This is a genomic window from Rubritalea tangerina, assembly GCF_042683245.1.
GTDB classification, from domain to species: domain Bacteria; phylum Verrucomicrobiota; class Verrucomicrobiia; order Verrucomicrobiales; family Akkermansiaceae; genus Rubritalea; species Rubritalea tangerina.
The window spans coordinates 114,605-229,947 of record NZ_JBHUJB010000005.1; the positions used below are offsets into that span (position 1 = coordinate 114,605).

At 49.7% G+C, this 115,343-nt stretch carries 104 protein-coding genes and 2 tRNA genes (2 of these 106 running past the window's edge); 23 read left to right on the forward strand and 83 right to left on the reverse strand.

Going from position 1 to position 115,343, the window contains the following annotated elements; all coding sequences use genetic code 11:
* The 8 genes from ACFSW8_RS00590 to ACFSW8_RS00625 form a co-directional block, all read right to left on the reverse strand.
* Positions 1-105: the 5' portion of a small basic protein gene (locus tag ACFSW8_RS00590; protein WP_377085607.1), read on the reverse strand. 48 nt of this gene lie to the left of the window's left edge; only the first 105 of its 153 coding nucleotides appear in the window; the start codon lies at positions 103-105; its stop codon lies off the left edge, out of view.
* A 326-nt stretch (positions 106-431) separates the two neighbouring features.
* Positions 432-1,448 carry a UbiA prenyltransferase family protein gene (locus tag ACFSW8_RS00595; protein ID WP_377085611.1) on the reverse strand — a complete coding sequence of 339 codons (1,017 nt, stop codon included), beginning with the start codon at positions 1,446-1,448 and terminating at the stop codon, positions 432-434.
* A 32-nt stretch (positions 1,449-1,480) separates the two neighbouring features.
* Complete coding sequence (gene eboE / locus ACFSW8_RS00600) at positions 1,481-2,674, reverse strand: metabolite traffic protein EboE (protein ID WP_377177186.1); 1,194 nt, start codon at positions 2,672-2,674, stop codon at positions 1,481-1,483.
* Between the two features lie 308 nt (positions 2,675-2,982).
* Entirely contained in the window at positions 2,983-4,182 is a 1,200-nt protein-coding gene (gene fabV, locus ACFSW8_RS00605; RefSeq protein WP_377085617.1) for an enoyl-ACP reductase FabV, read from the reverse strand.
* Between the two features lie 92 nt (positions 4,183-4,274).
* Positions 4,275-6,131 (reverse strand): glycerophosphodiester phosphodiesterase family protein, encoded by a 1,857-nt coding sequence (locus ACFSW8_RS00610; protein ID WP_377085619.1) that lies wholly within the window; start codon positions 6,129-6,131, stop codon positions 4,275-4,277.
* Between the two features lie 154 nt (positions 6,132-6,285).
* On the reverse strand, positions 6,286-9,627 hold the full coding sequence (locus tag ACFSW8_RS00615; protein ID WP_377085621.1) for an SbcC/MukB-like Walker B domain-containing protein: 3,342 nt from the start codon (positions 9,625-9,627) through the stop codon (positions 6,286-6,288).
* 21 nt (positions 9,628-9,648) lie between these two features.
* Positions 9,649-10,473: a DUF4194 domain-containing protein gene (locus tag ACFSW8_RS00620; protein ID WP_377085622.1), complete on the reverse strand. Its 825-nt coding sequence runs from the start codon at positions 10,471-10,473 to the stop codon at positions 9,649-9,651.
* 32 nt (positions 10,474-10,505) lie between these two features.
* The gene (locus ACFSW8_RS00625) at positions 10,506-11,936 is read right to left on the reverse strand and encodes a Wadjet anti-phage system protein JetA family protein (RefSeq protein ID WP_377177188.1); all 1,431 of its coding nucleotides are present in this window, start codon (positions 11,934-11,936) and stop codon (positions 10,506-10,508) included.
* 436 nt (positions 11,937-12,372) lie between these two features.
* Between ACFSW8_RS00625 and ACFSW8_RS00630 the strand changes: the two genes are divergently transcribed.
* Complete coding sequence (locus ACFSW8_RS00630; protein WP_377085628.1) at positions 12,373-13,386, forward strand: hypothetical protein; 1,014 nt, start codon at positions 12,373-12,375, stop codon at positions 13,384-13,386.
* 530 nt (positions 13,387-13,916) lie between these two features.
* Here ACFSW8_RS00630 and ACFSW8_RS00635 read toward each other — a convergent pair.
* Entirely contained in the window at positions 13,917-14,642 is a 726-nt protein-coding gene (locus ACFSW8_RS00635) for a hypothetical protein (RefSeq protein ID WP_377085632.1), read from the reverse strand.
* A 4-nt stretch (positions 14,643-14,646) separates the two neighbouring features.
* Positions 14,647-18,075 carry a hypothetical protein gene (locus ACFSW8_RS00640; RefSeq protein ID WP_377177190.1) on the reverse strand — a complete coding sequence of 1,143 codons (3,429 nt, stop codon included), beginning with the start codon at positions 18,073-18,075 and terminating at the stop codon, positions 14,647-14,649.
* A 788-nt stretch (positions 18,076-18,863) separates the two neighbouring features.
* Here ACFSW8_RS00640 and dgt point away from each other — a divergent pair.
* Both dgt and ACFSW8_RS00650 read left to right on the forward strand, forming a co-directional pair.
* Entirely contained in the window at positions 18,864-20,147 is a 1,284-nt protein-coding gene (dgt, locus tag ACFSW8_RS00645) for a dGTP triphosphohydrolase (RefSeq protein WP_377177192.1), read from the forward strand.
* A 13-nt stretch (positions 20,148-20,160) separates the two neighbouring features.
* Entirely contained in the window at positions 20,161-22,272 is a 2,112-nt protein-coding gene (locus ACFSW8_RS00650) for a RecQ family ATP-dependent DNA helicase (RefSeq protein WP_377091243.1), read from the forward strand.
* Here ACFSW8_RS00650 and ACFSW8_RS00655 read toward each other — a convergent pair.
* The 3 genes from ACFSW8_RS00655 to ACFSW8_RS00665 all read right to left on the reverse strand — a co-directional run bounded on the left by ACFSW8_RS00655 (position 22,269) and on the right by ACFSW8_RS00665 (position 26,062).
* A complete protein-coding gene (locus ACFSW8_RS00655) occupies positions 22,269-23,042 on the reverse strand; it encodes a substrate-binding periplasmic protein (protein ID WP_377091242.1) in 774 nt (257 codons plus the stop codon). The two genes, ACFSW8_RS00650 and ACFSW8_RS00655, sit on opposite strands and share 4 nt — an antisense overlap.
* 9 nt (positions 23,043-23,051) lie before the next feature.
* Positions 23,052-24,662, reverse strand: coding sequence for a SpoIIE family protein phosphatase (locus tag ACFSW8_RS00660; RefSeq protein WP_377177194.1), 1,611 nt, complete (start codon positions 24,660-24,662; stop codon positions 23,052-23,054).
* A 236-nt stretch (positions 24,663-24,898) separates the two neighbouring features.
* Positions 24,899-26,062, reverse strand: a complete 1,164-nt coding sequence (locus ACFSW8_RS00665; protein WP_377091240.1) for an acyltransferase family protein — start codon at positions 26,060-26,062, stop codon at positions 24,899-24,901.
* A 116-nt stretch (positions 26,063-26,178) separates the two neighbouring features.
* Between ACFSW8_RS00665 and menD the strand changes: the two genes are divergently transcribed.
* Both menD and ACFSW8_RS00675 read left to right on the forward strand, forming a co-directional pair.
* On the forward strand, positions 26,179-27,747 hold the full coding sequence (gene menD / locus ACFSW8_RS00670; RefSeq protein ID WP_377091238.1) for a 2-succinyl-5-enolpyruvyl-6-hydroxy-3-cyclohexene-1-carboxylic-acid synthase: 1,569 nt from the start codon (positions 26,179-26,181) through the stop codon (positions 27,745-27,747).
* Between the two features lie 727 nt (positions 27,748-28,474).
* On the forward strand, positions 28,475-28,777 hold the full coding sequence (locus tag ACFSW8_RS00675; protein WP_377177238.1) for a YcbK family protein: 303 nt from the start codon (positions 28,475-28,477) through the stop codon (positions 28,775-28,777).
* A 65-nt stretch (positions 28,778-28,842) separates the two neighbouring features.
* Here the strand turns inward: ACFSW8_RS00675 and ACFSW8_RS00680 are convergent, their stop codons facing one another.
* The 16 genes from ACFSW8_RS00680 to ACFSW8_RS00755 form a co-directional block, all read right to left on the reverse strand.
* Entirely contained in the window at positions 28,843-30,537 is a 1,695-nt protein-coding gene (locus ACFSW8_RS00680; RefSeq protein WP_377091237.1) for a protein kinase domain-containing protein, read from the reverse strand.
* Between the two features lie 32 nt (positions 30,538-30,569).
* Positions 30,570-30,998: a hypothetical protein gene (locus tag ACFSW8_RS00685; RefSeq protein WP_377091236.1), complete on the reverse strand. Its 429-nt coding sequence runs from the start codon at positions 30,996-30,998 to the stop codon at positions 30,570-30,572.
* 43 nt (positions 30,999-31,041) lie between these two features.
* The gene (locus ACFSW8_RS00690; protein WP_377091235.1) at positions 31,042-31,647 is read right to left on the reverse strand and encodes a hypothetical protein; all 606 of its coding nucleotides are present in this window, start codon (positions 31,645-31,647) and stop codon (positions 31,042-31,044) included.
* A gap of 77 nt (positions 31,648-31,724) precedes the next feature.
* Entirely contained in the window at positions 31,725-32,417 is a 693-nt protein-coding gene (locus tag ACFSW8_RS00695; protein ID WP_377091234.1) for a hypothetical protein, read from the reverse strand.
* 94 nt (positions 32,418-32,511) lie between these two features.
* Entirely contained in the window at positions 32,512-33,024 is a 513-nt protein-coding gene (locus ACFSW8_RS00700; protein WP_377091233.1) for a hypothetical protein, read from the reverse strand.
* On the reverse strand, positions 33,025-33,411 hold the full coding sequence (locus tag ACFSW8_RS00705) for a type II secretion system protein (RefSeq protein ID WP_377091232.1): 387 nt from the start codon (positions 33,409-33,411) through the stop codon (positions 33,025-33,027).
* Between the two features lie 23 nt (positions 33,412-33,434).
* Positions 33,435-33,839 carry a hypothetical protein gene (locus tag ACFSW8_RS00710; RefSeq protein ID WP_377091231.1) on the reverse strand — a complete coding sequence of 135 codons (405 nt, stop codon included), beginning with the start codon at positions 33,837-33,839 and terminating at the stop codon, positions 33,435-33,437.
* 19 nt (positions 33,840-33,858) lie between these two features.
* A complete protein-coding gene (locus ACFSW8_RS00715) occupies positions 33,859-35,013 on the reverse strand; it encodes a type II secretion system F family protein (RefSeq protein ID WP_377091230.1) in 1,155 nt (384 codons plus the stop codon).
* The gene (locus ACFSW8_RS00720; protein WP_377091229.1) at positions 35,006-36,703 is read right to left on the reverse strand and encodes a GspE/PulE family protein; all 1,698 of its coding nucleotides are present in this window, start codon (positions 36,701-36,703) and stop codon (positions 35,006-35,008) included. Before ACFSW8_RS00720 ends, ACFSW8_RS00715 begins: the two co-directional genes overlap by 8 nt.
* A complete protein-coding gene (locus tag ACFSW8_RS00725) occupies positions 36,700-37,251 on the reverse strand; it encodes a hypothetical protein (protein WP_377091228.1) in 552 nt (183 codons plus the stop codon). Before ACFSW8_RS00725 ends, ACFSW8_RS00720 begins: the two co-directional genes overlap by 4 nt.
* Before the next feature lie 41 nt (positions 37,252-37,292).
* The gene (locus tag ACFSW8_RS00730) at positions 37,293-39,035 is read right to left on the reverse strand and encodes a type II secretion system protein GspD (protein ID WP_377177196.1); all 1,743 of its coding nucleotides are present in this window, start codon (positions 39,033-39,035) and stop codon (positions 37,293-37,295) included.
* A 99-nt stretch (positions 39,036-39,134) separates the two neighbouring features.
* Positions 39,135-39,698: a hypothetical protein gene (locus tag ACFSW8_RS00735; RefSeq protein ID WP_377091226.1), complete on the reverse strand. Its 564-nt coding sequence runs from the start codon at positions 39,696-39,698 to the stop codon at positions 39,135-39,137.
* The gene (locus ACFSW8_RS00740; protein ID WP_377091225.1) at positions 39,680-40,216 is read right to left on the reverse strand and encodes a hypothetical protein; all 537 of its coding nucleotides are present in this window, start codon (positions 40,214-40,216) and stop codon (positions 39,680-39,682) included. Before ACFSW8_RS00740 ends, ACFSW8_RS00735 begins: the two co-directional genes overlap by 19 nt.
* Positions 40,217-40,232: 16 nt before the next feature.
* The gene (locus tag ACFSW8_RS00745) at positions 40,233-42,182 is read right to left on the reverse strand and encodes a hypothetical protein (RefSeq protein WP_377091224.1); all 1,950 of its coding nucleotides are present in this window, start codon (positions 42,180-42,182) and stop codon (positions 40,233-40,235) included.
* Between the two features lie 105 nt (positions 42,183-42,287).
* Positions 42,288-42,680, reverse strand: a complete 393-nt coding sequence (locus ACFSW8_RS00750) for a type II secretion system protein (RefSeq protein ID WP_377091223.1) — start codon at positions 42,678-42,680, stop codon at positions 42,288-42,290.
* 52 nt (positions 42,681-42,732) lie between these two features.
* Positions 42,733-43,983, reverse strand: a complete 1,251-nt coding sequence (locus tag ACFSW8_RS00755) for a type IV pilus twitching motility protein PilT (protein WP_377091222.1) — start codon at positions 43,981-43,983, stop codon at positions 42,733-42,735.
* A gap of 276 nt (positions 43,984-44,259) precedes the next feature.
* On the opposite strand from ACFSW8_RS00755, the gene ACFSW8_RS00760 reads away from it, so the two are divergent.
* Genes ACFSW8_RS00760 through ACFSW8_RS00770 form a run of 3 tightly spaced genes read left to right on the forward strand, consistent with a single transcriptional unit; the run spans position 44,260 to position 46,555 of the window.
* Positions 44,260-44,913, forward strand: coding sequence for an ATP-binding cassette domain-containing protein (locus ACFSW8_RS00760; RefSeq protein WP_377091220.1), 654 nt, complete (start codon positions 44,260-44,262; stop codon positions 44,911-44,913).
* A complete protein-coding gene (locus tag ACFSW8_RS00765) occupies positions 44,913-45,680 on the forward strand; it encodes a hypothetical protein (protein ID WP_377177198.1) in 768 nt (255 codons plus the stop codon). The genes ACFSW8_RS00760 and ACFSW8_RS00765 overlap by 1 nt, the downstream gene beginning before the upstream one ends.
* Positions 45,680-46,555, forward strand: coding sequence for a hypothetical protein (locus tag ACFSW8_RS00770; protein WP_377177200.1), 876 nt, complete (start codon positions 45,680-45,682; stop codon positions 46,553-46,555). The genes ACFSW8_RS00765 and ACFSW8_RS00770 overlap by 1 nt, the downstream gene beginning before the upstream one ends.
* Positions 46,556-46,803: 248 nt before the next feature.
* On the opposite strand, the gene ndk is transcribed toward ACFSW8_RS00770, so the two are convergent.
* Positions 46,804-47,229 (reverse strand): nucleoside-diphosphate kinase, encoded by a 426-nt coding sequence (gene ndk / locus ACFSW8_RS00775; RefSeq protein ID WP_377177202.1) that lies wholly within the window; start codon positions 47,227-47,229, stop codon positions 46,804-46,806.
* Positions 47,230-47,422: 193 nt separating this feature from the next.
* On the opposite strand from ndk, the gene rpsO reads away from it, so the two are divergent.
* From rpsO to ACFSW8_RS00800, 5 genes are all read left to right on the forward strand, one after another.
* A complete protein-coding gene (gene rpsO / locus ACFSW8_RS00780; RefSeq protein ID WP_377091212.1) occupies positions 47,423-47,680 on the forward strand; it encodes a 30S ribosomal protein S15 in 258 nt (85 codons plus the stop codon).
* Between the two features lie 292 nt (positions 47,681-47,972).
* Positions 47,973-50,123 carry a polyribonucleotide nucleotidyltransferase gene (locus tag ACFSW8_RS00785; RefSeq protein WP_377091210.1) on the forward strand — a complete coding sequence of 717 codons (2,151 nt, stop codon included), beginning with the start codon at positions 47,973-47,975 and terminating at the stop codon, positions 50,121-50,123.
* A gap of 420 nt (positions 50,124-50,543) precedes the next feature.
* Positions 50,544-50,618 (forward strand) — tRNA-Gly (locus ACFSW8_RS00790).
* A 48-nt stretch (positions 50,619-50,666) separates the two neighbouring features.
* Positions 50,667-50,741, forward strand: a tRNA-Gly gene (locus ACFSW8_RS00795).
* Between the two features lie 120 nt (positions 50,742-50,861).
* Positions 50,862-52,001: a phosphotransferase enzyme family protein gene (locus ACFSW8_RS00800; RefSeq protein WP_377177204.1), complete on the forward strand. Its 1,140-nt coding sequence runs from the start codon at positions 50,862-50,864 to the stop codon at positions 51,999-52,001.
* A gap of 22 nt (positions 52,002-52,023) precedes the next feature.
* Here ACFSW8_RS00800 and ACFSW8_RS00805 read toward each other — a convergent pair whose 3' ends face one another.
* From ACFSW8_RS00805 to ACFSW8_RS00825, 5 genes are all read right to left on the reverse strand, one after another.
* Positions 52,024-52,443: a type II secretion system protein gene (locus tag ACFSW8_RS00805; protein ID WP_377177206.1), complete on the reverse strand. Its 420-nt coding sequence runs from the start codon at positions 52,441-52,443 to the stop codon at positions 52,024-52,026.
* 92 nt (positions 52,444-52,535) lie between these two features.
* Positions 52,536-53,549, reverse strand: a complete 1,014-nt coding sequence (gene galE / locus ACFSW8_RS00810) for a UDP-glucose 4-epimerase GalE (protein WP_377091205.1) — start codon at positions 53,547-53,549, stop codon at positions 52,536-52,538.
* Between the two features lie 182 nt (positions 53,550-53,731).
* Complete coding sequence (thrC, locus tag ACFSW8_RS00815) at positions 53,732-55,021, reverse strand: threonine synthase (RefSeq protein ID WP_377091203.1); 1,290 nt, start codon at positions 55,019-55,021, stop codon at positions 53,732-53,734.
* A gap of 27 nt (positions 55,022-55,048) precedes the next feature.
* On the reverse strand, positions 55,049-55,993 hold the full coding sequence (locus ACFSW8_RS00820; RefSeq protein ID WP_377091202.1) for a homoserine kinase: 945 nt from the start codon (positions 55,991-55,993) through the stop codon (positions 55,049-55,051).
* Positions 55,994-56,315: 322 nt separating this feature from the next.
* Entirely contained in the window at positions 56,316-56,822 is a 507-nt protein-coding gene (locus tag ACFSW8_RS00825; protein WP_377177208.1) for a septal ring lytic transglycosylase RlpA family protein, read from the reverse strand.
* Positions 56,823-56,916: 94 nt separating this feature from the next.
* Here ACFSW8_RS00825 and ACFSW8_RS00830 point away from each other — a divergent pair, with 94 nt between their 5' ends.
* The 6 genes from ACFSW8_RS00830 to ACFSW8_RS00855 all read left to right on the forward strand — a co-directional run bounded on the left by ACFSW8_RS00830 (position 56,917) and on the right by ACFSW8_RS00855 (position 65,527).
* Positions 56,917-57,546, forward strand: coding sequence for a class I SAM-dependent methyltransferase (locus ACFSW8_RS00830; protein WP_377091200.1), 630 nt, complete (start codon positions 56,917-56,919; stop codon positions 57,544-57,546).
* Positions 57,547-57,551: 5 nt separating this feature from the next.
* A complete protein-coding gene (locus ACFSW8_RS00835; RefSeq protein ID WP_377177210.1) occupies positions 57,552-58,559 on the forward strand; it encodes an NAD(P)/FAD-dependent oxidoreductase in 1,008 nt (335 codons plus the stop codon).
* Positions 58,556-59,581: a type III polyketide synthase gene (locus tag ACFSW8_RS00840; protein ID WP_377177212.1), complete on the forward strand. Its 1,026-nt coding sequence runs from the start codon at positions 58,556-58,558 to the stop codon at positions 59,579-59,581. Before ACFSW8_RS00835 ends, ACFSW8_RS00840 begins: the two co-directional genes overlap by 4 nt.
* A 169-nt stretch (positions 59,582-59,750) precedes the next feature.
* Positions 59,751-61,154 carry an efflux transporter outer membrane subunit gene (locus ACFSW8_RS00845; RefSeq protein WP_377177214.1) on the forward strand — a complete coding sequence of 468 codons (1,404 nt, stop codon included), beginning with the start codon at positions 59,751-59,753 and terminating at the stop codon, positions 61,152-61,154.
* A gap of 6 nt (positions 61,155-61,160) precedes the next feature.
* Positions 61,161-62,312 carry an efflux RND transporter periplasmic adaptor subunit gene (locus ACFSW8_RS00850; protein WP_377091196.1) on the forward strand — a complete coding sequence of 384 codons (1,152 nt, stop codon included), beginning with the start codon at positions 61,161-61,163 and terminating at the stop codon, positions 62,310-62,312.
* Complete coding sequence (locus ACFSW8_RS00855; RefSeq protein WP_377091615.1) at positions 62,312-65,527, forward strand: efflux RND transporter permease subunit; 3,216 nt, start codon at positions 62,312-62,314, stop codon at positions 65,525-65,527. The genes ACFSW8_RS00850 and ACFSW8_RS00855 overlap by 1 nt, the downstream gene beginning before the upstream one ends.
* Positions 65,528-65,711: 184 nt before the next feature.
* Here the strand turns inward: ACFSW8_RS00855 and ACFSW8_RS00860 are convergent, their stop codons facing one another.
* From ACFSW8_RS00860 to ACFSW8_RS00895, 8 genes are all read right to left on the reverse strand, one after another.
* Complete coding sequence (locus ACFSW8_RS00860; RefSeq protein WP_377091195.1) at positions 65,712-66,458, reverse strand: metallophosphoesterase; 747 nt, start codon at positions 66,456-66,458, stop codon at positions 65,712-65,714.
* 576 nt (positions 66,459-67,034) lie between these two features.
* Positions 67,035-67,982: a transaldolase gene (gene tal, locus ACFSW8_RS00865; protein WP_377091192.1), complete on the reverse strand. Its 948-nt coding sequence runs from the start codon at positions 67,980-67,982 to the stop codon at positions 67,035-67,037.
* Positions 67,983-68,130: 148 nt separating this feature from the next.
* Entirely contained in the window at positions 68,131-69,156 is a 1,026-nt protein-coding gene (plsX, locus tag ACFSW8_RS00870; protein ID WP_377091190.1) for a phosphate acyltransferase PlsX, read from the reverse strand.
* 121 nt (positions 69,157-69,277) lie between these two features.
* Positions 69,278-69,460, reverse strand: a complete 183-nt coding sequence (gene rpmF / locus ACFSW8_RS00875; protein ID WP_347440879.1) for a 50S ribosomal protein L32 — start codon at positions 69,458-69,460, stop codon at positions 69,278-69,280.
* A 30-nt stretch (positions 69,461-69,490) separates the two neighbouring features.
* Positions 69,491-69,985 (reverse strand): YceD family protein, encoded by a 495-nt coding sequence (locus ACFSW8_RS00880; RefSeq protein WP_377091189.1) that lies wholly within the window; start codon positions 69,983-69,985, stop codon positions 69,491-69,493.
* Between the two features lie 60 nt (positions 69,986-70,045).
* Positions 70,046-70,750, reverse strand: coding sequence for a hypothetical protein (locus tag ACFSW8_RS00885; RefSeq protein ID WP_377091188.1), 705 nt, complete (start codon positions 70,748-70,750; stop codon positions 70,046-70,048).
* An 11-nt stretch (positions 70,751-70,761) separates the two neighbouring features.
* Complete coding sequence (locus tag ACFSW8_RS00890) at positions 70,762-72,618, reverse strand: SulP family inorganic anion transporter (protein ID WP_377091187.1); 1,857 nt, start codon at positions 72,616-72,618, stop codon at positions 70,762-70,764.
* Between the two features lie 20 nt (positions 72,619-72,638).
* The gene (locus ACFSW8_RS00895; RefSeq protein WP_377091186.1) at positions 72,639-73,796 is read right to left on the reverse strand and encodes an LptF/LptG family permease; all 1,158 of its coding nucleotides are present in this window, start codon (positions 73,794-73,796) and stop codon (positions 72,639-72,641) included.
* A 30-nt stretch (positions 73,797-73,826) separates the two neighbouring features.
* Here ACFSW8_RS00895 and aat point away from each other — a divergent pair, with 30 nt between their 5' ends.
* Both aat and ykgO read left to right on the forward strand, forming a co-directional pair.
* Positions 73,827-74,435, forward strand: a complete 609-nt coding sequence (gene aat, locus ACFSW8_RS00900) for a leucyl/phenylalanyl-tRNA--protein transferase (protein WP_377091185.1) — start codon at positions 73,827-73,829, stop codon at positions 74,433-74,435.
* Between the two features lie 111 nt (positions 74,436-74,546).
* Complete coding sequence (gene ykgO / locus ACFSW8_RS00905) at positions 74,547-74,711, forward strand: type B 50S ribosomal protein L36 (RefSeq protein WP_105041962.1); 165 nt, start codon at positions 74,547-74,549, stop codon at positions 74,709-74,711.
* A 270-nt stretch (positions 74,712-74,981) separates the two neighbouring features.
* Here ykgO and ACFSW8_RS00910 read toward each other — a convergent pair whose 3' ends face one another.
* The 35 genes from ACFSW8_RS00910 to ACFSW8_RS01080 all read right to left on the reverse strand — a co-directional run bounded on the left by ACFSW8_RS00910 (position 74,982) and on the right by ACFSW8_RS01080 (position 107,114).
* Positions 74,982-76,418, reverse strand: a complete 1,437-nt coding sequence (locus tag ACFSW8_RS00910; protein WP_377091183.1) for an NADH-quinone oxidoreductase subunit N — start codon at positions 76,416-76,418, stop codon at positions 74,982-74,984.
* A 47-nt stretch (positions 76,419-76,465) separates the two neighbouring features.
* A complete protein-coding gene (locus tag ACFSW8_RS00915; protein ID WP_377091182.1) occupies positions 76,466-76,843 on the reverse strand; it encodes a GxxExxY protein in 378 nt (125 codons plus the stop codon).
* Positions 76,844-76,883: 40 nt separating this feature from the next.
* Entirely contained in the window at positions 76,884-78,329 is a 1,446-nt protein-coding gene (locus ACFSW8_RS00920) for a complex I subunit 4 family protein (protein ID WP_377091181.1), read from the reverse strand.
* A gap of 38 nt (positions 78,330-78,367) precedes the next feature.
* Positions 78,368-80,167, reverse strand: a complete 1,800-nt coding sequence (gene nuoL, locus ACFSW8_RS00925) for an NADH-quinone oxidoreductase subunit L (protein WP_377091180.1) — start codon at positions 80,165-80,167, stop codon at positions 78,368-78,370.
* A gap of 21 nt (positions 80,168-80,188) precedes the next feature.
* A complete protein-coding gene (nuoK, locus tag ACFSW8_RS00930; RefSeq protein WP_377091179.1) occupies positions 80,189-80,512 on the reverse strand; it encodes an NADH-quinone oxidoreductase subunit NuoK in 324 nt (107 codons plus the stop codon).
* 36 nt (positions 80,513-80,548) lie between these two features.
* Complete coding sequence (locus ACFSW8_RS00935; RefSeq protein ID WP_377177216.1) at positions 80,549-81,154, reverse strand: NADH-quinone oxidoreductase subunit J family protein; 606 nt, start codon at positions 81,152-81,154, stop codon at positions 80,549-80,551.
* Positions 81,155-81,204: 50 nt separating this feature from the next.
* Positions 81,205-81,774, reverse strand: a complete 570-nt coding sequence (locus tag ACFSW8_RS00940) for a NuoI/complex I 23 kDa subunit family protein (RefSeq protein WP_377091177.1) — start codon at positions 81,772-81,774, stop codon at positions 81,205-81,207.
* A gap of 37 nt (positions 81,775-81,811) precedes the next feature.
* Positions 81,812-83,065, reverse strand: coding sequence for a complex I subunit 1/NuoH family protein (locus ACFSW8_RS00945; RefSeq protein WP_377091176.1), 1,254 nt, complete (start codon positions 83,063-83,065; stop codon positions 81,812-81,814).
* 29 nt (positions 83,066-83,094) lie between these two features.
* On the reverse strand, positions 83,095-84,840 hold the full coding sequence (locus ACFSW8_RS00950) for an NADH-quinone oxidoreductase subunit G (protein WP_377091175.1): 1,746 nt from the start codon (positions 84,838-84,840) through the stop codon (positions 83,095-83,097).
* Between the two features lie 41 nt (positions 84,841-84,881).
* Positions 84,882-85,247, reverse strand: a complete 366-nt coding sequence (locus ACFSW8_RS00955) for a four helix bundle protein (RefSeq protein ID WP_377177218.1) — start codon at positions 85,245-85,247, stop codon at positions 84,882-84,884.
* Positions 85,248-85,278: 31 nt separating this feature from the next.
* Positions 85,279-86,673, reverse strand: a complete 1,395-nt coding sequence (gene nuoF, locus ACFSW8_RS00960) for an NADH-quinone oxidoreductase subunit NuoF (RefSeq protein ID WP_377091174.1) — start codon at positions 86,671-86,673, stop codon at positions 85,279-85,281.
* A gap of 34 nt (positions 86,674-86,707) precedes the next feature.
* Complete coding sequence (locus ACFSW8_RS00965) at positions 86,708-87,274, reverse strand: NADH-quinone oxidoreductase subunit NuoE family protein (RefSeq protein ID WP_377091173.1); 567 nt, start codon at positions 87,272-87,274, stop codon at positions 86,708-86,710.
* Positions 87,275-87,308: 34 nt separating this feature from the next.
* Positions 87,309-88,571: an NADH dehydrogenase (quinone) subunit D gene (gene nuoD, locus ACFSW8_RS00970; protein ID WP_377091172.1), complete on the reverse strand. Its 1,263-nt coding sequence runs from the start codon at positions 88,569-88,571 to the stop codon at positions 87,309-87,311.
* A 214-nt stretch (positions 88,572-88,785) separates the two neighbouring features.
* Positions 88,786-89,085 carry a hypothetical protein gene (locus ACFSW8_RS00975; RefSeq protein ID WP_377091170.1) on the reverse strand — a complete coding sequence of 100 codons (300 nt, stop codon included), beginning with the start codon at positions 89,083-89,085 and terminating at the stop codon, positions 88,786-88,788.
* Between the two features lie 247 nt (positions 89,086-89,332).
* Positions 89,333-89,917, reverse strand: coding sequence for a ribosome hibernation-promoting factor, HPF/YfiA family (gene hpf / locus ACFSW8_RS00980; RefSeq protein ID WP_377091169.1), 585 nt, complete (start codon positions 89,915-89,917; stop codon positions 89,333-89,335).
* A gap of 72 nt (positions 89,918-89,989) precedes the next feature.
* Complete coding sequence (gene lptB, locus ACFSW8_RS00985; protein ID WP_377091168.1) at positions 89,990-90,790, reverse strand: LPS export ABC transporter ATP-binding protein; 801 nt, start codon at positions 90,788-90,790, stop codon at positions 89,990-89,992.
* Between the two features lie 17 nt (positions 90,791-90,807).
* A complete protein-coding gene (locus ACFSW8_RS00990) occupies positions 90,808-92,103 on the reverse strand; it encodes a hypothetical protein (protein ID WP_377091167.1) in 1,296 nt (431 codons plus the stop codon).
* The gene (gene kdsA, locus ACFSW8_RS00995) at positions 92,103-92,903 is read right to left on the reverse strand and encodes a 3-deoxy-8-phosphooctulonate synthase (RefSeq protein WP_377091611.1); all 801 of its coding nucleotides are present in this window, start codon (positions 92,901-92,903) and stop codon (positions 92,103-92,105) included. Before kdsA ends, ACFSW8_RS00990 begins: the two co-directional genes overlap by 1 nt.
* A 15-nt stretch (positions 92,904-92,918) precedes the next feature.
* A complete protein-coding gene (locus ACFSW8_RS01000) occupies positions 92,919-93,185 on the reverse strand; it encodes a DUF1844 domain-containing protein (RefSeq protein WP_377177220.1) in 267 nt (88 codons plus the stop codon).
* A gap of 80 nt (positions 93,186-93,265) precedes the next feature.
* Positions 93,266-93,589 (reverse strand): DUF3817 domain-containing protein, encoded by a 324-nt coding sequence (locus ACFSW8_RS01005; protein WP_377177222.1) that lies wholly within the window; start codon positions 93,587-93,589, stop codon positions 93,266-93,268.
* Positions 93,573-94,034: a hypothetical protein gene (locus ACFSW8_RS01010; RefSeq protein ID WP_377091164.1), complete on the reverse strand. Its 462-nt coding sequence runs from the start codon at positions 94,032-94,034 to the stop codon at positions 93,573-93,575. Before ACFSW8_RS01010 ends, ACFSW8_RS01005 begins: the two co-directional genes overlap by 17 nt.
* 12 nt (positions 94,035-94,046) lie before the next feature.
* Positions 94,047-94,814, reverse strand: a complete 768-nt coding sequence (locus ACFSW8_RS01015) for an inositol monophosphatase family protein (protein ID WP_377091163.1) — start codon at positions 94,812-94,814, stop codon at positions 94,047-94,049.
* 13 nt (positions 94,815-94,827) lie between these two features.
* Complete coding sequence (gene metG, locus ACFSW8_RS01020; protein WP_377091162.1) at positions 94,828-96,405, reverse strand: methionine--tRNA ligase; 1,578 nt, start codon at positions 96,403-96,405, stop codon at positions 94,828-94,830.
* A 50-nt stretch (positions 96,406-96,455) separates the two neighbouring features.
* Positions 96,456-96,803 carry a four helix bundle protein gene (locus ACFSW8_RS01025; RefSeq protein WP_377091161.1) on the reverse strand — a complete coding sequence of 116 codons (348 nt, stop codon included), beginning with the start codon at positions 96,801-96,803 and terminating at the stop codon, positions 96,456-96,458.
* A gap of 34 nt (positions 96,804-96,837) precedes the next feature.
* Positions 96,838-97,170: a tetratricopeptide repeat protein gene (locus tag ACFSW8_RS01030; protein WP_377091160.1), complete on the reverse strand. Its 333-nt coding sequence runs from the start codon at positions 97,168-97,170 to the stop codon at positions 96,838-96,840.
* 72 nt (positions 97,171-97,242) lie between these two features.
* Positions 97,243-98,907 (reverse strand): SurA N-terminal domain-containing protein, encoded by a 1,665-nt coding sequence (locus ACFSW8_RS01035; RefSeq protein WP_377177224.1) that lies wholly within the window; start codon positions 98,905-98,907, stop codon positions 97,243-97,245.
* A 131-nt stretch (positions 98,908-99,038) separates the two neighbouring features.
* Entirely contained in the window at positions 99,039-100,286 is a 1,248-nt protein-coding gene (rsmB, locus tag ACFSW8_RS01040) for a 16S rRNA (cytosine(967)-C(5))-methyltransferase RsmB (RefSeq protein WP_377091158.1), read from the reverse strand.
* Positions 100,283-100,927 (reverse strand): HD domain-containing protein, encoded by a 645-nt coding sequence (locus tag ACFSW8_RS01045; protein ID WP_377091157.1) that lies wholly within the window; start codon positions 100,925-100,927, stop codon positions 100,283-100,285. Before ACFSW8_RS01045 ends, rsmB begins: the two co-directional genes overlap by 4 nt.
* A gap of 15 nt (positions 100,928-100,942) precedes the next feature.
* Positions 100,943-101,140 (reverse strand): sulfur carrier protein ThiS, encoded by a 198-nt coding sequence (gene thiS / locus ACFSW8_RS01050; protein WP_377091156.1) that lies wholly within the window; start codon positions 101,138-101,140, stop codon positions 100,943-100,945.
* A 15-nt stretch (positions 101,141-101,155) separates the two neighbouring features.
* Positions 101,156-102,289 carry a 2-iminoacetate synthase ThiH gene (gene thiH, locus ACFSW8_RS01055; protein WP_377177226.1) on the reverse strand — a complete coding sequence of 378 codons (1,134 nt, stop codon included), beginning with the start codon at positions 102,287-102,289 and terminating at the stop codon, positions 101,156-101,158.
* 27 nt (positions 102,290-102,316) lie between these two features.
* Positions 102,317-103,105 carry an indole-3-glycerol phosphate synthase TrpC gene (gene trpC / locus ACFSW8_RS01060; RefSeq protein ID WP_377091153.1) on the reverse strand — a complete coding sequence of 263 codons (789 nt, stop codon included), beginning with the start codon at positions 103,103-103,105 and terminating at the stop codon, positions 102,317-102,319.
* 180 nt (positions 103,106-103,285) lie between these two features.
* A complete protein-coding gene (locus ACFSW8_RS01065; protein ID WP_018969326.1) occupies positions 103,286-103,390 on the reverse strand; it encodes an AURKAIP1/COX24 domain-containing protein in 105 nt (34 codons plus the stop codon).
* A gap of 41 nt (positions 103,391-103,431) precedes the next feature.
* Entirely contained in the window at positions 103,432-104,307 is an 876-nt protein-coding gene (gene hisG / locus ACFSW8_RS01070; RefSeq protein ID WP_377091151.1) for an ATP phosphoribosyltransferase, read from the reverse strand.
* Positions 104,308-104,419: 112 nt separating this feature from the next.
* Positions 104,420-105,958, reverse strand: a complete 1,539-nt coding sequence (amaB, locus tag ACFSW8_RS01075; protein ID WP_377091149.1) for an L-piperidine-6-carboxylate dehydrogenase — start codon at positions 105,956-105,958, stop codon at positions 104,420-104,422.
* Between the two features lie 13 nt (positions 105,959-105,971).
* A complete protein-coding gene (locus tag ACFSW8_RS01080) occupies positions 105,972-107,114 on the reverse strand; it encodes a saccharopine dehydrogenase family protein (protein ID WP_377091609.1) in 1,143 nt (380 codons plus the stop codon).
* A 97-nt stretch (positions 107,115-107,211) separates the two neighbouring features.
* On the opposite strand from ACFSW8_RS01080, the gene ACFSW8_RS01085 reads away from it, so the two are divergent.
* Positions 107,212-108,543: a hypothetical protein gene (locus ACFSW8_RS01085; protein WP_377091148.1), complete on the forward strand. Its 1,332-nt coding sequence runs from the start codon at positions 107,212-107,214 to the stop codon at positions 108,541-108,543.
* A 67-nt stretch (positions 108,544-108,610) separates the two neighbouring features.
* Here the strand turns inward: ACFSW8_RS01085 and ACFSW8_RS01090 are convergent, their stop codons facing one another.
* The 5 genes from ACFSW8_RS01090 to ACFSW8_RS01110 all read right to left on the reverse strand — a co-directional run bounded on the left by ACFSW8_RS01090 (position 108,611) and on the right by ACFSW8_RS01110 (position 114,481).
* On the reverse strand, positions 108,611-109,774 hold the full coding sequence (locus ACFSW8_RS01090) for a Gfo/Idh/MocA family protein (protein WP_377091147.1): 1,164 nt from the start codon (positions 109,772-109,774) through the stop codon (positions 108,611-108,613).
* Between the two features lie 21 nt (positions 109,775-109,795).
* Entirely contained in the window at positions 109,796-110,146 is a 351-nt protein-coding gene (locus ACFSW8_RS01095) for a four helix bundle protein (RefSeq protein ID WP_377091146.1), read from the reverse strand.
* A 97-nt stretch (positions 110,147-110,243) separates the two neighbouring features.
* Positions 110,244-111,281 (reverse strand): sugar phosphate isomerase/epimerase family protein, encoded by a 1,038-nt coding sequence (locus tag ACFSW8_RS01100; protein WP_377091145.1) that lies wholly within the window; start codon positions 111,279-111,281, stop codon positions 110,244-110,246.
* A gap of 77 nt (positions 111,282-111,358) precedes the next feature.
* Positions 111,359-112,876, reverse strand: coding sequence for a xylulokinase (locus tag ACFSW8_RS01105; protein WP_377091143.1), 1,518 nt, complete (start codon positions 112,874-112,876; stop codon positions 111,359-111,361).
* A gap of 39 nt (positions 112,877-112,915) precedes the next feature.
* On the reverse strand, positions 112,916-114,481 hold the full coding sequence (locus tag ACFSW8_RS01110) for an MFS transporter (RefSeq protein WP_377091142.1): 1,566 nt from the start codon (positions 114,479-114,481) through the stop codon (positions 112,916-112,918).
* 241 nt (positions 114,482-114,722) lie between these two features.
* On the opposite strand from ACFSW8_RS01110, the gene ACFSW8_RS01115 reads away from it, so the two are divergent.
* Positions 114,723-115,343, forward strand: partial view of an AraC family transcriptional regulator gene (locus tag ACFSW8_RS01115; protein WP_377091607.1) — the 5' portion only. 141 nt of this gene lie beyond the right edge of the window; the window shows 621 of its 762 coding nt (coding positions 1-621); it begins with the start codon at positions 114,723-114,725; its stop codon lies off the right edge, out of view.

A 115,343-nucleotide genomic window follows, 5' to 3' on the forward strand; every position in this document is an offset into this window, starting at 1 on the left:
CCATTTACCTGACTCTTGGAGAGCCTTAACGCGCTCGAAACGCTTCATTACAGAACGCTTACCTTGTGCGCTGCCTTTTGCTTTGAGACTGGAGTGCTTGGACATAATAAAAATCTTTCTTGGTTGGTGGGGGCGCAAGCTACGGGGAAGTTTGAGATTTTGCAACTGGAAATTTGCTTTTTTTAGGGAGGTGGGCAGATCCTAGCCTATAGCGATGATGGATTATACCATCTCTCGACTCGGAATAGACGAATGGAGTGTGGTTGAGTCTTGTGAAGTTTGCGCTTCGCGATTTTAGAGTAAATCGGATTATCTTGTAGAATGTCATCGTTGTCATTCAGTTGTCCCGCGGGTGCGGGGCTCCTTCACTCCGCCTTGATATTCTGCAAGCTCATTCCGACCATTCGTCCATTCCGTTTCGCTCAATGGTATTAGGTGGCTGGGGCCCATTTTTGGAGGGTGAGAGCAGCAATAAATAAGAGAAGAGTAGCAAAGAATAGGGGCCAACCAAATGCTCCGGCTGAGGTCGCGTCAAGGAGGCTAAAGCCCGCGAGGGACATTGCGACGAAGGAGCCTTTATTTTTATTAATTTGGAGGAAGGCAGCGCCCATCCAGACCCAGTATACCAGCAACGCTGTGATAAAGGATATGGCATGAGGGTATGCGAGGAAAACATCTTGAAGGGTGAGGGATTCGTGGTGGTCTAGAAGTGCAGGTAAGAAGGGGATGAGTGGGAGCATGAGCATGATGGCTATCAGCGCTTTTCGCCAAGTGATGGGGCGGGGACTAGATTCACTGCGGGCTACGCTGGCGAAGCTGATCGTGTAGACGCCGACGACGGCTGCTGTCATCCAAGGCAGCTGGGGAGATGATGTGGAGGCATTGAGAAGTTCATGCATGGGAGAGATTGGGTCAGTATCTGGGGCATGTGCCCAAGCTGCAGCCGCCGCAAAGAGGATGAGGAAAAAGCGGCAGGCTCCGATGAGTGGGAGTCCCGCCCAAGCTGATTTTTTGTGCCAATAGGAATAGGCAACGATGGATGCCGTCAGAGCTAGGGTACAGGCGGTCAGTGTGAATTGAATCGTTCTATCAGTGGTAGTGAACCAAACGGAAGCAATTGGCAGCAGGGTGCCTAGGGATAGCATTGCAAATGCGGCTTGGTAGATGCCGGTACGCTCGAGTACTCCGGTGGGGATTGGTCGCTCTGGTTTGTGAGCGAGGTCGAATTCCAAGTCTACGGCATCACCTAGAAAGCACCCACCTACATAGAGAAGGGAAGCCGTGAGACAGGCAAATAGATAGAGGGGAAGGAGGGAAAGGTCAGGAGGCCCAGCACTGAGTAGGAGAGCGCCACCGTGGACTGAGAGGAAGCCGATGAGAATATTACTCCAGACTGTCGGGAGGTTGGAGATGCGTCCGGTAGCAAGTAGGGCGGAAAGTTTGTTCATCTGGTGTGGCGCTCAGTTTGTTAGAGTAGGTGTCAGCGTTGCACTTGCTGCCAATGGGTGAGAGTCCAGAGGTATTCTTTGCTGAGTTGTTTCTCGATAGGGATTTGAAGCGAGTCAGGTAGCACACCCCAGGTGTAGGTTTCCATTTCTAGGTGGGGACAAAGCTCTGGGTGCTCAGCGAGGTATGTGAGTGCTTCTTCCGCATGTGTGCGGGTAGAACCAAGTGGGGGGGCGGGGTCATCGTAGAGTGGGATGTGAAAGTGAACTCGGCACTCTGCAGGGGATAGAAGGTCTTGTGGGTGCGCTTGAAGTTGAATGAGTGCTAGAGGCAAGTCTTTGAAGCGAGTGATCGCGCCATTGGCATCTTTGAGAATGAGTTGATGTAGGTAGGTCGGTTCATCGAAAGGCAAGAGGGGATCAAGGTCGGCGACGGAATTTATTTTGATAGCCAAGGCGTTGGAGAGGTGGATCTTAGAAATACGGATCTTGGCTTCTGAGAGGCGAGTGAGGGCGTCGGAACAATTCTCGAACTCGAGGGCAAAGTGGCAGGTGTCGTAGTTGAGCCCGAGGTGTTTGGTGAGAATGTCAGTGGGGAGTTGCTGGGATGCAGCCCATTGGTGTAATCGGTTGAAAAAGTCGATAGACTCCTGGGTGTTTTCGAAGTGTCCGAGAGGTTCTGGTTCGAGTCCAAGATGAAGATCTTTCTCGTATTGGTCAGAGAGGAGGGCAATGTGTTGAGCACAGGCGTAGAGGTGCTTGAAGATCAGAGTCTCGTCTGCTTGGAATTCTTTAAATGAACCGGGTAAAGTGGAAACCGACCCACCAATCGATCTGGGGGCTAATTCAGCAATGATGTTAAAGAGATTGAGTGTGTAGGAGAGGCGATCTGAGGTGGTCCAATCTGGAGCATAGACTTGTTCTTTAACACGAGTGTCATGAAACGCTCCGTATGGAAATCCATTGATTGTGTATACGTAACAAGATTCCTGATCGAGCCATTGCTTGAAGTTGTCTAGCCGATCTTCTTCAAGCAGCTGTTCCGCGGCATTTGCTGAGAGGCGCAGGCCAATGGCAAAGGGCTCTGCCTCATGCAGATTGGAGTCAGAGAAGACTGCATCTCTAACCTTCAAGGTGTGTTTTTGAAGTGCAGAAAATGTTTCATCCCAAGTTTCAGCTGGGTGAATGTTAGTGCAGTAGGAGAGGTGAACTTCAGAGGATAGCTTCATAGTTAGAGGCTGATTCAGGGAGAGCTGTGTTGGGAATCCGTACGCTGGAGCTACCAATTGCTTATCAGATCGATTCAGTGAGGGAACGCTTTTCGATATGGCAATAGAAACTCATGGTACTGAGTGATTGAACTGAGACTATTGATATTTGTTAGTATTAATGAATAGCACTTCGCTGACTCTTGTTATGGAATGCGCTATATCTTAATACATCAGGGTTTGTCTTCAGTCTCGATGCTAAAACGCCTCGCCGAGAATTTGAGGCGAGGCGTGGATGCTTATTTAGCGGATGATATTCTAGCTTGTTTCTACTCGGCGAGTGAGGGCACAGCCGTGGCAGGGTCTGTGTCGGCATCGTAGTTGACCCCATCGAGGCCAAACCCGAAGAGTTTGAGGAATTCCGCTTGGTAACCTTCGAAGTCCGCTACTGTTGAGAAGTTTTCGTTAGAGACGGTCTGCCAGATGTTAGCCACTGTGGATTGGATGTCATCGCGCATTTCCCAATCGTCAATGCGGATACGTCCATCGGAGTCGAGTTTGGCGTCATCTGAGTAGAGTCGGTCTGAGAAGAGGCGCTCGATTTGTTCGATACAACCTTCGTGAAGCCCTTTCTCTTTCATCTCCTTGTAGAGAATGGAGATATACAGTGGGACAACAGGGATGGCGGAAGATGCTTGAGTAACGAGAGCTTTGTTGACTGAGACGTAGGCTTCACCGCCGAATTTTTCACTGAGAGTTGCGTTGATTTTTGCGCAGGATTTTTCGAGATCCTTCTTTGCTTGGCCAATGGTTCCATCCGTGTAGATGGGCCAAGTAAGCTCTGGTCCAATGTAGGAATAAGCGACAGTTTTGACTCCATTGTCGAGCACGTCAGCTTCGACTAATGCGTTCATCCAAAACTCCCAATCTTCGCCACCCATGACCTTGATGGTGTGTTCGATCTCTTCCGGAGTAGCGGCTCCGATGGTGACTTCTTCAATCTCGCCTTTGTCGGTATTGAGAGTTTTGTTCGTGTAGTCACCACCGGTGGTTTTGAGGACAGATTTGTAGACTTCTCCAGTGTTAGGGTCGGTGCGACGAGGAGAAGCAAGCGAGTAGACAACGAGGTCGATCTTGCCTCCCATTTCATTTTTTATGATTTCAATGGCTTGCTCTTTGAGTTCGTTTGAGAAGGCATCGCCATTGAGTGACTTAGCAAACAACCCTTGTGCTGTAGCAGCTTTTTCGAAGGCTGCGGAGTTGTACCATCCAGCTGACCCCGGGCGTTTTTCACTACCAGGTTTTTCAAAGAAGATGCCGAGGGTGTTCGCTCCGGACTGGAATGCAGGAACGATTCGAGAAGCGAGGCCGTAGCCAGTGGACGAGCCGATCACGAGTACGTTTTTAGGCCCATTATCAAGGGCTGGCTTGGACTTAACGTAGTCAATTTGTTCTTGGACGTGAGCAGCACAGCCATCTGGGTGTGCCGTAGTACAAATGAAGCCGCGAATTTTTGGTTTAACAATCATGATAGATGAATAGTGAGCGCCTCTATTTATAAGGGCGAGTTTGCTGGGCCGAGGCTAGTGGTTGTGGAGTGAGAGGTCAAGCAGGACTGCGGTCACTGGATGAGGTCGTTACTTTCACGGCCAAATACGTGAGCCAGCTCTAGAAGCAATCGTTGACCCGGTTGGAGCTCAGCTCGCTGAAGGAGTACTTCATGGGCACGAGCAGGAGCATCCGTGATGAGCCCATCTACTCCACGGCTCGTCATTGCGGAGATATCGAGCACGGAATTTACGGTCCAAACGTAGATGTCGATGCCACTATTATGCGCGCGTTGGATGAGTTGGGGAGTGGCGGCTCGGTTGTTAAGGCCAAGGAAGTCTACATCTAATTTGGTGATGTCGCCTAGTGAGACAGTCGACAATAGCCCAACTGTCCAGTCGGGTCGAAGTTCTCTAATTTTCTGAATGCCCTCGTATTTGAGTGACATAATCATGACTTGATCGACCATCTTTGTAGCTTCGACAATTTCGACGACTTTTTTTTCAAGAGCCACGTCGTGGCCGTAGTATTTAAGTTCTATCAGGACACCAGCCTTTCCATTACAGTGGTTGAGAACTTCTCGTAGTGTTGGGGTCGTTTCGTTTGCAAATTGGGGATCGAACCATGATCCGATTTCTATGTCAGGGAGTTGTTGGGACTGAGCGTCCCAGATATTAAGTTTGGTATTTCCGACTCTTTTGAAGTCGGAGTCGTGGAAGACGACCACCTCCCCGTCGGCGGTTTCTTGCACATCTATTTCTATCCAATCCGCTTTGGAATCAATGGCGAGTTGGATTGCAGCCATTGTATTTTCTGGGGCGTCCTCAGATGCTCCACGGTGTGCAATGATCAGGACTTGGTCTTGTTGTTGTAGGCCACTCACCCAGAAGTAACATCCAATTGCAGCAATGATGAGAATGCCTAGAGCGGATGAGAGAACAAACTTCTCACCTTTCGGGAACTTAAATTTCTTTTCACCAAAGTGTCTTGGGACGGTGGTATCGAGGCCACATCTTTCAAACATCTCTATGTTTTGTTTCGCCAGAATACTAATCGCAAAGAAACTCGTTAGGAATGAAATGGTAGTTGTGATCGTTAAGGTGCAGCCGAGAGTGATAGCTAGAAGTGCCAGCTTATCAGAGAACTGAGGTAGCAGAAAATGTGCTGCAGCGTTGAAAGGCGCGTTGAGCAAAGAAATCAGGAGTGGGGTGCCAAATAACCAAAGGGCTAGCCAGCTGGCAATGGTGCGGTGTTCGCCTTTGCTCAGCTCTGTGCTACGTTTTTTAGCTTCTTTCGAACTATGGTTAGCGAAGAGTACGAGGGGGAGCGCGTAGAACCAGCTGATGGCTAGCTTGACTAACAAAACACCCATTGTGATGAGCAATACAGCGGCAATGCTCATTGCATAGAAAAACTCAGGTGGGTGTTTACTGAGATAGTAGTTAATGTCGTTCTCACCAAGAAAATAGAGGTAATCGAGACCTAGTAGAATAAGGAAAGGCAGAGCAATACATAGCACAGCGATAGTGAAACGCAGGGCTAGCTTTAGCAGGTCTGGGCCTTTTGCTAGGATAATTCGGAGAGTATCGGGAAGGTGGGCGCTGGAATTGTGATAGCAGGCGTGGCAGGCGACTAAGAGCCCAGCATAGGTGATGAAGGCGACCATCAGAGTGAATGCTGCAATGCACATTCCAGCGATAGCGCCTGCTGGAGTTAGAAGAAAAGTAGCTATTTCAGTATCACTGAGGGCAGCTTGTCCGGAGAAGGATACGACAGCTTGAATGGTGATGCTGATAACAGGTGTTAGGATGAGGGCTGAAACAAGTGTGAAGGCAATATAGATCACCAGAAGACCTTTCCACTTGTCTTGTTTCAGGTCTTGAAATGAGTGATTAACTTCCGAGACAAGTGATGTGAATGCTTGAGCCATAGGATAAGAAAATGAATTCCTATGGCATAGCGGTTCTTACACAGAAAAGAAAGATCTTTGTTAGTTGATCTCTCTCTGAAAGGTGGGGCTCAATAAAAAATGTGGAAGGAGCAATGCAACCTTCCACATTGGAGTATGAGTAGGGGGTGTAGAGTTACTTGACTAGTCTCTCGGACGCTTCTTTGCGTGTAAGTGAGACGGCAATGTTTCTGATGTGGTTCACTCTGCCTTTCTTTGTCTCTTTTTTGGATACGACCATGGTTTGGTCACAGAGATCGATGGCGTAAGGGATGTTTCCTGAAGACATTGAGAAAGCGCCTTGGAGGCCAAGTTGGGCGAGAGCGTCAATACAGTCTCGAATGCGCTCGCCTGAGAGTTTTGAGAATGCTTCATCGATAGGAACGAGGCCGATACTTGGATCCTTGCCGCGGCGTTCATAGCGGTGGTAGGCACGGAGGTAGCACGCGAGGATCGCAATAAAGTATGGGGATTGGTTTTCCCCACCAGAAAACTTGCCAGATTGTTTATCTACAGAAGTTTCTCGTCCATCTGGATCCCGTGTGTCTAGGACTGACATGTCATAGTCGTAGTAATTACGGTAGTCCAGGAAGTTGAGGGCTTCAGCATTGTTCGGGTCTTCAACGAGCGTGTCGAAGATGCGTTCGACCTCTTCTTTTGTTTCGGCGTCGATGGAGTCAAAGAATAGTGAGTCTTCGTCAGCGAGGGCACTATTGTCGACCAGCTTTTGATAGATTGCGTAATCTGGGTTACGTTTCTTTCTTATCTGATAGAGGTGTACACCAATGGGCTTCTTCAGCTCTTTATTAAGAAGCTTAAGAGTGATATCCACTCTCATGAGGGCGGAACGTAATTTAACGAGGACTTGCTTACGGAAGATCTCTTGCCAGTTACGTTCTTCGCGCTCGGCCTTGCCTTCATAGGCTGGGATGTCACTCTGGGCGATGCGCTCAAGGCGTTCTTCCCATGCGTCATTCTTCTCATCCTCTGGTGCGAATTCATTATAAACTGGGAATTCTCGGGCTAGCTCCTTGCGAGTTTCAATGACTGAAGCCCAGGCGAAGTGGCTTCTGTCGATACAGGCACGCTCAAGTCGGGTAGCCTGAGAGACAGCGAGGTCGAGCGCAGGGAATTCAGATGTTAGGTTCTGATAGAGTTGTTCTCTTCGTTCATCGTGTTCGCCGAGTCCCTCGCATTCAGCTCGGAAACGCGTGAGTTCTGCATCGGCCTTATCGAGTTGTTCTTGGTAGTCTTCGAGGCTGCCTTGTCTACGGCCAAGTTCGAGTTTGAGTTCAGATTTTCTGAGGCTCTTTAGTTCACGTTCATAGCTGGAGAGGGTGTAGTCTAGATTGCCAAGTTCAGCTTCTTTTTCTTCGAAGCCACCATCTTCGATGGTTTTGAGTCTCTCGATATTATCTTGGAGTCGATCTTCGCAGCTTTTGAGTTGTTGAAGGTCCGCGAGTTGAGCGCCAAGGCTGGGGCTGTCGAGACGTTGTTTCCGGTAGTTATTTTCACAGTCAGCAAGTAGCTCAGCGAGAGGCTGAAGGCGCTCTAGTTCTTTACGAACGCGTTCACGTTCGTTTTCTAGTGTGACTTTTTGTTGTTCCAGCCCTCGGCTACCGATGTATGGGATATTATCGTAGTGGGCACGGCGTTCCGCAAATGGCCTTCTGTAGGTGAATCCGTCTGGTAAGATAGATGCGTTATACTTTGTGAGGTCTTTAGCATCTTCTACGCAGATTAGTCGGCCAAAGAGGTGGTTGACGATGGATTGAGCGACAGGGTCATGACATTCGATCAGGTCTGCGAGGCAGTTGGGCTCACAACGCGCATTAAGCTCCAGAGCTTGTTCTGGGTTGATCAATGACTCACCGGGGGCTCCACCTTTCATTTCTCGATAGATCGTCTCCGCGTAGCGGTAGTTTTCTGGCTCGACGACAACTGCGAATTTACGTGTGAAGGCAATTTCAATAGCCGGACGCCATCGTTCATCTTTCACCTCGCAGAGTTCTCGCAAGGCGAAGGCGGCTGGGTCACCGTTTCTACGCCGAGGCAGTGAGGAGTTGACGGAATCTAACAGCGCTGAGCGTTGACTTACTTTACCTCGTTCAAGTGTTTCGAGTCGGGCCGAGAGGCCACGCAATTTGTTCACTTTCTTTTCGACCTCTTCGCGGAGTGGCTTCTCGGCATCTTTAGACGCGTAGTGTAGATTTCTGACTGCGTCTGCTAGGTCTTCGAGTTTTTCAGTGAGTTCGTGGAGTTCACAATTTTCTGTATCTTTGAGAGCTTTCTCAACGGTTTTGACAATGCTGTGGGGGAGTTTGATGCCAGTGCGTTGAAGCGCTTCGACCCAGTTGCGGATCATGCGACAACGGAGCACCCGAGCTTCACTGATTGTTTGTCCAGCTTCTCTGAGTTGGTTGATTTGGCTAACAAGCTTTCGGTTATCTTCTCTTATGTGAAGGAAGAGTCTACCATCCTCGGTTTCGTTGAGGGCGTCTCGAAGGATATCACGTCTTTCGCGACCGTCTTTGAGCAGTTTTTCTAGCTCTGACTCACGGCTATTTTCGGACTCGGCTTGTTGCTCAAGTTCTTTGATTTCTTCCTCGAGTTCTTCGACGACTTCTCGGAGTTCTTCGCACTTAAGGTCTCGAGAGATATCGGCGTAGAGGTCCTTATCGATGATAGACTGCTTGTTCGTTTTGAAGTCTTTACTGATAGATTCAAGTAACTCAAGCTGCCTTCTGAGGGCCGTAAGTTCGCGCCTAAGGGAGAGGAAGGCGTGATAGGAGTCTCTTACTTCTTGAATGCGAACTTCATCTGGTGGAAGAACGTAATTCCTACAGAACTTGTTAAAGTTATCTAGGAATGTGAAGGACATCGCAGCAGGGAGCAGGTAGTCTAAAGTTTCACGATCGTAGTTGAGGTGGCTTGGGAGAGACATTTCACGACGGTATGACTCCATGGTGTCGAAAACTCGTCCTTCACAGTCGGAAACGTAATCTCTGAAGCCAGCCCAATCGAGAGGGAAGTCGAATTGGTCGATCCAGTCAGCTTTGTCCAAGCGTTTGGGGATCATGAAACCATGACGTCGTGAGGGTTGGTTTTGAGCAGCGCTGTCAAATTCTATGCGCAGGCCCCAGGTTTCAACCTTCTCGCTGTTAGGCCAAGTAAATTCGAGGGCGACATAGGTAGTGGCGCCGTCGTTACGCATGTACTGCGGGAGTCCATCAATTTCGTCCTTGGTGTCACCTAGGCAGTAGCTTTTGAGCGTACGTGATGATGCTTTACCAGTGGCTGATTGGTTATACTTCGACTTTTGGTCTCCGATAAGAACGAGCTGAATCAAATCCATGAGAATGGATTTTCCAGACCCAGTCACTCCGGCAATGAGTAGATTGCCGTGGATATCAAAGATGTCTTGGTAACCAAACCAGTTGATGGCGTGGATGCGTGTGAGTTCGATTTTTCGGCTCATAGTTTCAATGATTGTGCGTTCTTATTCCTCTTCGTCATCCAACAGCCCGACTTCTTCGTCTTCCTCATCGTCATCGAGCATTGGTTTTTCTTCTTTTGGCTGTGTGGGGATTTCTTCCAACACCTGATCCTCTCCATTTTCGGTAGCGGTGCTACTGTCTTCAGAAGACTGGATAGGAGTTTCATCGGACTCTGTATCATCTTCGTTGACGTTGGCTTCAGATTCAGAATCTGGATCAGCAGTTTCAGCTTGGAAGGAGCTTGCTGCTTTGACCCATTGCTCGATACCTGGGAATGGGATGGCAAATCGTAAGGTGGGTAGAATTTGAATTACAGAGTCACTAAATTCATCCTCCCAGTCCATTTCAATAAGGTTGAAGCGAGCAAAGCGACGCAAGATTTCTTTCATGCGTGACTGAGAAAGGGGATGCATGCTAGGGAACTTACTTTGGAACTGTTCATTAAATTCTCGTAAGTTGAAGAATACATCATGAGCACCATTTTCCCGTACTTCTACATCGTAATCGTACCACAGGGAGAGGGCTACGAGCGTTTCATCCCTTTTTAGTTTTCTGGTAAGTGAGGGCACTTCAGGGATGGCCATAATAAGGCGTTCATCTCGCTGAATAATAATTTTAAGACCTAACAAAGCAGCCCATTCTTCTAACCATGGTTGGTGTTCGATAGCCCAATCATACAAGGGTCTCTCTGCGGGGCGTCCTCTGAGCAATGAACCGTGAGCTAACAAACGGTGTGCTACATCTTGCAGCATTTGTTTATCACGCTCGCGCATGGTGTTATTGAACAAAGACTGATCCGTATCCGTTTCTATGGTTGTCGGGTTCATAGTGATCTTAGTTAGATTGGTGAAAGGCTTTTTTAGCGCGCTTTAGGGTGAATGGTGAATTGGTCTAGGAGCATGTCTTCGACCTGGTCAGGTTCAGGAAGTATGTCGTGGGTAATGGCGTCACGAGGTGTAGTGATGTCGTATTCGCTCTCTAGGGTGTCGCTGTGAAGAAGGAGACCGATAGTATTCAGAAGCCACTGTTCTACGTCCGTTGGGATGTCCTTAGACTTAAGCCCATCAGAGGTGACATTGAGTTCATGGTAGAAGCGGTTTGCTCGTAGTGTGGTGAGCGAGGAGTTGATGTTGTCACTCATTTCTTCAAGGGCATAGAAGGAGTCATCATCCTCATAGAGATCTTGTAGAGGTGCTTGTTCTCCTTTAGCGCGCACCACACGCGGCGAGAAGAGAGAGTCAATGCCGGATAAGAGGCTTACAGCTGGAATTTTTAGGCCAGGTAGATCGAGGTCTTCAGGTAAGGCGTTGATTTTGCACTCAGCATATTTCTCATTGATCAATTCAAAGAGTTCTCGCACTTCTGCTCTACGTCCACTGGAGACTTCCTGTAGGTAACGGAATCGTGCGAAGGAGCGTCTAGCAAAGTCTGCAGCCCTTCGGTCGACGGCCTCAGCTTGTGGTTCAACACTGTCTAACAACCTTGCTGCATCGTGAAGTGCGTTTTGGACGCGTACTTCAACTTCGTCTTCATTGAGTTCAGGACGACGTTTTTGGAGCTCTAGCTCCATTTTAGCGATGACCGTGGGGTTCGTTTGGATCTGCGCCAGCTGTTCTCTGGCCATTGGCAGGCGCACTGGGATGTCTAAGTCGATGAGTGACTTGTAGGCTCTTTGGCCAATGTTTTCTGAGAAGTCATCGTAAAGAACTTGGAGGTTTTCTTTGATGGAGTCTGAGCGGAGCTGGCGTTGGGTGAGGCGCGCCATGCCTTGTTGGATAGAGCGTAGCTCTTGTAGCCCATAGCGTAGGTTGTCTGTACAAGCTTCGAGGTCCGCAAGTGGGTGTTTTTCAAATGCCTCTTTGTCCATAATGCGGGAGCAAACGAGGTGGAGTTTGTCGGTAAAGGTTACTTGTTCTGGATATGCCATTCTACGAAGGCATTCGAGAAGTAGTTCCGCACGGCTATCAAGGTAGTAGACACGTTGGTAATCTGAGCGTTTCGGTTCTTCGAGCCATTCTGATTGAAGCATTTGACGAATCATTTCAGGGGCTGTGATTCTACTTTGTTCGTCATCGAGGTCTTCCGGTAGCTCAATGTGCTCGATGCCTTCATTGATAATATCTTCACAGACTTCGATTAGTTCAGATCTGGTTAAGCCGACTCCATGTCGATGGCGTTGGATGCTCTCAATTTTGTCCAAAGCATCGATGTAGAGTTTACCGTATCGCCATGTTAGAACGGCGAAGAATCGGCTGGGTGTATCTCTGAAGATTTGTTGGCTCAAGCTCACAATCCAGAGAGACTAGGCAAGAGCTTCTTCCTTGGAAGTGGGAAAAAGAATTTTATGATGGGCGTGTGTGGAGAGAGGTTTTTTTTAGAATCGGCTAGGGAGAGTCATTAAGACATCTTTAGTGAACAAGTTGTGAATAAGTCTCTGGATGCATGCCTCTGTGGGGTTCTTGTCTTCTGTGTGGTGGTTAGGGGTGGGAAAATTTTTTCTCAAAGCTACTTAATAGTTTACATATATTGATTATTTTTGAATCTGAAATGGCTTGCGTCGCATTAGCTTGGTGTGTCGAGGTGATAATGAGGCGTAGAGTTAGGGGATTTGTACATGTTAGGCGGTTTATTGTATAAATGCAGCGATTGATTAAGATCTATGTAGGTGCGGGAAGGGTAGTTGTTGACGAGCAATGAGGGCTTTGGCAGTTTTCGTGCACAAGCCTATGGACATTCAACTAAAAGCAAATATTGAGATCGGGGTATGCCCGACACATGTGAAATTTGTAGGTGGCTTGGTTCCTAACGAGGACAGCCGCCTTCCACGTGATGAGAACGGAGAACTGTTTGCGATTGCTGAGATGCGTCGACTACAAGCAATGTCTCCTGTCAAAATCGATTCTGTGCAGATTTCTCAATTTAATGGAACGCATCCAGAGGATTTGGCGGAGATGTACACGGGCTTGAAAGATTTGGGATTGATCGTGAAGATTATTCTTATGGTAGGAGGGGCGAACCCGATGGATCCCGCTGATGAAGATGCGGTAGTTGCGCAGCTTGTAGAAGGGGTGAACACGGCTAAGAAGTTTGATATTGAAGAGGTGGGATCGACTTCGTTAGAAGAGTGGTTATCTGGAGCGCCGCGCAAGGAGGGTGAGGAGTTTGAAGCTGCAGTGCAACAAGTTATAAAGCTGCATAAGCGAGTATACGACGAGGCTGAGATTGCTGATTCATGCCTTAAAGTTTGGCAACTTGAGTTCCTTAGAGGAACCGAGTTTACCACTTTCACGGACCTCGGGCGGGTGTGGCAGGTTGCTAAGGGACTCAATGACCTTATTGGTGAGAAATTTTTCAAGCTGCTCGTTGATGCTGCTCATTGTGGAGATTCTAACCTCAACATTCCTGAGAATGAGGTATTGATCGATGAAATTGCAAAGTCTGGAGAACTCGGTATGTTTCACGCATCAGCCAAGACGACTCGTGGCTGTTTAAGCACGGATGATGGGTGGATTGGGGCTATGTTAGCCGCATGTGCAAAAACGGGAGAGCTGACTGAAGTTATTGTTGAGCTTTTTCATCATGAAGATGATGCACTTGCGGGCTTACGTGAGGCTGTAGAAGGTCATGGAACCAATACGCTTGATGGACGTTCCTACACTGAAGCTGTGGTGGACGGATTACAGGAGGTTGCAAGACGTATCAACAATCTCGTTGCTCGGGGAATCCTCCCAGCCAAGTAGTAAGAAATCTCAGTTTATAGAAAGAGCCCAGCAAATATTGCTGGGCTCTTTTTTATTGTTGTTGAACTAGGTCGAATGGAGAAGGCAAGAGGGGGAGCACACTCAAGAATAGTTCAGCGCATACGATCTTACTGCCCCAATATCATAGTGAGCGTGAGGATTCTCAGTTAGTTGTCGGCATCGGTGATAGCGAGAGCTCTAGATCGAATGCACTGGTGGTTCAAAAAAGTGGAGGAGTTGAGCTAGGTGTTCCAGATCAACAAACTCATAAAGCACCTCTCCTAATCACCGCGGACGGGAAGGTTAGGCTTCGAGAAGCACAGGGGGGGATATCAATGGGAGTATATGGAGAGTGAGATTATTTCTGAAATAGAATAATTCGTAAATAGATCGAACAGCCATGCTCAACTAGAGATTTGATACTAGGTCTTGTGATCTAGTGAAGTAAATCAGATAGTCTCAGCATGTTACTATCAGCAATTCTCGATAAGACACGTATTCAACTTGAAGGGTCATAGGCCTCACAGTATCTACACATCAGATTGTTTTGATACTTGAGGCTTAAAATCTACTAGACTACGGCTTTTGACAACTTCTCGACCTTTACTATCTTTTGTTGAATAAAAGAATATAAGTTGTCTCTTCTCTGAACGATTCATAAGCATTGTAGAGTAAACGATTTTTGGTTTACCCTCCAGTAAGACGGCTGCTTGGCAATGGACTGCTTTTTTCTTGCCTGAAGTAGCAATTGGCACATTCCTTGACGCTAGGGGTTTTAGTTTGATTCTTTTATTATCAATCTTATACAGGATCTCTTTCTGTGAAAGGTTCACTAATTTATACGAGCCATATTTAAAATCACTAGCGTCTAGATCAAATATTAAGGTTCTTAACTCTTTGTTTATAGTAAGAAATAAGATCAGAGGTGACTTTATGTTCTGAGGAATTTGAATAGACTTGAATAGCTTGTAGGGGGTCTCCGGATCATTTGTCTCAGTGTAGAATTTGATTGGAGCTCCTTTTTGGTAGGGGTATCCACGAGAATAGCTCATTTCCATAGTCTCAATACTGACCATTTCTTCTTTACCCCGTTCATTTTTAGTTTTTAACAGAATTGGGCTAGAGTCCCACTTTTCCCAAGTGGTTACTTTGAATTGAGGCTTTTTGCTTTTAACTGTTTCAGCATTTGCACAAGTATTGAAGAGTAGTGCAGAAATGACGAAAAAGCGTACTAGATGTTTATAGATTGGTTGCATTGTCTTAAATCTCGTTACTTGAAAGCCATTTGAATGAAGTAATTATGAACTTACGGCCGTAGGTTTTATTTGTTGCAGTGGTGCTTGGGTTAGGGACCCATTTGTTAAGAATAGCATCAGTCTCTCCCAAAGTCGGATACGCTGGGTCTGGAATTTTAAAGGGCTCGGAGGAGTTTTCACTCCAATCTGTTGTGCGTTGTATTGTGGCCTCGCACCATGCTTGTGCTACAACCTTACCATTGTCGTCTCGGGCGTCCCCATAGCACCTGACGGTAAAAGTATCTCCACGGGTTCTGATAACACTTCCAATAGTTTGCAAAACATCAGATTGCATTAAATAGCCTGGGCTGCCCACTAATGTACTGAGTGATATGTCTTTGGACCCAGTGTTTATAGACGTGTCTGTGAAGTTGCTGATCGTTATTGGCTCGCTGAATTTTTCATTCAGCCCAGCATCTTCTATGGCCATTTGTAATGCGCCAAGTTTATCTACGTCAACATTGGTGTTGGGCGATGGTAAAGGTCTGAGTCTTCGATTGACGAAATCGCTGACACCCATAAAGGGGCCACGTAATTTGACCTGATCTACGATAGATTCGGCGAGTTTAGTAATTTCATCGTTACTCAGTTCCCTGTATCCAGTCCATGTATTTGTGCTCCTTGCAATATCTTCCTTGGTACCGGCTGGAAGTTGGAATCTTGAAAATGGAACTCCTTCGTTTTTGTCTTCTTTGACTTGTGATATGTTTAGGTATTTAACATTTAAGTTGTTATGAGAACTTAGAATGGCTTTCCAGGCATCAACGGATGTCGAGTTGATGTTAAACCCGCCAGCGATTGCCAAATGTTTGGCTATTTTAGCATAGTCCTTCATGTCATCCTCGATAGAATCACCAAGCTTCTGCGAAGCTTCATAGATGATTCGGGGGTTTTGAAGAGGGCTCTTAGTTTTATCGTTATCGTTAACTAATGCTTGAATTGCTGAGGAATGAGTGAGGTAAGCTTGGACTGGAGCCTGTTCAATCGCTAATCTGTTGTCTCCCCAGTTAATTGAGGAAAAGAAGTATTGATCCCAGAGAGCTTCATTTGAGGCCCATGAGAAGTCAGTCAGGGTTTGAGCTTTAGGGGCTTTATACTGAGTACTGATAGGTCTTCTCGTAGTGAGTTGATTGGACTTCACGAAGCCTGCAGGTTTAAATGAATTTGCAATTTGTGAGGATCCATCCTCGGGAATGATGGATATGTCTGCATGTGTTAGTGCAGCAATCGAGGTGAGAGGAGCTCTGGGAAGGTCATAGAGCACGACATTACTTGTCCCATATGAAGCATTTCTGCCAAGGCCCCAGTAGCCGTGACCTTCAGGGTCTCCGACTAGTTGCAGGTCAGAAACGTCAGAGATGTCTTTTAGCTCAACATTCCAAGCTGGAGAGAGACGGTCTGAACCATCATAATTCCTTAGATCATAAATTTGCCCCCTAGGGTTGAACTGGTGGAAGACTGGTGCTCCTTCCGCTCCATTTTTTAAGGCCAAGTCGAGTGCACCAATATAGAAGCCTGATTCTCCGACTCTGGGTAGACTGCTTTCATTGAAGCTTTTATCAATGGAGAGTTTGTGTTTGTGGGCGTCTGCTTTGCTTACGTCGTCGTAGGTTGAATATGTTATTCTCGTGATGAAGTCTTCATCCCAAATATCCTTATTAGCCTGCATATAAGGTGGACCTATTTCATTTAACTTAACAGTGGTACCATTGTGACTTTTGGTTGATAGCAGAGAGAAATTGAAAGTGTCAAGTTCTCTGTTAGCAAAGCTGTTATGACGACCCGACAATGTTATCCTAACTGATGTGTTCGATTTTGGTTTGATCGTTGGGGGATTCCAATAATGGTAATATCCACCAGGGAACATGAATAAGCCTGTATCCTCACCATACTCGAAGGTGGCTTCGACCATATTATTTCTTTTTACCACCTTATACTCCTGTTCCATCCCCCCCTCAGGGAGTGGTGATAGAACTTTAATTTCACCGGGCTCTAAGATAAACGTTTCCCCAGATTTCGGAAGAATTCTGTATGCTAGCGAACCATTATTCCCAACATTAACTGAGAACATTAAATTTTCTACTTTTTGTGGTGCGCCGTCATTATCAGTCCACTCAAAATTAAAGCGTAAAGGGTTAAATTTTGATGCATACATACCAATAGACTCAAACTCGATTCTTCTGTTGTATGGGTTATGTATTGTCACATAGGGATCAAATGAAAGAGCTAGCCTCCAATCATTAGGAGCAGGTTTTCCTGTATTCTTCTTTCGTACACCAAGCACCATTGTAACTCTAATAATGCTAGGAGCTATCCGTGATGCAGTCTGACGGAGAGTGCCTGCAGCTGGATTGAAAGGGCCATTTGAGATTGGCTCTGCTATATCTTTAAAATTGCCAGAGAAGGAATCATAGAGGCCGCCAGGGCTACTTCTAGAACTGTATTCTCTACCTTGATGAGTTTTACTGTCTCCCGATCCGGTAGCATAGCTGAGAGGGAGGCTGCCTCTGGTGATGAAGTTAACTTCATTCGAGGATGGGATGCTACGGTTCCAGCTGAAGCTGTCCCATTCTTTTTTGTATAGTCTGGCATAGTTCCTGAGGAGATCCCACGTTGGTCCACGGACTACCGCACTATTTGTGCCCACTGAGGATGGAACTTCAAAGAGGTAACCTAGGGGGTGTGAAGATGGATAAAATGCGTCGTCCGTGTACTGAGTGCTGAGATTCGCGTAATTATCGGTATTATTACGCTCGGGAGAGTTATGGAATTCCTCCAGCTCGTTGAATTTTTGTGTGTCTAATTCAAAAGCAGTTGAGAGATCGCTTTTCAATCCACCAAGCCTAGTGTTTGTCAACAGTGATACCGACTTGTTAGTGATATGATGGAAGTACTTTTGAGCTGAAGGGGTAATGAGTTCGGTTGTCTGCAGTGAGGGAGTATTGATTTGCTCAGATTTTGATTTCTCAAAATACTGCTCGAATACAACTTCATCAATTGCATCTAGCGACGAGCGGTATGGGGAGGAGTTCTTGTTAGAATCCGCCCACTTATCATCTTCTTTGATCTGAATACCATAGCTAGCCTTTAAGGATTCATCCGAAACCCAGTAGCCATAGCTTCCTGTGAAATTACCGTCAGTATGAACTGGAATAGTAGCAACTTGTACATAATCAGCCTTGTCCCCCGCCTGGCCTAGAGTGCCCTCACCTAGGAGTGTGATCAGCTCAGAGCCAGAGATGTTGTACGGTGCAACATCTTTTTTGACATCGACTTCTGATGGTATTTTAGGGTTAGAGAAAGGAATTGTTGCTAGCCAAGTAACTAGGTTTTTTGTGTTTGCATCACGAGGGGTCCAATTTTCAGTGTTCCATACTCCACTGATGTATTTCATGGTGGAGCTACTACCTTCCAGTATATCAGCATTTGCTGTGACGCGTTGGTCGGGGCCTGCGTATTTTTGGAGTTGGGCGATAGCAATTTGGAGGGCCATGCGTGCGTTGGCTTGGGCCTCGAGTTGGTAGCGCTGTTGCTTGGACTGTTTCACTTCCGTGCGAGAGAGTGAGAGCATGCCGACGGTAATCATGACGAGGAGGACCATGATTGAGAGGCTTGCAATGAGGGCGAAGCCTTTGGAGTGGGTAGAGGGCTGTGGGCGCAGTTGGGTTAGGGTACGCTTCATCATCAGTGTATTTCGAGTGTATTGATTGTTTGCTTTATGTATTTATATTGTAATCACAAGGTAAATGCAACAAGCAAATGATTGGTGTTAGCCCGGGTTGGGAGCTAAGTTGAGCGAATTCACATGTTTCCTCTAAAAATTCAGTGAATTACACTGTATTTACAATGGTCTGATTGTGATAGCTTGACGATTTGAAATTATGCGGGGTTTGTACTCTAAAGGGGTACAGTTAGATTCAGTGTGTAGATCTCATTAGTATGTGTTGAGTCTTGTTGTAGAGGGATTTAAGGGGGGTGGAGGGCTCTTAAAATGATGGCTCTGAGTGATGGTGTTGTGTCACTCAAGTGGGCGGTTTTGTTTGATAGAGAAATTCGGGCAGAGGAGCGGCTTTTAGGAATTGGTCTCAAGGTAGGTATCTCAAGGTAGGTAGAGTGGTGGTGAGGTTTTTTTGAGAATGGTATTGAGTGTTCAATGCGCGTGACTATTTTTTGAGTGGCTTTATGCAGAACACATTTTACAGCGACTTTGATCGGGAGAGATTGGTGGAAGAAGTACCTCGGGATGAATTTCGTTCTGCTTTTCAGATTGATCGGGACCGGGTATTGCACACGCCTACTTTTCGTCGTTTACAGAGCAAGACACAGGTGTTTTGGAGTGGTGAGTATGACTTTTACCGGACTCGACTGACCCATTCTTTGGAGGTAGCTCAGATTGGGAGATCAATATGTAGTTATTTACAACAGACATCTGATTTACTCAGGGAGGATTACTTTATTGATGCCGATTTGGTGGAAGCCGTGTGTCTGTCTCATGATCTTGGGCACCCTCCCTATGGGCACGCGGGGGAGATGGCGCTAAATGCTTTGATGGCTGAGGATGGAGGTTTTGAAGGGAATGCTCAGACATTGCGTCTGTTGACTGAGCGCATTTTTTCAGCACGTAAATCTGGAATGAATCCAACGCGGGCCTTTCTAGATGGTGTGTTGAAGTACAAAACATTGTGGTCTGAATTGAAGGCTGTTTCGGCAGACCAGGCGCCTAAGAATCATTTCATCTATGACGAGCAGCAGAGCTACTTGGATTGGGTGTTGGAGGGGCGTGATTTTCCTGTGGAGTACATCCCGGGCCGGGTCAGAGATGGGTTTAAGTCGATCGAGTGTCAGATTATGGATTGGGCGGATGATGTGGCCTATTCTCTCAATGATTTGGCGGATAGTGTGCGTGCAGGCTTTTTATCAATTCAGAAGATCGAGCAGTGGGCTGAGGCCAATGGGATGGAGGTGACTCAAGGTTCGGCACTAGGTGATTTGTTAGGAGCGATCAGGACAGGTAAGGTTGAACCGATGTTAGGCAGAAAAATCGGGACCTACATTCAAGCGGTCCAAATAGAAGAAGTTCAGAATTTCATGAGTGCGGTCACAAACCGTTATCACTACAAGCTTCATGTGGATGAAGAGGTAAGAGCCGAATCTAAGGTATACAAGAAGTTGGCTTATGAAGTCGTCTTTATGTCACCTGAGCTGAATCAGCTCGAGTACAAAGGGAACTATATGCTTGGAAGGTTGTGGGATATTCTGAGTAAACGATATGTGCTTGGAGAGGATATTCCCTATCAGCTTCTTTCAGACGATGTGGCTGGTGAGATCGAAGCCGCTGAGGGGGTGGGGGGGAAGCGTCGGCTTTTATGTGATTACATGGCGAGTCTAACAGATGGTTCTACAAGCCGTTTGTATAAGCGGCTGTTTGTGCCGGATGTGGGATCTATTGGGGATTTGGTGGGCTAGATGAGGGTGAGTCATGAGTAGGATTGAAAAGCAGCCATTGGAGGCGTTGAGTGAGTATTTTGGGTTTGATGGCTTTTTAGATGGCCAGCAGGCTGTGGTAGAGAAAATACTTACGGGTGAGGATGGGTTAGTGGTGATGCCTACAGGTGGGGGAAAGTCCCTATGTTATCAATTGCCAGCATTGTGCATGCGAGGTGTTAGTATTGTGGTGAGCCCTCTGATTGCGTTGATGAAGGATCAGGTGGATGCTTTAGTCGATAAGGGCATAGCTGCCACGATGATCAACTCTACTTTGGGGATTGCGGAGCAACGTGAGCGGATTTCGCGGATGCGAGCGGGAGAGTACAAGCTGGTGTATGTGGCTCCGGAACGATTTAAGGTAGAGAGTTTTATTGCTGCATTGTTAGAGGTGGACATAGCATTGTTTGCAGTAGATGAAGCTCACTGTTTGAGCCAATGGGGGCATGACTTTCGACCTGACTATATGCGCTTGGGTAAAGCATTGGAGCGCATAGGAAATCCACAATGTGTGGCACTGACTGCTACAGCGACTCCAGTAGTGCGCGAAGATATACTGAAAGTACTTCAGCTGCGCACTCCTTTTGAGTTGGTGAGTGGGTTCGCACGGCCGAACTTGTCATTGATGGTAACGGCTGTATCAAAGCACGAGCAGAAATATAAGCGTATTCGTGAGGTCGTTAAGCGCTGGAAGACCGGGATTGTTTATTGTGCTACTAGGAAGCGGGTAGATGAGGTTGCGGAGATGCTGCACGATTGGGGGATTAGTTGTATTGCCTACCATGGTGGAATGAGTGATGAGATGCGTGAGAAGACTCAAAACGTGTTTATTCAACGAGAGGCGGATGTGGCGGTGGCAACGAATGCTTTTGGTATGGGGATTGATCGATCGGATGTGCGTTTTGTGATCCACTTTGAGGTGCCTGGAAGTGTAGAGGCATATTACCAAGAGGCTGGACGTGCAGGGCGTGATGGTGAGGCTGCATACTGTGAGTTATTGTTTAATTATGCAGACACGCGGACACAGGAGTTTTTCATAGAGGGAGTGAATCCAAGCTATGCGACGATTTGTAATGTGTATCAGCACCTTCAGAATCAAGCGAACTCAGATTTTGAGGTGTTAGAGACATTGGAGCAAATCAAGATTGGAGCGGATGTAAAGAATGGCATGGCGGTGGGAAGCGCGCTTTCGGCTCTGATGAAGCACGGGTTGGTAGAACGTTTTGATGTCTCTGGCGCGAGGGCTAAGGGAACGCGTTTATTGAAGCCTGAGGTGTTGACCAGCCGTCTAGGAATCGACCGGGCTGTGCTTGAAGAAAAGGAGCAGAGAGACAGGGCCAAGCTTAATGCAATGATCGAGCTATGCTATGCGCGAGTGTGCAGGCAAAAGTGGATCATGGAGTATTTTGGTGAAGGGGATGCGACGGTGTGTGGCAGTTGTGATGTTTGCCGAAGTAAGTTTGGGGATGACGCTAGTGAGGGGAGTGAGGAACAGGTGTTAGATTTGAGGAAAGCTTTGAGTGGTGTTGCACGCATGAGTCGCAAGATTAATGGAAAGTGGGAAGGCCGGTACGGGCGAGGGAGAATTGTTCAAATGTTAGTAGGGAGCAAATCCCAAGAGGTAAAGAAACACAAGTTAGACGGCTTAACTACTTACGGGATTCTGAAGGGCAAGGGTACTGCCTACTTGAATGAACTTTTCCATGCGATGCATGATGCTGGGCTGATCTACACGCAAAAAGGTGAGTTTCCTTTAGTGAGCCTCACACCGAGGGGGGAGCAAGTGATGTTAGATAGGGCTTCATGCTCACTGGTGTGGCCAAACTCATCCAAATCTGAGAGTTTAACGACTGGGGGTGGAGATATAGTGTTAGAGGAGATGGGGTTTGATCCAGAGCTTTTTGAACGGTTGAAGAAGGTACGTTTTGAGATTGCGCAAGCTGAGAATGTGCCCGCCTATGCGATCTTTAACAATAAGACTTTGGAGGCGTTTACGAGGTTGAGGCCGAAGTCGATGCAAGCAGGCAGGCGTATTAGGGGAGTGGGAGAGACCAAAGCCGATAAGTATTTGGCTCAGTTTATTGCAGTTATCAAGACCTATGGTTAGGGGGGATCTGGGATGGCAGATGAGTGGTCTAATTTGTGTTTTTTGAGTATTTTTAAGTAGGTTCCGTCATTACGCATTTCTTGGAATGCTTTATTGAAGTCGTTGATGATTGATTGGTGGTCAGGTATGGATTTGGCCATCATAAGGTGGAGAGCCTGTTGGGATAGCAAGGGTTTGATAAAGACGTGGCTCTGTTCAGGGTGTTGGTCATGCATTTTGCCATCTTCGTAGCGGAAGACTTCAAAGGAGACGGCAATCATATCGACTCTGTCTCGCTGGAGTTTACGAATGTTAAGGATTTGATTTTTCGCGACATCTTTTTGGAGGTAGCCAGCATTATCGAATGCGGGGCTATTGACGAAGTTCTTGCAGACACCAATGCGGTAGGCTGTGAGGTCACGGAGTGAGGAGTACTGAGTGAGTCTAGCTTCACTATTGGCAACGAGGCCAACATTTACCTTTAGCATGGGCTGGCTGTAGTGGTAGTGGCGCGCCCTCTCATGATTGTAATAAGCTCCGAGTACGATGTCGGCTCTTTGTTTTTTGACTTCTTCGAGCGCTCTGGTCCAGGGGAGAAACTCGATACTGGCAGTGTGTCCAGCACGCCGAAAGGCTTCAGTCGCCAATTCTGTAAGTGGGCCACCATCGGGCAATTTCTCACCGTAGAAGGGGGGCCAGTTCAGTGTGACCATTTTGATTTCTCTGGCTTCAGCACAGACAGCCCCCAGGCTGAGGATTGAAAGTAAGAAGTGCTGGAGGGGGGAGGGCATGGTGCTAAGCTAGAGTTTCCTAATGACTAGGATACTTATATCGTCGACTATATCACCGCCACTGGCGTGAGAGATGACCTTGCGGTAGAGCGAGTCTGCGATCTGCTGAGGAGAGAGTTTGAGGTCTTGTCTGACCCAATCGATAATTTCCTTGCGTTCAATCATGACACCGGCAGTGTTCTCGACTTCGACAAGTCCGTCTGAGTAGAGAAAGAGCGTGTCACCTTGATTGAGTGGGATGGAGTGCTCGATGTATGACTTTTTATTCAGTAGCTCTGAGGGGAGGAGACCTAGAGCTGGCCCCCCTTTATCAAAGATCTCAGAGTTGCCATCATGACGGAAGAGGACTGCAGGTTCTCTTGCTGCTTTGACAAAGCGCATAGTATTTTCTTCTGCATTAAGGATGGTATGGAAGGTGCTGGCGAAGCGTCCTTCAGGGAAAAGTTCATGCACGCGAAGGTTGATCTGGTAGAATGCATCTGCAATGGAGGGGGTCTCAATATTAATGCAGTCTTCAAGTTGGGTGTGGAAGATGGATGCAAGGAGTGAGGAGGAGACACCGTGGCCAGACATTTCGGCAAAGGTGATTCCTAGCTTTTGATGATTTGAGCAGGTGTCGAAGTGAATGTAGTCGCCGCCAATCGAAGCACAGGGTTTCGTGATGAAGCCAATTTCAAATCCGGAGAGTTCTGGGGGCGATTTAGGGAGGAATGCTTGGTGGGCACGCTGGGCGATTTGGAGGTCCTTAGCTTGGCTCCTTTTGTAATCATTGAGTGAATTCATGGCCTGAATGGCAGCTGTGACATCGGTTGAAACTCCAATGACTCCGACGATATTTGTTCCCTCACGCATTGGGGAATACCAAGTTTCAAACGAACGCCCTTCGGTGGTGCGGATTTCACTAAAGCTTTCCCCTTTGAGGGCACGGAGGAAATCTCCGACATTGGTGGGCATGTCATTGTGGACTGCTTCGATTGATTTGCCTATAATGTCCATAGGCTTTTCATGCAGTTTATTGAGTCCCATGCCTTCGCAGACGGTAAATTTTCCATGCCGATCGAGTGAGAAGGCGATTACAGGCGAGGCGGAAACGACAGTTTGTAGTCTTTCTCTGTTTTCACTCAAATCATGCTCGAGGTGGATCTGATGTTCTTTATTTGCCTTACCTACGCGAATAAGGGTCATACTGGCAATGATTAGTAAGATCGTCAGTAGGAGGTAAAAGTAGGTATAAATGTTTGTGTTCTCTTTAAGTGTCGTGATATCGCCAATTCTTTTACCTCGATAGAAGATGGCTTGAGTGTTCTCAATATCTCTTATCAAACCCATTGAGCGCAAGAATTCACGGATTTCCCCCTTGTTTTTGGCCTCTCTATAGTTGGCAAACAATGCTCCATCTGAATGGGTGACACTGATAGATTTGAACTCACCCTCAGTGGCGATGATCGCGGTATACTCTTGTGCAGTTTCCTCGTCGATATTCCACAGGTAGGATGAAAGTAGCTCTCCATAGTGTGCTGTGTCACGGACTGCTGCGTAGCGAGTTCTGCTTTCATGCAAGACGATGTATCCACCGAGCAGAATCAAGCTGGCTATGCTCAGCCAGAACAGGAAATTCATGTGGTTTTTAGCTGGTTGGGAGTTCATGAATTCTTGTTAGATAGGGGATATAGAAAGAAAATGGGATGATAGTATAAGGGATGCCAACCGCTAGTGACAGGATTAAATGCTCAAAATGTGATAGATTTTAAATTTTTGGTGGTGAATATGCTTTATATTCAGTGCTTAGTGGAGGGGTGTTGTGCTGGGAGTACAGAGAATATCCCAAAATCAATACAGAGGGAGATAAGATGGACTCACTTTTTGGGGCTACCCCAGAGCATGCTTGGGCGTTCGATATATTTGTATGCGGCTGAGCATACAATGAGGGTAAGAATGGTGAGCGTGGCAAGAGGTAGAAGGTTGGTGGGCCATTGGCCTTTTTCAAGGGTGAAGAGAGGCTGTATCAAGTGGTCATGAAGAATGTAGAGCAAGGCTCCGTGAAAGAGATAGATTGAATAACACATTCCTCCGATCGTAGCGAAGAGTGGACGTGAGAGAAGCCAATTGAGGAGTGAGCCGCGCAAGACACAGATAAAGGCAAGCAATAGTAGAAGAGCCAGCCATTTGTGGGCGCCATTGATTTTGAGAGCGAATGGAATGAAGAGCCAGGTAGCTGCACCTATGCAATCGAGCAAGTAGCAAAAGGGTTTCTGTCGGGGAGTGTTTTTCCAGTAGGAGAGGTAGAGGTCTCCTAAAATGAGGCCGACCAGAAAAAACTGGAGTTGTCCAATGATAGACTTCGACCAGAGGCCTGAGGGAAAGTGTGTGTTGAGGTATGTGGCTGCATATTGAATTGCAAAAATGGCAATGACAAAACTGGCTCTTCTGAACCAGGGAGAAGAGATCATGAAGAGTCGGCAGAGAAGTGGTGCGAGAAGGTAGAACTGAATTTCTATTTCTAGTGTCCATGAGACGTAGAGGATAGGGTTCAATTCTCCAGCATAGAGAAGGCTGTGCGAGTAGAGTAAGCCGGCTAGGTAGTGATGGAGCATCTCGTCCCAAGGCATGCCACATCTTAACATCCAGAGAGCTCCGAGAGTGAGGGCTATAAAGTAAGGGAGACCGATGCGCACTACTCGTCTGGAGTAGTACGTTTTCAAGTCGACTTTTCTTTTGTCAAACAGGTAGTGGTTTGCAAAGGGCAGCGCTAGTACGAAGCCACTGATGACAAAGAAGACTTGGACGCCAAACCAGCCTTGACCGATAGCAAAATTGAGCCAGTCCCAGGATGGTGGGAAGCTGATAGCATTGGGGATGGGGGCTGCAAAGAATAGAATATGGGCGTGGTAGAGCAAAACTGCCATGATGGAGACAAAGCGTAGCCCATCAATCTCAGGCATGTAATTTCCCGAACTCGTGACTCGAGAAAACTGTGAGAGGATTTTTTGCCAGAAGGAGATTGGTTTGGAGTCGCCCATGAATTCGCTGGTGAGCGCAGGATCCTAGCTGGGAATGGTATCTCGTCCAGTGTCGTATGTGAAATTTTTGGCTTCTATGATTTCCTAGTTGTACGCTTCAGGGTAGAGCATGGGGCATGCAGAATGATTCTATAGCAACTGAGGTAGTGGAGGCATGTTTATTAGCAGGTATAAGAGAGTATGTGGTGTGTGCGGGAGCACGCAATTTGTCATTGATTGAATCGCTTGTGAGCAGTGAAGAGGCTGTGGTGTGGTCCCATTTTGAGGAGCGTTCTGCTGGCTTTTTTGCTTTGGGTAGGACGATGGATTCTGGGGAGCCATGTGCGGTGGTCACGACCTCAGGAACTGCCGTTGCTGAGTTATTGCCTGCGTTGGTAGAAGCTCATTATCAAAGGCGGCCACTGGTGATTATTTCTGCTGATCGGCCTCAATGTTATCGCGGTTCTGGTTCGCCTCAGGCCATAGAGCAAGTTGGGATCTTCAGTCACTATGTGGAAGGTGTGGATGACATTGAAGCATTGGGTGGAGAATACTTTCAGGAATGGAGTGGTAGAGGGACATGGCAGCTCAATGTTTGTTTGGAAGAAAATGCGGTATCACGGCCAGTAGGTAAGCTATTGGGTGAGCCTAAGCTATCCAGAGAGAACTTTGAGGTGAGTAGCCTAGTGCATTTTTTCGAGAATTTCTGGCAGGGGATGGTGGTGTGTGTGGGGGCGCTTGAGCCAGAAGACCGTGAGGAGGTGTTTGGTTTTTTGAGTGAAATTCGTGTGCCTGTCATTGCCGATCCGACTTCAGGTTTGAGGGAGCTTTTGGGGCCGTTGTTAGTTGCTGATCCTGAACGTTTATTGAAAGCGTATGCTCCCCGGTTGGTACTACGTATTGGGGAAGTACCAATAGGAAGGTTTTGGCGAGACCTTGAGGATGCTCAAGATGTGGAAGTGATGTCGATTGCCCGCAATGGATTACCGGGCTTAGTGCGACAGAGTAGCGTGATCAGAGGTGAGGTGGGGAGAATTCTTCGTGGACTGGGTGAGGTGGGAGAATTAGGGGATTCACTGGATATGCTGAAGGGATGTCGTAGGCGTTGGGCGCAAATTGATCAACTGCTTGAGATGTACCCAGATAGTGAGCCCGGAATGGTTAGGACTTTGTCGCTATACTCAAGTGTCGCTCAGAGTTTATATCTCGGAAACAGTTTGCCGATTAGAGAGTGGGGGCAATTTGGTCAGCGTGAATACCCTGTGGAAAATATTCGGGCGAATCGAGGAGCCAACGGTATTGATGGACAGCTCTCGACTTGGATTGGATTAACGCATGGTATCGAAGATGCCTGGTGTGTTTTAGGTGACTTGACTACATTGTATGATATGTCCGCTCCCATTTTACTGGAAGAATGTGAGGCACCTGGCCGAGTGCTTGTGGTGATCAACAATGGCGGAGGAGCGATTTTCAGCAGGCTAGACAGAGTGGGGAGAATGTCATCAGTGACACAGTCGGTGGTTACGAATGAGCATTCTTTTTCATTTGAGGCATGGGCAAAGCTATGGGGATGGGATTACCAGTTGCACGATTCAGCGAATGATATCGAAATTGAGGGGCGCGAGAGACCATTAGTGGTTGAGGTGCGTCCAGATAAACAACAGACTGAAGCATTCTGGAAAGCCTACGGCGCACTGGAATTATAGCTTCATACGGGAGAGGGATATGAGAAGTGAATCTAAACAGCTCGCCAGGGCCTTTCTTCATGACCGAAAAGCTCGTCGTCGCATGATGCTTTATTTTACGATGGGACTTATGGCCTTAGTGTTTCTTGGAGCTGTGGTCCTAGACGCTTGGTTGAGCACCCATATTCTCTTATTTACAGGATATTGGGCACTGGTATTTATTGGGGTCTGCTTTCTAGTCTTATTATGTGTTTATGACATGTTAATGGTCAGCCGCGGTAAATAATATGGGGTGCAAAATAGGGTAAAGTGGTGTTCGAGCGTTCTTAATTGCTGAAATTTTGTAAAAAAGGCAAAAAAGTTACGTAATAGTAAAAGTTCCAGAGATTTATCAATTTTACTCTGGCCATATGGCTGTGTTCTGTTCACAAATGCAGTGATGCATAAAGATATCGACATTTCACAAAGTCCCCTTGCACAAACGGGGAGACGTCGATTTCTGGGAGTATTAGGTGGTTTTGTTGCATCATGCATGTGCTCACTTCAGAGTGCTAAAGCGGCCCTATTCTACAGCACAAAACCCGTTCCGGGCATCCCTCAGGCATGGGTCAACGAGAAGGGTAAAGATGTTCTGAGGTACGCAAATTATATTAAGGGTTTGCGATTGAAGAATGTGACTCCCTACATGGTGCTGAAGCCACATTTTAAAACTCGGGGACGGACAAAGAACAGTTTACCTCCGAGGTATATGTGGAGCAGGATTGCACCCACCTTGAGAGTGATTGACGCCATGTCTTCCTCGATGCGTGCTCCAGTTTCTGAGATGCTATCGATCTATCGCAGCCCGAGTTACAACAGGGCAGTTCGTGGACGGAGTCGTTCACAGCATATGGAGAATCGGGCAGTCGATGTTCGCTTCAAAGGGGTATCACCTTATACCGTATCACGAGTGGCGCGCGCGATTCGTTCACGAGGTCATTTTGCGGGAGGTGTTGGGAGGTATTCCAGCTTCACGCATGTTGATACGCGTGGGAACAATGCTGATTGGTAGCAGCTTTGTATTAGCGTTTTTTAACTCGATTGAGTTTTTACCTTTTAGCCCACTTTGCTGAACGGTTAGATGGCATTGATGAGTCTGCTTAAAAAGCCAAGACCAGTGTGTTCTAAAAAGTCTCCTAGTGTACGGTGGAGCGAGCAATAGACGAAAAAGGCAATACCCAAAAGGGTCATGACAAAGGCTTGGAGCCCTTCTTTTGGCGAAAATATCGCGTAGAGTAGGTCGGTAACAATCGGTATGAATATCGCGGGGATAAGCCATCTGGGATCATCTTGATTCATTCTAATTCTAGCGATGATTAGGCCGGTGATGAAGAAGAGGAAAGCGGAGACTGTTAGGATTGATTGCCAGGGGAATGGACTCCATGTGATTGTGGCTAAGGTGAGGCTGGATAGAACGACAGTAGTGACGATCTCGAGTGGAAATGGGAGAGGGTCCTCTTGTTCGATTTTAATTTGTGCGGCTTTTGCTGCTGCCTTTTGTGCACGGATGCGTTGAGAATTGCGCAGGCTAACTTTTTTCTTACGCTTGGGCCTGGGCGGCATGGCCTTAGCTGACTGGAATTCTTCCTTGAACTCGGGTATTTGTACCGCAGGGGTCCACTCACCAATACGATGGTGGTAAATGGGGTCATTAGAGCGGATAAAGCCCTCAGCTATCAATTCACAGACCTTTGCAAAGGGGACTGGGCCTTTGCGAACATCATCGATTGAGAAGTACCAGAGGTCTTGTGGACGAGCTTGGTGCACTCGATCAGCCAATGCGGTCATAGGCTGTTGTTGGATAGCAGAGCTGTTCTTTTTGCTTTTTTCGAATTCCTCTTGTTGTTTCTTTGAGAGTTTGACGCTTGCTTTGGTCAGTGAGGAGAGTGAGTGCAGCATCGTATTATTGAGGCTGCTGTCCTCATAGGCTTCAGCGAAGGTTTCCAAAGGCTTGATGCCTTCTAACTTCAGGAGCTTATTAAGTGAGTCTCTACAAGTTTGAACACGTGCGTCAGGATCATATTTGATATGGTCCGCAATCCAACTTGCTAGAGATTCGGGTATTTCGGGAAGTAACTCTTGAATTGGGGTATAGGCATTTCTCATATGTGACGCCATGATGATGACTGGTGAATCACCATCAAAAGGGTGCTTGCCAGTGAGCATATAATAAAAGAGGCAACCCATGGAATAGATATCACTTTGTTTAGAGGTGATACCTGCTTCCAGCAACTCTGGAGCCATGAAGTAGATTGAGCCAACTAACTTTTGGTTAGTTTTTTTATTATTTGTGCTACCTTCTTTTGAAGGTGAGAGGCCAAAGTCGAGTACTGTGGCCTGATAATTATCATTTTCTAGAGGAACTAACATCACATTGCTGGGCTTCAAGTCGCAGTGGATGATGTTGTGTTCGTGGGCTGTAGCGATTGCACTAAGCAGCTGAGTTGAAACAAAGAGAAATTGTTCTATGGTGAGTGGCTTTTCATTTATGATGGAGTCGAGCGTTTCGCCTTCGATGAGCTCCATGATAATATCACCACCAGTATCAGTCTCAATGACATCAAAAATCGAGACAATATTAGGATGCCTGAGTCCAGCTAGGACTTTAGCTTCAGTGAGTAATTGTTCCTTTAGCTCAAGGTGGTCAGCATAGTTTTCAGCCTTTAATCTTTTGATGGCTACATCACGGTCTAGCTGAGTATCTCGAGCTAAATAGACTGAACCAAAGCCCCCTGCACCTAGTTGTTTGATAATTTGATGACGTTCTTTCATGAGCGCAAACTATGGGTGCTAAACTGGTGGAGTTATTGTCTGGGAGGCAGTAGTGGGGTGATACCTGTACCTGTGGTAGGAGGTGCAATTTCTGTCTCTCTCTCGGAGCGTAGTGGCCTGAAGCTGGCGCTGTGAGTGTCTAGACGAAATTGTATGGCATTGAGTTCACGGTTGAACTCAGATTGCTGGTTAGTAATTAGATTTAGTTGCTCATTGAGGCGGTCAATTTTGGTCTCAAGGGCTTTGACATGAATGCTGTCAGTTGAGCTATTGAGGGATACTTGAGTATCTGAATTGAGCTGATTTGGGGTAGTAGAGCTATGGGGGTCTGCCGAGGTGCCATCTTGCTCAACAAATCCGGGGGAGGGTAGTTGGGAGGGTAGTGAGAGCTTGTGATTGACCGCAATACCGATCGTAGCTCCAGTGATACTTGCGCAGGTAACGGCTAATATGAAGTTCATAGGTGATTGGTCGCTAGAGTCTATATAGAATGAAAGTCATGGACTATTTTGGAAGTGAATCTACCAAAGAAGAGAGATTATTAATACTTTCATTTAAAGTGTCAGCAGCAGCTTTTAAATTTGATGTGGTACTTTGTAGGCGAGCCGAGATGCTATGGATTTGTTGATAGCCACGTTCAGGTTGATAACCAGGCTCTCTTGCTTGAATGACTTTTTCAGAGTCAGATGGAACAAGAACGTAGGGGATAACCTTTAACTGAATCGCTTTTCCTGAAGCTAAAGTCAGAGAGACTGGGTATGCTTTATCTTCCCGAGCTGGACGGTATTGCCAACCACGAGGGGCTCTTTGCATAGGTTTGGGAGCCCAAGGGCTTAGGATTTCGAACTCAGACGAGCTGGAGCTATCTAGTTCTATCTGTTTGGGTAACTCGACTTTGACGACAACTTGTTGGTTTTCCTCTTCCTTAGGTTGCAGGTCTTCTGGTTGTTCAGGAAGCTGATCGACCTCGTTGGGTGAGGCATTTTCATCAGTATCGGTTTCTAGCGCCGCTTCAGCAGAGACCTGATCCGAAGTTTCGTCCCCATCATTGGTTTCTGTAGCATCAGCATTTTTTGTTACTGTGGGGGTATCATTGTCTTCTTCCTCCACGATTACGGCAGTCGAAACCTCTTGGGCGAAAAGAGAACCAGCTGTTAGTAGTGGTAGTATAAGGTACAGGTAATTCATCAGTTCGTAATCTTTATGGTTTGAGAACTATTCTCGGAAAGAATGTTAGGGTGAGATGGGGCATTACTTGGAAGGGAGGGGCTATCAGCTCTTAGTGCATCGATGGGTTGCGCACTCATGAGAAGATTGTTCCAAGCTAGTTGGATGTTTTGGCCGTCTTGATGCAGTTTTTGGATTTGCGATTGATAAATTTTAAGAGCCCTCAGGACTCGTTGAGCCTCTTTTGTTTGCTCTGGAGAAAAGCGTAAACCACGAGTCTTGTATATCACAGGTACTTGAAGAATGATGCGTTCGGAGCTCGAATTACTCTTTGCCGTTAGGACATGTTGAACTTTATGGTTTGTTTCTTCAAATCCAACAAGGCCCTCAGTTGAATCTGTTGTTGCCAATGGAATTGGCGCTCCTTTTTGTGAGGCGTTTGTCTCAGTGGGGGGGAGTTCACTTGGGCCATCGCCAGGTAGGCTAGATTGCTGCAGGTTGACAAAATTACTGGGTTTGGAACTCGTATCCTCTTCGACATTTTCAGAGGTCGAAGGGGCGGGAGTATTTTCGGTAACATTGGAGCTAACAATATGGGTGGGTTTGGTGACGTAGAGCCAGCAGAAAAATACCGCGCTTAAGGTACTGAATGTCAGTAGAAATTTATAGGTAAGAGAGACTTCTCCCTGTGTATGTGTTGGTTTGTCGGACATGTAGATTGTTCAGATATTATTTGATCTTTGGGGAGGGTGAGATGGTGGGTGGCTAACGTATCTAACGATATTCTCAATATTGGCAATTTGATAGTTAGCGGTTGGTGTCCCTTTGGGCAAGGCGTTTCGCGAAGGTTACTACCACAGTATTAGTAATGGGTGGGAACTGGGTGATAGTGAGGTGGTCTTGAGTCAGGCTAATTTGTTTAATGGTATCTTCGCTAATATGTCTGGCCTGTAAGCCTGGCTTGATGGATATGTTGCCGAGTTGATCCTGTTCAGAGATTCCATCTGATCTGTATATTTTATAGCTATGGAATGCTCCTTCACTTGAGGATTGGTAGAGTCTCACTTCAATACCATTCGAATACACTCTATACTGAGTATTTGGTATTGTGATCGTGTGACTTTTACCATTACGGATACGCACCATGGAATCGACCAGATAGGAGCCTACAAAGTCGAAACCCTCGGGAGCCGAGTTGTCTTCAACAACGAGGGCTACTGAGGGAAGCTGCTGAGAGTGTGTCTTTGTACCAGAGAAAGCTAGGAACAAAGCCGAAGAAAGAATGAAGAGCCGATTGTAGGAAGTATTTAAACGTGCCATTTATTTACCTGCGTCCCACAGACTGTCGTCTGGTGTACCTGAAAAATCCGTATCGATGGTTGGGGGGCTGACGTTAACGTTGATCTCATAGTTTGCGCCATCTAAGCCTGTAATCACGGGGATTGCGTCCATATTGTCAGGCAAATATTCAAGCAAGTTGTCTGCGGTGATTGAGTCGACAGTGACGGTGGGGTTGTCAGCTAGGTAGAGTTTTTGAGCTTGGTAGACAGCTTTGATTTGTTCACCGGCATCGAGTCCTTTTTTCCAATCTTGGTAAATATTAAAACCTATTGTGGTTGAGGATGCGAGTAGTATAAGAATGCCGATAACGATGGTCAGTTCTATTAGAGTTACGCCTCGGTTGTGAGTTGAAATGTTGGCTTTCATAATGAAGTTGGGATAGTAATTGATTAGGCGCCAAGAACTTCTTGAATGTGCGATTTAAGTTCAAAATAGAAGTCACTCTGAAGGAATGCCCTTATGCGAACAAATAAGTAAATTGTGAGGCTGGCAATAACCACCCACCAAAATATTCTAAAAGAAAAACTTTTGTGTTTGTTGTTGATTAATGGGTTGTACCAATGTGAGCCCTCAGCGATTTTGGTTTTGAAGGCATTACCCTCTGCCTTCAGCTGCTCGATTAATTTTTCAGCTTTGGTCTTATTCTTGACGGTTAGCAGGTAGTGGTACTGGTTGGATTGTAATTCTGAAACCTTAACTCCTGAAGGAAGTTTCGTAGGTAAGTGCACAACTCGAATGTGATGCTCATAGACAAAATTTTCTTTGAGCCAGCGGTCAAATTTAGTCTGAAACATGGTAGGGATTAATATTAAGTTACATAGCTTGCTGCATCATTTCTGGTCCAGCTAAGAAGATTGGCATAAAGACAGATAAGAATACCAGTGCTACTAGGCTAACAGCACCAAGCATGACGATGAAATTGAGTATGTTAGAAAAGTCTTCCATGTACTGTTCACTGTCCTCCTTATACATTTCCACCAGCATTGATAATTGTTCACCCATAGATGCAGATTTCTCACCGATTGCCATCATATGAACCACTTGGTCATCGGTTGAGGTGTATTTTGTGAATGCGATTGCCAAGGGGACGCCAGATTTCTCGTATTTATCTGCAGCAGTCAGTAGTTCATCGTGAAAAGGTGTGCCTTTCACCGAAGTCGCAGAGGTTCGTATCGCTTTTGCCATATTGATTCCATTGGCATGCAGAAGCTTTATTACGCCTAGGAATGTTACTTGCCTCAGCCCCATAACAAGTTGTCGAAGGATTCGCCATTTCGACATAGCAAGAGTGAGTACTGTTTGTCTCAATTTTGCGGAGATTATAAAGCTAAGAATAACACAGACAAGAATAGTCACAATAAGGGGCCACCAGGTGATTGTCCAATCACTCAGAGTAAAGAACATTTTTACTGGGCCTTTTGGTGTATAGTCACCCACGATGACCATATCTTTAATTTTGGGTATAATCTTTGTTTGAGCGTAGATGAAAGCAATGATGAGTGCGGGAAATACAAAAGCGGGGATAAGAACAATTTTTCTGATTTTTTTTCTGAAATAAGCCTCAGTTTCGGCTCTCTCTGCTAGATCACGAAAAGCGGTATCGAGGCTTCCAGACTCCATACCTGCTTTGATGAGGCCTAGAGTCATATCGTCGAAGCGCTTACTTTTTTTAAATGCTTCGTAGACTGAGATACCGGCATGAATATCGTTGCGAATCTCATTCAAGGCATCAGCCATGATTTTGTTGGGAAGACCATCTGCATAATATTTTAATGCATCAGCAGTATTGATCTGAGCCTTGATCATCGAGGCTACACCTCGGTAGAATTTAATAGATTCTTTTGTGCTGAAAGTTTTTGGCTTATCTGAGTCCAAGAAAGGAATTCTAATTTCCTTTTGCGCGAGGCTTTTCTTTACAGGCTTCGCAGGAGTATCAGATGAAATGGATGGTGATTGGATGTTATTCATCGGAATAGGTCATATCGATAACTTTACTGACAGCGTTGATGTCAGTTTTACCGGCCTCAAGTAGTTTGAGGCCATTTCTACGAAGGTTAGGTAGGATTCCTTCTTCGGCAATTTGGACTTCGAGGTCATAAGGAGATATTTCACCTTTTGAAAGTTGGTCTGAAGTTTTAGGGGTGATCGGAATAATTTCTAGGATGGCAGTACGACCTGCGTATCCTGAGTTGCGACATTCTTGGCAGCCTTCAGGGTTCGCTTCAAAAAGTTTTTTCTTGGACCAACTATCATCAAGGTTATATGTTCTCCGGTCAAGTTCAGAAAGTCCATCCAGCTCGATTTTGCAGTAAGGGCAGAGGACTTTAATAAGTCTCTGAGCGCAAGCTGCTTTGAGTGTTTGGGCGATTTTCCAGCGTTCAATCCCCAATTGCTCAAAACGTTCGATAATTTGCGAGGCTCGTGCTGTGTGGACAGTTGTAAGGACTTTATGGCCTGTTACTGCTGCTTCGATGGCGAGTTCTGCTGATTCGGTGTCACGCACCTCACCCATCAGGATAATATCGGGGTCAGAACGCATGAATGAAGAGATCATGGGTTTGAACTCATCAGCATTTTTGAGGTCACAATGGGTGATGCCCGGAACTTCATCCTCTACGGGATTTTCGAGTGTCAGTATGTTGACCTCAGGTCGATTGAGTTCTCTCAGCATCGCATTCAGGGTTGTCGATTTACCTGAGCCTGTTGGGCCTGACATCACGATAATGCCAGCCGGGACTTTCATCACTTTTCTAACAGCGAAGAGGGTTTCATCATCGAAGGCGAGGGACCCTTTACCAAGAGTAACATTGAGGTGGCCTTTGTCCAAGAGACGCATAGTGGTATGATATCCCCGATAGGTACGGTGTCGTTCGTATCGAATATCAATAGGCCGGTGAAAGTATGAGATCGTGAAACGACCTGAAATGCCGCAAGCTGTGTTACGAATTTCTGTAGGCAAGTTCATGAGGTTCAGAAGGAATGCGTCGATACGGTCCTTCAATTTCATAGGGAGTTCACGCTTTTGTCCTAGGTCGCCATCGACGCGGAAAGAATAGTAGAAGCTATCTTTTTCTACTTTGAAGTGGACGTCTGAGGCTCTTTGCTTCACGGCATCAGCCATGATTGTTGCCGTCAATGCTGCCATCGGCTCCTCATATTCTGTAGAGGTGACATCAAAATCTTTTTTATGTTCTTCAAAATCTTCGACCTCGATGGATTCAAGTTCGGATTTGCTGGGCCCTCCACCTGAGGAGGAAGCTTCAATAGTACGGCTGATTTCTGATTTAATTGTAATAATTTTTACAATTTCATATTCAGGAAATCTTGGAGATAGGTATTCTTCAGGTGAGGGTTTCCATGGGTCAACCACAGCTATGAGCAAGGAGTTGTTATGGACGCATAAAGGGGTGAAGTTGCCCCGGGTGAGAGTCGATGGGTCACATTTTTCGAGGAGAGTACCGTCACAGAATTCGGCAACTTTAGGGAAGAATGCTAAGCCATTGAGTTTGGCCACAGCGGCCATGAAAGTAGTTTTTGTGACGCGGTTTTGAACTTGGTCATGTGTGATCTCAGCAAACTCGTTATCATGCTCGGCGAGGCTTTGCATGATTTGTTTAGAAATGAGTTCATTGAATTGGATGCCATCGAATTCAATCATCTTACAAAGTGCTTATTGGTGAGAGTGTACCAGGATTCGTAGTTGAGACGGACACAGGTGATATAGGGTGAGATTCCCTGAGTATCAGAAATGTAGGCGTGTACAGCCTGAGCAAAAATGGTTGCAGTCACAGGGTTGATGGAGCCTAAGCCTAGGACATCTGCATCCTCGTTAAAGAGAATGGGGCATTGGAGGGATCTAGCGAGCTCATATATGGGCTCATGTTTTTCATAGAAACCATTTGGGGTCATCATTTTGGCCGCGAAGGGAGCGGGCGGCATGATGGGAGTGACAAGTGAGGCAAGCATCGTGCTCCAGCGCTCGATGCTTGCCTCGTATTGACTTTCGTCATCATCCTCGATTGCCGCCAATTTGAAAAGTGGCTCAGCAGCGAGGTTTCTGTTCCATGCATCAAAGCATTGATTAGATATTGTCATAACCTCTTCCTCGCTTGCGATATTTGCCTTTAGGAAGGCTCCAGCACTTTGTTGGAGGGAATAGGTGTGCCACTCGGTGAGATGGGGACTCTCCGCAGTATTTTCTGACATATTATCTTATCTATGAATGATTGTGATGCAAATTGGGGGTATTATTTGCGTACTCTGTATCTTTTGTTAGTGCCAGACGGGCTGGAGTTGAGGCTCTGGCTTCCAACATCTTTTTTGATGTTGTTCCAAGTACGACGGAGATTCGGCTTTTCGAGGTCATAGTTACATGGGTCATCCCAAGTAGAGTCCTTGTCTTGTACTTGAAGGGTGCTTTCCACTCTGTTGTGGGTGCGGTGGTGAGAAGCGTGATTCTCAGGGCTGTAGCTACTTGGTGTTACAACGAAGAGGAGGCTAGACTGCTCTTTAGAAGTTGTCTTGCTCTTGAAGAAGAAGTTCACCACTGGGATATCTCCGAGAAGAGGAACTTTATTTTCGCTCTCGACTTCGGTTTCCTGGAAGAAGCCACCAACAATCAATGAGTGACCATCTGGAATACGTGCAATTGTGGTGAGCGTAGACTCACGCACCTCAGGGTAGAGGTTGCCTGTTTGAGGGCTCTCAATTTGACGTGTGATTGAAGCTGCACGCGGTCTCATGCTCAATCGAATAGTTCCGTCTGGAAGCAATGTTGGGGTGACGAAAATGGTTGTACCGATCTCACGAGTTGTTTCAGGGTCTGTTGAGTCTTCCTCATCGATCTTGTAGCGTACTTCCTCTGTGACAGTCGGGTTGCCGCCAGATGAGTTCTGTGTGCTTTCAGTAGTGATGATAGGCACACGGTCAATCACAGCAATTGATGCTGCTTCATTATCCTCAGTGATGACGACTGGATTATTCTGAAGTTTGATAATGCCGCCATCATTTAATGCCGTGAGAACTGCCGTAATGTTGTTAGGTGAGAATACGAGATCTCCAGCAGAGAGAGGAGTGCTGAGGTCTGATGGGAGTCCCAACAAGTCATTGAGGCCAATCACTGCTCTGGTTGGGACTGGAGCATCACCACCTAGGGATTCAGACCAGTCGACACCGAGTGCTTGACCAACAGATGTGTTGACGCGGTAGATTTTTACCTCAACCACAATTTGTCCTTTTGCTCTGTCAATACGCTCTAGGAGGCTCTTTACGCGTTCGATCTTATAGGGAGTATCGATTACGATGAGGGTGTTTGTTTTTTCCTCATAGTTAACGATACCTGTGTTAGGGCTGAGAAGTGGGCTGACGAGCTCTCTGATATGATCTTTCATATTTGCGGAGCGCAAATACTTAAGCTGGTATGACCATTCCGTTGCTGGGAGTTGGCTTAGCTGATCACTGGTTAAAGCGTAAATTGTATTACCTCTGCGGTGGAGTGTGAGAGCATTGTTGAATGCAAGATCCTCCATTTGTGTAATCGCGTCACCATCACGAAGGTAGCCATTCACTTTAAAGTCATCACCGGCAATGCGGTTGTTGTGGAAGTATGAGAGCCCAGCATCTCTAGCAAGTACCTCGAATACAGTATTGAGGTCAGCGTCATTGAGACGCATACCATCTTCGTATTCTTCTTGAGCTGCAGGAGCAGCTTCACCAGCTGCTTCCTCACCTGGTAATGCTGGCGCAGCGTCTGCAGCAGCAGGTTCAGGAGGAGTGTTGTCGGCTGGTTGTTCAGGGGTAGGAGCTTGATCTGTTTCCGCTGGTGGAGCATCGAAATCGGCGCCAGTATTGGCAGGGGCTTCAGCAGCTGGGCTTGGGGTGTCTTCAGCTGGTGGGGTAGAAGGTGGAGTAGAGGGGGGAGTGGATTCTTGCGCATGTGCTGTCGTTGAGTACAGAGCAAAGGCCGCAAGCGTGCTTGGTAATAGCTTCATGCTAGTTGTGTAGCTTCTCATATTTTTTTTAGTTATGTGGTGGGAGATTGATTATCTTGAACAGAAATATTGTTAGTAAGCAAGGACATTATTGGGAGATTAATTATCTAGATCGATGTCTTTGTTAGGGCCTGTGCCGATATCTGGTCTATCGTCGTTACCCTGGATAGTGGCACCACCGATTCCAAGGTTGAGGGTGAAGACATTGTTATTGGTGAGGTCTTTAAACATGACACGTTTGCTAGAGATCATGAGGATTTTCAGTGGGAATGTTTTTTCTTTGACGATGACATTGATTTCGTCGTTGCGTTGGTAGGTACTATTACCGTGGATGAAGCGTCTTCCTAGGACATTGATGTTTTCGCCTAACTTTGCGATTTCTTTTTCAATGAGGATCTGCTGTTCCTTTTTGGTTGTTTTGGGTGGAGCTTTTTTGACTTCTGAGGTTTTGGGTTTGGGTGCAATTTTGCGATGGGGGTCAATGGGTTTACCAAACGGGTCAAACTCTCTCTTATTGATGGTAAAGACTGAGGTTTTTTCACTGATGAAGTCATCAGTGTTATCCATGTGGAATCGGGCAGATTTTTTGTCATCAGCGTTAGCGGCGGGGAGGGAGAGACCGATGATGAGTGATGAGGTCCAGATTATTGTACATTTTCCCATATCGTATATTTCAGTTCGAGTTCTAGAAGGTTGCCAGAAGATTGGGGTCTAATTGACATTTGATTCACCATGAGATTCGGAAGTGTGCATTCGAGCTCGGTGGCGCAATGTTGCAATTCTTTGAAGGTTCCTTCCAAGACAAAGTTACATGCCGACCTGCCTGAATCTACGGGGAAGTTGGGACGTTGTGCTCTATTTTGCTCGATGAGTTGTAAAGTTTTTGTTGAATTGTGCTTATTGATGGCCTCTCTTAACTCTTTGTTAACGCGAGTGAAGCTGTCACCAACGAGAAGTTTATTCCACTGATCTAGTGTGGCCTTTTTTGATTGGCTGCCTTTGAGTAGTTTATCGAGGACAAGGTTTTGTGATGACTCACTTTCGTATAGTTGTTGTTCTTTTTTGAAGCTGCCTAGCAAGCTGCTACCCGTAAATGATATGACAAGGATACAGAGTGTTGCGGCAAGAACCGGGAGGATGATTGCAAAAACGCAAATCGATTGTATATAATTTCTCTTCATGTGATTTGCGTGAGTCTTATTTTTTTAGTGGGAGAGTTAAGGGGTCTTTATCATCCAGTCTCTGGGTGATAGTCATGGTAAAGGTGAATGGTAGAACCTCCTCGGCAGAGCCTCTGCGTCTGGCGGAGCTGGCCATTTTGGTTTTGATGTTTGCTCGCGGGGGGCGCTTGTCTTCTGCTACGTTGAAGGATTCATCGAAGGTGCCGAGGTAGACATCATTGAAGGCTTTCTTGATTCCGTCAGAGGAGCCTAGTTCGTTGAGGTATTCACGTCCTTTGAAGTCAGTGGAACCAGAGATGGTCCACTCTCTTACTAGAGGGATGCGGTTATTGGTTGCATTAGAGCCATTGACGCTGACTGAATATTCGAAGTCATCGACTTTGGTGTTTTGTTCTACTGGGAAGAGACGAGAGAGGAGTTCGAAATTGCTCCAAGCTCTGGAGCGATCACTGAGGAGGTTGTCGATTCTCTTGTATTCGTTATCTTTCGCCTTGAGTTGCATGATGGTAAACTCAGGGTTTGAGGCCTGATATCCCCACGCTGGATCGTTCATTGCTGATACGAGGTTGATGCTGATCTTGCAGCCAATACCTACAACGATCGCAGCAGCTGCAATTTTGATGTATTTGCTCCACTTGAGTAATTTCATCTCAAGTTGATCAGGGTATTGATTTGTTTCTGCTTCTGAGGGGGGGAGGAAATCTTGGATAGGCCACATTTCTTCGACGAGAGTCTTGAAGGTATGGCTTTCGGCTAGGATTGAGTTGCTAGCGGATGGTGGGTTGGTTGTGGAAACTACTTCAAGTCTTACCTGAGCTAGCATAGCGACAGCTTCCATGTCTTGGAGTTTCCAAGGGCGAGTTACACCAGGGATTGCCGTTTCAGCTTCGGGCGCGGCCGCTTGAGTGGGTTCGGATTCAACGGCAGTTTGTGCTGTGAGGTCAGACCATTTCCATGGGCGAGTGACTCCAAGATCGTTCTGGTTGGAGGCTGCGCTGGGAGCGGTAGGGATGTGGAGTGCTGAGCTTGTGGGGCTTAGTGTGATGACCTGAGAGTTAGGTAGCATACTTGCGAGTGAATCGCTCATTCCCATGGGGGCTGCACCGGCCATAGGAATAATGAAGATATGCGGGTTTTCTAATTCCAGTGAGGCTGAAGTTGTGAGTATGGCGCTGGCTGTTTGGGGGGAAAAGGGGATGTTGCCATGATGTTGCAGTGTTCTAATTAGAATTAGGTCTCCGTGGACGTTAAAGAAACTCAGTACCGTAAAGCGAGGGTAATGGTAGGTTGCAACGAAACCGTTTTCAGGTTTTTGCTCGAGTAGCCAAGGAAGTGCTGAAATGGCGCAGAGTGGGGCACTGATGGCTCTTGTGCGAACGGGTAAGTCCTTTAAATTGCCGTAATCCCTAAACTCTTGCATGAGTTGTTCATGGCGGCGAGTGAATGCGATGGCGGTAGCGAATGGTTGGTCGCTTGCGGCGCCCGGGTATGGGAATAGGCGCCAGGAGTGGGATTGGTTCGATATTGAGCGGTCCTCTAGGATGGAACTTGGATTTTCTTTGATGAGGTGGCGGAGTTCCTCTATTTCAGCTGGATTTTGGTGTTCAGGTCCGAGCTCGGCAGTGGCGAATTCGTCGGCAACGTAAAGGATGACTCCGAGGCCTGGTTTGCTGGTGTCTTCGAGGTATTCTTTAACAATTCCATCTAGTACTGGCTTGAGTAGGGAGGGGTCTTCCTCCATTTCAGGTGAGATGTTAGGGCCTTTAGCCCAGGCACCTGACTCCATGTTTCTGATGTAGGAGATGGCTCCAGTGTCACTGCCAACGAAAATGTGCAATTGGATATTGATCCCTAGGGCGTCTGTGTACCAGTTTGGGTTGTTAGCGCGGCTCGTGGTCTTAAGGATTTCTTTAGCTTGCCCAAAACGTTTGGGGAGGCTGAGGGCGTCAGGTTGGTGCAGTGTCATGGGTGGTCTCTAAATTAATAAATATGGTGTTAGAGGTAACAAAAATCCCCACCTCATTGTTAGGGGAGGTGGGGATGAAGTCTAGTGATCTAGAAATTGAATAATTTACCAGCCGGCTGTGGTTGCTGGTACGTGGTCAGCGCTAAAAGTAGCGCTGCCGCATGTTGCGCCGGGGGTGCCGGTTGCTGTAACAGTGGCTGAAATGTTGTATGCTGAGCCGTCACCAGGGCAGGTCGGAACAGCTGGGATTGGAGTGTTACCTCCTGTGAAGGTGACAGCATCTCCAACAGCGAGGCTGCTGACGTTTTGGACAGAACGCATTGCCTTGTGTAGGTTTGAGATGTTGACTACGCAAGCTGCTTTGTCTGCGTTGGTTTTGTAGTATGTAGCTCCGACAAAGAGTACGGAGATGAGTACAAGGATAATGGCAATAACCACTGTGAGCTCAATAAGGGTGACACCCTTTGGAGCGTGCTTGATGTTTTTGTTCATTTTCATGGTATGTATTTGTTTGTTTTGTTTATGTATGGGGGATTTGAGAATGCGTGGATTAGTCATCAGATTTGGCTAATTTAGCATTTTCAAAAGCGTCTTTTGATATGAGTCCTTGTTGATAAAGTCTCAGGAGGTTGTTGTCCCACTGGACGTTTCCTGATCTACGGATGGCGTCTTCAAGTGAGCTGGCACCGCGGTCGTATGCTGCAATGGCTGCACCGACGGAATCATCGTTGTTGTTAAGAAATTCGTAGGTGAGTACTCTGCCGTGCACACCGGTGAGGAGGCCTTGGGAGTGGATGAATATCATGATTTCACCCAGTCGGTTGAGGATGGAGGCGTGTTTATCCTTAGGGTACATTTCAAGTATACGGCCCATGGTCTTAACAGCGCCAGTGGTATGCAGTGTTGAAAGAACTAGGTGTCCTGTTTGGGCTGCTTCTAAGCATGTGTCCATGGCTTCCCTGTCACGGATCTCACCAAGTAGAATGATGTGAGGTGCTTTACGAAGAACGTCCTTGAGTCCTTGGCGGTAGGAGGATACATCTCGGCCGACTTCTTGTTGCGTGACAATGGATGGGGCGAGAGTTTTCATGCCAGGGACATCCGGGTCATCCATGTCGTGAGGATACTGGTATTCGACTGGATCCTCGATTGTGACAATATGTTTAGGGTGATGTCTACGAGCCCAATCAATGAGTGAGGCTAGTGTGGTAGATTTACCTGAGCCTGTAGGGCCTGTGACAAGGCAAAGTCCTGCGCGCTTGAGGACAGCTTGTCTGAGGGCTTGGATGGTGTCAGGCAGAATGCCTAGTGATTCGAGTTCGGGGATGGAGTCGTTGAGGATACGACAGGTGATGCCGAGGCCTGGGGCGCTCAAGTGGGTTTGAATACGGAGGCGGCCTGAGATTTCGCCGTGGTCTCCATATTGAATGCCGCTGCATGAGAAGTCGTCGACGCGTTTTTCTTGGAATGCGTGGACGGCTTTTTTGATGTGGTCGGTTTGACCGTCATCATCGCCAAAGCCGTGAGAGTCGTCCTCTTTGTTGTTGAGGAGGGCCTCATAAATTTTTAGCATGGAGTCGGCACTTAGTGTGCCGAGGTGGGGTAGGGCCTCCATGCCGTGATGCGTTTCGATATACATTGGGCGATTTGCCCTTAGTTGAATATCAGATACGCCTTTCTGTTGACAGGTCTGAAAGATGACCTTCAGAAGCTCTTCACCTGACATGGTTTCACTAAATGCTTGTGAACCGTGTTCGGTAGGGAGTGGTGGAGGGCTGGGTATGTTGATTGCAGCTTCCATTGGGTTTAAGGAAAAGTGCGTTGGGGGCTCGCGGTATTATGTACTATGATGGATTGTTGGGTTGTTGTGAAGTAAAAAAAGTGCTAAGTGTGGATTCTAACACCATGCAATTGCATGGTTGAGGATTGCATCACTAGTTAAGTGGATATCGGTGATGTGAGCATATGGCAATACTAAAATTGAATATTCTTGCTGTTGTTGAGGTTGGCGCATCACCTGTTTTTTTGAGTGAAATGAGGCTTGTCATTTCGTCTAGAGTGAATATCAGTTTTCTGTATGGATAGTACTTGTAGTATATTGATCCCCTCGAATGTTAAGATTGGATATGGGAGGTCGGTGATTGCTGAAGTTGCTGAAGGAATAAAGTTGGGTGAAGGGACGCATTATTTATTGGCACGGAATGGCAGGGGGAAGACAACCTTGTTGAGGTCTCTGGCAAGGGTACTTAAGTTACAAGCAGGCGAATTTACCGTTTCTGGACGAGTGCAGTTTGTGCCAGAGGATATTGAATACAATTCACATCTGCCAGCCAGGGTGATACTTGGTTCCCTGGTGGAAAGAGAGAGGCTTGAGGAATGCTACAGATTTGCTGATCGAATTGAGCTCGATTTAAAAAAGCCCTACCGTAGTTTATCAACTGGCAATAAGCGAAAGATTAGCTGGCTGATGGCTGAGTTTTCGTGCGATCCTGATAGTGGGGATGTTTTATTGTTAGATGAGCCGTTTACTGGTGTGGATTCATATGTACGAGAAGCTTTTATGGAATATTGGGAGAGTTGTGATTCAGGGGTCTGTAGGTTGGTTAGTTGTCATCCAGACTTCGATAGTATGTCAATTCGCAGTGCTGTATTGATATCAGAGGGGCGCATAACGGCTATGGATTCGAGTGAGGGCTACAGATGGGGAGATCTGAAGGGAGGGTTGTTATAATGAAGAAGGTTTTTAAATTATCACTGATTACGGTGGTGTATGAAAAGGTTGTTTTTTTGGTGCTCATATTGGCTGCGCTTGTGCCATTTGTAATGGCGGAAATGACGAATCACCAAATTAGCAATATTGTTATTGAGCCTGCTAGGGCTCAAGCTGCATGGCAGTTTGCGTGGATATCGAGCTTTTTTTGGTTGTTGTATCAATCTGCAAAGATTGGAGGGGATCACAGTAAAAGTGGTTTAGGTCTCTATTTCAGTAGCAAGGGGGTTAGTAAGGGAGCTCAACTACTTGGTTTGTGGCTGAGCGTATTTCTTGTAGTGTTGTTAGTGGTGCTAATATCTGCATTGGTTTGTGTTCTAGCGGCAAGGCCTCAAGATGCTTTAGAGGGGCGACATTGGTTAGTCTTGAGCATGCAGCATTCATGTCTTATGGTACTGGTTTTAGGGCCTTTAAGCATGTTTGCGATTGCTTTGGCTAGCCGTTTGGGGACGACAGTTGGTTATGTGTTTTCGTTGGGGTGGGGCTTAGTGGGGGTTTATGGTGTGATTGTCTTAGAAAAGGTTGTCGTGGCCAAAGACTTCATCATGCTTGACATTATATATGTGATGCTACCTCATTATTACTTAGCTGACTTGACCCATAGGTTTGTGCATAAGCAAGGGGCTTTAAATAATGCTGAGTTTTTCGCAGTATTTGAATATATGAGTGGTTGGGCTATTCTTATTTCAACTACCAGTTTAGTGTTGTTTTCAAGTAAGCAGAAGTGATGAAACGTTGTTTAGTGGTATTGTTTTTTGTTTTGGCTGCTATTGTTTTGATAGTGAGGGGGTACAAGGGGGCGGCTCACATTGTTGGTGCTACAGAGTTAAATCCATTGGGGTTGAAGAATAGCCCTTATGGTGCGATTGTAGGGCTAGCTTTACAAGATCCGGTGGATCAGATCCATCATGGAGGTAGAGATCACAGTCACATGGATGGGCATCATCATGATGAACATGGGAATCACATTTCTCCGCCTCACGGTTCCACTGGTCACTCAGATGGTATGCATACAGGCGGGCTGGAAGAGGCTCAACCATGGCCCATGAGGGCCAAGCGCTATATGGTTGGAATGGAGTCAAAGATAAGACAAGATAATAATCCATATGGGAGGGGTAGAGCTGTGTTAGATTACGAGGATAAGAAAGTACGTGATCTCACGCTCTTGGCCTACGAGATGGATCCAACAAACTATGCGAACTATAATAACTTAACCTACTTTTACCTGACTTCACCGATGATAGCAGGGGATCGTAAGGAGGCAATGTACGCGCTGGCTGAGAGAACCATACATGAATGTTCAAAAGACTACACCAATCCTGAGAAAGCTTTAACAGCTGCCTCGGCTGCAGAAAATGTTATGATCTGGAAGAGTGAGGGGATTGAGCTGTCAAAATTTAATGAAATTCGAACATATTATGATCGGTTTGAATCCCTTGTGAAAGTTTTTGAAAAGAGTTGGGATGTTGCCTACAAAGAGGGAAGGCTCAGTGGAATGACTGAAGAGCGGGCCTATGAAATAGAAGGACGCTATAAGTTGTTTAGTTATAATTTAAAAGAATACAAAAAAAAGATAGTCGCAGCGGAGGCTAACAATTTGTAATAATTTCGCATTCTTTTCGATTGTAACTCTACCGTTATACAAATTGTAAAAAATGACTCCTCATCAAAGGTGGACAACTTGCTTCTAGCGGTCGATTTACAAGTTCTTTAGGTTCATAGGGGGGGGGCGAGGCCCTTAAGGGGGAGGTATGGAAAGGGGGGAGGAGGGGGAGGTATGGAAAGGGGGGAGGTATGGAAAGTGCATAAAACGCGCGGTGTTAGACTCGCGCGTTTTTTTGTAGATTTGCTTTAGAAGGAGAAGATTTCACCTTCATTGAAGAAGCGCTTGAGCTCAGCTGCAGCGGTTTCGGTGCTGTCTGAGGCGTGGCAGACGTTGATCATCATCGTTTCGCCGAAGTCGCCACGGAGTGTGCCAGCTGGAGCTTCCTGAGAATTGGTGGGGCCGAGAAGGTCGCGTACGCGAGAAATCGCGTTATCGCCTTCGAGGGCGAGAGCGATGACGGGAGTTTTTTGCATGAATGCGACGATTTCGGGGAAGAAGGGCTTGTCTGCAACGTGCGCGTAGTGTTCAGCGAGGAGTTCGTCACTGAGCGTCATCATTTTGATGCCACGAATGGTGAGGTTTTCCGCGAGGAAGCGCTGGAGGACGGTGCCGGAGAGGTTCTTTTCAATGGTATCTGGTTTGAAAAGGATGAGAGTGGTTTCAGTTGCCATGGGCTTGGATTAATGGACTGGTAGGAGTCTGACAAGAGAATTGTCACTGGGTTGGTTAGAGGGGGGAATCAGGAGATGTGTTGGCTAGTTTACTGAAAATGCTTGCTTTATAGTGGATACAGGCTTAAGTGTCCGCGTCCCGAGTAGGGAGGTCTGGTTCATGAAGGACTGGTCCTGAACACATTAATTCAAAATGAGCGATATTACTATCAACCCGAAAGACTACCAACTTCACGAAGGTGACACCGGTAGTGCCGATTATCAGATTGCACTTCTTACTGTACGTATTCTTCACCTCACGGATCACATGAATGCGAACAAGAAGGACATTTCCAGCCGTCGCGGTCTTCTCCGTTTGGTGGCTCGCCGTCGTAAGCTTCTTGATTATCTTAAGGCAAACTCAGAAGAGCGTTACCAGAAGGCTATTAAAGGTCTTGGTCTTCGCCGCTAAGTTACTTTTGAAAGGTCACGGCTCACTCCGTGGCCTTTCTTATTTATACCCACACCACGCATCACACCAATCTCACGAATGTTTGCAAAGCAAGTGGCGTGAGTATCATTATTATCAAAAAGATGAGTGTCATTCGTGAGCTTTGTGGTTAAGTGCGAATCAGTTAATTTTGGGAGGAATGATGGAACGTCATCTGACTTCCTTCCTGAGCTGAGCGGAAGGTCCGCTGAGTTCGAAGACAAAAAAGCGCAGCGCTTCAGAAAAGGTGCTGCGTGTGACGAAAAGAAGAAAAATGAATACACATAAAGTAACGAGCCAGGTCGGCTCAAACCCTATCAGTTTTGAAACTGGTAAAATGGCTAAACTCGCAGATGGCGCAGTGGTAGTCACATCAGGTGAAACAACAGTACTTGTGACTGCATGTTCCCTCACAAAAATCAAGCCGGGTCAGTCCTGGTTCCCGCTCTCTGTTGAGTACAAAGAGCGCGCATTCGCCGCTGGTGTTTTCCCAGGTGGCTACTTCAAGCGTGAAGGTCGTCCAACTGAGAAGGAAATTCTCACATGCCGCATGACTGACCGCCCGCTTCGCCCACTTTTCCCGAAAGGTTACCTCTACGAGACTCAGATCGTAGCGCTCATGCTTTCTGCTGACGGCATCAACGATGCTGACATCCTTTCCATGAACGGTGCTTCCGCAGCACTCGTGGTTTCTGACATTCCATTCGCACGTCCAGTCGGTGCAGTGCGTGTGGGACGTATCGATGGTGAGTTCGTGGTGAATCCAACATTCGAGCAGCGTGAAGAGTCTGACCTCGACCTTGTTTACGTTGGCGACAAAGAAAACGTGATCATGATCGAAGGTGGTGCTGACCAGATTCCTGAAGAGGAATTCATCAAGGCGCTTCGCTTTGCTCAGGAAAACGTGCAGAAGCTTGTTGAAGCTCAGGAAGAGCTCAAGGCTGTGGCTGGTAAGCCAACACGTGAGTACGAAGTTTCTGTAGCTAAGCAGGACCTTCTCGACATTGCTTACGAAGTAGCTGGTGACCGTATCGAAGGTGCTATCTATGCTGACTCCAAGGTTGAGCGTGCTAAGAAAGTTGGCGCACTTCGCGACGAAGTTGAAGCAACCATTCTTGAGCGTTTCCCTGAAACTACTGAGTTCGAAATCGAGCAAGCATTCGAATTCCTTCAGAAGAAGGCATTCCGCATCTCCATTCTCGACAAAGGTCAGCGTGCTGACGGTCGTACTCCAGCAGATCTCCGCCCACTTTTCGCGGAAGAAGGTCTCCTTCCACGCGTTCACGGTTCTGCACTTTTCGCGCGTGGTGAAACACAAGCTCTCGCGGTTTCCACACTGGCTCCAGCAGATGAGCGCCAGTACTTCGACAACTACGCAGGTGGCGAAGACAGCAAACGCTTCATCCTTCACTACAGCTTCCCTCCATTCTCTGTGGGTGAAGCAGGCCGCTTCGGTGGTCTCAACCGTCGTGAAATCGGTCACGGTAACCTCGCTGAGCGTTCCATCGCACCAGTGATTCCTGACGAAGACGACTTCCCATACGCAGTGCGTACTGTTTCTGAGGTTCTTGAATCTAATGGTTCCTCCTCCATGGCGACAGTTTGTGCGGGCACCATGTCCCTTCTCGGTGCAGGTGTTCCACTTAAGGCTCCTGTTTCCGGTATCTCTGTTGGTCTCGTGACTGACTTCGACGAAGACGGGAACATGGTTCGCTACGAGCGTCTCCTCGACATCATCGGTTCTGAGGATTTCTACGGTGACATGGACTTCAAACTCTGTGGAACTCCAGACGGTGTGACATCCTACCAGCTTGACCTCAAGCTTCCGGGCATCCCACTTAGCATCCTCGAAGAAGCTATTTACCAAGCGAAGGACGGCCGTGCGCTCGTTCTCGACAAGATGCTTTCCGTAATCGCTGAAACGAAGTCTATCTCTGAGCACGCTCCACGTATCGAGTCCGTCAAGATTGACCCAGACAAGATCGGTATGCTCATTGGCCCTGGTGGTAAGAACATCAAGGCGATCCAGGCTGAGTCTGGTGCTGAGCTCAACATCGAAGATGACGGCACAGTTCACATCTACGCATCTAAGGGCGAGGCTCTCAACCGTGCGAAGGAAATGGTTGAAATGATGTTCGCTGAAGTTGAGCAGGGTAAGACTTACACAGGTAAGATCGTTTCCTGCACAAAGTTCGGAGCTTTCATGGAAGTACTTCCAGGTAAGGACGGGCTCATCCACATCTCCGAGCTTGCAGAAGGCCGCGTAGAGAAGACTGAAGACGTTGTATCTGTTGGTGACGAAGTCACCGCGAAGTGCATCGGAATCGACGACAAAGGACGCGTGAAGATGTCTCTCCGTGCAGCAGCACGTGATGCGAAGAAGGCTGCAGAAGGTTCAGAGGAGTCTGAAGCGGTAGAAGCGTAATTCTTACGTTTTACCTCGCGACAGCAGCCAAAGACTCAAATCAATGGGCCACTGAGGAGTTTTCTCAGTGGCCCATTTTTGTGGGTGAATTTGTTAAAGAAGAGGTTTATTCAGCGTTTTGTTCTGAAGTAGTTGGTTCCTCTAGGACTTTAGTGTCGGCGCTGACAAAGAAAATGGTACCCAATGATAGGCCTAAACCTGCCAAAATGAACACGGCAATTAGAATAAAGAGGCAAGATTTCATGTCGGGAACGTTAGTGGGCGTGGTTCTCCACGTCGAGAATCTTTGTGAGAGAAAAAATGCATTTATTGGAAGTGATTGTTGCTAGATTACTTGAGGGTGTTAGTAGGAAAAATGTGTCAAAAAATGCTTGCGTGGTTCTGGGGATTGTGTAGAAAACCGCCGCCGCAGGCGACAAAGCGGGTGTAGCTCAGTGGTAGAGCGCGACCTTGCCAAGGTCGATGTCGTGAGTTCGAATCTCATCACCCGCTCCATTTTCTCAAGAAGGTGGTTCGCCAGCAGCAAAACAACAATCTGATAATGCGGGTGTAGCTCAGTGGTAGAGCGCGACCTTGCCAAGGTCGATGTCGTGAGTTCGAATCTCATCACCCGCTCCATCAGATAGGTAGAGATAGCGAGCCAAGTGGCTCGTTTTTTTGTTTGTGAGGGCTGCATTTGAGTTGCATCGCACGGATATAGCGGCTGAAATGGAGCTTCATTCTAACTGCTATCAGACTTTGAATACACCAGAATCCCAGAACTCCCAGCTCCATTCGACAATTGAAGAAATAAGCCATGAATTTGCCATTGCGGGAGATTTTGTGGAGGGGCATGAAATCAATTCAGGTCATATTAATACGACGTACTTAGCGACTTATCGTCGCGAGAGTGGCGAGATCCGTCGCTATATTTTGCAGCGAATTAATGAGCAGGTTTTCAAGGATCCTCTTGCTGTGATGCACAATGTTGAATGTGTGACGCGACACATCAATTGGAAGGTGTTGAGAGTGAAACGCGATTTAGGTGGGCAGACGTTAAACTTATATCCGGCTCGTGGGGGACGATTTTATGCGCGAGGAGAAGGCGGGGGTATCTGGCGTTGCTATAATTTTATTGAGGGCTGTCAGACGTATGACATTGTGGAGAATACGCGTCAGGCCTACCAGGCTGCACGCGCCTTTGGGTCTTTTCAGGATTTGGTGGAGGACATCCCGGCTGAGGATATCATAGAGACAATTCCTGACTTTCATCATACGCCGAAACGCTATGCGAGGCTGATGGAGGTGGTTGAGAATGACCCGATGGGGCGTAGAGCTGGAGTTGAGAAAGAGATCGCATTTGTAAGAGAGCGTGCGGAACTGTGTGCGACATTGGTGGATTTGCTGAAAGAAGGGAAGTTACCGGCTAGAATCACGCACAATGACACGAAATTGAACAATGTGATGATGGATGCGGAGACTGACGAGGCGGTGTGTGTGATTGATTTAGACACAGTGATGCCAGGGCTCTCACTCTATGATTTTGGTGACCTCGTGCGTACAGCAACTAGTCCAGCAGCCGAAGATGAGACTGATCTGAGCAAGGTGGAAATGAGGATGCCTATGTTTGAGGCATTAGCTGAAGGCTATTTAGATGGTTGTGACTGCCTTACACCGCTTGAGATTGAGCATCTCGTAACGGGGGGGAAAGTCATTACCCTCGAGACTGGCATACGCTTCCTTACGGATTATTTGGAGGGGGATGTGTACTTTAAGACGCATTACGGCGAGCACAACTTAGACCGTTGCCGGACTCAGCTCAGGCTTGTTGAGTGTATCGAGCAGAATGAGCCAGAAATGCGCGATTTTGTGAAGCGGGTATCACGCGCGATAAACTAATAGGTCTGATTTAATCATGGGCTTACCAAGCAGCTCCATTCTCGGGAGTGTGATCCAAAGTGGGATCAACTGAGCCTTGTGATCTATCGTATTCAGCGCAAAATGCAAATGGCACACCAGAGGCTGGTACTTCCCACAAGTAGGTGTATTCACCTCCGTCGGAAGGACATTGAAGGGCTTGTTCAAAGGGGGTGTCTGGGCCAATGAAGTCTGCCTCTTCTATGATATCACCAGTAGTGAGGTTATTGAGGTTTTGGTATGAGCGCACCGCTTTTTGTATCTGTGAAATTTGAGCAATGCATGCAGATCGATCGGAAGCTTCTCTGTAGTATTTAGCGCTGACGAATAAGGCTGAGATCAGGCTGATGATCATGGAGATAACGACGGTGAGCTCAATGAGCGTCACGCCACGACGCGGTGTGCGGGGGAAATGGGGGGACATGCTTACTGGGGGGGTTGGCCACTTATAGCCTAAAAAGTGGCGTTGTTCAACGATAAACGTTTGTTTTGTATTTGGTGCTCAGTGGATTGTGGCTAGGAACTGTACCCTTTGGGGTTTTGAGACTGCCATTGCCAGGCTGATTCGACCATGGAGGAGAGGTCGAGTTGGGCTTTCCAGCCGAGTTCAGCTTCAGCTTTTGATGGGTCGCCAGTGACTTCAGCGATATCGCCTGGGCGTCTGGGGCCGACTGCATAGGGGACGGAATGACCGCAAGCAGCTTCGAAGGCTGTGATCATCTCGAGGACTGAGTAGCCACGGCCTGTTCCAATATTGTAGATGTGAACCCCTGGGGAGTGGGCGAGTTTTTCGATGGATTTAACGTGTGCTTGGGCAAGGTCGACGACGTGGATGTAGTCGCGGACTCCGGTACCGTCTGGGGTTGGCCAGTCGTTACCGAAGACGGTCACTTTTTCACGAATGCCCGCAGCAACTTGGCTGACAAAGGGGAGGAGGTTGTTGGGGTAGCTAGGGTCTTCACCAATGCGGCCGGAGTGGTGGGCTCCGACTGGGTTAAAGTAGCGTAGAATAGCGACGTCCCAGTTTTCAGCCTGAGCAGTATCAAGGAGGATTTGTTCCATCATAGCTTTGGTGTGACCGTAGGGGTTCGTGGCACGAATGGCGGCGGTCTCGTTTACGGGGATGGAATCTGGGTCACCGTAGACGGTGGCTGATGAGCTGAAGACTATTTTACTGACTCCATGTTTTTTCATCATTTGATAGAGATTGAGGGAGCCAGTGATGTTGTTGCTATAGTAATCGAGTGGTTTTTCGACGGATTCTCCCACTGCTTTAAGAGCGGCAAAGTGGATGACGGAATCGATATCTGGTTCTTGGGTGAAGACTTGATCGAGGGCGTCTTGGTCCATGAGGTCGACCTGATAGAAGGTGACTGTGCGGCCACTAATTTCTTCAACTCGACGGATGGCTTCGTGGCAGGAATTACAATAATTGTCGATGAGGACGAGTTCGTAGTCACCTTTTAGGAGTTCGACATTTGTGTGAGAGGCAATGTAGCCCGCGCCGCCAGTGAGAAGAATTTTTTTCATAATGAGAGTGAGTGATGCTGGGCATCTGGAACAGGCATGCCTTCTTGGATGGGAAATGTATAGTGAAAAGCTCAGCCAAATCTGACTGAGCTTTAACTATTTTGTGCCTGATCTTTATCCTGTGCTGGATTGAAAGAGCGCGCTTATCTCTGAGTGCGCACTTTGGTCGATTCCAATGGAGGCTATAGATATGTAAGGATTTCCTTTGGATCGTTGCTGACAGCGTGTGCGACTTTCGGCAATGAGGAGAGGCAAGCAAGGCGTTCAGGCACCTCTACGGGTCCTGAGCCGAGCTCTTGTTCCATAGTGGGCAGGAATTTTGATGGGTGGGCAGTTTCTAGAACGATGCAGATATCTTCAGGTGAGGCCTGCAGCCAGGCTTCAGCAGCGAGTACTCCGACCGCACCGTGTGGATCGATGGTGTAGGAAGTTTGGTCTTTGACGGCACGGATTGCTTGTCGCGTCTCATCATCGTCGAATGCGAGCCCAGAGATATTTTCGCGCATGGATTCCCAGTCATTTTCGAAGAGGTTTTTCATACGCGCGAAGTTGGAAGGAGCGCCTACGTCCATCGCATTTGAAATGGTAGGAGTGGAAGCTAGAGGGGCGTAGTTGCCGTCAGCAAGGTAACGCGGAACTGTGTCGTTTATGTTCGTGGCTGCGACCCAATGGCGTACAGGGAGACCCAGTTTTTGGGCGAACAGGCCAGCAGTGAGGTTGCCGAAGTTACCACTTGGGATGACGAAGACGGGCTCAGTTCCTTCTGGGAGTTGGCGCGCGGCATGGAAGTAGTAAAATGCCTGAGGGATCAGGCGAGAGATATTGATGGAATTGGCACTCGTGAGGTTGTGTTCTTCCATGAGTTGCCTATCGAGAAAGTTCGCTTTTACCATGGCTTGGCAATCATCGAATGAGCCGTCGACTTCTAGGGCGGTGATATTGCCACCCAGAGTCGTGAGTTGTTTCTCTTGAAGGTCTGAGACTCCTCCTTTGGGGTAGAGGATGATGACGCGCGTCCCTTCGACATTATGAAATGCGGAAGCGACAGCTCCCCCGGTGTCACCAGATGTTGCTACGAGGACGGTGAGCTCTTTGTCATCGTCTTTGGTGAGGTAGGCCATAGTGCGTGCCATAAAGCGCGCACCGAAGTCTTTAAAGGCTAGGGTTGGACCATGGAATAGCTCTAAAATTTGCAGCTGAGGAGAGAGGGGGACGAGTGGGGCATCAAAGGTGATGGCTTCATCGACAATTTGTTTGAGAGCATCGGCTGGGATACTATCACCGAGGATTTGTTTGGCCACATGGAAGCCAAGCTCATTGAGTGGCATATCGCGCCAAGTTTCCCAGAATGTCTCGGGGAGTGGCGTTATGGTTTCGGGCATGTAGAGGCCATTATCGGCGGGGAGTGACCGGACTACCGCTTCTTTGAGATCGACGCGAAGGTCTTTATTGTTGGTTGAGTAAAATTGCATGAACAGAAATGGTTAGATGGGAGTCGTCTAGATGACGTGGACGCCTTGTTCATTGATGGGGGAGACATAGGGCTGGTTGGTGAGCCCTATGTCAGTGAACACCTTTGAGACAGCGGCGGCGACTTTTTTAGCAGTATCTTGTCCTTCACAGAGAGCGAAGACTGAGGGGCCGGCACCTGAGATGGAGAAGCCCAGGGCTCCATTTGCGATTGCGGCACGTTTTGCTGCATAAAACTCGGGGATGAGTTTTTGGCGACGAGGTTCCGCGATCACATCATGGATGGAGCGCGAGATCATGCCGTAGTCTTCCTGGATTAGGCCGCAAATGAGGCCGCCGAGGTTACCAATTTGTTGGGTAGCATTGTCGAGTGGGATGTCTTTGGGGAGGATTTCTCGAGCGACTTTGGTAAGAATTTCGATATCTGGGTGAACGACTGCCGCATAGAGGTTCTTCGGGACGGGGATTTGGGCGATATCTAATTCCTGATTGGAGCGAATGAAAACGATACCGCCGAGTAGCGAGGGCCCCACGTTATCAGCGTGATAAGCACCATCCGCACTCGCTTCTCCAGCCATAGCGAAGGGGAGGAGTTGTTTTTTTGATAGTGGTTCACCAATCAGTTTATTCACAGCATATGCTCCAGCAACAGCGGAAGCTGCTGAGGAACCGAGGCCGGAGCCGAAGGGCATCTTTTTATGGATTTCCATTTCAATGCCGCGGTCGGTCATGCCGAGATGGCGAAGGAGGTCGAGAGCTGCGACACCTGCCGTGTTGCCTTCTACTGTTTTGGGGAGTTTCCCATTGTCTCCCGTAATCTTGGTAATTCGAAGGCCAGGCTTATCAGAATGTCTTACTACGACTTCGTCACCAGGGGCGTTGATGGCGAAACCAAGGACGTCATAGCCACAGGCAACGTTTGCAACAGTTGCTGGGGCGAATACGCGGACTTCTTTTGGTTCTTCTTTTACCATAGTGCCGCAGCTCTTAGCAGAGATAGGCTAGGTGTCCTAGTGCTATTTAAGTCATGCAATGAGGAAAATGTGCTATCTCTTTTTTAGGGGGAAGCTGCGATAGGGCTTAGTTTTTCCTTTCGTTGGGTAAAGTCTGTTATCGCTGGAGTGCTTGTTGATTGGAGGGAAGAGAGAGATTGGTAGGAGACTCTTTGCAGGCGAGATGCGCTTCTAGCAGTTAGGGTGGCTATGGCTCATTGAGATCGATGCAAATCGGGGAGTGGAGATGCATGTTCAAATATGGAATGGGCTCAGGGGGGGAGGCGGCTACATCCACACCACACTAGAAGATGAGAAAGCGCTTTTTGCGTTTGGCTTTTCGTTTGTATTTGCCGTCGCCGACGGAGAGGACTTCGACTTTGACTTGAGTGAGCCCTTTGTGATGGAAGTCGAGTTTTTTGGCGGCGCGAGGTGTGACGTCGATGACGCGGCCGGGGATGAATGGACCCCGATCGTTGAGTCGCATTTTCACTGATTTACCATTTTCGAGGTTAGTGACTTTGACTTCGCAGGGCAGTGGGAGTGTTTTATGGGCTCCGGAGACGTGCCAAGGTTGTACTTTTTCACCAAGTGATGTGTTGCCCCTTTTGAAGCCTAGCCAGCTTGATTCATCGTACCAAGAGGCGATGCCGACTTCGCTGTGGTTAAGGGCTTGGTTGACAGACATTGGTTGATAGTGGGTGCCGCGAATCGTGTAGGAACGAGTCATGTAGCCTTGGTAGCCAGATGAGCAAGAGATTGTAAAAATAGGTAAGGCTAACAGGAAAGTGAGAGTCAGCAATCTACGCATGACGGGAGTGTAGGTAGAAGTAGGGGGTGGTGTCACATAGAAAGTGCATTTTCTGTTGCGTTTTACAGAAGCTGTCTAATGATGTGTTAGGTTGATGAATCGAATAGTCGAGCCAGAGATATTGGACACTTTGTCGCCGGATGATCCGGCGGCTATGCGAAGCCGCGCCGACTTAAGGTTTGTGAATGTGATGATGGGGGGGGAACGATGGATTGTGAATGAGATAGCTGGGTTTGAGGATGTCGAATGTGTTATTGAGTTAGGTGCTGGTGAAGGGAAGTTAAGTAGTCGAATTAAAGAGGCCTATCCTCAGTTAGAAGTTTTAGCGATGGATTTACAGGGGCGGCCAAGGGGGGTGCATGGTGGAGTGAAGTGGAAGCAAGGAGATGTTTTGGGGGCTGGATTAGCGGCTGGTAAGGAGACTTTGGTAGTGACGAATATGTTCTTGCACCATTTGGATGAAGGGCAGTTGAGGAAGTTAGATGAGATGTTTAGTGATGTGGGGGGGTGGATTTGTCATGAGCCAGTGCGTTCTTCATCGGCTTTATTTTGGGGGAAATTGATCCGGCCATTGATGGGGAGAGTGACGCGTCACGACATGATTGTGAGTATAAAAGCTGGGTTTGTTCCGGGCGAGCTTGGTGAGAGTTTGGCACTACAGGGGAGTTGGCATGAGGAAGTTGGAATGTTTGGCAGCTTGCGTAGTAAGGTGGTTTGCGAGTGAGTGATGTGAAGATTGTGGGAGGTGGGCTCGCGGGGCTTTCACTGGGGATAAGTTTACGAAAGCAGGGGGTTGCTGTAGAAGTTTCTGAGGCTGGAAGGTACCCGCAGCACAAGGTTTGTGGTGAATTTATCTGTGGGGTTGAGGATGAAGTTTTGAAGGACTTGGGGGTTTTAAATTTACTAGATGATGCTCTGGTACACAGGCGAATGCTGTGGTGGGTGGACGATGAGTGTGTTTTAGAGCGTGCCTTACCGAGTCCAGCTAGGGGGATATCTCGTTATGTGTTAGATGAACGTTTGGCCGGCGAGTTTGAGAAGCTGGGTGGGGATTTACGTGTTGGGGAACGCGCAGGGGGGGCAGATGGTGAGGGGATTGTATGGGCTGCTGGGAAATCCAAGAAAGGTGGGAAGCGATGGATTGGTTTGAAAGCGCATTTTCTGATGGAGGGGCTCGATGGGCTTGAAATGCATGTAGGGAATGGTGGTTATATGGGTTTATGTGAGGTGAGTGCAGGAGTGGTTAATGCTTGTGGTTTATTTTTGATTGATGGGGAGGGGAAAGGCCGGGGTAAGGAGCTAATTCTTGCTTACCTGAGAGCCAATGGAATGCATAGTTTAGCTGAGAGGTTAGATGGGGCGAGTATGGATGAGGCATCTTTCTCCGCGACAGCGGGCTTTGAGCTAGGTCAGCAGCAAAGAAGGGGGCGAGTGTGTATAGGAGATAGCCTTAATTTGATTCCACCCTATTCGGGAAATGGTATGAGTATGGCATTAGAGTCGAGCCACTTGTTATCACCGTTGTTAGTTAACTACGCAGGAGGTGCACTCTCTTGGACTGATTTAAGTGCGCGCTACGAGCGAGAGACCCAGCAGATGTTTAAGCGGCGCATGCGTACGGCCCAGTTTTTTCACCCACTCTTTTTTCACCCACTGGGAAGGGAGGCTTTAGGACGGTTAAGCCGTTGGAGGCTTCTTCCTATTACCCAATTATTTTCACGACTCAGAAGACCATGATATTGCAATCGATAGCTAGTTCATTTCCAGAATCATCTTATAGTCAAAGTGCCTGCTTAGAGGGGATGGAGCAGGCTGATTTTTGGCCCTGCCTTGATGGTAGGTCACGGGTTTTATTAAGCAAAGTGTTAGGTGGGGACAGTGGGATAGATAAGCGTCACTTTGCATTGGATCGTCTAGAGGATGCTTGGAGTCGAGATGCTCAGGAGCTTAATGAGGCGTATGAGAAGGATGCTCCACGCGTTGCTTCTGGAGCAGTGAGGAAGGCATTAGAGAAGGCGGGTGTGAAGGTTGAGGAGGTTGATGCTTTGTTTGTCTGCAGCTGTACGGGTTTTTTATGCCCTGGAGTGAGTTCTCATTTAGCGGAGCAATTAGGTATGAGGGCTGATGTTCTGTTACAGGATATGACTGGGTTAGGGTGTGGTGCAGCAGTGCCTATGCTGCGTGTGGCATCCGGATTCCTAGCTCAAAACCCAGATGCGATAGTGGTGACGGTGGCTGTAGAGATCTGTTCGGCGGCATTTTATGTGGAAGATGATTTTGGGGTATTGATCAGTACGTGTTTGTTTGGAGACGGAGCTTCAGCTGGAGTTTGGAAAGGTGTTGGGGCGGGGCTTTCAGTAGGGGCCTTTGAGTCCATCCATATGCCCGAGGAAAGGGAGATGATTCGTTTTACTAATGCTCAAGGAAAATTGCGTAATCAGTTAGATAGAAAAGTTCCAGAGTTAGCAGGGAAAGCAGTGGAAGCGTTGTACCAGAAAAGAGAGCTGCTAGAGCCTACCCATTGGGTAACTCACGGAGGAGGGAGAGATGTTATTGAACAGCTAGAGGAAGTTTTACCCATTAAAGAGAATACCTTGGCACGGCGTGTTATGAGAGAGTATGGCAATTTAAGTAGTCCGTCGGTTTTGGTGGCTTTAGAGATTTTGTTAGATGAGGATCCCGAAGCGGATAGGATATGGATGTGTAGTTTTGGGGCGGGTTTTTCGGCACACAGTTGTGAATTAATCCGGGTTTCTTGAGTATTTGGAGTTGCAGGAATGGAGATGGGGATTATTTTGGAGGCCACTTAGCGCAATGAGATGCTCCCGTGTTGAATCCCGAATAGACACAGCGGCTCAGCTTACCAGTGACCATGGTAGTTTAGCCACGGCTTGTGTGACGAGGGGAGTAAACAAACGTTTTTGTTTCATGTGGCGGCGCGTTGCTATTGGTTGTTTAATATTAGTGTTAGTGGGGTGTGCGGCAAAGCCACCGGCGTCTCAGATGCTGAAGGTTGAGGAGATGGCGCCTGACAGCTGGACAGCGAGTAAGGAAGGGAAGGCTGGTGTGGATCGGCAGTGGGTTCAGAGCTTTGGGGATGAGAGTTTGAATAAGTTAGTGGCTGAGGCCGTGTCGCGGAATCCGGACATGCGGGCTGCTGCTGAGCGTGTGGTTCAGGCAAAGAAGGCGGCTTATTTGGCTGGGGCTTCAGCTAGACCGACCTTGGCTGCTGAGGTGAAGGCGGACAGGAGCAAGCGACAATTCATTGGTTTGCCATTTGGTGGTTCCTCGGTTGAGAATGGGAGTTTTGCGGATCTGACGGTGAATTGGGAGATTGATTTATGGGGGCGTATTCGCATGGGGCAAGTGGCAGCGATATCGGATGCTCAGGCGGCTGAGTTAGATGCAAAGGCTGCGGAGGCGGCATTGGCTGCGGAGGTTTGTAAGGCGTGGTTTGCATTGGGTGAGGCCAATGAGCAGCTGCGTTTATCAAAGGAGGTGACTGAGATTCGGGCCTCTTCTGTTGAATCGATTCGTGAGAGGTTTGAGCAAAATTTAGGTGGGGACGGAGGTTCTGCGAGTCAATTACGGCTGGCTCAGACGGATTTGGCCAATTCAGAAGCGACGGTTTCTCAGCGTGAGAGTGAAGTGCGGTTAGCGCAGCGGCGTTTGGAGTTATTGTGTGGAAGGTATCCAGCGGCTAAGCTGAAGGGGGCGGGGAATCTCACTCGCATGCCGAAGAGGCCGCCGGGTGGGGTGCCATCGAGTTTATTACAGAGGCGTCCAGATGTGATTGCTGCGGAGCGCAGGTATGCAGCATCGGTGGCGCGTGTAGAGGAAGCCAAGCGGGCATTATTTCCGATTATCAGCCTGACAGGTTCTGCTGGGACGGCGAGTGATGCTTTAGAGCAGATTGTAAATAACAACTTTAGTACATGGTCCTTAGGGACGACGATCACGCAAAATATTTTGACTGGTGGTCGCGTGAAGGGGGAAAAGGCAAGTAGGGAGTCTAAGGAGCGCGAGGAGATGGCAAATCTAGAAGGGGTGGTTTTAGGAGCCTTTGGAGAAGTTGAGAATGCTTTAATGTTAGAAGGGTGGCTGAAGAAGCGCGTTGCTGGGGTCAAGAAGGCATCTGACTTGGCGAGTGATGCAGCAGTGGCGGCTAACAATGACTATCTTGAGGGGAATGGAGACATTCTGACCTTATTATCTGCACAGAGTAGGGCTGTTGAATTGTCTTCACAGTTATTGACCCTGCGAAGGATTCAGTTGGATAACCGGGTTGATTTACATTTGGCGCTCGGAGGAGAATTTAGATTAAAGAAGTAGTAAGCCATGAGTGAGCAACATAGAGTGATTCGGCCCCTTGTGAAATTCATAGCGATGGTTGTGGTCTTAGGGCTTGGTTTTTTGGTGATGGGGTATTTTGTGAACAACCCGAAGAAGGCGCAGCAGAATGAGAGAGAGGAGATTGTGCCTCGGGTTGAGTGGCACATGCTTAAGCAAGAGGCATATGAGGTGGAGTTAAGTGCGCAGGGGCAGGTGGAGGCTGTGACTCAGACTGTATTGGTCAGTGAAGTGGGGGGGGCTGTGGAGTTTTTGTCATCGAAGTTAAAAACGGGAGGAAGATTTGAGAAGGGTGAGTTGATGCTACGGGTGAGTGCCGCTGATTATAAGGCTCAGTTAGAGCAGGCGAGAGCGAATGTGGCTGATGCGGAGTTACAGTTAGCACAGGAAGAAGCGAGGGCGGTTCAGGCATTGCGTGACTGGAAAAAGTTGGGCAGGGGCGGTGAGCCGAGTAGTTTGATTTTGAGAGAGCCTCAGCTCAAAAGTGCGAAGGCAAGGGTTGTGGCTGCGGAGGCGAGTGTGGTGCAAGCGCAGCGCGACCTGAAGCGAACTGAGGTGAAGGCACCATATGCTTGCATGGTGGCCAACGCGTATGTCGACGCTGGCGGGTACTTAGTGAGGACTGGTCGTATTGCGGAGATTTACGAAGCAGATAAAGTGCAGGTTCGTATGCCTATGAGTTTGGTAGACGTGACTTATTTTCCTGAAACCTTGGTGGGATCTGATGTGAGGGTGCGTGCTGAGGTGGGGCGTGCGGTGAAGGATTGGAAAGGGAAGGTGGTGCGAACTGAGGGTATGATAGACCGCTCGACACACACGATGATGGTTGTTGTAGAAATGTTAGAATCTGATGGTGTGGGTATGTTTAAGCTTCCTCCTATTGGGTTGTTTGTGAAGGGGACATTTGGCGGTGTAGAGTTTGATAAGGCTGCACGTCTACCTCGGAAGGCGCTGAGGTCTGGAGATAGTGTGTGGGTAGTGAGCAAGGAGAGCAAACTTGAGGTGAGAAGTGTGAGAGTTGAGAGGCGCGAGCGCGAGTATGTGGTGCTGACGGATGGATTTGTGGATGGGGACAAGGTGATCACGAGTCCGATTGAGCTGCCAATAGAAGGGATGCGGGTTGACCCTGCGGTTGAGTGATGGAAGGGATGATCAAATGGTTTAGCCGCAATCATGTGGCTGGCAATTTCTTGATGTTAGTGATTTTGATCGCTGGTATCACGACGTGGTTTAAGCTGAAGAAGGAAGTATTTCCTGAGACGAGTTTAGATGCGGTGACGGTGAGTGTGCCGTTTCCGAATGCGACCCCTGAGGAGGTTGAGGATGGGATTCTCTTACCCTTAGAGGATGCTGTGGCGGATGTGGATGGTGTGAAGCGTTATACTTCGACAGCCACTGAGGGCTTGGGAGCACTCACAGTGGAGGTTGAGAATGGCTATGACGTGCGCAATGTGATGGATGATGTGAAGGGGCGGGTAGATGCGATTAGCATTTTCCCGGAGCAGGCTGAGAAGCCCATCGTGGAAGAGCTTTTATTGTCCTATCAGGTGATGAGTGTGGCGGTGAGTGCGGATGTGGATGAGATGTCGTTAAGACGGATGGCTGAGCAGGTTCGAGACGGGTTATTAAATTACAGGGCACCTGAGCCGGATAGTTTTTTTGAGCGTTTGGATCAGGCATTGAGGGGGAAGCCGGATATTACGAAGGCTTCCTTAGCGAATGTACGTCCCTATGAGATCTCTATTGAAATTCCCGAAGAGACATTGAGGCGACATGGTTTGACTTTAAACCAGGTGGCGAATGCTTTGAGGGCTGCCTCATTAGACTTACCGGCGGGAAGTGTTAGGGAGAAAAGTGGTGAGGTTGTAGTGAGGGTAAAGGGGAAGGTGAAGGTGGCGGCGGATTTTGCAGAAGTCGTTGTTGTGAGCAGTGAGACTGGCGAGCAGCTGGTGTTGGGGGAAATCGCTAAGATTGTGGATGGATTTGAGGATGTTGATTTGAAAGCGCGTTTTGATGGACGCAATGCTGCTTTGGTCAACGTTTACCGGACGGGTGAGCAGGACACGATGCTCTTGGCCAAGGGGGTGAGAGATTACATTGAGCGCGTGGCTCCAGGGGAGCTTCCTCCGGGAGTGAGTTTGGAGTTATGGAATGATCAGAGTAAGATGTTAGGAGGGCGACTTTCGTTGTTAGGGAGGAATGGAGGATGGGGGTTAGTTTTGGTATTTATCGTTTTGGCATTATTTTTGAGGCCGTCATTAGCTGCATTAGTGGCTATTGGGATACCGGTATCGTTTGCAGGTGGGGTGTGGTTGATGCCTCAATTTGGGGTGAGTGTGAACATGATTTCGCTTTTTGCCTTTATTTTAGTGTTAGGGATTGTGGTGGATGATGCGATTGTTGTGGGGGAGAATGTTTACAGTAGGATTAGGAGGGGTGAGTCTCCTAAGAAAGCGTCGTGGAAGGGGACCCATGAAGTTGGGGTAGTGGTGACATTTGGAATTCTGACGACGATGGCGGCTTTCACACCGATGTTAGGATTGAGTGGGGTGAGTGGGAAGATTTGGCCGAACATTCCATTGGTAGTGATCCCTGTGCTTTTTTTCTCATTGTTGCAATCGAAGTTGGTACTTCCTGCGCACTTAGCATTGCTGAAGAGTCGTGATGCAAACAAGGCAAACCATGGGCCATTGACGCGATTACAGCATTGGATTGCAGATGGATTGGAGTGGTTTATCGAGCATTGTTATCGTCCAGTACTGAGGAGGGTGTTGCATGCTCGTTGGGTGGTTTGGTCAGCGTTTGTCGCTGTGCTTATGATAACGATGGGCTTGGTTGCGAGTAGTCGCGTGCCTTTTGAGTTCATGCCGAAAGTGGAGGGGGACGTAGTATCGGCCAAGTTGGTAATGCCTGTAGGGGTGAGCTTTGAGACGACGGATGCAGCGATTGAGAGGATTGAGGCAGCAGCGCGCAAGGTGGGTGAGGAATATCAAGGCTATGATGGGCAAAGTGTGATTGCGCACTATTTGGCGAGTGCTGGGACGCAGCCATTTCAGACTGGTTTCACACCTGGGAGTGACATGGTGAGCAGCCACCTGGGGGAAATAACTTTAGAATTGATTCCTGCGGCTGACCGGGAGTGGTCAGGTGGAGAGGTCATTTCAGCATGGCGCAGGGAGATCGGGCAAATTCCTGGTGTGGTGGAGTTGTCCTTTAAGCAGGAGACGAATAGTGGTGGGAATGCCATTGATATTGAGATTACAGGAAAAGATTTAGCAGAGCTGAAAGCAGCTGCGGACTATATCACTGATGGGCTTGGTGAGATGACAGGGGTGACTGACATCAGCACCAATTGGAGAATGGGGAAACGGGAGATCGTGTTTCACCGTGATGATTTAACAGATGCGGGGCGCGCACTGGGGTTTACGGTGGCGAGTGTGTCGCAGCAGCTGAGGAGTTCTTTCTTTGGTGATGAAGTGCAGCGGATTCAACGTGGCCGGGATGAGGTGAAGGTGATGGTGCGCTACCCTGAGTATGAGCGTAAGGCATTAGATACCTTGGAGGATGTGCGATTGGTGACACCGAGTGGTGATGAGGTGCCGATTCGTCAGGTCATTCGTGGTGAGGCATACCGTGGGCTTTCGACGATCAACCGAGTAGATGGCAGGCGCTCTATCAGCATAGCCGCTGACATTGATAAGAGTTCAGGAGCCAATGCGAACACGGTGGTTGCAACATTTAATGAATCGGTACTTGGGCCGTTGAGTGACAAATTTCCGGGAGTTACTTGGGGATACCGAGGGGAGCAAGAGGATCAGAATACGAGTGTGAAAGAGATGGGGCAGAAGTTTCTCTTTGCTTTGTTGATGATCTATATTTTGATGGCGATTCCTTTGAAGAGTTACTTGCAGCCATTTATTGTGATGTCAGTGATTCCCTTCGGTTTTGTTGGTGCAGTGGCTGGTCACATATTGTTAGGGATGGATTTGAGCATTATGTCTTTATGTGGCTTGGTTGCTTTGGCGGGTGTGGTTGTGAACGATTCTCTCGTTTTAGTTGAGTATGTGAATCGTCACCGCAAGGATGAGGGTGGCTTGCTGGAAGCGGTTTGGAATGCGGGGGCACGTCGCTTTCGTCCGATTATATTGACCTCCTTGACAACTTTTGCGGGCTTGATGCCGATGTTAACTGAGACTGATATGCAGGCGAAATTTTTGATTCCGATGGCAGTGTCGCTGGGTTTTGGGATTTTATTTGCGACGGCGATCACGCTGATTTTGGTGCCGAGCGTTTACTTGATGCTTGAGGATGTGAAACGATTCACGGGGAGGCTCGTTTTCAAGCGGCAAAGCTAGGGGAGCTTATATCTTCTCTCAGACGCATGGAGTGTGGTTAAGCCCTGTGAGTTAAATCGGATTATCTTACGATTATACCATCGTTGTCATTCAGATGTCCCAGGCGTGTGGGGCTCCTTCACTCCGCCTTGATATTCTGCAATCTCATTCCGACCCTTCGTCCATTTCGTTTCGCTCAATGGTATTAGAGGCTGGGAAGTGGGGGGAGGATGGAGCGCTTAACGTATTGCCAGGGTTCAAGCTCGGCGCAGCACCGATAGCGGACGGGCCCTTTGTTGCTCTCAAGGCTGACGTGGTAGTGGCCGAAAGCAACTGTGCGGGCTTGGCTCGCAGTGACGATGGAGGAAATGAGTTCGCGTTCTGATTTCACATCTTCAGCGAGTTTCGGGTCAACCTGTGAGTAATAATTGAAACTGGTTTCATCGCGTGCGAGTGGAGGTTCAGCTTCGATGGGGCCGGCGTGGGTGATAAGTATGTCAGCTCGGCCGTATGCTTCGACCATGAGTTCGACTTGACGGGGGGCGGCGGAGTCAACGGCTTCGTCCTTCCACCAATTATGGTTATCGATACGCTCTGGGTGGCTGCGGTCAAGCGAGGTAGCGCCGCCGACCATGATGACGTGGACGTTCTCGATTTTCATGCGATGGATGTCAGCGGGTATGCGGACATTAGTGAGGGCTGCATTCCAGTCTGAACGTTCTTCGTGCCAGATCTTTGGGTCATCGTGGTTGCCGCGCATGAGCCAGACGGTATGTCCTTTTTGGGCGGCCATTACATCGACTTCTGCGAGGCATGAAGGTTCTCTGGAGTCGATAAATCCGAGTCCGATGTCACCGACACAGACAATCTGGGCACCCGAGGGGAGATTCGCGAGAACTTGAGTGAGTTCTGTGAATTTGCCATGGATGTCGCCGATACAATAGAGAGCCATTCGGATGTACGTCAGTGGGTGGTTGTTTAGGGGGCAGCACCATGACTCCTGAAATAGTCAAGAGAGAGACCTCGGCACACTTCTCTAAGATGGTAGCTCATTGGTCGCAGGAAGCGGCTCCGAGCCTCAACTGTAGAGGAGGGAACTTTGGTGAAGGTGCTGGATGTGGCATGAACTAAATAGAGAATTTGCGCAACTAGAGATTGGTATGATTTTGAACATTTTTCCGCACTTGTTAGGTAAGTGGTAGGAATTGGGTGAGTGAGGGTGACGGAAGTGTCACACTGTAGCGGAATATCCAAGCGATGGGGAAGTAAAATGCGCCAGTCTGGTGGGACTGGCGCAGAGAGCAGCTGGGGGGATCAGTGAGGCTTATACCAACTCACAAAATTTTCTGGTAGTATTTATGATTGTTAGGTTATGGATTGGGCTACGCCATCGTTTAGGAGTTTCGGCTGCTTTTGCCGTTTCTCTGTGTCATTCGTCAGGCATGGTGGACGCACCACTTCTTTCTCATTCCTTGAGAAACGGCAAAATCAGCTCGAAAATACTACCAGGAACTTTTGCTCATTGCTATTAGATGCGCGCTTTGATCATTTCCTCGAGCTTGACGATGTCAGCGGAGAACAAGCGGATTCCCTCTGCTGTCTTTTCGGTGGCCATGGCATCTTCGTTGAAGAGGAAGCGGAAGGTTTTTTCGTCGAGATGGATTTTCTCGATGGTGGCATCTTGTGCGGCGGATGCACTGAGTTTTTGGCTGATAGGCGTGTTGTTATTTTGGAGTTGCTCGAGCAAGCCTGGGCTGATGGTGAGGAGGTCACATCCGGCGAGTTCGATGATTTGGCTGGTATTACGGAATGAGGCACCCATGACCTCGGTGGAGTAGCCAAACTTTTTATAGTACTGGAAAATTTGGGTGACTGACTGGACACCTGGGTCGTCTGCGCCGGTGTAGTCGGTATTATTTTTTGCCTTATACCAATCGTAGATACGTCCGACGAATGGAGAGATGAGTTGGACATTGGCTTCGGCGCAGGCGACGGCTTGTGCCATAGAGAAGAGGAGGGTGAGGTTACAGCGGATACCTTCTTTTTCGAGGGCTTCGGCGGCTTTGATTCCCTCCCATGTTGAGGCAATTTTGATGAGTACGCGATCGCGTTTGATGCCTTCTGCTTCATAGGCCGCGATGAGCTCTTTTGCTTTGGCGATGGTGCCTTCAGTATCGAAGGAGAGTCTGGCGTCGACCTCCGTGGAAACTCTGCCTGGAACGACCTTGAGGATTTCGAGACCGAAGAGGATGAGGAGGCGGTCGATGATGCTCTCTAGGCGTTGGGGGTCATTGGCATCACTTTGGTCGATGGCTTGTTGGATGAGATAGTCGTAGGTGCTTTGTTGGCTCGCTTTGAGGATAAGTGAGGGGTTGGTTGTGGCGTCCTGAGGTTGGAATTCGCTGATAGATTGGAAATCACCCGTATCTGCAACGACGGTTGTGTATTGTTTTAGTGTATCGAGTTGATTGGACATAACAGCATTGTCGTATTGATAGAGGGGGGCTGCACAGTCAAATTAGCGACATTTACGTCATCCGTACGCGACATTTCAGATCTGGTCAAAAAAGAAGCGGCAGTCCACTGGTGTGGAGTGCCGCTGTATCGGGAAGGGGGGAGATTGGTTAGTCGTTTACATGGAGGGCGCTCAAAGCCTCTTCAATGTGTGGGTTGACACTTTGTTCGACGGTTTCCATGCCTACGCGGATGGCGTTTTGCATGGCGAGGGCGGAAGAACCACCGTGGGCGATAATGCAGACACCATTGACGCCAAGGAGTGGGCTACCACCGTAGGATTCATATGAAGAACGCTGTTTGACGGCCTTGAAGACGCCGCGGGACATGGCTGCACCAAGCACGCGGAATGGTGTCCGTTTGAATTCGATTTTCAGCCATTTGGACATGGCCTTTGCCGTGGCTTCACAGGATTTGAGAATGATATTGCCAGTGAAGCCGTCGCAGAGTGCGACATCGAGTTTTGTTTCAAAGAGGTCGTGGCCTTCGACGTTGCCTTTGAAGACGAAGGGGCATTTACCGGTGGATTCGAGCTCTTTTAGCATGGCGAAGGTTTCTTTCGTGAGGGTGTTCCCTTTTTCATCTTCTTCACCATTGGACATGAGGCCGACGACGGGCTGCTGAACTCCCATGACGTGATTGGAGTAGATGGCTCCCATGACGGCGTAGGTGACGAGGTGTTTGGCGGTTGCCTCTGGGTTGGCACCTGCATCGAGAAGGTTACAGACGCCATGTTCGTTAGGGATGGGGGAGGCAATGCCGGCGCGTTCGACTCCTTTGAGTGTGCGAAGTTTGAGTGTGGCGGTGGCCACGGCCGCGCCTGTGTTTCCAGCGCTGACGACTGCATCTGCAGTTCCTGACTTTACGAGGTCAGTGGCGACGGCGATCGACGATTTTTTCTTGGAGCGTAGGGTTTTGGCACCGGATTCGTGCATTTCGACGACATCAGGTGCGTGGACAATTTCGACACGTGGGTCATTAAGCAGGTGTTTTGAGCATTCAGCTTTGAGGGTGGACTCATCACCTACGAGGTAGAGTTTTTCGATTTTGGAATAGAGGGCGAGGGCGTCCTTTGCCCCGACGATATTGACGAGGGGGGCATTGTCTCCGCCCATTGCGTCTAATGCGATTTTCATGAAAGGTGGTGATCGTTGCTTGCCTTGGGTTTGAACACGAAAAAAAACGCGCGGTAAAGGATATTACCGCGGCGTTTTGGAAAAGTCGTATTGGCTGCGTGCGATGAGCACGCGCTCGAGATTAGAGAGCGTCAACTTCGAGAACCTGACGGCCTCCGTAGTTGCCACAGGATGGGCAAGCAATGTGGCCAGGAACGCGGCTACCGCACTCGGAGCAGGTCTGGAGTTTAGGTGCACGCCAACGGTTTGCGCCGCGACGCATTTTCTGCTTCATTTTGGATGTTCTACGCTTTGGTACTGCCATAATCTTGTGTCTTTAGGAGACGGTTAGTGGTTAGTCTTTAAATTGGTCAAGCTGGTCGAGTGCGTCCCATCGGTCATCACTCGTGCTTTGGGGCGCTTCGTCTACACCATCATTGGGGTCTTTGTCTACTGCTAAATAGCGTTCATCGATTTTACATTCGAGTGGTTCGTCTGCTTCATCGCATCTTGGGTAGGCTGGGAAGGCCATCAAAACCTCTTCCCGTAAGGCTTCGGTGAGGTCGACATTGCCGGAGTCGATCTCGAATGAGTTGGCAAATTCTTCGATAGAAATTGTTTTGATAAATTCTTTATTGGTGCGCACACAGACAAATTCGAAGGCGCTGGAGAGGAATCCGCGTACGAGTAATTCATTTTCAAAGCGCTGAACATGGAGGTCGTAATAGAGTGGACCGGCTGGTTTAGCGTCTCTTTTTGGGAGGTCATAGAGTGCGGGGTCGAGCTCCCCTTCGAAGGATTTGCCTTCCTCTGGGAGGTTGGCTAATTCGATTACGAGTGCTGTTTTCATGGCTCACTAGTGGGGGGGGAAATGGGGATTTTCAATGAAAAACTCGTTTTGGGTAGGGAATCAGGGTTTTTCGGTGATACTGCGGTATTGTTCGATGTGCTGGGTGGTTCCATCAGGGTGTGAGTAGACGTATGGTTCTTCGTGGAGGATGCGCAGTTCGTAGGCGCGGCCTGGGCTGAGGCGTTTTTCGGAGAGTAGGAAGATTTTTGGGGAAAGTTTGTGGTCAGGGAAGATGCGTTTTTTGCCGACGACGATTGTTTTTTTGCCACCGAGGGTGGTGGTGACTTGCTTGGTGACATCGACAAGGACAGGATGGACGGCTTGGCAGATGTAGCCCTTTTCATGTTTTTTGAGGACAGTGACTTTGGCTTCTTTCGAGTATTCCCATTCTTGTTGGGCGACGAGCTTTGCGATCATAGCGCGTTGCTTTTTGCGGGCAGCGAGCTCGTGGGCTTGGCGTTGTTTTTCTGCGAGATGTTTTTGGGTCTGGCTACGTTGAGCGCGGAGTGTTTGCGCGGCTTCATTATCACTGATGCCGAGTTGCTTTTGGATGTTTGGTGGGAGGTCTTCGACGAGAATTCTGCAGCCTCCGTCACGATGCATGATAGTGATGCCGTCAGCCTCTAGCTTGAGGATTTTGACACTCTGGAATATTTTTCCGGCGCGGGTGGTGAGGGAATCGAATTCTTGGGCGCAGAGACTGAGTGTGCAGCAGAGGATGACCGTGAGTAGGAGGAGGGGTCGAGAATGGAGCTGCGTCGGCATAAGGTCTGGGTCTATTTGTTCTTATGGGCAGGATCGTAGAAAATCTTGATGTCTGCCTTCTTGGTACCGAGGAGTTCTTGGGCGCGGATGAGGGCATCGCGGGTTGAGAGGTTGGGGTTACTCGGTGAATAGATGAAGACATTGGTTTCACCTTCAGAACGATCGCATCCATCTTGAATGGTATCAAGGGCGCCAGAGAGCTTGAGTACCTTGTATACTTCACGTGTGGCGCCGGAGATGAGGACGAATCTTCCTTGCTCACGCATGTGGCGTACGAGGCTTTCTAGGGCGATCACGCTGGTAGCATCGAGGTGTCGGGCATTTTTGAGCCTGAGGATGATGACTTTGAGGTTAGGGTCGGCAGCGGTGCGTTGGACTTGGGTACGGAACAGGTCCGCAGCTCCGAAGAAGAGGTCACCTTCGACGTGTACGATGGAGATGGCGGGGTTCGGGCGGCCTTTTTTAGCATCTAGCTCACGGAGGTCGCCTTCGTCACTGACTTCGTATTCGATGAGGTGTGGTTTGGATGCTTTTCTGAGGAAGAGGGTGATGGAGAGTGCCACGCCGGTGAAGATGGCGTAGTCGAGGCGGGTGATGAGAGTGGCGCCGAAGGTGGTGAGCACGACGAGCGCGTCGTCGTGGGTCGTTCTCAGACAGATGCGGATGTTATGCCATTTGATGAGTGAGCATGCGATGCCAATGACGAGACCTGAGAGGGCGGCTTTTGGAATATTTTCGACGATGGGGAGTTGGATGAGGGCCCAGAAGCCGACGAGACAGAGTAGGGCATTGTAAATGGATGCGAAGCGGGACTTGGCACCGGACTCGAAGTTGAGGGCGGAGCGCGTGAGGGAGCCAGAGGCTGGCATGGGGGCGAGGAGTGAGGAGCCGAGGTTCGCCATGCCGACGGCGAGCATGTCTTGGTTGACGTCGGGGCGTTCACCACTGCGAGAGCCGAGCGATTTGCCCATGACGGTGTTTTCCAGCGATGCTAGGAACGCGATGGCGAAGGCAACCCCAAAGAGTGAGGAGATGAGGTCGAAATCGAGAGTCGGGACACTGGGGCTTAAGTCAAAGGATTGGAAGCTCGTGAAGGTGGTGATGGGGGCCATCTGCTCGGGCAAGAAATAACGGAGCAGGGTAGAGACGATGGTCACGAGGGTGAGGCAGATGGCGAAATTGGGAAGTACGGGAAGTTTGCGTTGGAGAACCAAGTAGAGGATGAGGGTACCTACGCCCATGAGAAAGGGTTCCCACTGATAGAGGTGGTTGAGGTTGGCTGTGGCTTGGACGATGCTGAAGAAGGTTTTGGCGCCGACTTCTGACATTGGCTCGGCGATTCCGAGAAGGTGTTTTAATTGATTGGTAACAATCAGGATGGCAGCACCGGTGATGTAGCCGACTAGGACACTACGGCTCACATACTGAAGGAGGTCAGCCACTTTGAAGAAGGCACCCGCGACGGAGAGAGCTCCTACCATGAAAACTAGCAGGGGCATCATGAGCATCTTACTCTCGAGGTTTATCTCGGGGTGCGAGACAAAGAAGGAAAAGACCATGAAGGCTGTGGCATTCGTAGGGCCAAGGATGGTGAAGCGAGAACTCGCAAAGATTGGGGCGATGAATGCCGCGATAATGGAGCAAACGATTCCGTAGAAAATGGGAAGTTCCGCAATGGCGGCGTAGGCCATGCCCTGAGGGAGACTCAGGAGGGCGACGTTGAGGGCGGCCTTGGCGTCAGCTGCAATGCCCTTGGGTTTGAGGTCCCCGAGGCAATGGCGGATGGGGAATGGGTCGAGCGCGTTCTCATGGAAGAATTTTGAGACGTTGCGCCAGAGGTTCCTGATGGGGTGCTTATGTTTTGCCATGGTGTGGCGGGGAAATCTAATTATCTACGGCGTGCGCGACGGAACAGGTAAATGCCTATCATGAGTGCTAAGGCGTTAGGCAGCCAGTATAAAATGGTAGCGAGTTGGGCTGAATCGGCATCACTTTGGTTGGCGAATATGAAGAAGAGGAAATAGCCAAGACCGATAGCGAGGGAGAGGGCGAAGCCGCTGGAGGATTCTTTCCGTCGTGCTGTCATGCCGAGCGGAACCCCAATGAGGGCAAATGCGAGACAGGCGAGTGAGTAGGATTTTCGGTGGGTGAGTTGGCGTTTAAAGTCGGCGACGCGCTCTGCTTCCAGGTCTGGGTTTTCGGCAAGGTATTGTTCGATTTCTTTATTGGTCATCGAGGAAGCTTTGATGCTTTTTCTACTTTCGGTATTGAAGTCGAAGATGACGGGGTTGACGGCTTCGATACTGATGGGGGTGTGGATGCCGTCGTTGCTGATGGTTTCGACGGTGGCATTCTCGAGTCGGAGCTGGAGTTGGCCTTTATCGAGGTCGATAGCGAGGTGTGCTTTTTCTGCGTAGGTGTAGAGTTTTTCACCGTATTGGGTGCTTTCGTCGCCGATATCGTGGATATGGACGCCATAGAGCATATCGCCTTCGCGCGCTTTGACGTAGATGCGTTTATCGTCGAGTTGGGTTTGGACAACTCCGGGGTCGAGGAACTTATTGGGGTCTTCTTGGACAGCTTCGATGAGGAGGCTTTTGACATGGCCTTTTGCTTGAGGGGCAATTTGGACGTTGAGCCAGAAGCAGAAGGCGGAGAGAGAGGCCGCGATTAGAAAGACAGGAAGGGCGATCCGTGGGAGGCCGCGACCGGCCATGCGCATGGCGACGATTTCGTTATCAGCCGAGAGGCGCCCGAAAACGAGCATGACAGCAGCGAGGAAGCTGAATGGGATAGTGAACATCAGTGAGAAGGGTAAGACACTGACGATGAATTCGAAGACTAGGTAGGGGGAAGGGTGAGTTCCGACGAAGAGTGGGCGCGCTTCCTTGAAGATATTTCCAAGCAGGAAAACACCACTAAGAATGAGCACGGCGAACAGGGTCGTGGTGAAGATTTGTTTTCCTATGTAGCGGTCAGCTGTTAGCATGGATGTCTCGGTATATTCAGCATAAGCTGTGATGAAGTCGAGTGTTGGTTTGGACAAATTTTGGGAGCGATCAGGTGATGGGATGCGATGAACTTGCAATTTTTAGCGAGCGGCATAGGATGGATGTTAGTGAATCTCATACCGCCGCAGATATTACTAGGAGCGTACAGCGAAGGGGTCTTTCCGATGGCTGAGGAAGGAGAGATCAATTGGTATTCACCGATGATGCGTGGGGTGATTCCTCTAGATGAGCGGTTTCACATACCGAGGGGATTGCGCAAAGCAATGCGCAAAGAGCCCTTCGAGGTTAAAATGGACACAGCCTTTGTGGAAGTGATGAAGGGATGTGCGGAGCGCGACGAGACATGGATCGATGCGAACATTATTGAGAGTTACCACGAATTGTTTAAGCTAGGGTTTGCGCACTCAGTCGAGTGTTGGGATGAGGAGGGTTTACAGGGGGGCTTGTATGGGGTGCGTTACTATGGGGCCTTTTTTGGTGAGAGCATGTTTAGTCGCAAGACTGACGCGAGTAAGATAGCGTTGGTTCACTTGGTGGAGTGGCTGCGTGAGGAGGGGGTGGTGTTATTGGATACGCAATGGATGACCGAGCATCTCAAGCAATTTGGAGGGGAGGAAGTTCCGCGTAAGCACTATCTGGGAATGCTGGCACAGGCAATGCGAGTGCGTGCTTGAGCTTGAAAGCTAATGGTGATTGGAAAAATTCCCAAGATTTCAGTAGAAATTGCTTTACAAGGCAGGGGAGATCCGTATTTTGCGCAGCCCAAACAGCAATCTTTTCAAGACATGAAAGTTTTATCATCACTCGCCTCCATGAAGCGCCGCCACGAAGACTGTCAGGTGGTTAAGCGTAAGGGCACACTTTACGTTATCTGCAAGACAAACCCTAAGTTTAAAGCTCGTCAGGGCACTACGCGTGCTACGAAGCTCTCCAAAAAGGGCGTTAAGTAATTTACTTTTACTCAGCAAATCGCTGAAGACTTTAGCTTTCTTCCAAGTATGGGAGAAAGCTTTTTTGTGTTGTGGGGACTGGGCTTTTGGTGCTCGGGGGACTGTGATAGGGCAAGGTGATTGAGCTCAGATATGGCTCATTATGGTGAGCGGGGAGCCAGAGGGCCTAGGATTGGCGGGTTGCAGGAAACACCATTGCTACAGGGAGGCAGAGGGGGGGCGAATGCTCATTTGAGCATCCAGAGCTTGGGGGGAGTGCGAGGCTGTGGATTAGAGTGGTGTACTCACCAAGGCTTCAAGTGGTGCAGGGTAGACGCCGAGGACCAAGAGAGCGAGGGTGAGGACAATGAGTGCAGCCTTTGTAATGATAGGAATACTCATGGCTTCAGTTTTGGATGGTTCGTACCAGTAGATCGCTTTGATGATCTTGAAGTAGTAGTAGAAGCCGGCTGCTGCGCCTAGGAAAGCGATGGCGATGACGAACCAACTGACGGTGTCGACATTGTCGATTGCGGCGGCGAACATGTAGAGTTTACCGATGAAGCCCGCTGTGAGTGGGACACCTGCCATAGCGGCCATGATGACGGTAAGGGCGAGGGCTAGGAGAGGGTTGCGCTTGTACAGGCCGTTGAGAGCAGAGATTTCGTCAGAATCGTCTTCACAGCGGATGAGGCCGAGTACGTAGAAAGCGGCAAAGGTCATCAGAAGGTAGATGGCCAAGTAGACTAAGACGCTGCTGAAGTTTCCTGTGGCAAGTCCGAGGAGAAGGAATCCGGCGTGGGCGATGGAGGAGTATGCGAGGAGTCGCTTAAAGTTGCTCTGAGCAAGTGCGGCGAGATTTCCGTAGAGTAGGGTGGCCGCGGCCATGACCACGAGGATGAGTGCGACATTCGATTGGGTGGACTCGGAGGTAAGGAAGGGGCGCAATATGGTGATTGCGACACCAAAGCCGGCTGCCTTAGACGCGACTGAGAGGAATGCTGTGATGGGCGTGGGTGCTCCTTGGTAGACATCAGGAATCCAGAGTTGCATTGGGGCTGCACCGACTTTGAAGCCCAGAGCCACGATGATGAGAGCCAGACCGAAGAGTAATCCTGTAGAGGACTCAGGTGTGCCCATGGAAGCGATATTAGTTGTTCCTGTGGTGCCGTAGAGCCATGCGATTCCGTAGACGAGGAAGCCAGTAGAGAGCGCCCCCAGGATGAGGTATTTGACGCCAGCTTCGAGTGAACCAACATTGCGTCTCATGAAGGCGACCATGACATAGAAAGCGATGGTGACGAGTTCGAGTGACACGAAGATGGATACGAGGTCAGTGGCGGAGGCCATCCACATGAGGCCAGCACAGGCGAAGATGGGGAGGCAGTAGAATTCCCCAGCATTGGCATCAGAACCATCTGGGCTGGTGTACTTATTGATGATTTGTTGGAAGTCGAAGCTCATCAAGAGGACCAGAATTGTGCTGAGGAGAGCAAAACCTTTGAAGAAGAGGGCGTATCCCTCATTGCTGTAGAAGCGAGCCATCCACGAGGGAACCTCAGCATTACAGGTGGAGCATGAGGTGAAGAGCAGGGCGATGAAGGCCGCCGTAAGGCCAGCTGCACCAACGAGTGCGAGGGTGGCTTTCTTTTTTGGCGAGGCAAATGCTTCCCAGAGGAGAAGGACCAAGCCGAGGCCAGCGACGAAAAATTCTAAATAGTATTGCATGGTGTAGAGTAGTTTTTCTAACCGCAGATTTCGCAGATTAGACAGATTTATAATTTTTTAAAAACTCGCTGATGTTCTAGTGAGGCGTTTTTGAAATTGATTAATAAAGCGACCTCAAGATCCGTAATGTTGAGGTATCCTAGCATTTGTGATATGTGAGCTGAGCAGAACTCGCTGACGACTTTTGCATCTACAATGATTTTATCGTCTACAATTAAATCAGGAATGAGAGTTCCTATTGCCGTGCCTTTGTAGTTTACGGGAAATTGCTTTTGCTGGGCTGCGTGTAGTCCTCTTTTGTTTAGTTCAATGATTAAAGCTCTCTCATAAAGCTTTTCATCTAGTCCAGGTTTCAGAGTTCGATGAACTTCCATTGAGGCTCCAATGATCTCATAGCTGAGTTCTTTATGAGGGAATGCTTCCATGAAAATAATCTGTCTAATTTGCGAAATCTGCGGTTAGAATCTATCGAAGGAGGTTGAGAAGTAGGTTTGGATAGAGGCCAACAGCGAGGAGTACGATGCTGAGCAATATTGCTGGGGCTTTTTCGAGAAGTGTGAGGTCAGAGACGTTTTCACAGCGTTCCTCTAGTGGGCCTTGGAAGGTGTTACGGAAGGCGCGCAGCATGTAGACGGCACTGATGACGACTCCCCAGATCGCGATGATAGTGGCAATCTGGACGGGGCCGAGAGCTTGATCACTCGTCCAAGCTTCGAAGCCTGAGAAGAAGACCATGATCTCGCCCGCGAAGTTTGCGAGGCCCGGGAGACCGATAGAGGCCATGGCGACCAGGCCGAAGAGGAAGCAAAGCTTGGGAGCGGTCTTAGCGAGTCCACCGAGTTTATTCATCTCGAGGGTGCCAGTTTTTGATTCGATGTCGGAGGCTAGTGAGAATGAGAGTGCGATAGAAATTCCGTGGGCGAACATGAGGAGAACGGCGGCGGAGGCAGCGAGAGTCATCGCCCCGTTAGAATCCAGAATTTCTCCACCTGAGGAGATGGCTGCACCGATCGCAAGGAAGATATAGCCCATGTGCATGACTGAGGAATTTCCGAGCATGGAGTCGAGACGCTTCTGGTTGATCGTGACGAGTCCGACCCAGATGATATTACAGAGCAGGAGAACTAATAAGAGGTTGAGCCAGTGGGCCATGCCTTCTGGAGCGACAGCGAGACCCACACGGAGTAGTCCGTAGAGGCCAAACTTTTTGAGCACACCTGCGTGGAGCATGGCTACAGGGGCGGGTGCTGAGGCATAAGCTGGAGCCGCCCAAGAATGGAATGGGAAGAGTGAGACGAGAGTGCCAAAACCAATGATGAGAAGCAATGCGATGGCATTTTGGTGTTCGGAGACTGGTTTGAGGTCCGCAAATGCGAGGCTATCGAGTTGGCTTGCTGCGAGCAAGAGTCCACCGAGCAAGACAATGGAGCCAAATGCGAGGTAGATGGTGGTTTTCCAGGCAATTTCTTTTCTTTCATGGCCCCCACGTCCGAGGATGCCGATCATGAGGAATGTGGGGATGAGTGCGAGTTCATGGAAGGCGTAGAAGAAGAAGAGGTCGGTGGAAATGAAGGCACCGATTGCACCAGCTGAGATGAGCAGGATGCTGGAGTACCAGAGTTTTTCTCTACCTTCTGGGCATTTACCACTGAGTGCGGCGGCCATCGTTACGATGACTGAGAGAGCCAAGAGGACGGCGCTCATACCATCGAGGCCTAGGCTGAAGTGAATGGATGGGTTTTGCAGCACGGGGAAGCTGAGTGTGCTCACACAAGATGCACAGCTTGCTGCGAATAGTCCCAAGATTAAATTGATGGCAGCGGCACCGAGGGTGGTGAGTCGCGCTGGAGCTCCAGCTAGCAGCGCAACAGTTGCTAGAATGGGAATGAGGATAAGAAAGGCGAGTAGCATGGTGATAGAATGTGCTAGGGATTGGTGTTGCTATGTGATTAGAGGAAAGTAACGAGATAGATAACAATGATCACTCCAGCACCGAGCAGAAACGCGTAGTTCTGAAGACTGCCGGATTGGAGTTTGGTGTTGAAGAACTTCCCTGCACCTTGGGCTAGGCGAGTGCATCCCCCCACGATGAGGCCATTGATGACAAATTCATCGAGGAAGTGGACAATAGCTGCGACGAGGTCTTGGAAGATTTTTACGAGAGCGTCGTAGATTTCATCGATATAGAACTTATTCCGGAAGACCTTCATGAGGCTGTTATTGGCAATTGGGTCGTTAGATTTCCCTTTATAGAGGGCGAAAGCGAGTGCGAGGCCAATGATGAATGCTCCGATGGAGAGGCCGGTGGTGAGGTTCATGTGGAATCCTGTCTCAGGTGTGAATTGTGCTGAGGAGGGGATAAGTTTGGCGAGGAAGGGAGAAAGGAGAGACATGAGGCCAAGAATCACGAGTGGAACAGCCATGATGAGAGGTACTTCTTTTGCATGTGACGCATGTTCGTCTTTGGCGTCACCGAAGAAGGCGATGAAAATGAGGCGGAACATGTAGAAAGTCGTGAGGGTCGCTACGAAGAGAGCGAGGTAGTAGAAGAAGGGCTTGTCGTGAGCGGCATGAAGGATGGCTTCTTTTGAGAAGAATCCAGAAGTCATCGGGAATGCGGTCAAGCAGAGGGTGCCGACGAGGAAAGTGATGCCGGTGATCGGCATTTTTTTGAAGAGTCCGCCCATTTTCCAGATATTTTGTTCATGGTGGCAGGCGTAGATGACTGCACCAGACCCAAGGAAGAGGAGGGCCTTGAACCAGGCGTGGGTGTAGAGGTGGAACATTCCAGCATCGGGGTTAACGAGGCCAACAGCCATGACCATGTAACCAAGCTGTGAGAGGGTAGAGTAGGCTAAGATTTTCTTGATGTCATCTTGTTGGGTTGCCATCAAGGCTGCAGCGAGGGAGGTGAAGGCACCTATGTAGGCAATGGTGTCGGCGGAACATCCTGGTATGGCCTCGAAGCCGATGGAGAAGAAGAAGCGAGCCATCATGTAGACACCTGCCGCTACCATGGTTGCGGCGTGAATTAATGCGGAGACAGGAGTGGGGCCTTCCATGGCATCGGGAAGCCAGACGTGGAGTGGGAGTTGGGCGGATTTACCAATGGCACCACAGAAAACGAGCAAGATGGCAGCTCCAATAAATGGGGTGCCAGCAGCGATGCTCATAGAGTCGAAGCTGATAGATCCGGCAAGCCCCCAGATCATAAGGATGCCGATAATGAATCCGAAATCGCCAACACGGTTAGAGAGGAAGGCTTTTTTAGCGGCGTCAGCGGCGCTGTCTTTTTGGTACCAATGGCCGATGAGGAGGTAGGAGGAGAGACCCACGAGCTCCCAGAAGATAAACATCATGACGAAGTTTGTCGCCAGGACGATACCTGTCATGGAGAACATGAAGAGCGAAAGGTTTCCGAAGTAGCGAGCTTTGGCGCCATCGTCTTTCATGTATCCGAGCGAGAAGAGGTGGACGAGGAGTCCGATTCCCGTCACCACGATCATCATGCCCGTGGAGAGTTTATCGAGCTGGAGGCCGATATCTAACTGGAAGGTTCCAATCTGCGCCCAGGTGAAGAGGTCTACAGTGTTATTTGCGCCTAAAAGGCTCACAGAAATAGCGAAAGTGAGCGCTGTGGCGATGGAGCCGAGTACGGCAGCGACATTGGCCAGTTTTTGCTGCAGCAGGAAGTGGATAACCACAGCTGAGAGCAAAGGCAGGATGAGGAGTAGAATGGGTAAATTCATGAAAGTGCTGGGTAAATGGAGTTATCCCTGGAGTGAGGTGAGGTCCTCAGTATTGATGGTCTGGCGAGCGCGATAGAGAGCAACGATGATGGCGAGACCGACGGCAACTTCGGCGGCAGCCACGGTGATAATGAAGAAGACTAACATCTGGCCGTCGTAATCTGGGAGCCCGCCTTGGAGGTTGGCTCTGGAGAACGCGACTAGGGTGAGTGATGCGGCCGCTAACATGAGCTCGAGGCACATAAAGATGACAATGATGTTACGACGAATGATCACACCTGCGAGCCCAATGGAGAAGAGCAGGCCAGACATGAAAAGGTATTCTGTGAGTGATGCGGTTGGCATGGAAGAAAGTGGTGAGGTTCCTAAAGTGGAAGAGGGTTAGGATTTGGCTTTAAGTTTCTTAGAGAGAGACACACAGCCAATGGTGGCAACCAGCAGGAGGACGCCGATCACTTGGAGAGGGAAGTTGTATTCGGTGAAGAGTTTTTGGCCGATTAGATTCACGTCAGGAAGAGTGCGGTCTTCTGGGGCTGGCGCGTTGAGTGACTTATGGATTGTGCTCTCTTTTGACACTCCTTGGAAGTGTTGGTCGAGAGTCTCGGAGCTTTGAGCGAGGGAATCTGGGGTGATTGGGGTGAAGTCTTTGATCTGGCTAGTTTGAAAGACGGCGATGAGTTGCAGTACAAGAAGGCCGGGGATGATGACACCCGCTGCTAGGGCTGGCATTTTGGTTTCACGACCTTCCTCTTTTTTCAGGTCAAGAAGCATGATGATGAAGAGGAAGAGGACCATGACGGCACCTGCATAGACAAGAATTTGTAGGATCCCAACAAAGTAGGCATTGAGGCCCACGAAGAGAGCAGCCAAGCCGATGAAAGAGACGATCATCGATAGGGCGCTGGCGACTGGGTTTTTGAGAGCAACGACCCCGACGCCACCGGCGAGCATGATTGTTGCGAATAGGTAAAAGAGAACGATTGGCATTGGAGATGTGTGGGTAAGAGGATTACTTAAGCTCAATGGAGAAGTGGCAATTACTTCAGTTCATTCCATTTGTTAACAAGGCCGACGCGTTTGCCTCCGATTTCGTAGAGCTTTTGTTTATTGTGCACCATTTCTTCACGGGAGGTGCCCGTGATAGCGTAGTCTTTACGTAGGTAGATGGCTTGCTCTGGGCAGACCTCTTCGCACATGCCGCAGTAGATGCAGCGGATCATGTCGATATCAAACTCTTTGGGGCGCTTTTCGACTTTTGCCCATGGATCGTCTTGAGGAATTTCGCCGGGAGTGATTTTGATGGCCTTCGGTGGGCAGATGAATTCGCACAATTGGCAGGAGACGCAACGTTCGCGATCTTGTTCGTCAGTGACGAGGGCAGGAGCACCGCGGTAGTGTTCGGGCAATTGGTCATCCCATTTTTGTTCGGGGTACTGCATGGTGATTCCGAGGCCTGAGGAATTGAGGCTGTCGGCACCACGCGCTTTGCCAGTCACAGATTTAAATGCGTGCTTCAGAGTCACCATGGCACCTTTAGCGAGTGCGAGGAGGTAAAGCTTTTCACCCGTATCGAGTTCAGGGCGCTTGAGTTTTTTGACTTCGGCCATTGTATAAAAGTTAGAAGTTAGAAATCGGAGTGAGGTGCTATGCGGAAGTTTTCTTATCTAGAGACTTAGCAATGACAAACATGAGGGCTGAGAAGGCGACAACAGCGACAGTGAGGAGGCTGAGTCCGAGGAATTCGCCGCGTTCCACCATTGATGGTGCAGCCATGATGAGCATAGCCACGAGGATATTGATGAGTGCGAGTTCAAAGAAGACGACCCATCCAAGTTTCATGAGTTGGTCGTATCGGAAGCGGGGGACTGTCCAGCGCACGAGAATAAAGAAGAGGATGAAGGCGACGACTTTAGTGAGGAAGGCACCGAGGTGGATGAGTCCGACCCAAGGGCCAAAGGTATCGAAGGCCCAGGCATCGAGTCCGAAGCCTAGTGACCAACCGCCGAAGAAGAGGGTGACGATAAGAGCGGAGCCCACGATCATTGCAGCGTATTCGCCTAGGAAGAAGAGGGCGAATTTCATGGATGAATATTCGGTGTGGTACCCGCCGACGAGTTCGGTCTCACATTCGGGAAGGTCGAAGGGCATACGGTTTGTTTCCGCGAAGATGGAGACGGTGAAGATGAAAAAGGAGAGGTAGAGCGGCAGGAGGAGGAACCAACCAAGAGGACCGCCGAACTGGCTGAGACCGACTTCGAAGCCATTATCAAAGGTGACGGGTATAAGTAGCCAACCATGTTCGGCTTGCCATTCTACAATCTTGGTGAGGTTGAGTTCTCCGAAGATCATCAGTACGGGAATCACTGATAGACCGAGAGCAATCTCGTAGGAGATCATCTGCGCACAGGAGCGCACGCCACCGAAGAAGGAGTATTTATTATTGGATGCCCAGCCAGCAAATGTGATGCCATATACTGAGAGTGAGGCGATTGCAAAAATGAAGAGAGGTCCGACTGAAACGTCTGCAATGACGAGCTTTTCACCGAATAGAGTAGAACCGAAGGGGATGACTCCTAAGGTGAGCAGGGCTGGCACCATTGTGAGAGCGGGAGCGATCCAGAAGAAAAACTTGTTAACGTGTGAGGGAGTAAAGTCTTCCTTTAGGATAAATTTAAGTCCATCGGCGAGTGGCTGGAGAAGCCCTTGAAGAGGAATATCTTTCTTGCCCCCAAACAAGGTGAGAGGGATACCCGTACGGTTAGGCCCAACGCGGTCTTGGATGACGGCTGAGAAACGGCGTTCAGCGTAGACCGAGTAGGCGATGATGGGCAATGTGAGGACAAAGGTGAAACCGATGATCTTCACAAAGGTGATGAGGGTGAGTGTGAGAATGTCCATGGTGTGATGGGTAAAATTCGGAATGGTGATTAGCCGACAATTTCACGGTTTTCGACTCGCTGTCTTTCCTTTACTAACAAGGGGATTGTTTCACCTGTTTCTATGAGTGGGAGTCCGAGCTCACCGACCTTCGAGAGGGTGATTCCTTCAAAAGCTGGCACAGCTTGGGAGAGGACCTTGAGGATATCTTCGAGGACGAACATGTCATTTTTCTCCCCGGTGTAGGAGAGGATGAGGTCGCGGATGATCTCCCAGTCGTCCATGGCATTTCCAGGAGTTTGTACGGCCTGGTTAAGGCGTTGTAGGCGTCCAGTGACATTGATCATGGTGCCTCGTTTTTCAGCAAAGGATGCGGATGGTAAGACGATGTCACTGGCCTGGGCAGTTGGGTTAGCTTTGATGTGGGAACTAATGATGAGTTCTGCATGTGCAAGCTCGTCGTGAGAGAAGCCTGCAGCTTCGAGAAGGTCTTCTTGGAGGACAATGAGGGCTTTGATTGAGCCAGCTTTGAGCCCGTCCTTGATGGTAGCGAGTGAGGCCGCTGGAGACTCCGAAGCAAAGATGAGCTTGGCACCATTGGTGTTTGGGTTGCGGTCAGCTGCGATCAATTTGCCGTCGGCTTGACCATCACGAGAGACGACACTGAGGTGTGCGGCACCGATGACATCTGAGAGTGTTTTGGTCAGGAAGAGTTCCTCGTTGGTCATGCGCGCTGAGCCGATGATAGCAATTTCATTTGGCTCAAATTCTTTGAGAGCTTCGGTAGCGGCACTGATAGCGGTGGGCCAAGTCGTGACTTCGTGCGTGCCATCGGCTTTGATCATTGGGTCAGTGAGGCGGTCATCGCCTTGGACTTCGTGGAATGATAGACGGTGTGAATCTGGCATCCACTCAGAGTTGACGTCATTGTTTAGGCGGGGGGTGACGCGGTAGATTTCGTTGCCTCGAGTCCAGATAGTGGTGTTGCAGCCAGTGGCGCAGTTAACATCGATGGACTTTGTTTCCTTGAGGAACCAGACGCGCATTTGGAAGCGGAAGTCCTTGGAGGTGAGGGCGCCAACTGGGCAGAGGTCGATGGTGTTCATGCCGTAGTTAGAATCTAACTTACGGTCTGGGTGGCAGGTGAGAGTGGTATGGGTGCCGCGTTCGGTGAAGCCCAGTACGGCGTCATCCGCGACCTCATCCATGAAGCGGATACAACGGGAACACATGATGCAGCGTTCATCGTCGAGGTTGATTCTAGGGCCGATGTCCACATTTTTGGGCTTCTTGATTTTATCTTCAAGGAAGCGGGACTGACCACGACCGTGCTCTACGGAGAATTCTTGGAGAGTGCATTCACCAGCTTGGTCACAGATTGGGCAATCGAGTGGGTGGTTAATGAGGAGGAACTCCATGACACCCTCGCGCGTTTTTTCGACGAGCTCACCTTGGGTGCGAATGCCCATATTTTCGGCGACGGTATTGGCGCAGGCGATGACGGGGCGAGGCATCCAACCAATTTCTTGGAACCCTTGGTCATTGTACTCTGGGTCTTGGCCGGGAGCGAGACGTGGGGGCATGCCCATTTGGACGAGGCACATCCGGCAGTTACCAGGTGAGGAAAGCTTTGGGTGATAGCAATAGTGAGGGACTTGGGCCTCTGCCATCTTACAAGCTTCGATCATGCGTGTTCCTCGAGGTACCTGAATCCAGTGACCATCAATTTGAACATTGACCATGCCTTTTTCAGCGGCGAGGTCTTTAGGGAGTTGTTTGGTGTCTGAGTCGGACATATTTGAAAGTGGCTAGTAGCTTGTGGCGAGTGGCTAGTAGGTTATTTAGCGTCCTTCGGACGGATGGATTTAATGAAGGCTGCTAGTAGGCGTTTAGTTTCTTCAGCTATAGATAAGGCGTTTCGAGTATTTGCGAACTTTAATTCGCTAGCTAGATAAAGCTGGTAGTCTGCTTCGTGGAGAGACGATTCTGCTATATTGTAAAAGCGAAGTTTCTCAGAGTTACTCCATCTGCCGAATCCTTCAACAATGTTTGATGGAACAGATACGGCTGCACGGCGAAGTTGGGATGTTAGCCCGAATTGTTCTTCTTTTGGAAAACTCTGAGTAACAGAATAAACCTCCATAACAAAGCGATGAGCGCTTTGCCAAACTAGAAGGTCTTTATATGTTTTTGCTGGAGTCATGATCTACTTGCTACTAGCCACCTGGTACTCGCTACTTGGATAAATACATTTCTCTTTGAAGCTGTTCTTTACTGAGGTGTTGGTTGTCTTCTGATGTCTCAGCGGTGAGTTCGTCACGGAATTTTGCGATGATGGCTTCGACGGGCCAGGATGAGGCTTCGCCGAAGGCGCAGACGGTCTTGCCATCGATTTGATAGGCAACGTCTTCGAGTGTTTGGATATCTTCTGGTGCGGCTTCGCCATTGACGATGCGGTCGGAGATTTTTTTCATCCAGCCATTTCCTTCGCGGCATGGGGTACATTGGCCACAGGATTCATGGGCATAGAAGTGGTTGATGTTGTTGAGGACCCAAGACATTTTGCGTGAATCGTCTAACACAATCACCCCACCTGAGCCGGCCATGGAGCCGCAGGCAGCAAGGGTGTCAAAGTCTAACTGGATATCCCAAAAGCTTATTTCTTTGGCATCTTCACCTCGGCCAATTTTAAAGGTTTCGTCGCAGCGCAAGATCTTGGAGGATGACCCTCCGGGGATGACTGCCTTGAAGTTACGGCCATCTTTGGGGCCGCCGCAGATATCGTTGAGCAACTCGCCCATGGTGAGTTTTCCTACTTCGACTTCGTAGTAGCCGGGGTTTCTGACATCACCGGAGACGCAGAGGATACGAGTGCCAGTATTTCGTTCGACTCCGAGTTTAGCGTATGACTCACCACCCATTTCGATGATGTGTTTGACATGGCAAAGGGACTCGACGTTGTTGACGATAGTTGGGGCCATGTAGAGGCCGAGAGCTGCAGGGAAGTAAGGAGGCTTGATGCGTGGGTAGGGGCGCTTGCCTTCGAGGGATTCGATGAGACCGGTTTCTTCACCGCAAATATACGCAGCGGCACCACGGTGGACCCAGATTTCGAGATCGAAGCCGGAGCCTAGGATATTTTTCCCAACAAAGCCTTTGGCACGCGCTTCTTCGATGGCTTTTTCCATGGTGAGTGCGGCCTCTGGGAATTCTTCACGCATGTAGAGGTAGGCTGTATGCGCACCGACAGCGAAGGCGGAGATGACCATTCCTTCGATGAGTTGGTGAGGGTCTTGGTGGACGATGTAGCGGTCTTTGAAGGTTCCGGGCTCGGACTCGTCACAATTACAAATGAGATAGACTGGTTTGGTGTTGTTAGGGGGGATGAAGCCCCATTTGACACCAGTGGGGAAACCCGCGCCCCCACGGCCTCGGAGGCCAGATTTCTTGACCTCGTCGGTAATTGCAGAAGGCTCCATGGTGAAAGCCTTTTTGAGTTGTTGGTAGCCACCATCAGCGATGTAGGTATCGATGGAGGTGTCCCAGCCTTGGCGATCGATATTTTTGAAAATCAAGCGGTGCTCGGCTGGATGGGGCTCTTTGCCTGGAAGGTATTGGATATCTGACATGGTTTTGTGCAGAGGAAAGTTGAGTCAGGGCGCTTTAGGCGGGATATTGGTCGATCAAGCTTTGTGCTTTATCTGGGGTGATGTTGTCGTGGAAATCGTCATTTACCAGGCATGCAGGAGCTGAGCCACAAGAGGCGAGGCACTCAGCAAACTCGACCGAATAGTTTCCGCATGGGGAGACAACGATTGGGTTGTGGTGGGAAAGTTGGGTGCGGTCGATGTTAGTGATTTCGCAGATCTTATCCATAAGCTCGTGAGAGCCCGCCATGGCGCAGGAGAGTGTGCGGCAGATTCTGTAGTGGAATTTCCCAGGGGCACTTTGGCGGAAGCCTGGGTAGAATGTCACCACTGAGAGCACTTTGATGGGTTCAATCTCTAATTTATTGGCCACCCAAGTGATAGCTTCTTTGGAGATGAATCCAAAGTGGTGTTGGACGATATGCAGAAGCGGGAGGACTGCGGAGAGCTTACTCACTGGGTAGTGGGTGATGCGCTCGTCGGCCAGGGTTTCGATTTCTGCGGTTGCTTCGAATTTTGGGAAGTGCTTTTCACCAGGGCTAGGGTGTGAAGCAACAGCATTTTCTAATATGTCTTGGGACATGGAAGTAGGTTTTAGAGTGGTAAAATGAAAAGGGTTAGCGGTCGCATTCGCCCATGACGAAGTCGAGAGAACCTAAGATGGCTGGGACGTCAGAAACCATGGTGCCTTCCAACAATTCTGAGCAGATCGAGAGGTTGATGAAGGAAGGGGAGCGGATCTTGAGGCGGTGCGGTACGCCTCCTCCTTTTGAGTGAATATAGAATCCGAGTTCGCCTTTCGGGTTTTCGTGACCAAAATAGACTTCGCCTTCTGGGGCGTCAATGCCTTGGGTGGTGACGATAAAGTGGTGGATGAGTTCTTCCATGGACATGAGGACGCGCTCTTTTTCTGGAAGTGTGCTCTTAGGGTCGACAATGTTGACGGGGCCCTCGGGGAGGGAGTCGAGCACTTGACGGATAATGCGGATAGACTGGCGCATTTCCTCCATACGGACTTGGTAGCGTGCGTAGCAATCTCCTTCTTCCGCGATGGGTACATCAAAATCATATTTCTCATATCCCAAGTAGGGGTTATCTTTTCTGAGATCTCGTGGGACGCCGGACGCTCTGAGGTTAGGTCCTGTTAGTCCGTATGCGATGGCATCTTCCTTAGAGATGGTGCCGACGTCACACATCCGCTTCATGAAGATTTTATTTTTATCGAGCAGGGTAGCAATTTCGTCAATTTGCTCGGAGCATTCATCGAGGAAGTTGAGGACGCGTTCTTCGAACCCTTGTGGGAGGTCGCGGAGTTGGCCGCCGACACGCGTGTAGGAGGTGGTGAAGCGTGCACCTGTGAGTTGTTCACAGAGGTTGTAGATTTTTTCGCGTTCGTTAAAGGTGTAGAGGAAGACGGTCATGGCACCGACGTCCATGGCGCAGACTCCGACTCCGAGCATGTGTGCCGAGATGCGAGCGAGTTCACAAGCGAGGACGCGGACCGCTTGACCGCGTGGAGGAAGTTCCCATCCCATGAGTTTTTCAACAGCACAGGCGTAGGCAACATTGTTGGCAAGAGGTGCTAGATAGTCCAGGCGGTCCGTGTAGGGGATGAACTGATTGTATTGCATGTTTTCTGCAATTTTTTCATCGCCTCGGTGGAGGAAGCCGACATCAGGGGTAGCTTTGGTAATCACCTCGCCATCGAGTTCTAGGATAAGACGTAAGACACCGTGGGTAGCGGGGTGTGAGGGCCCCATATTTAAGACCATTTTCTCGCCCATGAGGTCATCCGCTTCTGCGTGATAGTCCGCGACAGCTTGTGCTGTTTTGGCTGCATTGTCCGGGGCTTGGTAGTCGGTGGTTTTTAGTTTGCTCATCTCAATAGGTGGATCGAATCGCCACAGACTAAAAAGAAGGAAAAAGAGCCCTCTATCAAGTCAGATTGTGAAAAATTTCACAAGCTCAGTTGATTTCGGTTCATGCTTGGAAAATTGGGTGGCTGATATGGGAGGTGGAGTGGTATAAAAAAAGAGCTCCGAGGGAGCTCTTTTTGAGAATCTGTTACGATTTTTTGTCTAGGTGGGTTGCGGGTTACGCAAGGTCTTGTTCCGCTTTTGACCAGTCGAGTTCAGGGGAGCCTGGTTGGCCTGATTTAAGGCGATCGAGGTAGTTGAAGTAGGCGGCCTGTTGAATTGCTTCGCGAGTGGGTGCCACTTTGGCTACGAGTTCGAGTTCGACGGTTTCGGCTTTTTTCGCAGATTTCTTGGCCACTTTTTTGGTGGTCTTTTTAGCTGCGACTTTTTTGGTAGCCTTTTTTGCTGCTTTCTTTGCGGATTTTACAGCTGTTTTGGCAGCTTTTTTCGCTGTTTTCTTTGTAGCTTTTTTAGCCATAGAGGGTGTGTTCTTGTTGCTGATCGCTTGTTAGGTTAGCAAGCGCAATTCAGTACTAGCAGAGAAAGTGCCAAATCGTGTAATAGTCAACAAATTGTATGTGAATTCTGTGTCAAAAAGCTACTTTTCTAACAATTATCAGAAAAATCTGTTAGTTTGATGTGATATGATGAATAGGATTCAACAAAAAGCCCAATACTTTTCAGCATTGGGCTTGTGTTGAGAGTGGTTTTGGGAACGCGAGTGATTATGGTTCGATTACTGCATAGTCACCATCTGATCGTCTGTAGACGATTTGGAGGACATCACGTCTTGCGTTGGTGTAGACCAAGAAGGGTTTGTCTGAGAGTTCGAGTTCCATGATCGCTTCTTCTTTGAAGAGTTTTTTAAGTTTCACACCTTCGCGGTGGATGATCATTGGTTCAGGATCTGCGGCAGCTTCTTCTGGGTGGGTATCGAGGATGTCTTGTGCGAAGACTTTTTCATCGAGGTGTTTGATGGTGTCCTCTGGCTTGGTACGATACTTTTTGAGCAAGCGCGTTTTATGTTTGCGCATACGGCGCGCGATTTTGGCGATGGTTTCATCGATTGCGGCGTACATATCTGGGCCTTCGGTTGAGGCGTCGATAGTGATATGGTTAGCGCAGAAGAGGATGATCTCGGCCACATGACGGTTTTTCTTCACATCAAGAACCGCTCGGGCTTCGATGATGCGAGGGTAATCGAGATGCAGGGTACCAATCTTTTTCTTAACGAATTCGCGGATTGCATCCGTGACTGTTTCGTGGCGTACGACGATATTGATTGGTGGGTCAACGTTCTTTGTTTGCATCTTTGTTTGGTTCCTTTCGTTTGGGTTTGGGTTAAAGGTTTAGAAAGGTGGGGTGTGAGCCCCGGCGGTTTGTTACAGGGTGAAGTCTTCACCGAGGTAGTGCTTTCTCGCTAAGGGGTCGTTGGCGATTTGATCAGCAGTGCCTTCGATGATGGCTTTACCATCGTCCATCACGTATGCGTGATCGACGATTTTGAGAGTTTCTCTAACGTGGTGGTCGGTGATGAGGATGGAGAGTCCATCTTTATCTCTGAGTTCACGTACGATGGTGTGGATAGCTTCCACGGCCTTTGGGTCGACTCCGGCGAAGGGCTCGTCTAACATCAGGAGTTTGGGGTCGGTGCAGAGGCAGCGAGCGATGGTGAGGCGGCGTTTTTCGCCACCAGAGAGAGTGAGGGCGAGCGATTTGCGGAGTTTGGTGATGCGGAAGCGCTCCATGAGTTCTTCGGCACGTTCTTGGCGTTGTTTTTTGGAAAGTTGTTTTCGGGTTTCCAGGACGGCGAGGAGGTTATCCTCGACGGTCATTTTTCGGAAGATGGATTCTTCTTGTGGGAGGTAGCCCATGCCGATGCGGGCGCGTTTGTGCATGGGGAGTTCGGTAATGTCTTGGCCGGAGAAGGTGACGAGTCCGGCATTGGGTGGGACGAGTCCGGCGATCATGTAGAAGGTTGTGGTTTTTCCGGCGCCGTTGGGGCCGAGGAGTCCGACAATTTCTCCGTCACCGACAGTCATGCTGACACCGTCTACGACAGCGCGTCCACCGTACACTTTTTTGAGGTCTTTGGCGCAGAGGAGGAGCTTGCGACCAGTACGCTGGCTTAGGTGGTCACATCCAGCTTTAGAGTTTGTTTGATTAATGGTTGCGCTAGGCATTTGGAAAGGTGTGTCTGCTACTTATTTTGTAGCTCGTTGAGATTTGCTTTGATCTCGTGGCGGCCCTCGATTCGGACGCTCATGTTAGGGAGTATTTTAATATAGCCGGTATCTGATAGAACGCGAGCAATAGTGTTACCTTGTTGGACAGTGGGTCTGCCACCTCTGAGGATCATGACGCCGGTATCTCCATCGTAGGTTGCGATTTCGGAGTGTGTGATGATGAGTTTGCCTTCTGAATCTTTGGCTTTGATAACGACATTACCTGTGGCGATGGCTTTATCGAGTCCAGTGAAGCGTGAGAGGTTAGAGGTTTGTGGTGTGACTGTCTCACCGGGGGTGACTTGAGCTTCTTTGGCTTCTGGCACCTTAGGGTCAGCTTTGAGGAGTACCTTGAGTTCGTCATCACAGGTGAGGTGGTACTGTGGGTGGGTAACTACGACATTGCTCTGATAGACTACGGTGCCAGTGATGGCGTCGAAGTACATGCCATTGTCGCAATTGACACTGACTGGGACGGCCTTGGCATCTTTTTGTTTGATGGGGACGGCGTCGAGAGTCGGGGTGGTATTTTCTGCGATAGCACCGACGAGTTGGGTGTGGAGAGATTGTTTTGTTTCGCTCACCTCATTTGCGAGGGAATCTAACTCGTTAATCTCTTTTTGAGCTTGTTGGTCGACGGTGGCGATGGCCTGAGTGGAGGGTTGAGCGAGGGTGTCGATTTCCTTAAGCTCTTCTGCGCTGAGGAGGGCTGGGATGGTAGTCGCGGCAACGGCCATGGCTTTGGTCTTTTGGGACAGTGGACGTGCGGCGAGTGACTTTTTATTCTGAGGCGTACTAACAGTAGAAGTCATCTTTTTATCTATATCAGAGTAGAACAGAGTTTCTGTTTTTCCTAGTAAAAAACCTGTGCGATTTTTCCATTTAAGAATAAGTCCTTGTGCGGCAATATCAAAGGCGTCTCCGCTGATCGTAATATTTTCGACCGAGTGGATAATTCCGTTGAGGTCATTGTAGAAAGCGGTTTTGAGGTGGGTGGTTGCCTGGGGGGAATTTTCTTTGAAGAGGGTGATGTCGACACTGGAGCCTTTCATTTTGTGTTCGGCGAGGATGTCGATGCGTTTGGCGTGGAGGACGGAGGTTGTTTCGTATTGTTTATTGAAACGGGGGATTTTTAGGTTGTGCAAGCTGCTGCCAACTGGGAGGACCTTCATAGCGGGAAGGGTCCGAGGGGCTGGCTCCTGAGCGCCAATGAGAGTGGAGGCGCTAAGGAGGGTGATGGGGAGGGCGATGCTATGAAGGCGCGGGAGCATTAGCAATGGGCAGCTTTGTGAACTGCAATAAGACGGGTGAGGACTTCTTCGATTTCGCTGAGAGGGATTTGGTTAGGGCCGTCTGAGAGTGCTTCAGATGGGTTTGAGTGCACTTCCATGAAGACGCCGTCGACACCGGTGGCTACTGCAGCGCGAGCGAGGACGGGGGCGAGAACGCCATCTCCTCCAGTGGATCCACCGAGGCCGCCTGGTCGTTGGACTGAGTGGGTGGCATCAAAAATAACGCGGATACCTTCTTCTTTCATCCAGTAGAGTGAGCGCATATCAGCGACGAGGTTATTGTATCCGAAGGAGACGCCACGTTCGGTGAGGTAGAAGTCGTCGCAGCCATAGGATTGGAGTTTCTTGGCGATGTTGACGGTATCCCAAGGGGCGAGGAACTGGCCTTTCTTGACGTTGACGGTACGGCCTGTTTTGGCGCAGGCTTCGATGAGGTCAGTTTGGCGGCAGAGGAAGGCGGGGATTTGGAGTAAATCGATATTTTCAGCGGCAATTTCAGCTTCTGCTGGGTTGTGGATATCGGTGGTGACTGGGACGCCGAGTTCCTTAGAGATTTCACCGAGGATGCGGGTGCCTTCATGGACTCCTGGGCCGCGGAACGCATCACCAGAGGTGCGGTTTGCTTTGTCGTAGGAGGCTTTAAAGTACCACTGGATGCCGAGTTTATCGGCAATAGGTTTGAGGGAGCGCGCCATTTCCCAGGCGAAGTCCTCGCTTTCGAGGCCGCATGGTCCGAGGATGAAGAATGGTTGTGTCATGGAGAAGTGAAAATTTAGGATTGCTTGGGTGGGTGCTTAGCCGAGGTCTTTGGCGTTTTGGTAGAGTGCGCGGATATTGGTGAGTGCTTTATTGAGGAGTTCGAGTTCTTCGCCCGACAGATTACCTTTGGATTTTTCGGTGAGCATTTCAAGGGAATCGAGGACAGATTTTGCGGCTTTGAGGTTGATAGATTTTTCACCACTTGAAGGGTGAGGCAGCTGGCCGAGGAAAAGTCCTGCATTTTGGGCTTGGAGGAGCACAAAGTCGTAGAAACGAGGATCGATGTTAGGTGTGTCTGACATAGCAATGTGGAAACGTGTGGATGCGTCAGGCTCGATAAAGCCCTTTGGATGCACTAATTAAATTGTTGTGAGGCAAGAGGCTAGGCTGGTGTGGAGCCTTGGAGGCGGTCTTGTTCACGCTTGAGCCAAGGCTCGATAAAAAATGGGACGATGGGCACCAAAGAGGTGAGGAAGATAAGACCTGCGCGCTTGACGGACCACGAGGCGACTTCCATGGCTTGGAAGAGGAAGAGGCAATAGACGCAGAAGAGACCACCGTGGATCATGCCGGGAATGCGGATTGCGGAGTCATCGCCGAGCATACGCTTGAGGTAGATGGAGCAATAGAGCAGGTAGATGAATGAGAGGGCTTCGAGAATGCTAATGAGGCGGAAGCGGCCCAATGGGCTAGAGAGTTGGAACATGATGGTATGCGAGTTGGTGAGATGGAAGGGTGATGCGGACGGAGCCTGAAACATTGGTGTTACTGATGAAGTAGTTCCGCTCGTTTAGGCGGAAACGCAAGAGGCTTTCTGTATTTTCTGGGGTGAGCATGAGCGTCTTGAGAAGCTTGCCTTCTCTGTCGCGCACTTCGTAGGTGTCGTAGCAGCCTGCTTGTTTTTCCAGATGTCCAGGTTCGACGACTGTGGAGTGCACGCGAGCGAGGTCGAAATCGTTGTATCGGGCAATGACGTTCCCTTCGAGGACGTAGGTTTTGCCGTACTTAGCGGGAATCACAACGGCATTTTGGTCGACCTCATAGTGGAGTTCTTTTACGGCACCGAGGTCTGGTGCGGGTTGCCAGACGCCGCATGCCGTGAGGTTGAGGAAGATGAGTGAGAGGAGGCTGAAGGTGATGGTTTTTGGCATGGGAATCTGGGGTTAGAGGATTTCTTCGATGGGTATTTTGCCGTTGGTGGCGACGATACTCCAGACGTCGGGTTCCCCTTCGACGGGTTTGAGTTCGGTTTTTCCACCAGCGGCTTCGAGTAATAGCTGGCCGGCGGCAATATCCCAGAGAGAAATGCGAGTTTCGACGTAGGCGTCGAGTCTGCCGGTAGCGATGTAGGCCATACCGAGGGCGGCGGAGCCCATCATGCGCATTTTGCGTGCGCGCAGGGAAGCGCGTTTGAAGCGGGCGAGACCAGTTTCGAGTGCTTCCTCTGTCTTGCCACAGCCGACGAAGAGGATGGATTCTTCGAGTTTTGTGCGCGGAGACACGGAGATTTCTTTGCCATTGAGGAGGGCTGGGCCGCCTTTTTCTACTGTCCAGAGGTCATCGAGGGCTGGGTCTAGAATGACCCCGAGAATGAGTTCCTCTTTGTGGCGCAGAGCTATGGAAATGCAGAAGTGGGGGATGCCGTAGAAATAGTTGACGGTGCCATCGATGGGATCGACGATCCATTGGTAATCTGATTCCTGATTCCCAGCGAGCCCCTCTTCACCGTAGATCGCGTGGTCAGGAAATTGCTTGAGCAAGATGCTGGTGATGAGGTCTTGAGACTCGCGGTCAAGGGCAAGCTTGATATCGTGGTGCAGGGCTTCATCGACATTGAGATCTTTGCCGAAGTTCTCCATGAGTAACTCACCTGAGGCGTGTGCTGCTTCGATCGCTGTTTTGAGGAAAGTGCTTGGGGTGGGTGTGCTCATGTCAAACGATGGGTTATTCAGGGTTTTCTAACTGGATGCGTGGGAAGACTGGCTTTGGCTTAGCGACTTCGTGGCCGACTGGGATGAGTCCCCACTGGACTTGATCCAGGGTTAGTTGGCTGAGGTGCTCGGCTTTGAGTTGAGTTTGGATGCGGGCGCAGGCTTCTGGGATGAATGGTTTGAGTAGGACAGAAGCGATGGCGACGACTTCGACCATGTGGTTGAGGACGGCATTGACTTCTTCTGTTTTGGATTCGTCTTTGGCAATTTCCCAGGGCTTGTGCTGTTCGGCATAGACGTTGGCACTGGTGATGAAGCTGATAATGGCTTCGAGCGCGTGTGAGGGCGCATGTTGGTCCATGTGCTCGGAGTATTTTGCGAGAGTGTAGCTCAGGGAATCGCGCAGTTCTTTGCTGGAGGGGTCATCGAAGCTAGAAGCTGTGATGGTGCCGCCGCAATAGCGCTTGGTCATGTTCAGGGCACGGTTACAGAGGTTGCCGAGGTTGTTGGCTAGTTCTGTATTAAAGAGCATGACGAGTCGCTCGATATCGTAGTCCGAATCACGGCCGGTGTGGATGTCACGTACGAGGTAGTAGCGGACAGCATCTTGGCCGAATTGCTCGACGAGGTTGACTGGGTCAACGACATTGCCGAGAGATTTGGACATTTTTTCTGAACCTTCGCCGGATTTGATATTCCACCAGCCGTGCACGAGAAGGGTGGGCATTTCGGTATCTGAGAAGCCCATGGCGCGCAGCATGCATGGCCAATAGATGGAGTGGGACGGCACGAGGATGTCTTTGCCAATGATGTGGAGGTTGGCTGGCCATAGTTGGTCGAAGTCTGGGAGGTCGGAGCCTTCCGCTTTGTTATAGCCGGCAAAGGAGATGTAGTTGATGAGAGCATCGAACCAGACGAAGGTGACGAATTCTGTATCGAAGGGGAGTTCGATGCCCCAGCGGAGTCGTTCTTTTGGACGTGAGATACAGAGGTCGTTGCCTTCTGCGCGCTCGATGGCATTGAGGACATCAGCTCTACGGAAGGATGGGATGACGAAACCTTCGTTGGTGTTGACGAAATCGCGAAGCCAATCGACGTGGTCTGAGAGGCGGAAGTAGTAATTTTCTTCATCGCGTTCTTCGACTTGTCCCCATTCGGGGCCGAACTCACCATTTTCGTCGCGTTCTTTGTCGGTGAGGAATTGTTCCTGACGGATGGAGTAGAACCCTTTGTATTGTTTTTTGTAGATGGCGCCCTCGTCGTAGAGTTTTTGGAGGATTTGTTGGACGCAGGTTTTGTGGAGTGGGTTGATGGTTTCCGCCCAGCCATCGTAGTCGAGTCCGAGTTTTTCCCACGCTGAGGTGAAGCCTTTGGTGACGCGCTTTACGTAGGTGTTGGGGTTGACGCCTTCTTTTTCTGCAGTCTGTTGGACTTTTTGGCCGTGTTGATCCACGCCGGTGAGGAAATAGGACGCTTCGCCTTTTTGTTTGCGGTATCGGTTAAGCACATCGGCGAGTACTTTCTCGTAGGCGTGGCCGATGTGTGGCGAGCCGTTGGTGTAGTCGATAGCGGTGGTGATGTAGTAAGACATTGGAAAGTTAGAAGTTAGATCTGAGAAGTTAGAAGTAAGTAAAAAGTTTACTATGGGTTACCCTTAGCGGTATTGAGCGAAGTTGTGAAAATGGCGGTAAGTTCAGAAGCTTCTTGTTGGAGTGGAGCGACTTTTTCTTGAGGGAGAAGGTTGGTGTCGATTATGAGAGTGAGCCAGAAGTGTGATTCATCGGCTTCTTCCAGCACAATGCCGAGTTTTGCAATAAAGTCTTTTTTTGATTTTCCTCTTCTTGATGCGCGGTAGTTAGCGGCTACTGATGTAGCTGATCTGAATAGTTGGTTAGCTATATGATTGGTCTCACGATCATTCGGAAGAGCCTTGGTAAGCTTAATTACTCGCAGAGCAAACTCATACGTTCTGTCTTCTAGCTTTTTCATTCTCACTTACCTCTAACTTCTCAGATCTAACTTTTCACTTTTGAATTTTGCCGCCTATGCCGAGGATGGTGGCATTTTGTTTTGCGTGTTCGGCTTCTGCGATTTGGCCATCTTGGACGTACATTTGTGAGAGTGCGGTCCAGGCGAGGAGGTCATTGGGTTTAAGGATGGTGGCTTGGATGCCGCAGCCGATGGCTTCTTTGAGCTCTCCGGTTTTCATGAGGGCCATGCCGAGTGCTTGCCAGCCGTCGAAGAATTCTGGGTCGAGTTCGACGCATTTGCGGTAGCCTACGATGGCGTTTTCGAAGTCGCCGATAGCGAGGTCGCCATTGGCGTCGTCGAAGATATCTTGGAGTGATTCAGACATGGTGAGTGAGCGCAAGTCAGCCCGCTGGAGTGGCGGGCTGAACGGTATAGGGAAGTGGCTTAGGTGGTGGGCTTATTGAGCGAGTGGGAGTTTGAGTTCCGCATTGTCTTTAAGTCCAAGGATCCAGGCGTTGAAAGCCACGTATTTGAGTTGGTTGGCAGCTTGATCGACGAGCTGGGTTTCCTTGAGTGCCTCGTCGCCCTCGATGGTGAGTGTGCGGCTTGAGACGTAGATGATGGATGTGGAGTCAGCTGAGCTTGAGAGGTCTTCGGCGACTGTCTTAGGAGCGGTGGTTTGTGCGATGCGGAAGAAGTCAGCAGCATTCGCTTGGTCAGCCGGCGGTGTGGCAGTGGTGAATGGTGCGATGTTTGTGGCGGTGAGGGAAGCTTCGGTAGCTGCCTCAGTGAAGGATTTGCCGGCGGCAACCGCTTCTGTGAGCTTGGATTTTGCGTCTTCGGCGGCTTTGGTCATGGCCTCGGTAGCGAGTTTCGTGATGAGGTCGGCTTTAGCGTCCTCTTTAGCGGCTTCGAATTCTTTAACCTTTGGTTGGATGTCTTCATCGAGGCGGATGGCGATATGGCCATCGCGACCGACGCCAAAGTTTTGGATATTGTAGATGAGTTCGGAGCTCATTTTCATTCCGAAGATTGCTTGGGAGATGCTGGTGCCGGGCTGTGCATTTTTGATGGTGAGAGAAGCGAGCTCGGCGGGGAGTGCGTCAGCAGTGAAGGTTTCGGTGGTGACGATTTTGAGGTCTTCGCCAGCGTCTTCTTGAGCCGCCTTAGCAGCTTTGTCGAAGTCTTGGCCTTCAGATTCCTCTACTTCGAAGAGGAAGTCGTCGAAGATACCGGTGAGGATATTGGTGTGGTTTTTGCGTTGCTCATCCCAAGCAGCTTTTTTCTCTTGGTACTCGATGTTTTGTTTTGCGACTTCAGCAGGGTCGGCATCTGGAGTAGGAGTTGGGCGTTTTGGTTCATCTGAGTCATCGAGATGGGTAAGGACGTAGGTCAGTTTGACCTGGCGGTCGGTTTTGTATTTGTCCTTGTGCGTTTCCCAGTAGGCTTTGATTTCCTCATCGCTAGGGGCGAGGTCTTTTTTGTAGTCGTTGAGTTTGAAGGTGACGACGTCCATGCCAATGGATTGGCGGTTGAGTTTGTCAGCTGTGATGGTTTGGGATGCGGAGGGGGTGAGTCCGCCGCCGATGAGGTCGCGTGTTTTCGTGAAGACGATGTATTCAGCGACGAGTTGCTGGAAGTCTCTTTCTTTGAGGCCGAGGTTGCCGAGGCTATCGATGTAGTTTTGGTACATGGTGGCATCAAAGGCACCATCACGGCCTTGGAACATGTTGTCTTCGATGTATTTGGCAGCAGCTTCAGGTGAGGAATAGAGACCGAGTTTCTCGGCGCCTTGCTTGAGGAGGATGCGGTTGGTGACGAAGTTAATGTAGCTTTGGCTTTCTGAGTTTGCTGCGCCGGTGAGGGTACGGGCAAAGTCTGAGAGCTTAAAGAAGTCGTTGAAGTTTTGGGCTTGGCCGAGGCGCTGGATTGCGGAGACGGTGTTTTGGCCTTCTTTGCGGAAGTCGTTGCGGTCGAGACCGACGCCATTGACGTTCATGAAGCCATTGCCGATGCCGCTATGGCCACTGCCAGTCTGGTTCATTGTGACAACGAGGCCTGCTGCGAGCAGGACAATGACGACCGCCATGAGGCCGGTGTATTTACGCATGTTTTCGATCATGATCTGTGGCGTGGTATCAGTTAGATGGTAGTGTGCCTCACTGGGCACAGTAAGCCGCAAGGGGTTTTAGGGGCAGAAATCCTAAGCTTCAACTGTGAAATGAGGTTTTTTGGGTGTTCGTGAGGCGTTGATTAGCGTGATTGGCGGGTGAGGAGGGCGGCGTAGGCGCCGTCTGTGTGGTGGGTGGCTGGGTGGATTTGTTGTTCTTCAGCCAGTGTGAGCTCTGGGTGGTCCTCAAGGAAGGTATGGATGAGTTTGGTATTCTCCTCTGCTTCGATCGAGCAAGTTGAGTAGATGAGTCGGCCACCGGGTTTGAGGCAAGCCAGCGCATGCTTGAGGATCGCTTGTTGGATGTGGGTGATTTCGGTAATATTTTCAGGGGTCATGCGCCATCGGGCATCGACGCGCTTGCGCATAACTCCGGTGTTAGAGCATGGGACATCAAGGAGGATGGCATCGAATTGTTGGTGCCATTTTTCCGGTGGTGGACAGGTCCAATCCCATTCTTCAGTGGTGGCGATATTGATGCCGAGGCGTTCGAGGTTGCGCTGGAGGCGCGGGAGGCGTTTGGCGTTTGAGTCGGTGCAGAGAAGGGATCCAGCGTTCTGCATGAGGGCTGCAATTTGGGTGGATTTCCCCCCTGGGGCAGCGCAGGCATCGAGGATGGACTCGCCGTTGCGTGGCTGCATGAGTTCGACTGAGTGGGTGGTGGCCGGGTCTTGGATGTAGATGAGCCCCTCATCAATCCACTCGCGAGGTGGGAGACCATTGGTGGTGAAGAAGTCGGGGTGGTCAGCGAGCGGTTTTACTTTGTTAGAGAGTTCAACAATGGAACGGCCATGGGGTTTGAGGGGGTTGAGGCGGAAGGTGGTGAGGGAGGGTTGTTGGTTCCACTCGAGGAGCTGGGTGGTGGCAGCTTCACCGTATTGTTGGGTCCAGCGGTCGACGAGCCAATCTGGGTGGGAGAGGCGGATGGCGATGGGTTGGGAATCCGCTAGTGATTTAAGCGTATCGCGCTCCCGGATAGCTTTGCGAAGGAGGGCATTGATGAGGCCGCGGATACCTTTGCGTGCTGAGTTGACGGTTTCATTGACCGCAGCGTGGTCGGGCAGTCCCATGAGGTAGAGTTGGAAGAGGCCCACGCGCAGGTGGCAGCGCACTTGCATATCGATTTTACCATCGCGTAGTTGGGAGATCCAGAAGTCTAACAACCGCTTATTTCTGATGCATCCCAGGAGGAGGGCGTTGAGGAGGTTGCGGTCTTCGCGTGAGACTTTGTAGTGTCTGGAGGCGGAGTCGACGAGGGTTTCGGCATAGACGAATCCTTCTTCCCATTCTTCGAGAGCTTCTGATGCGAGGCGGCGGATATTGATGCTCATGATGTTGGGTGTGCGAGTTGCTTGATTTCTGATTGAAGGTTCGATTGTGCTTGGGCTTGCCAGGCATTTCTACCGTGTTCGGTGTGGTAGATATTTTCTCTTTGGAGGAAGTTGTTGAGGACTTGGGTACGTTTTTGTTGGTAGGTTTCTGGGTCTACCCAGTCGTACTCGGAGCGGATTGCAGTAGCGTAGTTCGTGTAGGTTTCAGGAGTGGCGCCGAGGATGGAGAGGTCGATGTCGCAGATGATTTCTTCTGAGCGCATGCCTGAAGCTTCCTTGTGTTCGGTGGCCATGATGAGGGCGATGGCTTCGGTTTCAAGGGCGTGGCCACGGATGAAGTGAGTTAGGAGTGCTGCGCTGGAGTCTTCATTATCGGCTCTGCGGCTATCGTAGATGATGTCGTGGAACCAGATGGCGAGTTCGATGGCGTCACGGGCTGAGTCGGTGGGCTTATCTGGCCAGTCGTCGAATTTCTCGAGGCAATCAGCGACGTGGTGGATGTTATGATAGGTGCGTTCTGGGCTGGTGTGGAGGGTGGCAATGGCATCCCACATTTTGTGAGGGTGTGGGAGCTGGGTGCGGTTCGCGAAGAGCGACCAACGGGATTCTAACAATGGGAGTATGGAGTCGTTTTGAAGCAAGGGAGGGAATGAGAGTTATCCGCCAGCGGCGATTGTAATGATCTCAATGGAATCGTTATCGTTGAGTGTAGTGTTAGGGTAATCGCGTGGGAAGAGAGCGACTTTATTGTGTTCAACGACGACGGGTTTGGTATCGAGACCGAGTTCTTTAAGCAGGCCGCTGATTGTGTTATCCGCGGGGAGTGGGTGGTCTTTACCGTTGAGTGTGAGCATAGGTGTTAGGATGAGTTAGGGATTGAGGATGGCTTCATCCCAGTCTTTCCAGACGGCTTCGTATCCTTTGGAATCGAGGAGGGCAGCGATTTGTGAGGCGCTACGTTTATCATCGATAGTGAATTGTTCGGTAGCTTTTTGGCACGGTTTGCGTTCTTCGATTTCTACGCGGCGGCCTTTGACAGTGAGGTGGAGGTCGTCGTGGCCTGCGCCGGTATAGCCGCCGGGTTCGGTTTGTGAGCCTGCGGACATGTGGGTGACACCGAGGGGGATCATGGCGTCACGCAGGGGGGCCGGTTCACGGGTGGAGAGAACGATATTCACATGTGGGAAGCAGATACGAAATGCGGTGGTGAGCTGTACGAAGGAACGGTCGTCGAGGAAGAGCTCGGGGTCTGGGGAGTATTGGTAATTTCCAGCGTAGGGTCGCATGCGTGGGAAGGCGACGCTGAAGCTTGCTTTCCAGCAATGTTTGTAGAGGTACTCGAGGTGAGCAGCTAGGGCGAGTGCTTCTTGGCGCCAGGGTGCGAGGCCGAAGAGGGCGCCGATACCGATTCTGCGGAAGCCGCCGGCATAGGCGCGCTCTGGGCATTCGAGTCGCCAGTCAAAGTTCTTTTTGGGTCCTGCGGTGTGGAGTTTGCTATAGACTTCGCGGACGTAGGTTTCTTGGTAGACGATAAGTCCTTCACCGCCGTGGTCTACAATTTCAGCGTACTGGTGGTCTTCCATGGGGCCCACTTCGATGGCGATAGTGGGGATGAATGACTTGATGGCATCGATACAATCTTGGAGGTAGCCGTCGGAGACAAACTTGGGGTGTTCGCCAGCTACAAGGAGGATGTTGCGGAATCCGAGTGCGTGGAGGTGGCGCGCCTCGGTGACGACTTGGTCGATGGTGAGGGTGGTGCGCAGGATGGGGTTGTCTCGGGAGAAGCCACAGTAGCTACAATTGTTGATGCATTCATTCGATACATAGAGGGGGGCGAAGAGGCGCATGGTTTTGCCGAAGTTGCGCTGGGTGATGGTGCGCGCTTCAACGGCCATGGCCTCTAGGTGCTCGTTAGAGGTGGGAGCGATGAGTCTCTCGAACTTTTTGAGGAGAGGTGACTTCGACTCGGGGAGCTGGTTAAATGTATCGACGAAGGACAAGAGGAACTGGAAGTTGGTAGTTTGAGCTTATGCTTCGATGACGTCGCTGTCAGTGGAGGCGACGAGGTTGAGGTAGGACTGAATGCCATCTGCTGGATTATTGGCACGCATGAGGGATTCGCCCACGAGGATGGCATTGGCGCCAGCATTGAGGACGCGTTGGCCGTCGGCAGTGGTTTTGATACCGGACTCAGAAACTAGGAGGACATCATCGGGGACTTCATCGACGAGTTGTTCGGTGGTAGCGAGGTCCGTGGTGAAGGTTTTGAGGTTGCGGTTATTGACGCCGATGAGGTCGGCACCGAGGTCGAGTGCGCGTTCCATCTCTGGGAGGTCGTGAACTTCGACGAGGACGTCGAGTTGGAAAGTGCGGGCGATATCGTAGAGTTTTTTCAATTCTTCATCGTTGAGGCCGGCGACGATGAGGAGGATGGCGTCGGCACCTGAGACGACGGCTTCGTAGATCTGGACTTCGTGGACCATGAAGTCTTTACGCAAGCAGGGGATGGGGGATTCCTTCGCAATTTGTGCGAGGTAGGAGAGGTGGCCCTTGAAGTATTTCTCATCGGTGAGGATGGACATACAGGAAGCGCCGCCGTCGATGTACATGCGGGCTTGGCGGACGGGGTCGAAATTTGGGTCGATGATGCCGGCGGATGGGGAAGCTTTTTTAACTTCAGCGATAACGCCGAGGTGGTCAGGTCCACGGTCAAGAGCGCTGCGGAAGCCGCGGAACTCATTGCGTTCTAGGGCGGCAGCTTTAAGCTTTTGCATGCGCGGGATCACGGCTTCGACTTCGAGCCGTTTGTGATTCATGATTTCGGTCAGTTTGTCCACGCGCGGAATGTAGGAGGCTCAGAGGGAATTGGAAACTGCAATTTTGAGAAATCGGCGGGAATTTTTGGTGGGTAGGGTGGCAGCAAAAAAGGCACGGGAGACGGATGCTCACGTGCCTTTTATTGGGAAGAGATTCTTCCAGCTTTTACAGGTCAATGGTTATGACTTGTAACGAAGACGCTTCTTGTGACGATTTGCCTTCGAGCGCTTGGAGCGCTTGTGCTTGTTGATTTTGGCCTTACGGCGCTTTTTTAGGCTACCCATAATTTTTGGTTGGTTACGGTTTGATTAGATTGGATGCGAACTTAGCGAACGAGTTTGTTGAGTGGGTATTCGATGATACCTTCAGCGCCAAGGTCTTTGAGAGTGGGGATAATTTTACGTGAGACGGTTTCTTCGATCACGGTTTCGACTGCGACCCAGCCATCTTCAGCGAGTTGTGAGACAGTTGGTCGGCGGAGGGAAGGTAGAGTATCGATGACCTCTTGCAAGGATTTTTCTGGGAGGTTCATTTTGAGACCTACCTTATCGCGGGCGTCGAGAGCACCTTTGAGCATGAGGACGAGGCGCTCCATTTTACCACGTTTCCATTCATCTTCGTGGGCGTCCTTGGAGGAATAGAAGTGTGGGAAGGATGTGAGGAGGGTGTCTACGATGCGCAGTTTGTTTGCACGGATGGAGTTGCCAGTTTCGGTGACGTCGACGATTGCGTCGACGAGGTCAGGGACCTTGACTTCGGTGGCACCCCAGGAGAATTCGATGTCAGCCTTGACGCCTTTTTCTTCGAGGTAGCGCTCGGTGATGCCGACGCCTTCAGTGGCGATGCGTTTTCCTTCGAGGTCTTGGACGGTTTGGATTGGAGAGTTTTCAGGGACGACGAGGACCCATTTGGTTGGGCGAGTGGTGGCGCGTGAGTATGGGAGCTCGGCGAGGTCGACGAGGTCCGCACGGTTTTCGTAGGCCCAGTCGAGGCCGGTGATGCCACAGTCGAGGAATCCGGAGTCGATATAGCCGGCAATTTCTTGTGCGCGGATCATGTAGATATCGAGCTCTGAGTCATCTGATGATGGACGCAAGCCACGGCTGGAAGTGTAGACATTGTAGCCTGCTTTTTCCAGAAGCTTGAGAGTTGGGTCTTGGAGTGACCCTTTAGGAAGTGCGATTTTCAGTTTGTTTGCCATGGCTTTAGAAGAAGCTTTGGGACGCGGCTTATGGAGGGCTTAGCCTCAAGAATCAAGGCATTTTTAGCCAATCTTGCAGATTGGTGGATTTGGCCGTGGAAGTGGGGTGGGTTTAGGTATCGAATGTGACGCCTTGGGCGAGTGGCATGTCGGCACCGAAATTGATGGTATTGGTGGTGCGGCGCATATAATTTTTCCAAGCATCGGAGCCGGATTCACGTCCGCCACCGGTTTCTTTTTCGCCACCGAATGCGCCGCCTATTTCTGCGCCGCTGGTGCCGATATTGACATTGGCGATTCCGCAGTCGGAGCCTGCAGGGCTGAGGAAGTATTCAGCTTCTTGGAGTTGGTTGGTGAAGATGCTGCTGGCGAGGCCTTGTGGGACATCATTTTGTTGGGAGATTGCGTCACCGAGGTCGGAGTAGGTGGTAATATAGAGTATTGGGCTGAAGGTTTCTTGCTGCATGATGGGCGAGCGGGGGGGCATTTTCAGGATGGTGGGGGCAACGTAGTGTCCGCCTTCTGGATAGACCGAGTCGCAGGAATGAGGGGTGAGCAGTTCACCACCTTCGGCAAGAGCTTGCTGGATGGCGGCGTGATGAGAGGCAACAGCGGGGGCGTCGATGAGGGGGCCAACGAGGGTGGAGGCATCCCTTGGGTCGCCAATGTTGAGGGTGGTGTAGACCTTGGTGAGTTTGTTGCAGAGGGAGGTGGCGATGGAGGGGTGGAGGATGAGGCGTCTGAGGGTGGTGCAGCGTTGGCCTGCGGTGCCGACGGCGGAGAAGAGGATGGCGCGGAGAGCGAGGTCTAGGTTGGCGTGTTCGGTGACGATCATTGCATTGTTTCCACCGAGTTCAAGCAAGCTTCTGCCGAAGCGGGAGGCGACGGTGGTGCCGACGTCGCGCCCCATCGCGACGCTGCCTGTGGCGCTGACGAGGGGGCAGGTCGGGTGGCTGGCTAGTTGTTTGCCGACATCATTTCTGCCGATAATGACGGAGCTCAAGGCGGGAGGGGCTTGGGGAGTATTTTGGATGCATTGCTCCAGCAGATTGTGGCAGGCGACGGCGCAGAGTGGGGCTTTATGTGAGGGTTTCCAGATGATGGGGTTGCCACAGATGAGGGCGAGAGTGGCATTCCATGCCCAGACGGCGACTGGGAAGTTAAAGGCGGTGATGATGGCGACTGGCCCGAGCGGGTGCCATTGTTCCATGAGGCGGTGATTTGGGCGTTCGGTGGCGATGGTGAGTCCATGGAGTTGGCGGCTGAGGCCGAGGGCGAACTCGCAGATATCGATCATTTCTTGGACTTCGCCGAGTGCTTCGCTGTGGATTTTGCCAACCTCGAGGGTGATGAGTGCGGCGAGGGCCTGTTGGTGGTGGCGGAGTTGTTCGGAGAAGCGTCTGATGAGTTGGCCGCGGACTGGGGCGGGGACTTGGCGCCATTGCTTGAAGGCGGTGGGGAGTTTGTCGAGTACTTGGGAAGTGTTCTCTGGAGAGGCGAGGTGCACCTGAGCAATTTGCGAAGCATCGATCGGGCTTTCGGCGGGGATGGTGGGTCCGTGGTGTTCGTGTGGGAGGAGGGAACAGAGGATACTAGGGTTAGTAGCGGTGATGCCGAGGTCTGAGATGGAGCTGGAACTGGGATTAGACATGCGAGGAGTGGGTTTAGTTTGAGGCAATGATGGCGGAGGGCTGGGTGACCTGTGCACTTTCGGTATTGCCTAGTTCGAAGTATTTGCCGAAGCGGTTCTTGAGGAAGTCAGTGAGGGGGATGTCTTCCTGGTGGATGAGGCCTGATTGGTTCGGGGTGGGTGCGAGTTGGGTGAGGTCGACCACGGCGCAGAGGCTTGCGGCGGTGGTGAACTGGATGGCTGAGAGGTGTTTGCCATCGAGTTGGGTGTGGTAGATTTTGCGCGCATCACTGAGTTGGATCAGTTTTCCCTCTTTGGTCCCAGTGACATTGCAGAAGCTGAGGACGTAGTCTTGTTCGGTGCTGGGGATGGCATTTTCCATGAGCTCGCAGAGCAGCCCACGGCGGGACTCAAACTTGAGGTCGTGGAGGAGAAAGCGGATGAGGTCGCGATGGCCTGGGTAGCGGATAGTTTTGTAGTCAATGTGACGTGCTTGGGTGAGTAGGGACGAGCACAGTGAGCCGACGCCACCGGAGGTGTGGAAGGCTTCGTAGCGGGTGCCGTCGATGGAGAGTGATTCGAGTTCGGAGAGAGCGGGTACTGAGTGCAGTTTGCCGTCTTGGAGGATTTGGCAGGGTTGGCAGTATTCGTTGATGAGGCCCAGTGTTGACCAGGTGAGGTTGTACTTGAGGGCATTTGTTGGATAGAGTGGCAGAGCGCCAACGCGCATAGAAATGGAATCGACTGTGTCGAATTGTTCAGCGAGGTGTTTGGCGACGATGGCGATGAAGCCCGGGGCGAGCCCGCACTGCGGTACGAAGATTTGTGGAGGCGAGGAGGATTGAGCAAGTTCAGCAATGTGTGTGCTGACTTCGGTATCTTCAGTGAGGTCGTAGTAGCTGAGTTTGTTTCGTTGTGCTGCCTGCGCAATAGTTGGGCAGAGTGGGTATGCTAGGGCGCTGATGACGGCGACTTTGTCCTGCATGGCGCGGTCTAATGCCTGTGGGTCTGAGACATCGAGTGGGAGGGTGGCGCGGATATTGGGGAGGGACTTGAGTTGGGATAGGCGTTGTGTGGAGAGGTCCGCTAGGGTGAGGTGGTAGTCGTGGGTTTTAGCCAGCATCCTGGCGATGGTGGTGCCAATTTTGCCACAGCCAATGAGGAGGATTTCTCGCATAAACAATGAGGGGTGAATCTTTAATTTATCACGAAGTTCAGGTGGGAGAAAGGAAAGGTTTGCTTGCTTAAGGGGGGGCTTCGGGAGATAATGTGGAGTGGATTTAGCGTTTGCATGGAAGCCTGAGCGAGACGCCCAGAGGGTGTTAGATGCTTGGTATGCAGAGGTGTTGGGGCGCAGTGGTTATTTACGTGCTTTAGAGGAACGTATGCGAGTGGAGACGGGCACGCGGTTATTTGACTGGCTGGACTGTTTATTGGTTCCCGATGGGGAGGTTGAGCGATTGGTGGAGGTAGGTTTTGAGCTTGATCGCTATGGCGGGTGGAGGCATCCGGGAGCGGTTTTTCCGAGAGTGGTGACTCGGGAGGTGTTGGGCTGTCGGAGTGAGTGGGGGGCTCAGTTAAAGGTGGATGCGTGTGTGGATTTTGCGGCAGTTCACGGGGTGCATGGGACGATTCAGGGGAAGCCGTGGGCACCAGTTAGACGCCTCGTTGTAACTGAGCAGCGGGATTTTTATCTTTCAGTGGTGGAGCGCCACGGAAGCAGGGCGATGGAGGTACTGGAGGTTGGGGATCAGTACAGTGTGCTCTATCAAGAAATGTTAGAGTATGTGAGCACTCGGCGGAGAAACTATGAGGATATGGACCAAGCGTTCGCCATGTTAGAGTACATGTTGAAGAGGCTTGTGGGGGGCTTGGGGCAGGCGGTGGCTGCGGATTGTTTTTTTAGAGCGGAGCGGAAGTATTGGATGGGGCGCAATCGGGTGGCGCGCATGCAGTACGAGCGCCAGGGAGGGCTGGGCTTAGGGTGGGCGAACCACGACCACCATACTTATCGTTCGAGCCGCAGGAGTTTTTCGAGCTTAGTGGGGGTGCTAGAGATGTTGGGCTTGCAATGTCGGGAGCGATTTTATGCGGGTGCGGGGGCTGGGTGGGGGGCGCAGGTCTTGGAGTCAGGGGAGGCGGGGATTGTGGTCTTTGCGGATGTTGATATGAGTGCTGAGGAGGTACGAGGTGATTTTTCTCATCAGGGATTAGGTGAGAAGGATGGGTTGGGGACGGTGGGGATGTGGTGTGCTCTGCATGGGGAGAGTTTGTTTCAGGCAGGGATGCACCATTTGGAGTGTCAATTTGACTTTGAGGCTTTAGCGAGAGGTTTGGAGGAGGCAGGTGTGAAGTTGATGCGGCCCTTCAGTGACTTACCGTATTTAAAGCAACAATTTACGCAAGGTGAGTGGTGGCGGGTGGAGCCAGAGCGCCTTCATGCTTTGTTAGGAAAGGGGCTGAGCGCTGCTGAAGCGAGGGAGTTTGAGAAGAATGGTGCACTGGGGTCGCATTTAGAGAATCTGGAGCGGCGCGACGGGTATAAGGGTTTCAACCAGGAGGGGATCAATCAGGTAATTGCAGAGACAGACCCAAGAATTCAATGAAGAACAAAAAAAAAAGAGGTAGCTCCAGAAGCTACCTCTTTTTTTTGTAGAATAATGTGTAGTGGTATTAGACGTCGAAGGAGGTCCAGGCTGCGTTGTTGGCGCTGGAGGCGACCACGGCTTCGATGAATGCCATGCCGCGAATTCCGTCGTCGATTTTTGGGTAATCGGTGGCGAAGGCATCGGGGGTTTCACCTGCTTCAACTGCGCGGATATGGTTAGCGAAGTTGAGGTAGAGGTTGGCGAATGCTTCGAGGTAGCCTTCTGGATGTGAGGCTGGGGTGCGGGTGGCAGCTTTTGCAGCGTCGCAGTTGTAGTCATTGCCGGTGCGGTAGAGTTGGGCAGGGGCATCTTTAGGTTTAAAGATGAGCGTGTTTGGCTCGTTTTGGTGCCACTCAAGTCCGCCATTGGCACCCCAGACTCTGATGGCGAGGTTATTTTCTTCACCGACTGCGATTTGTGATGCCATGAGGAGACCTTTGGCACCGCCTACGAAGCGCAAGAGGACGTTGCCATCGTCGTCAAGGCGTCTGCCCGGGACGAAGGCTGTGAGGTCAGCGGCGAGTTCGGAGATGTGGAGGCCAGTAATTTCTTCTGCGAGGTTTTCAGCGTGGGTGCCGATATCACCCATGCAGCCAGCGGCGCCTGATTTTTTAGGGTCGGTACGCCAAGCGGCTTGTTTTTGGCCTTCGGTATCGATGGCGTCGGCGAGCCAGCCTTGTGGGTATTCGACGGCGACTTTACGGATTTCACCGAGGTCCCCGTTTGCAACCATGTGGCGTGCTTGTTTGACCATCGGGTAACCAGTGTAGGTGTGAGTGAGGCCGAAGAGTTTACCTGATGACTCGACGATTTTTTTAAGTTCTTTCGCTTCTGCGAGGTCGAGGGTGACTGGTTTATCACAGAAGACGTGGAAGCCGGCTTCGAGGGCTGCTTTAGCAGCTGGGAAGTGGACGTGGTTTGGGGTGACAATTGCCACGAATTGCATGCGTTGATCCGCGGGGAGTGCTGCTTCTTTTTCCATCATTTCTTCGAAAGTGCCGTAGCAACGTTCGGGGGAGAGGTAGAGGTCTGCGCCGGAGTCTTTGGAGCGCTCTGGGTCGGAGGAGAAAGCACCACAGACGAGTTCAATTTGTTGGTCGATCGCAGCGGCGATACGGTGGACAGCACCGATGAAGGCGCCGCGGCCACCGCCGATCATGCCCATTCTTACTTTGTTGGTTGGTGTCATGGTAAATAGTTGCTTGGTTGCTTAGTCATTGAGTGATTTTCGAAGGCTTTGAATCATTTTGGCGATGATCGTATTTTCTTCGATGAGAGATTTGCCAGTTTCGGGTGTTATTAGGTTGAGTTTGAGGCAAATGTAGATTTGCGTTTTAAGTTCGTTGTTTGAGCCTAGCGCGATGCGGAGAAATTTAGAAAAATCTTTTGGAGTTACCCTGCCATGACCTTCCGCGATGTTAGAAGGGACTGAAATAGCGGCACGGGTCATTTGATTTTTGAGTTCAAAAGAGGCGAATTTTTCTACTTCTTTAACAATGGTGACGGCTTGTTGGCAGGCACGTTTCCAAACATCAAGGTCTTCAAAAGATTGGTAAGGCATGGGGGTGGTTGCTTTGTTACTTAGAGGTATAGTTGCTTAGTTATATGCGCAGGACGCAAAGTAACCAAGCAACTTAGTAACTGTGAAACTGAGCAACTTATCCCTGCGCGTCGTTATCGAATGCTCCGTCGAAGGCGAGGTTGGTATTGCGTGGGAAGTCGAGCTTGCGCACGTATTCGCAGGATTCGGTAGCACCGTGGAAGCGGTCCATGCGTCCATCTTCCCATTCTACGGAGAGTGGGCCAGCGTAGTGGATATCGTTGAGGGCGACGATGATATCTTCGAATTTTACGTCACCGCGGCCGACTGAGCGGAAGTCCCAATAGCGACGTGGGTCGAGGAAGTCTGTGTGGCCACCGAAGACGCCAACGGTGCCGTCACCATGGCCGAACCAGACGTCTTTCATGTGGCAATGGTTGATGCGGTCGGAGAAGGTGTAGATAAATTTGACGTAGTCGACACCTTGGTAGGCGAGGTGTGATGGGTCGTAGTTGAAGCCGAAGCGTGGGTGGTGGTTGAGAGCTTCGAGGGCGCGCTCGGCGGAGGCGATATCGAATGCGATTTCAGTGGGGTGGACTTCGAGAGCGAAGTAGACGTCTTGTTGTGCGAAGGCGTCCATAATGGGGGTGAAGCGGCTAGCGAAGTCATCGAAGCCTTTTTGGATATATTCTTGGGAAGTGGGTGGGAATGCGTAGAGTGCGCCCCAGATGGAGGAGCCAGTGAAGCCATTGACGACGACTTTTTCAGGAGCTCCACCGGGCTTGAGGTCGAAGAATTTGCGGGCCGCTTTGGCGGTGTCGATCATTTCCTGGGCCGCGCGTTGGCGGACACCTTCCGCGTCACCATCTCCCCAGACGTGTTGTGGGAGGATGGACTTGTGGCGTTCATCGATGAGGTCACAGATGGCTTGGCCGACAAGGTGAGCGGAGATGGCAAAGCAGGTGATACCGGCATTGTCTAACTGTGCCCATTTGGCTTCGCAGTAACCCTCTTCATTGAGAGCTTTTTGGACATCGAAGTGGTCGCCCCAGCAGGCGAGTTCTACGCCATCATAGCCCATTTCTTTGACTTTTGGGAAGAGCTCCTCTGATGGGAGGTCGGCCCACTGACCTGTGAATAAAGTAACCTTACGCATTGAATTTTCTGGTGATAATCTGAGCGAAAGGAATAGAGATCAGCGGGGGAGAAATCGAGTAAAATCCACGCCATTCCTTACTTTCTAAGGTGTTGGTAGAGCTGGTCTGTGAACTTTTCGCCAAGTGCTTGGTATATCACTTCAGTGGCGGGATCTGGCTCGATGGTGGCACCCTCTTTTGGCAGGCAGAACTGCTCGATGAGGGAGTCGATATCATAGCCATCGGCGTGTGCAGCGATGAGTGCGGCACCGAGTGAGGCCGAGGCGTGTGAGCTGAGTCGTTGGACTGGGCGTTGGAAAATGTTAGCGATTGTTTGGCAGACGCCATCGCTTTGTGAGATGCCGCCGGTGACGACGATGGTTTCAGGGAATTCTCCGTGCCAGAGGCTATGGAGGCGCATGTTAAGAAACTGGCCATCGATGAGTGCGGCTGGGTCTGAGGTGATTTGCTCGAGGGCGGCGGCAGGTGGGGTGATTTCAGTTTCGTAGAAGGGGAGGCTGACGGGGCTCTCGGCTGTGCGGGGGATGCGCAGGAGGGCGTCGAATTCGGCCCAGGTGATGTCCAGTTGATTTTTGAGAGCGACGCAGGCGAGGGCGCCATTTTTAAAGCACGAGAGGGACATGTATTCCCCGACGGGGTTGCCGAAGATATGTCCGTATCCCATGGGGTCTGGGAAGGGGGATTTGACGGCGGAGAAGAGGGTGTAGGAGGTGCCGAGCGAGATCACCCAGGTTCCGGGGTGGATGACGCCCATGCCGACGAGGCTTGCGGGGTTATCTCCGGTCCAATGGGTGCAGCGGGTGCGCTCGTTGAAACCATATTTTGAGGAAAAGTAGGGGGCGATGGTACCGGCGATTTGGGTGGTACGTTTGAGTTCTGGTAGGCGATCGAGCGTACCGGGCGCGGTGGCGTTGGCCATTTTTTTATCCCAGCGCCGTTTATTGATATGCATGAGGTTCATGCCAGCGCCGTCACCGTAGTCGATGGCGGCAGATTTACCGACGAGCAGGGAGCAAAGGAATGAGGAAACGAGGTGGACGTGCTTGGTTTCGTGCCAGCGCTCAGGGAATTGTTTGGCGTGTTTGCGAATTTGCGCGGCTGAGAAGCGTTCGATGGCGGCAGAGCCAGTGCGTTTTGTAATTTTACGTGAGCTGCCGATAGTTTGGGTAATTTCTTGGCAGTCTTGGGAAGTGGAGGCGTCTAACCAGATGGGGGAGACGGGGCGGGTAAAGCAATCGCCAAGTTGTTCGATGAGAGGGATGTTAGGAGAGAGGTTCTCAAGGGCTCGCTCGAAGTTGTCATTGAGGTAGACGGTGGCGTGTTGTTGGGCGGATCCGCAAATTGTTGCAATAGCACTTAGCGGAGCACCGTCTTGCTGCATCTTAGAGAGCAGGAGGTCTAGGGCTTCCACCCACATGAGTGGGTTTGAGAAAAACTCATCAGGCTCAGTGCCGCGCACAAAGCCGTGACTTGTTTGATAGTGAGGCAGTTCTGCCTCGAAGTTGACTGAGTGTTCGCAAAGAGTCTCTCCGTTTCTAACGTCTATTAGAATGGCGGAGAGACTCTGAGTAGAACAATCTAGGCCCAAATGCATAGTGGGGGTTTACACTATACCTAAGCTATGTGGGAAGGTTTATTCCCATGAGGATTCAAGCACGACAGGTTTGTAACCGCCGCGTGACTTGTAGAAGAGTGCAATAATGAGGTAGCAGACACCCAAGATTGCAGGGAAGAAAGCAGCAACCTTGAGAACTTTACGTTGGTTGTTGTCGAGGTCGACAACGAACTGTTTTTGTTCAGGAGTTTGCTCAGCCTCTGTTTCAGGGAACTTCATGTCTTCTTTGACTGCTGCCATGTCGACTTTTTCGTATTTCCACCCGAAGAAGTTTTGGTCTTCTTTACGTACTTCGTACACTTTAGGAGCGGTTTCTTTGACGAGGTTAGCATTGAAGTTATCACTGGTCGCACCGAGGAATGGTACACCGAAAATACCGAGGGTTAGGAGACCCATAGCGGAGACCGTGTTGAGGGTCATTGCGCCGCCTTTTGGGAACTGTTCAGCGGTGAAGCCGAGGATTGTAGGCCAGTAGAATGTTTGGCCGACCCCATAGAGGATGAATGCGATGAAGATGGTAACACCTGTAGCTCCAGAGAGAACGAAGAGTCCAACTGTTGAGAAAATAGCACTGACTACGAGGAGGATTGGTGGGGACATGTACTTAAGTGGCACACCAGCGAAGAAGCGGAGAACCATCATGATAAGTGAGGAGAAGACGATTGCCCAACCAGAGTTAAGGTTATACTCGGTAGAGAGAACTGGCTCCATGAGTTTTTTGATCCAAGCATCAGTAGCAAGCTCAGCAGTTGCCAGTGGGATCATGGTGAGACAGAGGATGAAGAAGAGAACTTTACCTGCTGATTTGAGAGCGAAGCCTGAAATGAGTCCGGCTAGGGAACCAACCGCTAAGCTGGTAATAATGCGATCATAGCCATCAGAGAGAGCACCAGCTTGGGTAGCGAACTCATAGAAGAGGAAGGTGACGGCGAGGAAGATACCGAGGCCGCCGAATTCACGGAGCATGTCTGTGTATGGGACATTTGCTTCAACGCGTTCGTCTTCAGGGTAGTTGTGGCACATGAGGAACATGACGCCGAATGCGAGTACTGGAGTGAGAACGAACCAGAACATCTCGCGCCATGCAAGTGATGGAGAGTCACCAGTTCCTAGAAGGATGAAAATCATAGCACCGAGAGCAACACCCGCTGGCCATGAAGCGTGGAGGATGTTGAGCATCTTGGATTTTTGGGTTTTGTACATGGTGGCACAGAGCGGGTTGATCACCGCTTCCACGATACCGTGAGCAAAGCCGAAAAGGAGGAATGAGTACTTAGCTGAAGCAAAATCACGTGTGAAGATAGTCCAGATACAGGAGGCAATGAAGCAAGCCGCTGAGATCATCATGGAGATTTTGTATCCGATTTTGTCGACGATAAGGCTGAAGAGGATCATGCCTACGGCGATTGGCCAGAGGGATTGGCCGAAGAGGCCACCTGCTTCGGCGCCACTGATATTGAATTCTTTTTCCCAGATACCGATACTCATAACGCGGATACCGAAACCGACGCCGGCGGCCATGAGTGCGAGGAAGCTCGCCCAGAAGATGATAGAGCGTTCCTTGTTTGTTAGTGTTTTGTCCATTTTTGTACTGTAGTGTGTTAGTATGAGCTCGATTGTTTGGGTGATTGGTGGGGGAATTCAATCGAGCGTATGAAGCTCATAGAGGGAAGTTAGACAGCTGTCTAGCACTGAGTTTCTTGATGTCGCGATTTATAATGGAATTTTTGGGAGAATCTTTCACGATGTGTTGGGAAGAGTGTGTCATGTGGAAATGAAAGGGGTCGACGAGGGTGGTAATTTGTGATAATTCGTCAAGGAAGTGATGAAAAATGCAGCATTATTTGACGGTGACGCCGTAGCTGAGTTCTTGGACTCATTAATTCCTGGGCAGATATCGCCGGTATTATTTCAGGCTATGCCGGACGTGATGTTTTGGTTAAAGAATGTGGATGGCGAGTTTATCTTTTTCAACGACGCGTTTCGCTGTGAGAAGCAGGTTGAAGAGGTGTTAGGTAAGACGGATGCTGATTTGATACCCAGTGAGTTAGCTCGGGTGTATATGGAGGATGACCGGCATGTGATGGAGACGGGTGAGCCGCAGTGGAACAAGGTGGAGTTGGTGGTGACGGCGAATGGTGGTGTTGAGTGGAGGGCGACGAGCAAGGTACCTTTGAAGAATAGGGAGAATGTTGTGGTGGGGACGGCTGGGATAAGTCGTCGGGTGGGGATGGACGAGGGATTGCCGGTGCCGAGCCAGCAGCGTGACATGGCGACGATAGTGGGGGCGATTTACAAGAATGTGGACAAGGAGATAAAGGTGATTGATGTAGCGGAAGCGGCGGGGGTTTCCGTTTCTAGTTTAGAGAGGTTATTCAAGGCGAACATGAACACGACGCCGAAGCAATTTATCATTCAGGCGAAAATATCGACAGCCTGTGAGAGG

Bases quoted from the DNA above. Each gene is read 5' to 3' on its own strand.
- rpmF (WP_347440879.1), bottom strand. From the start codon at position 69,460: ATGGCAGTACCAAAGCGTAGAACATCCAAAATGAAGCAGAAAATGCGT.
- ACFSW8_RS00720 (WP_377091229.1), bottom strand. From the start codon at position 36,703: ATGATTGAATTCGATGGCATCCAATTCAATGAACTCATTTCTAAACAA.
- ACFSW8_RS00945 (WP_377091176.1), bottom strand. From the start codon at position 83,065: ATGGACATTCTCACACTCACCCTCATCACCTTTGTGAAGATCATCGGT.
- hisG (WP_377091151.1), bottom strand. From the start codon at position 104,307: ATGGCAAACAAACTGAAAATCGCACTTCCTAAAGGGTCACTCCAAGAC.
- eboE (WP_377177186.1), bottom strand. From the start codon at position 2,674: ATGAAGCTATCCTCTGAAGTTCACCTCTCCTACTGCACTAACATTCAC.
- ACFSW8_RS00950 (WP_377091175.1), bottom strand. From the start codon at position 84,840: ATGTCCGACTCAGACACCAAACAACTCCCTAAAGACCTCGCCGCTGAA.
- ACFSW8_RS01000 (WP_377177220.1), bottom strand. From the start codon at position 93,185: ATGTCAGACACACCTAACATCGATCCTCGTTTCTACGACTTTGTGCTC.
- rpsO (WP_377091212.1), top strand. From the start codon at position 47,423: ATGAGCGATATTACTATCAACCCGAAAGACTACCAACTTCACGAAGGT.
- ACFSW8_RS00620 (WP_377085622.1), bottom strand. From the start codon at position 10,473: ATGAACCCGACAACCATAGAAACGGATACGGATCAGTCTTTGTTCAAT.
- hpf (WP_377091169.1), bottom strand. From the start codon at position 89,917: ATGCAAACAAAGAACGTTGACCCACCAATCAATATCGTCGTACGCCAC.
- ACFSW8_RS00750 (WP_377091223.1), bottom strand. From the start codon at position 42,680: ATGAAAATGAACAAAAACATCAAGCACGCTCCAAAGGGTGTCACCCTT.
- tal (WP_377091192.1), bottom strand. From the start codon at position 67,982: ATGTCCAATCAACTCGATACACTAAAACAATACACAACCGTCGTTGCA.
- ACFSW8_RS01010 (WP_377091164.1), bottom strand. From the start codon at position 94,034: ATGCCAAAAACCATCACCTTCAGCCTCCTCTCACTCATCTTCCTCAAC.
- ACFSW8_RS00640 (WP_377177190.1), bottom strand. From the start codon at position 18,075: ATGAAATACATCAGTGGAGTATGGAACACTGAAAATTGGACCCCTCGT.
- ACFSW8_RS01035 (WP_377177224.1), bottom strand. From the start codon at position 98,907: ATGATCGAAAACATGCGTAAATACACCGGCCTCATGGCGGTCGTCATT.
- ACFSW8_RS00820 (WP_377091202.1), bottom strand. From the start codon at position 55,993: ATGGTAAAAGAAGAACCAAAAGAAGTCCGCGTATTCGCCCCAGCAACT.
- ACFSW8_RS00610 (WP_377085619.1), bottom strand. From the start codon at position 6,131: ATGGCTCAAGCATTCACATCACTTGTCTCGGAAGTTAATCACTCATTT.
- ACFSW8_RS00660 (WP_377177194.1), bottom strand. From the start codon at position 24,662: ATGAATTTCCTGTTCTGGCTGAGCATAGCCAGCTTGATTCTGCTCGGT.
- ACFSW8_RS00745 (WP_377091224.1), bottom strand. From the start codon at position 42,182: ATGACACTGCACCAACCTGACGCCCTCAGCCTCCCCAAACGTTTTGGG.
- ACFSW8_RS00885 (WP_377091188.1), bottom strand. From the start codon at position 70,750: ATGCCGACGCAGCTCCATTCTCGACCCCTCCTCCTACTCACGGTCATC.
- ACFSW8_RS00940 (WP_377091177.1), bottom strand. From the start codon at position 81,774: ATGGCCGAAGTCAAAAAACTCAAGCGCCCTGAACTCGATACGGGTGAA.
- ACFSW8_RS00850 (WP_377091196.1), top strand. From the start codon at position 61,161: ATGAGTGAGCAACATAGAGTGATTCGGCCCCTTGTGAAATTCATAGCG.
- ACFSW8_RS00735 (WP_377091226.1), bottom strand. From the start codon at position 39,698: ATGGGAAAATGTACAATAATCTGGACCTCATCACTCATCATCGGTCTC.
- ACFSW8_RS00675 (WP_377177238.1), top strand. From the start codon at position 28,475: ATGTGGAGCAGGATTGCACCCACCTTGAGAGTGATTGACGCCATGTCT.
- ACFSW8_RS01030 (WP_377091160.1), bottom strand. From the start codon at position 97,170: ATGTCTGAATCACTCCAAGATATCTTCGACGACGCCAATGGCGACCTC.
- ACFSW8_RS00805 (WP_377177206.1), bottom strand. From the start codon at position 52,443: ATGTCCCCCCATTTCCCCCGCACACCGCGTCGTGGCGTGACGCTCATT.
- ACFSW8_RS00755 (WP_377091222.1), bottom strand. From the start codon at position 43,983: ATGGAAGCTGCAATCAACATACCCAGCCCTCCACCACTCCCTACCGAA.
- ACFSW8_RS01080 (WP_377091609.1), bottom strand. From the start codon at position 107,114: ATGCGAGAAATCCTCCTCATTGGCTGTGGCAAAATTGGCACCACCATC.
- plsX (WP_377091190.1), bottom strand. From the start codon at position 69,156: ATGAAAATCGCATTAGACGCAATGGGCGGAGACAATGCCCCCCTCGTC.
- nuoF (WP_377091174.1), bottom strand. From the start codon at position 86,673: ATGTCAGATATCCAATACCTTCCAGGCAAAGAGCCCCATCCAGCCGAG.
- ACFSW8_RS00635 (WP_377085632.1), bottom strand. From the start codon at position 14,642: ATGCAACCAATCTATAAACATCTAGTACGCTTTTTCGTCATTTCTGCA.
- ACFSW8_RS00845 (WP_377177214.1), top strand. From the start codon at position 59,751: ATGTGGCGGCGCGTTGCTATTGGTTGTTTAATATTAGTGTTAGTGGGG.
- ACFSW8_RS00705 (WP_377091232.1), bottom strand. From the start codon at position 33,411: ATGAAAGCCAACATTTCAACTCACAACCGAGGCGTAACTCTAATAGAA.
- ACFSW8_RS00770 (WP_377177200.1), top strand. From the start codon at position 45,680: ATGAAACGTTGTTTAGTGGTATTGTTTTTTGTTTTGGCTGCTATTGTT.
- ACFSW8_RS01100 (WP_377091145.1), bottom strand. From the start codon at position 111,281: ATGCGTAAGGTTACTTTATTCACAGGTCAGTGGGCCGACCTCCCATCA.
- ACFSW8_RS00655 (WP_377091242.1), bottom strand. From the start codon at position 23,042: ATGCCCTCCCCCCTCCAGCACTTCTTACTTTCAATCCTCAGCCTGGGG.
- ACFSW8_RS00650 (WP_377091243.1), top strand. From the start codon at position 20,161: ATGAGTAGGATTGAAAAGCAGCCATTGGAGGCGTTGAGTGAGTATTTT.
- ACFSW8_RS00880 (WP_377091189.1), bottom strand. From the start codon at position 69,985: ATGAAAACAGCACTCGTAATCGAATTAGCCAACCTCCCAGAGGAAGGC.
- lptB (WP_377091168.1), bottom strand. From the start codon at position 90,790: ATGCCTAGCGCAACCATTAATCAAACAAACTCTAAAGCTGGATGTGAC.
- ACFSW8_RS00765 (WP_377177198.1), top strand. From the start codon at position 44,913: ATGAAGAAGGTTTTTAAATTATCACTGATTACGGTGGTGTATGAAAAG.
- ACFSW8_RS00890 (WP_377091187.1), bottom strand. From the start codon at position 72,618: ATGGCAAAACATAAGCACCCCATCAGGAACCTCTGGCGCAACGTCTCA.
- ACFSW8_RS00840 (WP_377177212.1), top strand. From the start codon at position 58,556: ATGATATTGCAATCGATAGCTAGTTCATTTCCAGAATCATCTTATAGT.
- ACFSW8_RS00920 (WP_377091181.1), bottom strand. From the start codon at position 78,329: ATGCTACTCGCCTTTCTTATCCTCATTCCCATTCTAGCAACTGTTGCG.
- fabV (WP_377085617.1), bottom strand. From the start codon at position 4,182: ATGATTGTTAAACCAAAAATTCGCGGCTTCATTTGTACTACGGCACAC.
- dgt (WP_377177192.1), top strand. From the start codon at position 18,864: ATGCAGAACACATTTTACAGCGACTTTGATCGGGAGAGATTGGTGGAA.
- ACFSW8_RS00915 (WP_377091182.1), bottom strand. From the start codon at position 76,843: ATGGAAGCATTCCCTCATAAAGAACTCAGCTATGAGATCATTGGAGCC.
- rsmB (WP_377091158.1), bottom strand. From the start codon at position 100,286: ATGAGCATCAATATCCGCCGCCTCGCATCAGAAGCTCTCGAAGAATGG.
- ACFSW8_RS00990 (WP_377091167.1), bottom strand. From the start codon at position 92,103: ATGCTCCCGCGCCTTCATAGCATCGCCCTCCCCATCACCCTCCTTAGC.
- ACFSW8_RS00715 (WP_377091230.1), bottom strand. From the start codon at position 35,013: ATGAATAACATCCAATCACCATCCATTTCATCTGATACTCCTGCGAAG.
- ACFSW8_RS00830 (WP_377091200.1), top strand. From the start codon at position 56,917: ATGAATCGAATAGTCGAGCCAGAGATATTGGACACTTTGTCGCCGGAT.
- ACFSW8_RS00910 (WP_377091183.1), bottom strand. From the start codon at position 76,418: ATGCAATACTATTTAGAATTTTTCGTCGCTGGCCTCGGCTTGGTCCTT.
- menD (WP_377091238.1), top strand. From the start codon at position 26,179: ATGCAGAATGATTCTATAGCAACTGAGGTAGTGGAGGCATGTTTATTA.
- galE (WP_377091205.1), bottom strand. From the start codon at position 53,549: ATGAAAAAAATTCTTCTCACTGGCGGCGCGGGCTACATTGCCTCTCAC.
- ndk (WP_377177202.1), bottom strand. From the start codon at position 47,229: ATGGCAACTGAAACCACTCTCATCCTTTTCAAACCAGATACCATTGAA.
- trpC (WP_377091153.1), bottom strand. From the start codon at position 103,105: ATGAATCACAAACGGCTCGAAGTCGAAGCCGTGATCCCGCGCATGCAA.
- ACFSW8_RS00665 (WP_377091240.1), bottom strand. From the start codon at position 26,062: ATGGGCGACTCCAAACCAATCTCCTTCTGGCAAAAAATCCTCTCACAG.
- ACFSW8_RS00680 (WP_377091237.1), bottom strand. From the start codon at position 30,537: ATGAAAGAACGTCATCAAATTATCAAACAACTAGGTGCAGGGGGCTTT.
- ACFSW8_RS00595 (WP_377085611.1), bottom strand. From the start codon at position 1,448: ATGAACAAACTTTCCGCCCTACTTGCTACCGGACGCATCTCCAACCTC.
- nuoD (WP_377091172.1), bottom strand. From the start codon at position 88,571: ATGAGCAAACTAAAAACCACCGACTACCAAGCCCCGGACAATGCAGCC.
- ACFSW8_RS01095 (WP_377091146.1), bottom strand. From the start codon at position 110,146: ATGCCTTACCAATCTTTTGAAGACCTTGATGTTTGGAAACGTGCCTGC.
- ACFSW8_RS00685 (WP_377091236.1), bottom strand. From the start codon at position 30,998: ATGAACTTCATATTAGCCGTTACCTGCGCAAGTATCACTGGAGCTACG.
- ACFSW8_RS00740 (WP_377091225.1), bottom strand. From the start codon at position 40,216: ATGAAGAGAAATTATATACAATCGATTTGCGTTTTTGCAATCATCCTC.
- aat (WP_377091185.1), top strand. From the start codon at position 73,827: ATGAACTTGCAATTTTTAGCGAGCGGCATAGGATGGATGTTAGTGAAT.
- ACFSW8_RS00760 (WP_377091220.1), top strand. From the start codon at position 44,260: ATGGATAGTACTTGTAGTATATTGATCCCCTCGAATGTTAAGATTGGA.
- ACFSW8_RS00955 (WP_377177218.1), bottom strand. From the start codon at position 85,247: ATGACTCCAGCAAAAACATATAAAGACCTTCTAGTTTGGCAAAGCGCT.
- thiS (WP_377091156.1), bottom strand. From the start codon at position 101,140: ATGCTCACACTCAACGGTAAAGACCACCCACTCCCCGCGGATAACACA.
- ACFSW8_RS01005 (WP_377177222.1), bottom strand. From the start codon at position 93,589: ATGTTCCAACTCTCTAGCCCATTGGGCCGCTTCCGCCTCATTAGCATT.
- ACFSW8_RS00785 (WP_377091210.1), top strand. From the start codon at position 47,973: ATGAATACACATAAAGTAACGAGCCAGGTCGGCTCAAACCCTATCAGT.
- ACFSW8_RS01105 (WP_377091143.1), bottom strand. From the start codon at position 112,876: ATGCATTTGGGCCTAGATTGTTCTACTCAGAGTCTCTCCGCCATTCTA.
- ACFSW8_RS00725 (WP_377091228.1), bottom strand. From the start codon at position 37,251: ATGTCAGAAAATACTGCGGAGAGTCCCCATCTCACCGAGTGGCACACC.
- ACFSW8_RS01025 (WP_377091161.1), bottom strand. From the start codon at position 96,803: ATGAAAAAGCTAGAAGACAGAACGTATGAGTTTGCTCTGCGAGTAATT.
- thrC (WP_377091203.1), bottom strand. From the start codon at position 55,021: ATGCAATTTTACTCAACCAACAATAAAGACCTTCGCGTCGATCTCAAA.
- ACFSW8_RS00630 (WP_377085628.1), top strand. From the start codon at position 12,373: ATGGACATTCAACTAAAAGCAAATATTGAGATCGGGGTATGCCCGACA.
- ACFSW8_RS00710 (WP_377091231.1), bottom strand. From the start codon at position 33,839: ATGTTTCAGACTAAATTTGACCGCTGGCTCAAAGAAAATTTTGTCTAT.
- ACFSW8_RS01110 (WP_377091142.1), bottom strand. From the start codon at position 114,481: ATGGACAAAACACTAACAAACAAGGAACGCTCTATCATCTTCTGGGCG.
- ACFSW8_RS00965 (WP_377091173.1), bottom strand. From the start codon at position 87,274: ATGTCCCAAGACATATTAGAAAATGCTGTTGCTTCACACCCTAGCCCT.
- ykgO (WP_105041962.1), top strand. From the start codon at position 74,547: ATGAAAGTTTTATCATCACTCGCCTCCATGAAGCGCCGCCACGAAGAC.
- ACFSW8_RS00700 (WP_377091233.1), bottom strand. From the start codon at position 33,024: ATGGCACGTTTAAATACTTCCTACAATCGGCTCTTCATTCTTTCTTCG.
- ACFSW8_RS00935 (WP_377177216.1), bottom strand. From the start codon at position 81,154: ATGCCAATCGTTCTCTTTTACCTATTCGCAACAATCATGCTCGCCGGT.
- metG (WP_377091162.1), bottom strand. From the start codon at position 96,405: ATGTCTTACTACATCACCACCGCTATCGACTACACCAACGGCTCGCCA.
- nuoL (WP_377091180.1), bottom strand. From the start codon at position 80,167: ATGAATTTACCCATTCTACTCCTCATCCTGCCTTTGCTCTCAGCTGTG.
- ACFSW8_RS00855 (WP_377091615.1), top strand. From the start codon at position 62,312: ATGGAAGGGATGATCAAATGGTTTAGCCGCAATCATGTGGCTGGCAAT.
- ACFSW8_RS00730 (WP_377177196.1), bottom strand. From the start codon at position 39,035: ATGAAGCTATTACCAAGCACGCTTGCGGCCTTTGCTCTGTACTCAACG.
- amaB (WP_377091149.1), bottom strand. From the start codon at position 105,958: ATGTCTAATCCCAGTTCCAGCTCCATCTCAGACCTCGGCATCACCGCT.
- ACFSW8_RS00695 (WP_377091234.1), bottom strand. From the start codon at position 32,417: ATGTCCGACAAACCAACACATACACAGGGAGAAGTCTCTCTTACCTAT.
- ACFSW8_RS00975 (WP_377091170.1), bottom strand. From the start codon at position 89,085: ATGGCTAAAAAAGCTACAAAGAAAACAGCGAAAAAAGCTGCCAAAACA.
- ACFSW8_RS01090 (WP_377091147.1), bottom strand. From the start codon at position 109,774: ATGACACCAACCAACAAAGTAAGAATGGGCATGATCGGCGGTGGCCGC.
- ACFSW8_RS01015 (WP_377091163.1), bottom strand. From the start codon at position 94,814: ATGAGCACACCCACCCCAAGCACTTTCCTCAAAACAGCGATCGAAGCA.
- ACFSW8_RS01065 (WP_018969326.1), bottom strand. From the start codon at position 103,390: ATGGGTAGCCTAAAAAAGCGCCGTAAGGCCAAAATCAACAAGCACAAG.
- ACFSW8_RS00860 (WP_377091195.1), bottom strand. From the start codon at position 66,458: ATGGCTCTCTATTGTATCGGCGACATCCATGGCAAATTCACAGAACTC.
- nuoK (WP_377091179.1), bottom strand. From the start codon at position 80,512: ATGCCAACCGCATCACTCACAGAATACCTTTTCATGTCTGGCCTGCTC.
- ACFSW8_RS00825 (WP_377177208.1), bottom strand. From the start codon at position 56,822: ATGCGTAGATTGCTGACTCTCACTTTCCTGTTAGCCTTACCTATTTTT.
- ACFSW8_RS00615 (WP_377085621.1), bottom strand. From the start codon at position 9,627: ATGAGCCGAAAAATCGAACTCACACGCATCCACGCCATCAACTGGTTT.